This is a genomic window from Psychrobacter sp. L7 (genome assembly GCF_002810365.1).
Taxonomy (GTDB): Bacteria; Pseudomonadota; Gammaproteobacteria; order Pseudomonadales; family Moraxellaceae; genus Psychrobacter; species Psychrobacter celer.
In genome coordinates, this window is sequence record NZ_NEXR01000003.1 from 288,358 (window position 1) to 403,700 (window position 115,343).

The following is a 115,343-nucleotide window of genomic DNA, read 5'->3' on the forward strand; positions in this document are numbered from 1 at the left end:
GTCCTTTAGCGTTATTTATCGGCTTACGTTACACCCGCGCAGAGCGTAGTAATCGCTTCATCTCCTTTATATCGCTGATATCCATGATTGGTTTGACGCTTGGCGTTGCGGTATTGATCACAGTGCTTTCGGTGATGAATGGCTTTGATCGTGAGCTTAAGACCCGTATTTTGGGTATGGTGCCGCAAGCCACGGTGGTGTCATCAGAGATTATTAGTGACTGGCAGGATCTGGCTTCTCAGATCAAAGAAGACCCTGAGGTCGCAGCAGTTGCGCCATTTATCCAGTTACAGGGGATGCTGACCTCAAACGGCCAAGTCGCGGGTATCATGGTCACAGGTGTCGAGCCTGAATACGAAAAAGACGTCTCTATCATCAATGAGCATATGGTTGAAGGCAGTATTGACACCTTACAAAGCGGCGAGTTTAATATCGTGTTGGGTGAGGAGATGGTGCAATCGCTCGGGCTGCAGCTGGGTGATAAAGTCACGCTGGTCTTGCCAGAAGCCTCTCCGTCGCCTGCTGGTGTGATTCCGCGGTTTAAGCGCTTTACCTTGACGGGGATATTTACCATCAGTCCAGAGGTCGACAGTCTGATGGCGTTTATCCCAATGGGCGATGGCGCCAAACTGCTGCGTCTGCCAGAGGGCGCTCAGGGCGTGCGCATGAAGCTCGATGACATCTTTGCTGCCCCAATGGCAGCAGAAAAAGCGGCGGCCATCGCCCCTGAAAGGCTCTATCCCAGTGACTGGACACAGACGCATGGTAACTTGTTTGGTGCCATCCAGATGGAAAAAGCCATGGTCGGTTTGCTGCTGTTTTTGATCATCTTGGTCGCCGCGTTTAATATCGTTTCAAGCCTTGTGATGCTCGTCACTGACAAAAAAGCCGACATCGCGATTTTAAAGACTTTTGGCGCGTCACCACGTCTGATTACGCAGGTCTTTATGGTACAAGGTGTGGTGATCGGCTTTATCGGTACCATTGCTGGGACGGTATTGGGTATTATATTTGCACTGACGGTCAGTGATATCTTGGGCTTTATCAATCAAAGCTTTGGGCTAAATCTATTTGATGCCTACTTTATCAATTACTTACCATCGCAGCTGCGTTTGACGGATGTGCTATTGATTACTACGGCCTCGTTTGTGCTGAGCTTTTTGGCCACTATTTATCCAGCACGCCGCGCCGCTAAGATACAACCAGCGCAAACGCTGCGTTATGAGTGATAAACTTACCCAACTGTGCACGATACAAAACCAATAGCAATAAAATAAAGGAAATACCATGTCTGCCATCTTAGAGGCAAAAAACATCAATAAAATATATGATGAAGGGGCGGTCAGTACGCAGGTATTGACAGGTCTGGATTTGACCGTCAATGCAGGCGAGCGTATCGCCATCGTTGGCACCAGTGGCTCAGGAAAAAGCACGTTGCTTCACTTACTGGGCGGTCTTGATACACCAACCAGTGGTGAGGTTTGGCTACATGGTAAGTTGCTCAATAGCATGAATGAGACTGAGCGCGGGGCGATGCGTAATGAGTATTTGGGATTTATTTACCAGTTTCATCACTTGTTGGCAGAGTTTACCGCGGTCGAAAACGTCGCTATGCCGCTGCTAATGCGCCCAAAAGTATCGACGACTGATGCTCGAGATCAAGCCATTGCGATACTAAAGAGTGTCGGTTTGGAGCACCGTTTGACGCACAGACCAGGTGAGCTATCAGGCGGTGAGCGTCAGCGAGTGGCGATTGCGCGTGCGCTGGTCACCAAGCCCTCACTGATCTTAGCCGATGAGCCAACGGGTAACTTGGACTATGACAACGCTCAGAGTATATTTGGGTTATTATCAGAGTTACAAAACACCATGCAAACGGCACTACTAATGGTGACTCATGATCGCAGCCTAGCGGCACTGGCAGATCGTCAACTGCTACTACGTAACGGTCATTGGGAAGCCTACTAACGCCCTAGACAAGCTGATACAAAACCCCAATCACAAGCTGATCACTGACAGCGTTGCTTATAGTTAAAAAGGTGACTATGATGAATAAAGATGACGACCCAATCGCCGCGTTTGGTAGTGCCGAAGAAGGCAATGAGCCGTTGCAGCCGTATATCGATCCGGCGCTGTTTGATACCTTAGACAGACGAGCGCAAATAGAGATACTCACACCAATCTTTGATGCGATTACCATCGCAGGCGTGGACTACGACCTAAAGGTACAAGACAGCGCCACAGGCAAGCGCTATGTACTGCTCAATGATGACAAAGTGATTGAGGTCTTTGTCATGGACAGTAATCTGACCGACAAGGTCAAAAACGCCATCGATGCGCACAAAGCGCGTGAAGGCGAGCTATAGCGCGATGGGCTTGCGAATGGGCTTGTTTTCGCGGTATTAGTAATAATAGAAGGACGGCATGACAGAGGCCGTATTAGGGTTTGTCATAAGGCGATTGGTCTGAGGCGTCTTGTTGCCGCTTTTGCCAACTAACGACGGTTTTGTAGCGCCAAATAGCCTTGAACGCCAGACCGCAAATAAGACTACTAACCACGGCCAATATCGTCAGGCCAAGACAAAAAGCGGTCAGTGATACCGTGCCTTTATAAGTGATAAAGGGGTTGGCACCGTCTGATAACGCCCATAAACTAAAATCAGCAATCATCCGACCGATCAGTCGCAGGCTGATCATGGGCACATCGATGATTTTGGCACCGATATAGTAGCCTGCATAAAATATCGGTAGGCTGGTCACAGGGTTGGTAATCCAAGTCAGGCCAAGCGCCATAGGGACGTTGGCACGAAAAATAAGCGAGCCGAGCAAGGCCAGCAGCATTTGCCCTGGCAAGGGAAAAAATGCACTGAGTACACCGATATAGACCGCCTTGTTTAAGCTATGGCGGTTAAAATGCCATAGGCGTGCGTCAGCCAGCTGCGGGGCAAACAGTTTTAAGGTACGGCTTTCTAGGATTTTTTCTGGTGTAGGGAGCAGGTCTTTGAGACGTTTTTGGGGCACAGGATCGCCTTTCATCGTTAACGACAGTCCGCTCAAGCGCATTGATGGACTGAGATAAAGTAGTATTAATAATAAAAATCAGGCTAAAAGTTTTATTAGAATATAAAGGCTAACAATGTGAGATCATCCTTAGCGCAATATAGTCAATTAGTATAGGGTAATAGTCGTATAAATGCTATTGCATGACGTGTCAGTCGTGATGGGTTTATGATCAAATCCTTGAGCAAGGAGTGCTGGTGTATTGGTTGGTAGGTGGTTTGATTATCGTCGTGATGATGGGAGTGCTGGCCGTTGCAGATAGTATGCCAAGCGTCTCATCACTGGTTGATACCATTAGTCCTTCAGTATTAGCCCTCATACTAGTGGTAATGAGCCTTGCGCTTATTATGCTCTCTCGCCTTTATACACCTGCCACTCCAGCCGCGCAATTAACGTCATTTTCTTCTCAGACCTCCTCGCAGTCACCTGTTATTGAGTTATCCATTACCAAACGCCTTTTGCTCATTGCCCGTCATATAGTGGTCGTGATACTGGCAGCGGGGCTAATAGGGGTTAGCGCGTTACAAGCACTGGTCAGTCACCAGCAAGCGGAGTCAAGCAAAATCACTGAGCCACTACGCGTGCAAGCATTGGTGACAATCGAAGGTATCAGTGATAGTGTTTTGGATGCAGCTGCAGACACTGGCTATCGGCAGGTGGCAATCATCACCCACCTCTCGCCTTTGGTCTCTGAGCTGACACCGCAAGATTTGGATAATATCACCGCCAGCCACTTAGCAGGTATACAATCAAATAACAATGAAAATAGCCTAAGTATTAACAGCAATTCAATCAATCTTGATACGCTGCACACCGATAGGCATCGCATATTGCTCAGTGCTTATCCTCAAGCTTCGCGTCAGCCTAAGGCGGCCAAGCAGTTTGCCAATCTCGCTCAGCTAAAACCAGGGGAGACGCGGTGGATGAGCTTGGCGCTGTCTCCATTGGCGACGGCCGAGCAGGCAACCAGTAGCCCCTCTGGCTTTGACAGCTATCGCTGGTTGCGTGGTCGTCATATCGATGGAGTGGCGCGTGTATTGGCGACAGCGACGCAGTCTGTCAGTACTGCTGATACAGAGCGGCTTGTAGCATCATCTTCTCTCTCTCATCTGTCGCGCGTGCGTATGTATATCGATCGCGGACGTTGGCAGCTGCGCCAGCATTTCTATCAAGGCTGGCATGTGCTTACTGGCGATGAGCAACAAGCAAAGGCGGTTACGCTCAGCTTACTGACAGGGGATAGGAGTCTTATCAATCGCGAGACCAAAGAGCTATACCAGCTGGCGGGCATCTCGCATTTACTGGCGATATCAGGCACCCACGTTTTGTTTTTGGCCATTGTATTGGCAGGTGCAGCGGTGATGATGGTCAATCAGTTATATCCCGCCTTGTATCGTCACGTACCGCGCTGGCAAGTGCGCTGGTGGGTGATGATTGGCGCTGCTTTTGTTTATGCGCTATTTACTGGGTTTGATGTGCCTGCTGCTCGTACCGCCTGGATGCTATTTGCTATAGGACTGATGCGCCTGAGCTTATTGCCTATTAGTACCATGCGGGTATTACTAGCGCTGGCTGTTCTTATGGCGTGGCGCGATCCTTATGTATTATGGCAGGCAGGCTACTGGTTATCCTTTGTCGCAGTGGCGCTATTACTTAAGTATGAAGACAGATCACATCACCATCATACATTGGTCAGCACGCAGACAAACATATCATCGGCGCATCAGGATAAGGCTAGCGGCAGGCTATGGCTGCGGCAAGGATGGGGCGTAGCCAAACGCGTCTTTAAGTTACAGTTTTGGTTGTTTATTGCTTTATTGCCCATCACATTGCTACTCTTTGGCAAGGCCTCATTATGGGGTCTTATCATCAATATATTTGCCATCGGTTTATTCGGCTGGGGCATTGTACCGCTGAATTTATTGGCAGGCTTGATTTATCTGTTATCACCGACGCTGGCAGATGAGCTATGGACGTTTGTCACCGCCATTATCCTGAGTTTGCATCAGCTAATCGGTTGGTTGACGACATTGCCTGCATTGTCTGCCGCGTGGTTGTACACACCCATCAACATGGCTATCGTGCTGATGATGGTATTGGTGATACTGCCTTGGCTGTTGCCACGAGGGTTCATCAGTCGCGGGTTAGCATTGCCGCCTTTGATGCTGCTCATGATGACGGTTTATGCCAATCAGCAATCATTAATGGCTGTGCCGACGCTTTATCTATTGCCGACTGGCGATCAGTATATAAGCGCCAGCGTGCTGCAATACCCCATGACGGATGACAGTGGGGAGAGTGGTGAAGATGAAGTCAGTTGGTTGTTTTTGGCAGATCACAGACCAAGTGATGCACCGACCATGCCAAGTAGGCTTACCGCAGAGGCATTGTCTGCCACTGTGGCGCAGCAGCTGGGTAGCTTATCAATACAGCGCTTGCACGGTGTCGTGGTACAAAGTAGCAGCGCCGCTTTGGGTCAAAGACAAATCAATGAAAATCCGCCAAAGGCCTTGCAGGCTTCTGCCTCTGCGTTGTTGCCTCTGACAGTGCTGCAGCTAACGCAGCATTTACCGACTTATCAGTACTGGCAAGCAGGGCGTATCGATCGATGGCCAGCCTTGCAAGCCGCTTATCAAGTCACTCATCCCGCCGCGGCAAAGTCTTCTATCAGTGCGCAGCGCTGTGAGGAGGGCAAAACATGGCAATCGGCCAACAAGGAGCTGTCCATCACCGCGATGACAGGTTGGCGTCAGATAGAGGACGCTAGCGTGTGGGACTGTACGATAGCGATCGATCTTAGCGGTATAAAGAGTAGCCGTATGCCAATACAAGTGCTTAGGTATAACGCGGCTGCACCGCTCAAATCTTCTGCCGCTAGCGTGCAAGCATTTCTTGATCGATTAGCGGCTCAGCCATCTGACTCATCACCGCCGCAGCGCCATACACCGCCTGAACGCATCATCTTAAATGCCGATAGCCATGCACGAGTCTGGCAGTTATGGTCGCTGATGTGTACAGATGAGCGCGCAATGTCGGCACAGAGTAGGTGGCTCGGTCACAGCACGTCGTCTGTCACCGCCGATGTACTAGAGCGCCAGCGTGTCGGGGTAGTTATCACGCATGATGATAAAATATTGTCAGCTGCACTGCCCTTAGAGACAAGAGAGACAAGTATGGCGTCACCCTAATAAAGATACCGCCATAAAAACAAGGTTTGGCTGATCAGTGTTACAATATAGTGATATTTCACCGTTATACTATATTTCACCGTTATACTATATTTCACAGTTATGCTATTGAACCATGCTAAAAATAGCACCATACTTAGCAGCACTATTCACAGCTAATATCAATGGATGACATCATGGGCAAAGTATCGCGGCCCATGTGTGCTTATATGCTGTTTTTTATCGTTTTAGATTGTTTCTGACTTAGGAAGTTATATGCCCAATTGGCCACCAGACCCTAACAAACGTCCTGATAATACCCCAAATCAGCCAACGCCAATACAGCAGCCAAGCCAACCAAGCGGGCAAGAATGGCGACTACTAGAAAATACTTTGTTGGCCAGTGTGGTCGAGCAGCGCCGCGCCCGTCGTTGGGGGATTTTCTTTAAACTATTAACCTTTGGCTATATTTTACTGATATTTTTGACCTTGGGCCGTGGTTGCAGCAGCAAAGCGCCAACGGGGCTCGAAGGTGTCGATACCAGTAAGCCGCATCTGGCTGTGGTCGAGCTACAAGGGGTCATTAGTAGTGGCGATGTGGCCAACGCGTATGACGTCAATGAAGCCCTGACCCGCGCCTTTGAAAACAGCAATGCCAAAGCGGTCGCCTTAGACATCAACTCGCCTGGTGGATCGCCCGTACAGTCTGATGAGATTTGGCAGACGATGATGAACTTGCGTCAAGAATATCCAGACAAAAAGCTCTATGCCGTCATCGGTGATGTCGGTGCCTCAGGCGCTTATTATATCGCGTCTGCTGCTGATGAGATTTATGTCAATCCGTCAAGCCTCGTCGGCTCTATCGGGGTGATTATGCCAAGCTATAATATCGAAGGCTTGATGGATAAGTTTGGTGTCGAAGACCGTACCATCACCGCAGGCGAGTACAAAGATATTTTAAGCTTGTCACGCCCACTGACCGACTATGAAGAAAATCATGTCGAAAAAGTACTGGCCAACACTCATAAGCACTTTATCAACGCTGTAAAAGAAGGCCGCGGTGACCGTCTAAAAAACCCTGAACAAAACAAGCTATTTTCAGGCCTTTTTTGGACAGGTGAGCAGTCCATTGAGCTGGGTTTGGCAGATAAAAAAGGCAGCATCGCCAGCTTAGAGAAGCAGCTAGAGCTAGACAATGTCGTCAACTATAGCCCAACCGATCCGTTCCAGCTATTTATGGACCGCTTTGCTGTTAAGTTGGGCGCTGGCGTGGGTTCGAGCATCGGCCTCGATGTGTTGCCACAATCAGAGGGCAACGCGCAGATGCGCTAAGTACTGTATGTTTTCATACTATTGTGTATGATGGTTGAGGCTGGGCGTATGCTCAGCCTCATTGGTATGTCACATTCATTATCTGTCATACCAATGATAAATCATATAAATAATCTAAACCACATTGTCACATTTGATCAGGATCTGATGAGAGCTTGTTATGAATGATGAAGTCGAATTGCAGACCTTTAGCGCCGCACTGCCCATCTCAAAAATAACCCAGAAGCCTGTGCTGCATTTTGCCCATGCCAATGGTATGCCAAGCGCGGTTTATCAGCCGTTTTTTGAGCATTTATCTGAGTTTTTTACCATTGAGTATATCGCTAGACTGGGCGATACTCCTGGCTATCCGGTGGATAATCATTGGCGCAGTCTGACGCAGCAGGTTATTGATAGCATAAAAAACGCGTGTGACAAGCATGGCGTGACTCAAGTGGTGGCAGTGGGTCACTCGCTTGGCGCGATGTGTACCTTGCAGGCGCTGTACCGTGCGCCTGAGCACTTTGCCCAAGCGGTGCTGATGGATCCGCCATGGATTTATGGCAAAACCAGTCTACTTTGGCATATGGCCAAAACAATAGACAAACTGCCGCTGATGAATAACCGCCTAATGGACGCATTGTCGCCTTCTGGAATATCGAAACGTCGCCGTGATGTTTGGGACAGCCGAGAGGAAGCCTACGAAAAAATGCGTCATAAAGGTTTTTTTAAGAATTTTGATGAGCGCAGCTTTCAGGGCTATATCGAGCATGGCTTGCACGAGCGCGCCGATGGCAAGGTGACACTGGCCATCCCCAAAGCCAGTGAGGTGGCGGTGTTTCGTACCAATCCTTCTTGGTATTGGCTGACGCCCAATCGTGGCCCTAAGGTACCTGTGACGTTGATTATCGGCGAGGATAGCTTGTTTTTAAAGCGCCACTTCCCGCAGCAGGTTCAATCGCGGCTAGGCATTGCGTACCAGACCCATGCAGGCGGCCATATGTTCCCACTTGAGTACCCAGAGTCGGTCGCGCAGCACGTACTATCATTGATTGAGCAGCAACTAAAACCTAGCGGTGAACACTAACCACCTACATCGCCCACGGCGGCAGATACAGGCTATAGTCGATTCTGAATAAAGCAGATACATTATATGTCAACGTGGCACTGGTATAAATTTTCCTTGCGTGCTGTGCCTGCGCTGCTCGATGCTGCATAAAATTTATCCCAGTCCCACTGTATCGTTTTTATACTGAACTCACTATAGAAGCTCTAAATAGTTAGGCAGCTTGCTACTTTAAGTGACGATTTATGCAAAAAAACACGACCAGCGCCCATCAAACCTCTATCACAAAACACCCGCCGCTGTTTTCGCGTTTGGGCGCGTTTGTGCTGACGATAGGGATGGTGATGGCATTTTTTATCAGTCAGCTGTTAGGGGTTTATATCGCTGGTAAGTTGGTATTGCCTACTGGTAAAAGCGCCAGCATAGCCGATATTTTTTATTTTGGCAGTAATGATGGCACGGTCGTCAGCCTCTCTATCCTCATAGGCTGTGTCTTGCTAGTCGCTATGAGCGGTTTGCTGATTGGTATCAGGGGCGGCAACGTACGTCAGTATCTGGCACTAACACCGTTTTCACTCGCAGTCGGCATGGGTATGCTTGGGGTGTTATTGCTGTTTATGGTTGGCAGTCAGGCCTTGACGTATGTGTTGGGTGAGACGCCGCTGGTGTTTGTCGATCCGCTGTATCAGTCTGTCAGCTCGGTGTGGCTATTGGTGTTTGCGATGGTGATCGTCGCGCCTTTTTATGAGGAGCTGATATTTCGCGGGCTCCTGTGGTCGGCAATCGTTGAGCAGTTTACAGATACAGATAATTTATCACATTCATCGCCGCGCGGTGCAGTCGTTGCAAGCATCGTGACCAGTTTGATATTTGCGGTCATTCATGTGCAGTACGGCGTCTATGAGATCAGTACCATTGTGGTATTGGCATTGATATTTTGTTATGCGCGTTTTAAGTCAGGCTCGCTGCTGCTGCCGATACTACTACATATCATCAATAATGGCGCTGCTATGTGGCAGTATCTGGCGCAAGTGGCTTAAGTAGTAAATTATTAATTGCTAATTACTGCGCGAAACACCAAATTACTTAAGTTCATGTGGTGTCAATCCATGTGGTCTTAATCAGTACGGCTATACATCAGGATTGAGCGCCAACACCTCATCAGCTGCCCGCTTGACATCGTCGAGCGTTAGCTGCGGCTTGCCGCTTAAGGCTTGTCGCCATTTACGCGCGCCCATTAGCCCTTGAAATAAACCCAGATAATGCCGCGTCATCGTAGGCAGGGCTTCGCCTTTAGCGATTTGTGTTTCTAGATAGGGGAGGAGCTGCGCCAAAACCTCTGAGCGCTTGGGCGTAGGCGCACCCCACAGACGATTGGCCTCTGCCAGCAGGTAAGGGCTGTGATAAAACGCCCGCCCAATCATCACCCCATCGACGTGCTGCAAATGCGCCTCGATATCTTTGATGGTGTCGATACCACCATTGATCTCGATATCGAGCGTAGGGAAGTCTTGTTTGAGGCGGTACACATCGTCATAGCGCAGGGGCGGTATTTCACGGTTTTGTTTGGGGCTCAAGCCTTGTAGCCAAGCGGTACGTGCATGGACAATAAAGCGTGTACAACCAGCCGCTGCTACTGTCTCGACAAAGTCCACCATAAACTCATAACTGTCAAAATCATCAATACCGATACGGTGCTTGACGGTCACAGGAATATCAACCGCAGCCTGCATATGCTTGACCAAGTCAGCAACCGTCTCAGGCTCCGCCATCAGACAAGCGCCTATTTTATTGTGCTGCACACGATCGGATGGGCAGCCCACATTGATATTGACCTCATCATAGCCATACTGCTGGGCAAACTCAGCACACTGCGTCATCTCGCTATTGTCGGCGCCGCCCAGTTGCAACACCAATGGATGCTCAAGCGCATCAAAGCGCAGATGCCGATCGCGATTGCCATGGATTAATGCACCCGTGCTGATCATCTCAGTATAAAGATAAACATGCGGATTAAACAACCGCGCAAAGTAACGATAATCTGTCGTTGTCCAATCAATCATAGGGGCAACAGAGAGTCGTTTATTGCTCATATCAACCATAGGGGTGGGGCCTTAATAAAGAGTCGTTAAATGTGTAGGAGTGGCTAAATGTCTAAGCGTGGTTTGGTTTATGGGGGCTTAAGCACATAAAAAAAGTGTCATGCAGCTACCATGACACCGTATGAATGGTCCAAAAAACTAGAAAACAGCCGTGGCTGTACCTCGTTAAGTTGTAACTAGATCACATGCTCAATCTTTTTAAACTCGGGCAAGTTGTAAAAATAAAGGCCCATGATGATACCGATAAAACCGATAAATGCAACGTAGAGAGCCGGAGAGAAACTCACTAGAGTCGTGGCATAGCCGAGCCCAAAAGGGATTGAGATACCGACGATGCCGTACGTGACATTATAACAAAGTGCCATACCAGTTAGGCGTACATTGGTCGGAAACAGCTGTACCAAAATAGCTGGCATCATGCCAATAATACCTGAGCAAAAGCCTAAGAGGGCGTACATGATCAAGATATAATCGCCACCAGCGTCTAAATGATAAAAGAAAGCAAAAATCATGGCGATAAGTAGTGCGGAGCCTGCGGCAAGAATTTTACCAAAGTTTTGGTAGTTCGATAAAATCCCATAAAAAACACAGCCAAAAATCATAAACACAATGCCCAGACTGTGTGAAAACCCAAACAAGTCCGCATCTAGGTTAAAGCGCAGCTTGATCAAATCGGGCAGTAAAATGACAACGACGGTGGTGATGCTAGAGATGATTAAGGTCAAAATCATCCCAATAAAGACTGAGTGTTTGCAGTGCTTAGACAGCAGCGTCAAGGGTTTGGCGACATAGTTTGGTGGTTTTGATGCTAGCATGGCCGTAAAAAACGGCGTTTCACTGACCAAGCGCCAGGCCAATAGCGGCAAAAAGCTCAGTATGGCTGCCACAAAAAACGGTAGTCGCCAGCCATAGTCGACCAATTGCTCAGTGGTCATAACGTTCGACAACCACATAAAAAACGCATTTGAAAACAACACACCCACAAAAAAACTGGCCGTGACATAACTACAAGCAACCGACAAATACTGACGGGGCACGTGCTCGGCCACAAATACCCAAGCCAAGGGCACATATAGACCAAATGCCATTCCTTGTATGAGCCGCAGCAAGATAAACAAAGCAGGCGATATCAGTCCCCACTGTGCATAGGTCGGCAAACAAGCCATGACTAGCAAACTAATGGCACTGACGAGCATAGTGACGAGCAAAGTAAACTTACGCCCTTTGATATCTCCATAGCGTCCCAGCAAAACACCGCCGAATGGACGAGCAAGATAACCGACGGCAAACAGTCCTAACCCTTGTAGCCGAGCAACATTGGGATTGCTATTGACGGGGAACAGCGCCGACGCCACGATATCTGAGATATATAAATAAATCAAAAAATCAAAAAACGCGACGGCGCTACTAAAGCAAATAAACAATACCATGTTTCTATCTTTAGTAGACATCAGGGCATATTGAGAACGAGTAGGCATAGTAAATCACGCATCCACACCACAAGCTAATGTGGTCGTTAAGCCGATTATCCTCTAGATAATCCGCATGATAAAAACTGACACTTCCAGATAAAAAAGGGAAGCGTCAAGACAGTCATATTCAGAGTGTTTCGCTTAAGTGTTTCGCTATTTTTGGCCCATTGAAATAATTATCGAGTGCATAAAAGCCCCCGCCCGAGTACTACAATAACCAATCAATCGGCAACCAAGACATGATGGTCAGCCAGATATGGTCGCTCATGTCGACTCGCGGCTCTGAGTCGTACACTACCTTTTCGCCGTTTTCCATGGTGTGCCACTGCAGGCGACCGTTATCTAACAGCTTTACCTCATAAGCTTGATTGAGCAAGTCATCACTGAGCGCGCCATGCAGCTGTCTTGCCAGCTCGTCGTCGTTGATGATCACGCCCATCTCGGTATTGATATTGGCAGAGCGTGGGTCGACGTTATATGAGCCGATAAACACTTGATAGTCATCAACGGCAAAGGTTTTGGCATGGAGGCTGGTTGAGGATTGACTGCGGGCTTTCCATAGCTTGTTTTCACGCTTTTCTTCACCAGCGGTGGATTTGAGCTCATAGATTTTTACGCCTGAGCGCAGCAGCGCTGGCCGCCACTGGCTGTAGCCTGAGTGCACAGCGGTGACATCCGTTGCATCAAAAGAGTTGGTCAAGATTTTGATATCGATACCAGCATTGGCCAGCTGTACTAAGGTGTTGACGCCGTCTTTGGTCGGGACAAAATAAGATGAGATGATGGTCAATTTTTTGGTCGGGCTGCCGAGCAGGGTACGCAGTTGATGCACCAAATTGGTATCGGCAGGGACGGCCTTGCTCAGCTTGCCGACATCATCACTCAAAAACTGCATGTCTGTCCAACGAAACGGCACCCGCTTGCTCACTAAGTCCTCATCTATGGTCGACTCTTCAATCGCTGCTTTATAGACGGTCAAGCTGCTATTGGCATGGTCTTTTTCATCTTGACCAATCTTGTCCAGCGCTGCCAAAAAATCAGTGGCTGCGCCATCGCCAAGGGTCGCGAGCGTTTCGATGTCAAACGACAGCGGCGACGACCAATAGCTGGCAAAACTATTATCAATATCGGCCACGACTTTGCCGATGAGCAAGACATCCAGATCAGCAAACTGGCTATTTTGATCGTTACTTAGGTATTCATTGCCGATATTACGTCCACCGATGATGGTAATCTGCTTATCAAAGGTCATACTCTTATTGTGCATGCGCCGATTGATTCTAGGCAGGCCTGTGACGTAGTTTAGGATTTGAAACTTACGGTGCATCAAGGGGTTGATGATGCGTACCGCGATATTTGGATGACTGGCAAAGCGCAATAAATGCTGATCAAATTCAGCATCGTTATTAAAATCATCAAGTAGCAAGCGCACGATTACCCCGCGCTCAGCCGCTTCCCACAAGTCTTTGAGCATTAGCTGGCCGGCTTGGTCATTGTGCCAGATATAATACTGGGCATCGATGTTGCGGGTGGCCATACCCGTCAAGATGCTGCGAGAGGCAAAGGCATTGGCTCCAGTGACAATCGGGTGATAGCCTGATAAGTCTGGGTGGATATCGTTTTGTTCGCTGATGGCGGCGACCAAATCTGTTTGCTTGGCATTAGATGATAGTGTTTGCTCGGAGGGTTTGCTGTTTTTTGCTTGATACAGTGCATGGATGCGTGCAGACAGCGCTTGGCTTTCGGGCAGGTGCGGCTGCTTGGGTAGGCTCTGACAGGCGCTCAGTCCCAATGTCAGTCCGAGGGTTAGGCTCAGTGAGAAGTTGGCTGGATCTATACTAAACATCGACATGACGGATTTACCTTAATGAGCCTGTATTTACGGATTAAGTCGTTTGCTGGGTGTGGTCGGACAGCGACCTTATCGTTACGCTGTCTATGACCACAAAAAATAGAGGTTTTGAAATAATAGCATTGATTAGCAAATCGATAATAGTACTGCGTCAGGTAAAATCTGAGCTTAACTCGAAATCGACGCTAAGCTTAGCAGTTGTTGCTATATCTGCCTATTATAAATACGTTATTTTTGTTAAATGGCTCAGCGTGTTGTAGCGTCTCTCCAAGGTGATAGTGGGTCTGCTACGCGCTCGTATGCCGCTGGACTGAGTATGCAAAAATACGATTTAGCTGACCTTTGAAACCAGATGTTTGGAATAAGTTGACATGCTATGATAAGGCGGATAGGTAAGTTCGACAAAGATATGCCGTCACTTTACCAATCACCCCTTATTAATTTAAGGCGTGCCCTCATCAGCCCGTGCAGATGATAATCGACTGAGTGGAGGACACGCCCCAGTACTCACCAAGGCAATGGAAGATATATGAGTCAGTCGCACACGCAGGATGATAAAAAATTAAATACACTGGATCCAAACTGGCGCAGCGATGCGCTCGATTTAGGCCTTGATTATGGTATGCAAACCATCGCAGTACGAGCTGGGCACCATCGTACCGATGAAGGCGAGCATTCAGAGGCTATTTTTACCACCAGCTCCTATGTTTATGCGTCGGCCGCCGATGCTGCTGCGCACTTTAACGGTAGCAAAACAGGTAACGTGTACTCACGTCATACCAATCCCAGCGTGCGTACGTTTGAGCGGCGTTTGGCTGCGCTTGAGAATGGCGAGCGCGCGGTAGCCACCGCTTCAGGCATGGGCGCGATTTTGACCATGTGTTTGGCCTACCTAAAAGCAGGCGACCATCTGCTGGCGGCCAATCAGCTATTTGGCTCATCGATTGGATTGTTTAATAATTACATGACAAAGTTTGGGATCGAGGTCAGCTATGTCGATTGCTTCGATAATGACGCGTGGGCAAAAGCGGTGCAGCCAAACACCAAAGTGATATATTGCGAAAGCCCAAGTAATCCACTCGCGCAAATTTGTGATATTGGCTATTTAAGCGAGCTGTGTAAAGCCAATGGTATATTACTTGTCGTTGATAATTGCTTTGCGACGCCGGCGCTGCAGCGGCCATTAGATTTGGGCGCGGATGTAGTGATTCACTCGGCGACCAAGTATCTAGACGGTCAGGGCCGAGTGTTGGGCGGCGCGCTGGTCGGTAGTGATAAGCTGATGCAAGATGCCTTTACCGTGGTGCGCTCAGGCGGTATCAGTATGAGCCCGTTCAACGCGTGGGTCTTTACCAAAGGGCTTGAGACACTAAAGCTGCGTATGCAGGCGCACTGCCAAAACGCCAATCAAGTGGCAGAGTTTTTGGCCAATCATCCCAATGTTAGCACCGTGCATTTTTCAGGCTTAAGCGATCATCCCGCTCATGCGCTTGCCACGCAGCAACATCATATGCAAGGTGGCTACGGCGCTATTATGGGGTTTGAGGTGCAGCCGCAAGCCCGCTCTGATGCGGGTATCAGGGATGCAAAAGCAGCTGCTTGGCATGTGATAGACGCCACTCAAATGCTCTCTATCACCAATAATCTGGGCGATGCCAAAACCACCATCACTCATCCTGCCACCACCACCCATTTTCGCCTGAGCGCTGAGGCGCGCGCAGAAGCGGGTGTCAAAGACAGTCTCATTCGTTTGTCGGTTGGGCTGGAGGACGTGGCAGATATCATCAAAGATTTGGCGCGCGGCTTAGACAGTTTGTAAAGATAACGGTATAATCACCGTCAACGCATAAACGTGACGTGATGAAAACCGACGCATTACGTTACGTATTTCCATAAAATACCAAGAGGCGATTATGAATATTCAAGCATTGATGCAACAAGCACAAACGATGCAAAAGAAAGTCGAAGCAAACGTTGAAAACGCCAAAAAAGAGCTGGCTAACAAAGAAGTACAAGCAGAAGCGGGCAGTGGTCTGGTCAAAGTCACCATGACTGGTCGTCACGTGGTCAAGCGTTTGACCATCGATCCTAGCTTATTAGAAGACGAGCCAGATATGATCGAAGACCTCATCGCTGCTGCGATCAATGATGCAGTACGTCAAGCCGATGAGCTATATGAGCAAACCATGGCGAGCGCGACCTCAGGCATGGGTCTACCACCAGGTATGCAAGGCTTGTTTTAAATAGCTCAAGGGCAGGCTAAGCAAAGCAAGTATCTGGCATGGTTCTAAAAAAACATGTGAAATATAAAGCCTTTAGCCGCCAAAAACAGCACGCTGAACACAAAAATGGGGTTGTTATCGACACGATACGACCCCATTTTTATAGCTACGATTTATACATGAAGTTAAAAAAGGAAGACACTTTGCTGACAGCCAAATTCGATCAGCTGGTCAAACAGCTGCGTATCTTGCCAGGCGTGGGACAAAAAAGCGCCCAACGTATGGCGCTCCATTTGCTGACCAAAAAACGCCCGCAAGGCATGGCGCTCGCGCAAGCGCTGGATGAAGCAATGCGAGATATCGTTGAGTGCCAGCGCTGCCATAGCTTCAGTGATGAGGCGATTTGTCCATTATGCCAAGATCCGAGGCGTGATGATGGGCTGTTATGCGTGGTCGAAACCGCCGCCGATGTGATGGCGATAGAGCAAACGGCAGGTTACCGTGGTCGTTATTTTGTCTTAGGTGGCCATCTGTCACCACTAGACGGCATCAGTGCTGATGATTTAAATATCGATCAGCTGGTGTGGCGGGTCAAGCAGGAGCCAGTGGCAGAGCTGATATTGGCGACGGGTACCACGGTCGAAGGCCAGACCACCGCGCACTTTATCAGTGAAGCGGTCAATCGTCATGTCAGTAAAATCACTCGTTTGGCGCAAGGCGTACCGATGGGCGGCGAGCTTGAGTACCTCGATAGTATGACCCTCGGGCAAGCCATGCAAAACCGCTCGTTTTTATAGTTTTTTGCTACTGCGATGCCATGCAGGCTTTTTTTGTGAGACAAAACGCGGCTTGTGCCCATTTTAGGGTATGAAGTTGTTATAATTACAGGCTGGCAAGTTTTATTATTGTGCTTACTTTTCACTATCGTAAAACGCACTTGGCGTTTTATTCTCTCTTATCTATGCAGGTATCTGCCCGTGTCCAACCATATCTCAACCGCTGTTACTCCATCCAATCATTCAAAGCCTGCGGCTACCGCTGACGAGCCGGCGATGCCAGTCAATACCGGCGCAGGGTCAGTAGACCTGCCGCCTAAGCCTGACATCGATGCTTTATTAGACATCGCAGAAGACGCCGATGTGACATGGGTACGTGAGCAAGAGGGTTTGGCTGACGTGATAGAGGCGTTGGCGACGTGCGGGCGCGTGGCGTTAGATACCGAGTTTATCAAGCGTGATACCTACTATCCGCGTTTGGCTTTGGTGCAGCTCAACACAGGCGATCATATCTATCTATTAGACGCACCGCGACTACAATTGGACGAGTTTTGGCAAGCGTTGATGAAAGTGGATGTGGCGATTTGGCATGCCTGCGGCGAAGATTTGGGTATTTTTTATCTGTTGTCTGGCTGTCCGCCTCTCACCAATATCTTTGATACGCAAATTGCACTGTCGTATTTGACGGGTCAATTACAAATGGGTTATCAGCAAGCGCTTGATGACCAGTTAGACATGCATATCGATAAAGAACAAAGCCAGTCTGACTGGCTACAGCGTCCGCTATCGGATGAGCAAGAGCAGTATGCGATAGACGACGTACGGTTTTTGCCCGCGCTTTATCTAAGTCTTGAATACGAGCTAAAAAAGCAAGATCTCTTTGACTATGTATGGGCGGATTGTCAGCTTTATGCCAGTGACTTGTATGACGCGCAGCATGTGGCCGACGATGAGATGTATTTAACGATGGCGGATTATCGTTATACCTCTGAACAGATGGCGATACTACAGGCGGTGGCGACATGGCGCGAGGAGCTGGCGCGGGCGACCAATCAGCCGCGTACCTTTGTCATAAAAAAACAAGCGGTACGTGAAATTATCACCGAAAAACCCAGCAGCATGCGCGAGCTTGCGCACAAAACCACCATGCACCGCAGCATGCTACGCCTCTATGGTGAAGAGCTGCTCAAGGTGATTAAGGAAGCCAAAAACCTGCATCCTGCTGAGCATCCTGCCTGCTTGCTACCGCCATATCGCTCTAAAAACAAAGTCCTATCAAAAGCGGTGCAGCAAGCGATCGATACGCACGCAGAAAAAATCGGTGTGCCTGCCAATGTCTTGATGCGCAAAAAATGGCTGGCGCAGCTCTATGAAATCATTGCCTTTGATAAAGACCTAACCGAGCTGCCAGAAGGCTTAAAAGGCTGGCGCAATGAGTGGGTGATGCAAACCTTGATACCGGTGATTAAAGGGCATAAAACCGAGCTACAGCAGGGTATGGGTATAAAAGCTTAAGATAATCTCATCTATGAGGTTTGGTTAGGCTTAGTGTTTTTAATGTCGAGCATTTTTAGCGTTTAAACTGTCCATGTCGTAAAAAATATTGGGTCTGCTCGGCGACCGCTTTGTCGACCAGCATCCCAGTGTGCGAGACGGGAAGGACGATGTGGTCAGTTGCGGCCGCTATTTTAGTTTCTTCTATATATACCGTGCCATCGTGTAGCAGATATTCTGCTGATGGCATGTTATCTGCCTGCCGCAGTTTGCGATTATGATACTGTAAAAACAACTGCCCTAAGCCATAAGGGCGATTACCTGCTATCACGCCTAAGGTAATATGCTCCGGTAACGGTGCGACGGTTCCATCTAGTGCATCGATGTAAGAGCGTCCCACCACAGCTGGGGTTAGGCGCCAAATATAATCTGCACAAACACTACCTAAATGCGGTGTCCCGAGCGTTATGCAACGCCCAATTTGCCATTGTGGATATTCAGCGACAAAATCACGAATAATCAAACCACCCAAACTATGACCGACCAAATCGATTGGCTCGTCAGGATAATGATGGTTTTCTAGCCAGTCATTTAATCGGGCACTATGAGTTTTGATGCCGTCACGCATACTGCGATAGCCAAATTGATAAGTATCAAATCCTGCTACTTGTAAGCGTTTGGCCAATGGTCGCATAATCCAAGCGGTTTGGTGCAGACCATGGATGAGAATAACTCGGTTTTTTTGTGGCATGCTGACTTCCATTAAAAATGATATCTATTAAAAACGTACGGTTAACAACTTGATGATATGAATAGTATAGCGCTAAATATCTCAAGCCAAATAAAAACCTCCAAATCAGCTACTGACTTGGAGGTTTGTTTTTATATCAACTGTTTATAGTTGTTTGCAAACTACATATAGTTTTCGATGCTTGGGCAAGAGCACATAAGGTTTTTATCGCCATAGGCGTCATCGACACGTGCCACACTTGGCCAGAACTTATGAGCGCGGATGTACGGCAGTGGGAATGCAGCGGTATCACGGCTATATGGATGCGTCCATTCTTCACTGGTAATCATCGCGGCAGTGTGCGGCGCATTGACCAATGGATTGTCTTCTAATGTCCAACCATCTTCGCCAGCTTTGGCCTTCATAGCCTCAGCTTTGATAGATTTAAGTGCACTGATGAAGCGGTCCAGTTCCTCGACAGACTCAGACTCAGTTGGCTCAATCATCAACGTACCCGCAACTGGGAAACTCATCGTTGGTGAATGGAAACCATAATCCATCAAACGCTTGGCGATATCGCTCTCAGTGATGCCCGTCTCTTCTTTTAGCGGACGGATATCGATGATGCATTCGTGCGCAACGCGGCCGTTTTTGCCCGTATAAAGAACAGGGTAGTGGTCTTGTAGCTGAGTGGCAACATAGTTGGCATTTAAGAGCGCAAGCTCCGTGGCTTTTAGCAGACCATCGCGGCCCATCATGGTGATATACATCCAAGAGATGGGTAAGATACTCGCTGAGCCATAAGGCGCTGCCGATACCGCTGAGCAGTCTTTTTGCGCGTTGTGTACAGGGCTTAGCGTATGGTTGGCCATAAAGGGGGCTAAGTGCGCCTTCATGCCGATAGGGCCCATGCCAGGACCGCCGCCGCCATGCGGGATACAGAAAGTTTTGTGCAGGTTCATATGTAGTACGTCAGCACCGACATCAGCAGGCTGCATCATGCCGACCTGTGCGTTCATGTTGGCGCCATCCATATAGACCTGACCGCCATGCTTATGAATCAAGTCACAAATATGACGAATGCCTTCTTCAAACACCCCGTGCGTCGATGGATAAGTAATCATCAACGCACCTAGGCTTGCGCTATGCTCTTCACATTTTGCCGTCAAGTCCTCAATGTCTACGTTACCGTTTTCGTCAGTTTTGACGACGACGACTTTCATGCCCATCATCATGGCCGTTGCAGGGTTGGTGCCGTGTGCCGACTGCGGGATCAGACACACATTACGCTCTGTTTCGCCCAATGATTCATGGTAGCGGCGAATGGCAAGTAGGCCTGCGTATTCACCAGAAGCACCTGAGTTTGGCTGCATCGATACATCGTCAAAGCCGGTGATGGCTTTTAGCTGATCTTGTAAGCTATCGATCATGGCGATATAGCCGGTGACTTGGCTGCGCGGTGCAAAGGGGTGCACGTTGGCAAATTCAGGCCAAGTAATCGGTAGCATCTCACTGGTGGCGTTTAGCTTCATGGTACAGCTGCCAAGTGAAATCATACTGCGGTTCATCGCCAAATCTTTGTCTTCTAGCGACTTTAGGTAGCGCAGCATTTCGTGCTCGGTGTGGTGCGAGTTAAACACCGGATGGGTCAGGATGTCATCGGTACGCAAGTGCGCGCTATCGAGTGACACGCGGGCTTCTGCTGGCAAGTCATGCGCTTTACTGACAAACAACTGCGTTAGCGCCTTAAAGTCTTGCGCGTCGCTGGTTTCACTAAAGGCCACGCTCAGCTTGGTCGTACCTAGACGCCATAAGTTGTAGCCGATGTTTTCTGCGTTTTCAAAGATTTGGGTGGCCAGCTTTTCTGAGCCGCAATCGATGACCACGGTGTCAAAGAACTGCTCATGCACCACGGTAAGATTGCTGTCAGCCGCAGATTTGATCACATCAGCAAAGGCAGTTGCAAACGCATGGATGCGAGTGGCGATACGTTTGACGCCGCCTGGACCATGATAAACCGCGTACATACCTGCAAGGTTGGCGAGCAATACTTGTGAGGTACAGATGTTTGAGTTGGCTTTTTCGCGGCGGATATGCTGCTCACGTGTCTGCAGTGCCATACGTAGCGCGGTATTGCCTTGCGAATCTTTTGACACACCAATGATACGGCCAGGTGCTGAGCGCTTGGCTTTGTCAGAGAAAGCAAAATAGGCGGCGTGTGGACCACCAAAGCCCATTGGAATGCCAAAGCGCTGGGTACTACCAAGTGCCACATCTGCGCCCATATCGGCTGGTGACTTTAACAACACCAAGCTCATGATGTCGCTGACGACGCTGACGTAGGTTTTGTTTTTCTTGACCGCGGCGATGACGTCGGTTAAGTCTTTTACATCGCCCTCAACACCGACGTATTGGAAAATCGCGCCAAAGTAGTCGCCTGATTTGGCGGTTTCAAAATCACCGACGATGACCTCCCAACCGAAGTACTTGGCACGAGTATTGATGACATCTAGGGTCTGCGGATAGATGCGCTCATCCACAAAAAACTGGTTGGATTTGCTTTTGCTCACGCGCTTTGACATCGCCATCGCTTCTGCCGCAGCCGTCGCTTCATCAAGTAATGACGCGCCTGCCATCTCCAATCCTGTCAAGTCGATACATACTTGCTGGAAGTTAAGCAATGCTTCTAGGCGACCTTGGGCGATTTCTGCTTGATAAGGCGTATAAGCGGTATACCAGCCTGGGTTTTCTAGCACGTTACGCTGAATGACTGCAGGCATACGTACTGGCGAGTAGCCTTGACCGATGTAGCTTTTGTTTACCGTGATGTCGTCTGCCATGGTGCGTAGCTTGGCAAGTGCAGCATGCTCACTCATCGCGATTGGTAGCTCAAGCGCTTTGTGCAAGCGCACAGGCTCAGGCACGGTATCGTTGATAAAGCTTGCCATATCTTGATAACCAACGGCGCTGAGCAAGTCAGCTTGTTTGGCATCGTTTGAGCCTAAATGACGATAGACAAATTCAGCTTCGTTAAATAATCCTTGGAAGGTATCAAACGTTGGGTTTTGAGAGATAGTCATGACATTCCTTGGTTAAGGGAGTGGTAAAGGAGATGGCTAAAATAACGGATATTAATAGCTAATATTAATAACTAATGACGGGTTTAGACGTAATGAACAAATTGAGCTTGATCAAAGCGAAACTGGGTGTTGTAAATACCATTGTCAGCGCGCTCGCCTGCGCCAATCATCATGACGATATGGTGGTCGTCGCTTAAACCTAATAGTCGCTTCATCGCAGGTTCATCAAAGCCGCCCATTGGACAGCTGTCAAAGCCATGTGCACGTAAAGCTAGCATCAGATTTTGGGCGGCAAGAGCGGTATTGTTGGTGGCCCAGTTTTTGGTGTCTTCAAAGGTATAGTAAGGCGACTTAATTGGCCCTTTGAGGCGTCTTGCGACCTGAGTTGCACCCCATTTGGCTACAGAGACGATGTTGGCAGGGCCACGCAAAAAGTCTAAAGTGACGATTTTGTTGTAGTAGTCTTTTACCTTTTTTGGGACAGGTTTATCAGGGTATTCACGCAATATCTGCTGGGCGTGGTCTTGCCATACGTCAGTACGCGCCACCACTGCAATGAGACGCGCTGAGGTTTTTGCCGCGTTTTGGTTCATGCAGTTTTTTATCGCACGTTTGCGTGTGTCTGCATCATCGATGACATAAAACTCCCACGGCTGCAGATTGCTTGAGTTGGGTGCCAGCATGGCCAGACGCAGACAGTCTGCCAGTACGGCATCTGGTATCGGTGTGTCAGTGAAACGACGCACCGAACGACGAGACTCTACGACGTCACAAAACGCCTGTAGCGTCGCTGTGCGATCGAGTGTGGCAATGCTGGTTTTTTTGTCATTGTCAGGGGTCATAAGAGAGTCCATGCTGAGGATTGAGTGACCCACTTGCGCATCATCAAAGCGGGGCTGGGGCTATAATTGCGAATCGCGTCCGCATCTAACAAGTAAATCGTCGCGATAAATCAGATTATTACCAATCAGAACCTATCAGATTGTTTAGCAGTCGTGTTTTTGCCGCTGTGTTTTTCAAAGCGGCTTAAAAACGGTCTAACAGTAGGATAAACAGATACCAGCTGCCGCCAGTATCCGCCGTGTTGCTTATATAAATTTAAACAAAGACTGAGTAGAAAGATATAAATCTGAGTAGATTACAGCTCGTTTTCGTACTCTTCAGCAGTCATCAATGCTTCGTAATCGGCGATGTTGTCCGGTTTGATTTTAAAGAACCAGCCTTCACCGTACGGGTCAGAGTTGATGATTTCTGGATCATCTTCTAGTGCTTCGTTGATCGCAACCACTTCACCTGAGATAGGCGCATAGACGTCAGAGGCTGCTTTTACAGACTCGACCACAGAGATTTCGTCGTCGACGGCGAGGATGTCGCCTACGTCTGGCAATTCGACAAATACCACGTCGCCGAGTAGGTCTTGAGCATGGTCAGTGATACCAACAGTGATCGTACCGTCTTCTTCTAAACGCAGCCACTCGTGACTGGCGATGTATTTTAGTTCTGCTGGGATGTTGCTCATGGGGTCTCTCCTAAGTGAGGATGGTGAATAAAATAATGGACGTTAATGATAAAATTTATCAGCGATATCAGTCAAACTGCTGTTTGCCGTTACGGACAAAAGGGAGTTTTACGACGCGCACATCGACGAACTTGCCTTTGCCGCGCAGGTCGACCTGTACGCTATCTTCATCTGATAAACTGGCAGGCACGCGTGCAATTGCGATCGAGTTTTTTAGGCTAGGGGAGAAGGTACCGCTGGTGATGATACCGGTTTGCTCATTGTCTGTGCCTTGGTTGATGGTCACGGTCATGCCCTCACGCAAGACGCCGCGGGTGGTCAGTAGTAAGCCGACTTGTTTCATGGCGGTGTTGTCATCTTTTGCTTGTTGACGCTTACTGACTAAGGCATCACGACCGATAAAGTCGCGCTCATCTTTTAGCGCCAGCGTCCAGCCCATGTTGCACTCATACGGGCTGGTTTCTTCGTCCATGTCGTGACCGTAAAGGTTCATGCCCGCTTCCATACGCAAGGTATCACGCGCGCCAAGGCCAGCAGGTTTAACGCCATTAGCTTTTAATTGCTCAAAGAATGCTGGCGCATCATCACCATGCATGATGACCTCGACGCCATCCTCGCCTGTATAACCGGTACGAGCGACAAACCAATCTGCGCCTTCGATATCGGTCAAATCAGCGCCGACAAAAGGCTTTAGGCCTGCTAACACATCAGCCCAGCCTGGTTTTGCTTGTGTAAGTTTTTCGACCGCATTGGGGCCTTGTACGGCAATCATGGCCAGCTCTGGGCGCTCGGTGATGCTGATGTCAAAACCTGCTGCGACTTTGTGAAACTGTGCCATGTCTTTATCACGGGTGGCCGCGTTTGAGACGATGCGATATTCGGTCGCGTCTTCATTCATTAGGTAGACGATTAGGTCATCGATGATGCCGCCTTGCTCATTGAGCATGCCTGAATACAGCGCTTTGCCGACGGTTTTTAGTTTGGCGACATCATTGGCCAGTAGCTTTTGTAGCCATGCTTTGGCATCTACGCCTTTGATATCGGCGACGACCATGTGCGATACGTCAAACATACCGGCATCGGTACGTACCGCTTCGTGCTCTTCGATTTGTGAGCCATAATGGATGGGCAGCTCCCAACCAGAAAAATCCACCAGCTTGCCATCGCTATCGACGTGAGACTGATAAAGGGGCGTGCGTTTGGGGGCTGCGGTGTTTGTGTTTGGAGTGCTGGTATTGTGAGTATCGGTCATAACAAATCCTTATGGAGCATCAGCCGCATTTGATAATCAGTCGTAACTTATCAAAGTAGCAGGGCAGAGGTGCATTATCATAGTGAGTAGCAATCTTGCAGGGCGCAAGTATCGCAACCAAGGGTGGTACAAAAAATAGAGCAATCAGCCAAACAGACGCCAAACGTCGGTTTAAGCAAAAGCCCTATCTGTCCTGTCACCTGAGATTTTCAATACGGCACATCGTCGTGGTCTCTAAAGCCTTTGCTTTACTCTTGCCATCGCGATGCTGTCGCATTTTCTCCCCTTCGGTGGGTAAGGCGTCGTCCGTCCTTACCGCTCTCCAGATTTGTTATGCCTTATGTTTGTAGGCCACGCGTTAGGTGTCGCCGCAAAACAATCATGACATGTGTTTTTCAGTCCTTTTACCTGAGCGATTGGCAGGGTAGATGCGCCTTCGGTGGTCTGTGGATAATGCTCAATAGGACATTACCATGATGGGCGGATACGTATCGTTGCCGGTCTTTTATTTCAATGACCTGATAGTAGATAGGTATGCCTGCAGACTCTCTCCTGAAAAACGCTTTTATTATGAAAGGTTCACCGCCCTTTTACAAGTCATCTGCGCCATTAAAGTCGATAATTTTGGCAAAAAGTCTTTTTTGCCGCAGCGATTGTCAGTAGTAAGGCATGATGACAGCGCTATATCGGTGTTTGTCCTCTTGAGTGCGTCGTCAGTTTTTAGTCGGTTTACCATAGCAGAACGTAAAGCGACTACTGATGTTTGCCCGAAATATGCTAACCTATGGCGATAGATTCTGATAGGTTGTTTTTATGCATTGCGATATTTATAAATTTCCCAAACATGATGATATGTACATCTACATTGCGCGTCCTGATTATCCAGATGATACTGATGAGATTAAAGACTGGCTGGGGGTATTGCCCAAAGAGTTTCGTGCGGGGCTAGGGCGTAGTCAGTTTGTTATGCATCTGGATTTGGCCGCCACCTCGAAGCTGGCTCGCGTCGATAAGGGAGAGGTGCTGGCAAAGCTCCAAGCACAAGGGTACTTTGTGCAATTGCCGCCGCAAGATGTCATGCGCCGCCAAGCAGAGCTACGCGCCCGCGAAGCACAAGATAGTATTTATGACTGATGGCATTCAAAGCTAATGGCACTTAAGGATAAAGGCATGCAAGACTCAGACGCGTGTCTTTGCCTTTATCGTGTCGATTGAGGACACATCCTAGGAAGTCGTGATAAACTGATCTTCTGTTAAGTACACATGTCTATTATATATTTTGTCATATTGAGGACACGCCCTAGTACGGCAAAACTTACCCAATACCACTAGACGCTGCTGGCGCTACTGGTGATAAACGCAGGTAATAAAACACGCATGGACTGGTTAAAAAACATATTGCATCGCTTACCGCTTGAGAGTATCAGTGATATCTTAGGAGAGATTGCTATTTGGTGGGGACAGCTGGTAAAAGATGTCCCACCCGCCGATCTGCCCATGTATGCCTATCTTGGGGGAACGGTGATCGTGCTGGTATTATGGCTGCTGGTGGCGCGCATGTTGCCGCGTCCACTCGGCGGTATGAGCTGGATGGTGTTGTTTGCCATATTGCTCGCGCCCGGTACCGCGCTCGATGACCCTAGCGAGATTGCCCCTGCCAGTATCAGTGTGGTGTATGCGGTGATGATGAAAGACTACGCAGGTGCCATTGCCAATATGTTGCCCATTATGGTGGTGCTGGTGGTGGGCTTGTTCGTTGGGTTTGTCTGGCAGCTGATACGCGGTGCTTTTGAGTCGAGCCTAGACAAAGCACGGAGCCGCACCGCAGCTGATACGCAGGCGACCATGCAGCTGACCGCAGGCAATTATCTGGCCGAAAACGCTGAGGTAACTGAGCATGCGAAGGCTCATGATCACGCACCAGTAACTGAGACTGACAAAACGCTGGATCTCAAAAAGCGCGGTGCCAAAAATGAGGGCATACTGTCTAAACAGGCCAATCCCAACGATACGATAGACAAAGGGTAAGAAGCTGGGCGTCAATAGCGGCGTGGTTTAATTTGCTCGATAACTATAAGCTCGATAACTATAAACTTAATGACTGTAAAAAAGACACCATGTGTGTCTTTTTTTATGGCTAATCATTATGCGCCATATTTAGGGCGTAAGAAGCGCTGATCGGAAGGATGACGAACGCATGAGTATTTTGGCAATTCATCAGCCTATGCTACTCTAATTTGTGAGTGCTATTTTATAAAATGCTTTATTGATAACGATAACTGAGACTTTACTATGACGACCAAGATGGACAAGACCAACCATACCTTTACCGGCACGCAAAGCTATATCGCCACCGATGATTTACAACTGGCAGTCAATGCAGCGATGACACTACAAAAGCCGCTGTTAATCAAAGGTGAGCCTGGTACAGGTAAAACTTTGCTTGCAGAAGAAGTGGCCGCAAGTTTAGGGATGCCGCTGATTACTTGGCATATCAAGTCAACCACCAAAGCTGAGCAAGGGCTGTATGAGTATGATGCGGTCTCACGCTTGCGCGACTCGCAGCTCGGTGACGACAAGGTGTATGAGATTGGCAATTATATCAAACCCGGTAAGCTTTGGGAGGCTTTTACCAGTCAAGAGCGCAGCGTCCTATTGATTGATGAGATCGACAAAGCCGATATCGAGTTCCCCAATGACTTGCTACACGAGCTTGATAAAATGTCGTTTTATGTTTATGAGACAGGCGAGACCATCACCGCCGAGCAGCGTCCAGTGGTGATCATCACCTCAAACAACGAAAAAGAGCTACCCGACGCATTTTTGCGCCGCTGCTTTTTTCATTACATCGATTTCCCTGATGAGCACACCATGCGTCAAATCATTGAGGTGCACTTCCCCAATATCCAAGAAAAACTGGTCAATGATGCGCTGGATATCTTTTATAAGCTGCGCGGTATTCAAGGGCTTAAAAAACCACCATCAACGTCGGAATTGGTCGATTGGTTAACGTTATTATTGGCCGATGATATGGCACAACAAGAGCTAGAAGAAAACTTGCGCGGTGAAAAGTCGATCCCGCCGCTATATGGCGCGCTACTCAAAAACGAAGCGGATGTGAGCTTGTTGCAACGTTTTGCCAACATGATGCGTCGTTAGGCGTATGGACTGACAGCGTTATCTGGTGTCATATCGCTGTCAGCATGATGATGCCAATCAAACCTTATCAGCCAATAAGTGATGCGTATTTTATGTTTATCAAATTATTCTATACCCTGCGGACTTACGGCGTGCCAGTCAGCACGCGCGAGCTGCTCGATCTAAACGCTGCGCTCGAGCAGGGGCTGATGATGCAGCCACATCCTGAAAACCCAGCACTGTCTACCTTTGCCAGTCGCGAGGATATGTACCGACTGATTCGCCTCTGTATGGTCAAAGATGAGCGTCATTTTGATAAATTTGACCGCGCCATGGCCGATTATTTTGAAGGTATCGACAGCTTAGATATCGATGAGCTGATGAACAAGCTGACAGATATCCCAAAAGAGTGGCTCGATCTCAAGCTAGATCCCAAAAATTTGACCGAAGCGCAGCGGCGCTTGCTCAAAAAATACGGCTCGCTTGAGGAGTTGATGAGGGCGCTTGAGGCGCGTCTAAAGGAGCAAAAAGAGCGTCATCAGGGCGGAAGCAAATGGGTCGGTACTGGCGGCACCTCACCGTTTGGCGCTTATGGTGATCATCCTGAAGGGGTGCGCGTCGGCGGTGAGTCGCGTAAACGCAGTGCGGTCAAAGTCTGGGAGCAGCGCAAATATCGTAACCTCGATGACGACAATCAGCTGGGCACGCGCCAGATTCAGATGGCGCTACGCAACTTGCGCCAGTTTGCCCGTACTGGCAGCGCCGACGAGCTCGATATCCATGAGACCATCAAGCGCACGGCCAAAAAAGGCGTACTCGATATTCATATGCAAGCTGAGCGCCGCAATCGCGTTAAAGTGTTGATGCTGTTCGATGTCGGCGGTAGTATGGATGTCCATGTCGAGGCGCTAGAAAAACTGTTTTCGGCGGCAAAAAACGAATTTAAGACCTTAGAGTTTTTTTATTTTCATAACTGTCTGTATGACTACGTCTGGAAGGACAATAACCGTCGGCACAGTGCCCCGATGCCGACTTTTGAGCTGCTCAATACCTATGGCCGTGAGTATCGCGTCATCTTTGTCGGCGATGCGTCGATGTCGCCCTATGAGCTGTTTTCGGTGGGCGGTAGCGTCGAGTATATGAATAACGAAGCGGGTGTAGTGTGGCTAAAGCGTGTGCTTGAGCACTTTGATAAAGTGGCGTGGCTCAACCCAGAAAACCCCGCGTACTGGCAATATACTCAGACCATCGGTGAAATAAAAAAGCTATTTGATCATAAAATGTATCCGATGACGCTGCATGGGGTTGAAGAAATGACCGACTATATGGCGCGTTGATTTTATAGCAGGGTGTTGATATATTTGGGTTTTTAAAGATGGTTAGCGGCTTTTAATGCTGATATTTGTCTTTATAAATCATTAGCATAGCTGGAATTAGTGTTTTTTCATGAGCAGTCATTGATATCATCATGGCTGCTTTTTTTGCTTAAAAAACGGCTGAATGGCGATAGCGCATTGGTATACGTAATAAAATATGTTAACATTCATTTAAAATGAATCTTATAAAGTGTGTCAACTAACTATTTAAGTCAAGTAATTTTTAATCACTTTATAAATACTTGTGAAATGACTCATTTATCAGTAACAACCTTTTTATATAGCAATCACTAAGAGAGTTATCATGGCATCACCAAAAACCCTAGAAATCGTCACAGCCACCGTACCTGTACTCGAAGAGCACGGCACCGCCATCACCACGGTGTTTTATAAAAACATGTTTGACGAGCATCCTGAGCTGCTGGATATCTTTAATGAGACCAATCAAAAGCTTGGGCGTCAGCAGACGGCGCTGGCGATGACGGTGCTGGCGGCAGCAAAGCATCTGGACAAGCTGGCAACACTACTGCCGCAAGTCACTCAAATCAGCCATAAGCATCGCGCCCTGCAGATTTTACCTGAGCATTATCCTATCGTTGGCAAGCATCTCATCGGCGCGATAAAAGAAGTGCTGGGTGAGGCGGCAACGGATGAGATTATCCATGCTTGGACAGAGGCTTATGATGAGATTGCTTCGGTGTTTATCCAAATCGAGCAAGGCATGTATGAGTCTGCGCTGTGGCAAGGCTTTGCGCCGTTTACCGTAACGCAAAAGACCGCGGTGGCGACGGATATTGCTGCCTTTACCGCGGTGCCCAGCAACGAGTATAAAGACGGCGATACGGCAAACCATCAAGCGATTGATTTGCATAAAATGCGCTTGAGTGCTGGACAATATATCACTGTAAAAACAGACCCCAAAGACAGCGATCACACCGCTTTGCGTCACTATTCTCTGTACTCAGCAAATACCGAAGAGGGCATCAAGTTTGCGGTCAGACGCGACAATCGCAACGCGCATCATGGCTTGGTCTCAAACCATCTGCATGACCACATAAACGTCGGTGATACGATTTTGTTATCGGCACCAGCTGGCGACTTTGTGCTGGAGCAACACCTGATGACCCAAAACGAGGTGCCACTGGTACTGATGAGCGCAGGCGTAGGGGTGACGCCTGTACTGGCTATGTTGGAGGCGCAGATTATGGCCAATCCAAAGCGGCCGATCATCTGGGTATATGCCTGTCAAAACAAAGCCCATCACGCCTTTGCAGACAAGGTCGAGGCACTGCTAGCAAAAGCTGAAACGGTAGAGAGGCATGTTTTTTACTTTGAGTCAGGACAGCTATTGGACGCTGCATGGCTTGCCAACCTACCTAAGCCTGCGGACATTTATGTCTGTGGCTCAATGCCATTTATGGAGAGTATGATCGATGGGCTCATGACGCTCGATCATGGCGTGGATAGTGTACATTATGAGCCGTTTGGCCCTAAAATGAGTTTGGGTAGCTAAGCTTGCATCGACTTTTCCCAGTGGCGGCTTGATCAATAAAATGTTAACGCCCAGCGCAGTCATGGGCGTGTCACATAAAAAAGCACCTAAATATTTTTATTATTTAGGTGCTTTTTTGCGGTTATATTTTAGGGCGCGTCCTCATTTAGATGGCTGGCGATTGAATTGAGGACACGCCCTAATAGGGTCTAGTCAGAGCTGTCGACCAGTCCAATCATCACGCCCATCTGTTTTTTATCGTGCCGATCGATGCTGGGCGCGTATAGGGCCGAGGCCACGCCACCATCCAAAAACAAGGCATTCGGGCAGCCCAAGTAGTCCTTAAATAAGGTCGCAAATTGATAAAAGGTCACAGGCTCGTCGCTATGGACAAACCGAATGCTGCCATCACGACAAACGCCAGCCCCGTTTCTGATTTTAGCGGATTGGCTTTCGGGGTTAAACTTTGGGTGTATCTGATCATGAAGCACCAGCATCGGCCCTGATTGAGTGGCATACCATGGCTGCACTTGCCCGCCGTTTAGCTGCTCGCTGAGTGCTTGAGATTCTGTGATCTGCACCTTGCCGTCACGCTCCCACCACAGTACACCATTGGGCAATAAATGAAAATTGCCACCGCCTGACTTTAGGTTTAAAGCGCGCTTTTCTACCCCTTCGATGACAGTATAGCCAATAGGGGCAAAACGCTCATTATACATGCCAGCATTCATGGCAAAGCTGAGAGTCTGGCCGGCTGGTAGCGCCGCCAACAACTCATCAAAGCTGAGTAAAGGCTGCGTACTATCAGGCTGTTGCCAAAATAGCTGTAGCGCATGCCGCTTATCACCCAGCGCTGACGCCTCAATCGCACAGGCGCTATAAGCAAACGGCGCCTGCTGTACCTGACAGGCCCACTGCAATGAGTCGCTAGCAGCGTCAGTGGCTGCCGGGGAGCAGGCGCTGAGGCTCAGCGCGAGTAGGGCCACGCTTGCTAGCGTGCCGAGTGAGGTGGCACTTGGCATCAGTCGACGGCCTTTATTTGTGAGTACAGAACACCGCTGGTCAGCTGTGATACGCGACTAGTCATGATCAGGCGGTAAGTCGCGAAAGGTGTTGTTGACATTACCGATGAGCATGCCACCATCGATGATGTCCTCGGCGATAGCCGTGGTTTTTTCAGTTGGCGCATTGGTCTCTTTGCCTTTATCACGCGAGTCTTTGTTATAAGCGATAAGGGCGTCGTTGTTGGCCAAGAAGCTATCAGGATTGGCCATCACCCACATCTGATTAAAGACATCGGCACGCGCACTTTGTTCTAGCAACGCGCCTTGGTCAGCAAAGTAAAAGAACTTTGAGAGAAGTTTGATTTGACCATCATCGAGGCGGCGCGCGATATGGTATGGCTGCAATTGGCTTGGGTGCTGCAGACCCACTGCGCCGACGATACTGGCTAGGGATTTGAGGGTGTTTTTATGGAAGTTTGCCACGCGCTCAGCTTTGCTCGGTACATCCAGCGCTTTTTGACGATAAGGGTCTTGCGTTGCCACGCCGACAGGGCAAGTATTGGTATGGCATGAGCGCGACTGAATACAGCCAACCGCAAACATAAAGCCGCGAGCAGAGTTACACCAGTCAGCACCAAGGGCAATCATACGGGCAATATCAAATCCTGAGACGATCTTGCCACTGACACCGAGCTTGATTTTGTCACGGATGCCTGCACCGACCAAGGTATTATGCACCAACAAAAACCCTTCGACCATGGGCATGCCGACGTTGTCCATAAACTCAACAGGTGCGGCACCTGTCCCGCCTTCTGCGCCATCGATGACAATAAAATCAGGATAGTTGTCGGTTTCGATCATGGCTTTGACAATCGCCATAAACTGCCAAGGCTGACCCACGCAGAGCTTAAAGCCAACTGGCTTGCCGCCCGATAGCTCACGCAGCTGCTGCCAAAATGCGACCAGCTCACGCGGCGTGCTAAACGCGCTATGTGATGAAGGCGATACGCAGTCTTGACCCATGGGTACTTGGCGGGTTTGGGCTATCTCTGCGGTAATTTTTTCGCTTGGCAAGACGCCGCCTTTACCCGGCTTGGCACCTTGTGAGAGTTTGATTTCGATCATTTTTACTTGGGGGTCGACGGCTTTTTCGGCAAAAGACTGGGGGTCAAAGTTGCCATGGTCATCACGGCAGCCAAAATACCCCGTGCCAATCTCCCAAATCAAATCGCCGCCAAACTTACGGTGATAAGGGCTGATGGCACCTTCTCCCGTATCATGGGTAAACCCGCCCATCTTGGCACCTTGGTTGAGTGCCATGGTAGCGTTGGCAGACAAGCTACCAAAACTCATCGCCGAGATATTAAATACCGACATATCGTGTGGCTGCAGACAGCGCTCGCCGCCCACGATGATACGGAAGTCTTTGTTTTCTAAAGGTTGGCTGACCGCTGATTGCAAAAACCACTCTTTGCCTTGCGTATATAGATTGTCCAAAGTACCAAAAGCATTGGTATCGCTGACGTTTTTGGCGCGTTGATACACAAGGGCGCGCTGCTGACGCGAAAACGGCACTTGTTCTTTGTCATCTTCTAACAAATACTGGCGAATCTCAGGACGAAAATCCTCTAGCACATAGCGAATGTGACCTGCCACAGGGTAGTTGCTCAAGATAGAGTGCTTGGACTGAATCAAATCATAAACGCCAAGTGCCACGCCAAAACCACCAAGAAATATGAGCCACCAGTTGACTAGTAATAGCCCCGCCAAAAAAATCAAAATGGCAGCACCAAAGGTGCTATAGCGCAGCAGCAAGCCCATCAAATAAGGTGAGCTGGTCTTGGGTTCTGGGTTCAAATTGGTACGAGATTGGGGCATAACGACACTCAACAGTAATACATAGATATTAAAAAAAGCGATAACAATTCACAGAGATGGCCGACAAAAAACCACTCTGTTATTATCATCGCTATTAGATGTAGATAAAGCGCTCAAACTGCTCGCTTATATTATGCGCCTATGATATCACTGCTGGGTGTTAATTGGGTAACAGAGTGCTAATAACTGGCAGTTTAATGCGTATATTTTTCTGGGTGCGCATGTGAACCAATCCTTTGCATCTCACTCGCCGCGGCCGATCTTGAGCGCCAGTGCTTGTAGTTTTGGCACGATCATCTTTGCATACTCATCAGCATCCCAGTTGGCTCTGGGCACACTAGCATTTAGCGAATAAGCGTATCGCCCAGTGGCGACGTCAAAAACCCCAACCGCAACTGCCAATATATCGGTAGAAAACTCTCCGTCAGACAATGTATAGCCGTGCGCATCATAATGTGCCACAGCGGCATCCAGCGCCGTTTGTGCGTGCTGATAGTCTGTGTCAGACAAATGCGCGCGTAGGTTGTCTTTGATGACAGCTTGCCGAGCTTTGGTGCTGACGGCATAAAACGCGCGTCCAATCGCTGTACGAGCCACAGGCACGGCAGAGCCGACTTGTAGATTGACCGACAGGCGGGCAGGGCTACGACAGCAAGCGTGATAGCGCATCTCTCCTTCGACTTCGGTGGCCAGATTCACCGATACTTCATTGCTACTGGCAAACTGCCGTAGCAGCGGCTCGGCGGTCGCCACCATATCGTGACGACTCCATGCCGTTGCACTCAGGCGCACGGCACTACTGCCCAGCTCATACTGTCCGTGCTCTGTCGTGCGCAAAAACCCAAGGGTGAGAAGCGTATGAATCAGGCGAGTCACCGTGGCTTTTGGTAGATGAGTCATCTGACAAAGCTGTTGGTGGCTCAGCTGCTCGTGCTGCTCAAATGCGGCCAGTAGTATCAGCCCGCGGCCAAGCGCGGTGACAAACTGACGGTCATTGTCGTCTTTGCTTTGGGTGAGAGTGTTATTCATACGCGTCAGTAAAGAGGGGGCGGCTGTTAGAGAATTAGACATTTTTGCCTCATTTTTTTGATAAAGGTTTACAGCGTGACAAAATTTTGCTTAAATAGTTTATATTATGAAACTAAGTTTCGCATAGCGGAATTGAAAAGTCAATAATTGGTTGAGTCCGGTTATCAGCGTTATTACCATCCATTTATTATTACTCATCGATCAGGACGATCGATATCAAGGAGACCCACATGGCAACATCTACGCGTCCAAGTTTTGATTGGCAAGATCCGTTTTTATTGCGTGACCAGCTCACTGACGAAGAACGTATGGTGACAGACAGTGCGCGTCAGTTTTTTCAAAAAGAGCTGATGCCAAATATCATCGACGCCAACCGCAATGAGCATTTTGACCGCAACATCATGCGCCAGATGGGCGAGATGGGGCTGCTGGGTGTCACCATCGAAGGCTATGGCTGTGCAGGTCTGTCGAGCGTCGCTTATGGTTTGATTGCCAAGGAAGTAGAGGCGGTGGACTCAGGCTACCGCTCGGCGATGAGCGTACAGTCAAGCCTTGTCATGCATCCTATCCATGCGTATGGCACAGAGGAGCAAAGAGAGAAGTATCTACCAAAACTGGCAACGGGCGAGTATGTCGGCTGCTTTGGTTTGACCGAGCCGGATTCAGGCTCAGACCCTGCGTCTATGTCGACGCGCGCGCGTGCGGTTGAGGGCGGCTATGAGCTGACAGGCAATAAAATGTGGATCACCAACAGTCCCATCGCCGATGTGTTTGTCGTTTGGGCAAAAGACGATGCAGGCGACATTCGTGGCTTTATCTTAGACAAAGGCATGAAAGGCTTGTCCGCACCAAAGATCGAGGGCAAGTTCTCACTACGTGCTTCAGTGACAGGCGAGATTGTCATGGATAAGGTGTTTGTCCCTGAAGCCAATGCTTTCCCAGATATCCGCGGACTCAAAGGGCCTTTCGGCTGCTTAAACAAAGCCCGTTATGGTATCGCATGGGGCTCGATGGGCGCAGCTGAGTTTTGCTGGCAAGCGGCGCGTCAGTACACGCTAGATCGTAAGCAGTTTGGCCGCCCACTGGCCGCAACGCAGTTGGTGCAGCTCAAACTTGCCAATATGCAAACAGAGATCGCTCTTGGTTTGCAAGCGGCACTGCGCGTTGGCCGTTTGATGGATGAAGACAACGCTGCCCCTGAGATGATTTCACTGATCAAACGTAATAACTGCGGTAAAGCGCTAGACATCGCTCGTGTGGCACGTGACATGCATGGCGGCAATGGTATCTCTGATGAGTTCCATATCATTCGCCACGTCATGAACCTAGAGGCGGTCAACACCTACGAAGGCACGCACGATATCCACGCCTTAATCTTGGGGCGTGCGCAAACAGGCTTGCAAGCGTTTTATTAATCAGTACCGCTGATCTTATGTATGTTACTGCTTGGCCTAGTGCTTGCTGAGCAGTGGCGTACATTTTTTAGTTGCGATGCGTCATTTGTTTATCTGGAGCGATAGGTCATGAGATGACGCATCACAATTGTATGTATATAAAAAATAGCGTATACGCGCACACCAAATGATAAGGGATGATTATGACTGAGATGGCAAAAGGGGCATTGCACGGTATCAAGGTGCTCGATTTATCAAGAGTATTGGCAGGTCCTTCTTGTACGCAGGTACTTGCAGATTTGGGTGCTGAGGTCATCAAGGTCGAGCGTCCCAATGTCGGTGATGAGACACGGCACTGGGCACCGCCTAAGTTCAGCGACGGCACATCAGCCTACTACGCCACCATCAATCGCAACAAAAAATCCCTAACGGTCGATATCACTACCACAGCTGGTCAAACCATCATCAAGCAGTTGGCTGCTGACAGCGATATCGTCGTCGAAAACTTTAAGGTAGGCGGCCTAAAAAAGTACGGCTTAGATTATGACAGTCTCAAGCAGGGCAATCCGCGCTTGATTTATGCATCCTTGACAGGATTTGGGCAGACAGGCCCTGATGCCAAGCGTCCAGGTTATGACTATATCATTCAAGGGCTATCAGGGCTGATGAGCATCACAGGGCCAAGTGATGGCGAGCCGCACAAAGTCGGGGTGGCGGTGGTGGATCTGTTTGCAGGACTGCAGCTGACCATTGGTATCCAAGCGGCACTACTGGCGCGTCAGCGTACCGGTCTTGGTCAGCATGTCGATGTGGCCCTGTTAGACAGCGCCTTAGCCATGCTGGCAAACGTCGGCATGAATCATTTGGCGTCGAACCAAATACCACCAAGGCTCGGCAACCAGCACCCCAATATCGTCCCCTATCAAGTGTTTGCGGGGGCAGGCGATGCACACTTTATCTTGGCGTGTGGTAACGACAGTCAGTTTGCCAAGCTCTGCGCGCTACTCGGTGTGGATTGGCATACAGATAGCCGCTATATGACCAACCCTGCCCGTGTGACGCACCGTGACGAGCTATGTGAGGCGCTGGCTGAGAAGTTTGCACAGCAGCCGCGCGCATATTGGTTGGCGGCTTTGGAGCAGGCAGGCATTCCTTGTGGGGCGATCCATAATATCAGCGAAGCCCTAGCCATGCCGCAAGCGCTGGCCCGCGAGATGGTGGTCGATTTTAGCAAGCAAGGCAGTCCGGTGCGCGCGCTTGGTAGCCCGATCAAGCTGTCGGCCTCGCCGGTCAGTTATCGTACGCCGCCGCCGCGCCTGAGCGAACATACCGATAGTACGCTTGCAGAGTTGGGCTATGACAGCGAGATGATCGCCAAGCTAAAAGCTGATGGCATTATATAACCGCAATATCGAACAATCGTGTTAAACAAAGGAGTGTTGAGCATGAAAATATATAGCCACGAAAACCTGAGCCTGCATCGGCCCTTGCCGTATTTTTCTTATGGGCAGATGCACGAGCCGCTAGAGATACCAGAGCGGATGACTGAGCTGCTAAAAGCGCCAGCCGCATTAGGGCTTGAGGTGACCACCGCTACCGATATCGGTATCGGCCCTATTTTGGCCGTGCATGACTTCGGTTATGTTGAGTTTCTCAAACATGGCTATGAGGAGTGGCTGGCAGTAGAGGAGGATCTGGGCGCGCAGGTGCAAACGGGTGTGTTTGTGCCTTATGACAACCCAGGGATCGGTATCATGGCCAAAGCCGCCAAATACCAGGCCGACGATAGCGCGCCCATCAGTGAGCATTCTTGGACGTCTATCTATTGGTCGGCGCAGACGGCCCTCAATGCCGCTGAGGCCTTACTCAATCAAGATACAACACATGATAGACATAACACAACGCACGCGGACAATCATATCCAGCTTTGCTTTTCGCGGCCGCCTGGTCATCATGCTCGTAAGAGCGCAGCGGGTGGGTTTTGTTATCTAAATAACGCCGCCATCATCGCCGAGTACCTACGGCAAAAATACGAAAAAATCGCCATTATAGACACCGACATGCATCACGGTCAGGGTATCCAAGAGATATTTTATGATCGTAGTGATGTGCTCTATACCTCTGTCCACGGTAGCCCCATCAATTTTTATCCAGCGGTCACCGGCCACGAGTTTGAAAAGGGGCGGGGCGCAGGCTATGGCTACAATATCAATTTTCCCATGGCGCATGGCACCGATGAAGCGGGGTTTTTTGCCTATGTGGATAAGGCCATCGACACCGTGACGCTATACGACCCTGATGTCATCGTCCATGTGCTGGGGTTTGATGTGTACAAAGACGACCCAGAGGCCAGATGCGCGGTGAGTACCGAAGGTTTTACGCGATTGGCAAAAAAGATGGTCGCTTTAGGCAAACCGCTGATTGTCTTGGTCGAGGGCGGTTATTACTTACCAAAACTCAATGATAATTTACAAGCGTTTTTGTCAGGGCTGATGCTAAAGGACTGACAGTAAATAAAAGAGTAAATGGATAAGGCAAAGAGGCAGGCAGGTATTGGTAGCGTAAATATCGCCGTAGCAGTATTTGCGCCAAACGCAAACGAGGGTTTATGGCTCTGCTTTAAAGCCCAAACGCTGCTCAATCTGTTCGGCCAGCTCAATCAGCACGGTACTGACGTCAGCGCGCTTGGATTCGTACTCTGCTTGCAAAAAACTAACCGCCATGCCAGCGATAGCATGGCCTGAGGCGTTACGGATATAGGTGCCAAGACAATACATGCCCTCACGCAGTTGCCCATCATCAAGTGAGATGCGGCTGTCTTTGATGGCGGACAGCTCGGTCGACAAATCGGTAAAGTTATCGACGCCATGCGGCGTGATAGGTTTAGGAAAGCCGCTGGCATAGATGGATTGGATGCTGTCCATCGACAAGGTGGAGAGCATGGCTTTGCCTGTGGCCGAAAATACTGCAGGCACGCGAACACCCGCGCGAAAAGTAAAACCAAGCGGCGCAGGGGATTCATGACAAGCCAAAAACACCACTTCTCCCAAATCAAGCTTGGACAACGTCACGGTATGCTGGAGCAAGATGGGGTAATGTACGATAAGGTCTTTGAATAACTGAATAACGCCTTGCTGCTGCTCGTATTTGCCCGCCCAGTACATCAGATATGAGCCTAAATGAAAGCGGTTGTCGCTGTCTTTATAGATGACGTGCTTGGCCAGCAAGCTTTGCAGGATATTGTGAGTGGAGCTGCGCGGTAGATCCAGCGCCTTAGCAATATGAGCGGCCGTCAGTGGTTGGCTGCTATCGGTGATCAAATCTAGTATTTGAAAGGTTTTGTCCAAGGCAGGGACGGCGGCTGTGCTCATAAGTAACCTATAAAAGTCAGTAAAATGAAGGTGATAAAAAAATAACGCCATAAATTATCATGAAAATGATAATAGGGGTTGCAAATGGTTGGGCATCGTTCTTATAATGATGTCTCATATATAGAATGATTGTTCAGTATATTGAACAATAAATCAGTTATCAATCATTATTTATATAGACTCTTTTTATATAGATTATATAAACTCTGTTATCGACCGTCATTTATGTACCGCGATAGAGTTGCAGCGTTATCTGCACTCTATCACTGACAAGGAGCGTCACAATGTCACAACAGCCACATACGTTACCACTCTCCAACCCAGACTTGCTCAAACAGCAGTGCTTGATTAAAGACGGCTGGCATGTCGCAAGCAGCGAAGAGACGCTGGATGTGAGCAATCCGTTTAATGGCGAGCTTATCGGTACGGTACCAAGCTTGACCACTGAAGATGTCAACGATGCCGTGGCCACCTCTCACGACGCCCAAATCGCTTGGGCTGCCAAAACCGCACAAGAGCGTGCCATCCTACTACAAAAGTGGGCTGACCTGATCGATGCCAATAAAGAAGATTTGGCCATCATCATGACCGCAGAGCAAGGCAAGCCCTTGACTGAGTCACGCGGCGAGGTGGGTTATGCCAACAGCTTTATCCGCTGGTTTGCCGAAGAAGGCAAACGCGTCTATGGCGATGTCATCCCTGCCAACCAAGCAAAATTGCGCCATGTCATCCTAAAGCAGCCCGTCGGTGTCTGCGCGGCCATCACCCCTTGGAACTTTCCAGCGGCGATGATTACCCGAAAAGCGGCACCGGCGCTCGCAGCAGGCTGCACCATGATCATCAAGCCTGCAACCGAAACGCCATTTTCGGCGCTAGCCCTTGGCGCATTGGCTGAGCAAGCAGGTATCCCAGCAGGCGTCATCCAAGTGGTCACGGGAAAATCCTCCACCATCGGCGATATTCTCACCGGTGATGCACGCATTCATAAGCTGTCATTTACTGGTTCTACGGAAGTGGGTCGTACCTTGATGGCACAGTGCGCGCCAACCATCAAAAAACTATCACTTGAGCTGGGTGGTAATGCCCCATTTATCGTTTTTGATGATGCTGATTTAGAAGCCGCCGCTGATGGCTTAATCGCCTCTAAATATCGCAACGCCGGTCAAACCTGTGTCTGTGCCAACCGCGTCTATGTACAAGAGAGCATCAAAGACAAGTTTCTTGACGTGTTTGTCAAAAAAGTCGCTGAGCTCAATGTCGGTAACGGCATGGACGAAGGCGTGGATATTGGCCCGTTGATCAACAAAAAAGCTTTGGAGAAAGTGCAAGCGCTGCTAAAAGACGCTTTAGACAAAGGCGCGACGCTTATCACTGGCGGCAGCACCAACGGTGCTTCAGAGCTGACTTACAACCCAACCGTCATCACTGATATCAGAGCTGAGATGGATATCGCCTCTGAGGAGATCTTTGGCCCCATCGCCACCATCTTTACCTTTGACGACGAAGCAGATGTCATCCGTCAAGCAAATGACACCATCTACGGCTTGGCCGCTTATTTTTATAGTGGCAGCTATGCGCGCTCATGGCGTGTCACAGAAGGGCTGGAATACGGCATCATCGGTCATAATACCGGCCTTATCTCCACGGAAGTTGCCCCATTTGGCGGTGTCAAGCAATCAGGTTTTGGCCGCGAAGGCTCAAAATACGGCATCGAAGAGTATGTAGTGACCAAGTACTGGTGCTCTGATGTCAGTGCCTAATCGCACCTAGCATACGCTGCTTTTTATTTAACCATTTCATCTTAATGCGGCATCGTCGCAGCTCAAGGGGCTCAGACACTCGTCAGAGTGATGCGTCCCATCTATCGTTTATACTTCCCATAAACCGCCATGACGCAACTGGCACCTACGCAAAAAAGAAAGAAAAAGGACATTCTTATGACAATCACCAATCAATCATTACTCGAGCGCCGTAAAGCTATCCTACCAACTGGACTTGGTGTGGCCTTTCCTGTCTTTGCAGAAAAAGCCAAAAACTCAGAAGTTTGGGACGTAGAAGGCAATCGCTATATCGACTTTATCGGCGGTATCTCTGTACTTAACACCGGTCACAGCCACCCCAAAATCACCCAGCGTGTCCATGAGCAGCTAGACAAGTTTACCCATACCGCCGCGCAAATCATGAATTACGAGTGCTATGTCGATCTGGCCGAAAAGCTCTGCGAAAAAGCGCCCATCAGCGGTGACAAAAAAGCCTTGTTTTTGACCACTGGCGCAGAGGCGGTCGAAAACTGCGTCAAGATTGCTCGTGCTAAGACTGGGCGTCCAGGTATCATCTCTTTTGTCGGTGGCTGGCATGGTCGCACCTCCATGTGCATGAGCTTGACAGGTAAAGTATTGCCATACAAAAAGAACTTCGGTCCGATGCCAGGCCCTGTGTTTCATGCTTTGTTTCCAGCAGAAGAGCTAAACGTCACCGAAGCCCAAGCCCTGCATAGCCTTGAGATGATTTTTCAAGCAGACATCGATCCTAGCGAAGTGGCGGCGATGATCATCGAGCCGGTACAAGGCGAGGGCGGTTTTCACCAAGTGACGCCATCATTTGCCAAAGCGCTGCGCGAGATTTGTGATGAGCATGGCATCGTTCTTATCTTTGATGAAGTGCAGTGCGGCTTTGCTCGTACAGGCACCTTGTTTGCTGGTGAGCAATTGGGCGTTGAGCCAGATCTTATGACCAGTGCCAAGAGTTTGGCAGGTGGTTATCCTATCTCTGCGGTCATCGGCCGCGCTGATATCATGGATGCGCCGCAAGTTGGCGGTTTGGGCGGCACATACTCTGGCAACCCGCTTGCCTGCGTGGCCGCTTTGGCCGTGATGGAAGTCATCGAAGAAGAAAACCTACTGGCGCGTAGTGTGGAAATTGGCGATAAAATCGCAACTTTCTTAAAAGACTTAAATCTAAGTACTATCGGTCATATCCGCTATAAAGGTGCGATGCTGGCGTTTGAATTGGTCGATAGTGATGGCAAGCCGGATGCCGCAGCAACTGCTGATCTAAAAGCCAAAGCCTTTGAGCAAGGCTTGCTGCTTGCTTCTTGCGGCATGTACGGCAATGCCATCCGTGTGATGGTGCCGCTGACAGTCGAAGATGAAGTACTCCAAGAAGGCCTAGATATCATCAAAAATATCTTAACCGCCTAGTGTATGTCTTTAACTCAATCGGTGGTCATCTGTCTTGGCTTACGATTGAATCCTGTATGGTGTGATGTACCCTTGTCAAGCAAGCGGTGTTCTTGGTTGGCAGGGCTAGGTTTATACAGCAAGATTGCCCATGATGGCACTCGCTTTGAGTACATTTTTTCTAACGGCGCCTTGCAAGTCAAGACGCCGTTGCTGTTTTTGTCGTTTGCCTATCAAGTAAGATGCAAACGACGGCATGGACAAAAAGGGATATATGATAATTATGAAGGGTACTATCCCGCTAAACAAAAAATAGTGTAACCATCAGAGGTTCACACGGATGACACACAGACAAGGAGCAGGTTATGTCTGAATTAAAAAAATCGTTAGGGACGCTAGATATTATTGCCTTAGCATTCGGTGCTATGGTTGGCTGGGGCTGGGTAGTCTTGGCTGGCGGTTGGATTTTGTCTGCAGGAACGTGGGGCGCAATGCTGGCGTTTTTGATAGGCGGTTTGGCCGTGATACTAATCGGTGTGACGTATGCTGAGCTGGCCGCTTCTATGCCGATTACAGGCGGCGAGCATACTTATACGCATCGAGCGCTGGGGGTAAATGTCTCCTTTATCTGCTCATGGAGCATTTTATTTGGGTATTTTTCGGTGGTGGCGTTTGAAGCGGTCGCTCTGCCAACGGTGGTCGAGTATTTTATTCCCAATTACAACCAAGGCTATCTTTGGACCATCGCCGGCTGGGATGTCTATGCCACGTGGGTGGGCGTTGGGATGCTGGGCTCGATCATTGTCACTTGGCTAAATATTCGCGGTATGGAAGTCAGTGCATGGTTCCAAAAAACAGCGGTACTGGGTATTTTATTTGTCGGTACGCTACTGTTTATCGGTGCGGTACTGTTTAATCCTGAAAATACAAACTCTGTACAAGCTCCCGCCTTTATCGCTGGTATCGGCGGTATTATGGCCGTCATCGTGATGGTGCCCTTTATGTTTGTCGGGTTTGATGTCATCCCGCAGGCAGCAGAAGAGATTGACCTGACGCGTCCCAATATTGGCAAGTTTTTGATTGTCTCTATCATTGTGGCGGTGATGTGGTATGTAGGTATTGCGTGGAGTGTGGGTACCACTTTACCGCTGATACAAGCAGAGAACTCAACGCTTGCGACAGCCGATGCGATGACCAATGCTTGGCAGGGCAAGTGGGCTGGTATCTTATTGGTTATCGGCGGTGTACTGGGTATTTTATCCAGCTGGAATGCCTTTTTGATCGGTGGCAGTCGTCTACTTTATGCCATGTCTAAAGCACATATGTTGCCAGCGTTTTTGGGCAAGCTGCATCCTAAGTATAAGACACCTTCCAATGCGATCTTATTGATCGGAGGTCTTGCGACGCTTGCGCCATTATTTGGTCGCAAGATGCTGGTGTGGATCGTCGATGCGGGCGGTTTTGGGATTGTCATCGCTTATAGCTGTGTGGCGATCTCCTTTTTGGTGCTGCGTTACCGCGAGCCTGATATGGTACGTCCATTTAAGATACCGGCAGGCAAGCTGGTCGGTATGGTGACGATTGCGCTGAGCATTGGTCTGTTGATGCTATATATGCCAGGCATGCCATCAGCGCTAACTGCAATTGAGTGGTGGATCTTCCTTGGCTGGACGGTGCTGGGCATTGTGTTATATAGCTATGCTCGTATCAAATACCCTGGTATCAGTGAGTCGATCATGGCAGAAGAGTTGCGCCAATTAAAGATCGTCAACCAACTGTGGCTCAAGGATAACCCGCCTAAACGCTAAGATCGGTAAAGAGAGCCGCTCTGAAAATAGAAAGAAAGCTTAAAAACAGAGAGCTTCTCATCGCCCAAAACAGCAGCCTGACAGTTTATGTTAGGCTGCTGTTTTGTCATTGGGCGTGGCCAAGGTGCATTAAGACTTGTCGCGAATCAGCTTATGGTTTAAAAACTCAGTGATACCCAGCGTGCCAAGCTCGCGGCCAAACCCTGAGCGTTTGACCCCGCCAAATGGCGTGTTTGCTTCGCTACCAGAAGGGGCGTTGATGGTCACCATACCGACGTCTAGCTTGTCGGCGATATCAGTGGCCAAGTCAGCATCTTGCGTCTGAATAGAAGCGCCAAGACCAAATGGCACGTCGTTGGCGATCTGGATAGCATGCTCGATATCACGTGCCTTATAGATGACGGCGACAGGACCAAACAACTCCTCACGGTAGACATCCATCGATTCATCGACATCGGTCAGCACGGTAGGCGCAAACCACGCGCCGGGTTTGTCTTTGATCATCCCGCCCTCGATCAGTACCGTGGCACCGGCTTTGATGGCGCTGTCTAACTGTGCTTGTAAGTTGGTCGCGGCGGCTTTTGAGGACATCGGGCCGATAAAGGTACGCTCATCAAGGGGGTCTGCCAGTTTGATGTCGCGGACGGCATTGGTAAAGCCCTCAACGAACTTGTCATAGATCGACTCGATGACGATCAGGCGCTTGGCTGCATTACAGGCTTGTCCGGTATTGCCAAACCGCCCTGAGATTGCCCCTTTGACGGCTTGCTCGATATCGGCATCGGCCGCGACGATAAACGCATCTGAGCCGCCAAGCTCTAAGACGACTTTTTTGAGCGCGCCGCCAGCTATTTTGGCGACCGCTTGGCCTGCGCGCTCAGAGCCTGTCAGCGAGACGCCTTGTACGCGCGGGTCTTCGATGATAGTGGCGGCTTGCTCGTTGGTGGCAAACACGTTGTTGTAGACGCCCTTAGGCAAGCCTGCGTCCTTTAGAATGTTGACGATGGCTTCTGCAGTTTTGGGGCACTGCGGCGCGTGCTTTAGGATAATGGTGTTGCCCGCCATGAGGTTTGGCGCGGCAAATCGTGCGACCTGATAATGAGGGTAGTTCCACGGCATAATGCCAAGTAACGCCCCGACAGGGTGCTTCTCGACAGAAGCGCGACCGCTATCAACTTCGATGGTACTTGGCGCAAGTAGCTGCTCGGCATTATCGGCATAGTAGCGATAAATCTCAGCCACCAAGCCAATCTCACCTTTGGCCTGCGCTACGGGTTTGCCCATCTCTGTGGCGACGATGCGCGCCAGCGTATCTTGACGCTCAAGATACAGATCAGCGACCTTGTGCAATAAAGCGCTGCGCTTGTCAAATGACACTTGACGCCAGTCTTGATAAGCGTTATCGGCTTGCTCAATGGCGTTTTGGATGTCTTGCTCAGCGGCGGCCGGATAAGTGGCTTCTACTTCGCCCGTGGCTGGGTTATTTACTTGATAGTCGCTCATATATATTCCTTAGTTAGCGTTAAAATCCGTTTAGGTTTTTGCCTATTCGCTTAAGTTTATCTGTTTAAGCAAGGCATTTGGGTTGCTGCTGGGTAATACAGTGGATATTACCACCACCATAGACAATCTCTTTGGTACGTACGCCTACTACCTGATGCTGCGGAAATATTTTTTCAAGCTGAGTAATGGCCAAGCTGTCATGGGCATCATCATATTGCGGCACGATAATGGCATCATTGCAGATCAAAAAATTAGCATACGAGGCGATACAAACATCGCCTGCATGGCGCGCTTTGGCATCGTCAGATTGCTCAATCTCATAGTCATCGGGTAGGGTGACAGGTACTTTGGTGCAGCACAGCTGATGTACCGTCAGGCGTCGGCCTTTGGCATCCCTCATCGCAGATAGCTGCTGATAGGCTTTTTGGGTCGCCTCATAAAAGGGGTGCTCAGGGTCGTCGGTGTATAGACAAACCACCTCACCGGGACGGGCAAAGCACGCGATATCGTCGATATGGCCGGTGGTCTCGTCGGGGTCGATACCGTCATCGAGCCACAGCACTTTTTGTACATTCAGATATGCTTTTAGCTGGTCTTCGATTTGCCGCTCGCTGAGCTGCGGATTGCGTCCAGCGCTCAGCAAGCACATACGAGTCGTCAAAAGCGTGCCTTCACCATCGACATGAAACGCGCCGCCCTCCATCACAAAGCCGTCAGTACGATAGCGCTGGATATCTAGATACTCGCACAGGCGTGCGGCCAGTTTGTCATCGTCATCCCAAGGTGAGTACAGACCGTCATAGTCACCGCCCCAAGCATTAAAGGTCCAATCACAAGCGCGCAGCTCACCTTTATCATTGAGCAAAAATGTCGGCACGATATCACGCGCCCATGCGTCGTTGCTGGGCATAGCGATGACCTCGATATCGGCAGCTAAGCTTGCGCGGCAGGCGAGATAATCAGTAGGACTGACCAACACGCCGACGTCACAAAACTCACGAATCGCCCGCGCGACATCGGCATACGCGGCCTTCGCCGGAGCCGCGTTTTGCCGCCAGTTATCGGCCCTGTATGGCCAAATTATCCAGACTTTTTGTATCGGCGCAAACTCTGCTGGCATAAAAAAGCCGTCTTGCTGCGGCACAGAGTCTGTGATTAATAAATTGGAAGATAATGACATATAAACGTACCTCAGGTTCAGGCAAATCAGTTTGCAATCTTATGACAGTCTTATGAGCCAGTATGCCATTAGCCATGTGTGAGCAAGGTGGCGTACATCGATGGGCGGCGATCACGAAACACGCCCCATTGACGCCGATCGATTGCCAGCTTATCTAAGTCAAAAGTCGCCGTGATGACCTCTTGGTTATCTGTTGATGCTTCTTGGATAATCTCGCCGCGCCCATCGGTGATAAATGAGCGACCATAAAACTGCAGAGTGCTGTCATGAGTATTTTGGCGAATGGTCTCTGTGCCGATACGATTTGCGGCCACCACAGGCATTAGGTTGGCCGCCGCATGCCCCTGCATACAGCGTTGCCAATGTCCTTTTGAGTCAATGCCCAGTGTGGGCTCATCACCAATTGCTGTCGGATACAACAAAATCTCGGCACCCATCAGCGCCATACTGCGCGCGCATTCAGGAAACCACTGATCCCAGCAGATACCGACGCCTATCTTGGCGTACTTGGTTTCCCAGACTTTAAACCCTGTATCTCCAGGGGTGAAGTAAAATTTTTCGGCATAAGGGATACCGTCTGGTATGTGGGTTTTGCGATAGGTGCCCAGTATCTCGCCATCGGCATCGATGATGGTGACGCTATTAAAAAAAGTATTGCCCGATTTTTCATAAAAGCTAATCGGTAGCACCACTCCTAATGCTTTGGCCAGTTTTTTGAAATGCGTGATAGCGGCGTTATCTTCGACTGAGCTCGCCAGTTTAAAATAATCAAAGTCATGTACTTGGCAAAAATAAGGCGTCTCAAACAGCTCTTGTAGCAAGATAATATTGGCGCCAGCGTTGGCCGCTTTGGTCACCAAGTCGGTGGCGGCGGCGATGTTTTGTTGTATATCCCAGCCGCAAGTCATCTGAGTGGCCGCAACGGTAACAGTACGCATATTTTTATTCCTTGTCAGTATCAAATCTAGGTCAGTATCGAATCTAGATTAGTATCAAATCTAGCCATTTTGGGCCCATGTCGCTAGGCATTGCTTACCTTGAGGGCCAATCCTAACGACAGAGTGGTAAATAATGGGCAACGACCAGAGCGTCCTTCCCCATCTGTCCGTTATTTGCCGAGCAGTCTGCATCGCGCAGTACTTAACATGATATCGACCAGTATCGCTCATATATTGTCTGCTCGGTAGCCAAGCTTATGCCATCATAAAGCCCAAACCTAAGAAGGTGATGACAGATAACACCGCGCCGAGCATCGCATAAGGGAACTGGGTAAACGCATGCTGCATGGGTGAGCAGCCAGCGCCTTGGGCGGCGAGTAATGAGGAGTCACTAAAGAAACAAGCATGACTACCAAATGATGAGGCAGACAGCAGCGCGCCGATCATAAGCGGGGTGTTGACGCCTAAGGCCAATGAGATCGGAAAGACAATCGGCATGGCAAGGACGTACAGACCCCAGCTCGATGAGGTGGCAAAGGTCAAAAACGCCATGACCGCAAAGATAACCGCAGGGAAAATGACAATCGTCATATAAGGGGTGATGGCCTCAATCACATACGTGGTCATGCCAAGCTCATCATTGATGGCTTTTAGAAAAAACCCGCCAATGACGGTCGAGAGAGGGTAGAGCATGACTTTAAAGCCTTTAAATACCGCCTCCATCTGGGTCTCAAAGCTCAAAATACCCTGCACCCAGTAGAGAACAACGGTCACAAAACAAGTCAATAACGCCCCGCGCAGCAGATCAATCTCAAAATAAACGGTCGAGATAATCAGCAAAATCATGGGAAAGGCAAAGTTCATGATATTGGCTTTAAATGATAGCTTGCGCTTGGCCTTGACGTTTGAGACCAGCTGCTCTTCTACAAAATCCTCTGGGACAGGCTTGCCTGCTTTGGCACGCGCCTCGGCCTTTTTCATCGGTCCCCAATTACCAAGGACGCCATACGCCACCAAAAACACGATAATTAAGGCAAACCAAGCATAGGCCATATACGGAATCGCACTGATATAAAGCCCGATGCCTTCACCATCTCCTGCCACGCCATTTTCTTCTAGTAGGCCCGCAAAATATACTGCCCACGTCGAGATAGGGACGATGATACACATAGGCGCTGCGGTTGAGTCGACGATATAAGCCAGTTTTTCGCGTGAGACGTTATAGGCATCGGTCAGTTTTTTGACTGATGTCGATACTGCCAGACAGTTGAGATAATCATCAATAAAAACAATCACCCCAAGGGCAAAGGTGGCAAGCAAAGACTGCCGCCGTGATTTGATGATTTTTTGGAGCCATTCGCTAAAGCCATCGAGACAGCCGCTAATCTCAAGGAGCTGAATCAGCCCGCCCATCAGGCCGCAAACTAAGATAATCCAAATAATGGTCTCATTACCCAAGACCATCGACATATTATCAGCAAACGGCGATACCAGATCGAAGGGGTTGAGCATCACAAGACCTGCGACACAGCCTGCGATCATGGATTCAAATGGCCGTCTAGAGACGATAGCGGTGATGAGTACCAACAAGGTGGGTAATAAAGACAACGCGCCCCAAGACTCGCCTGGGTCGTGGTTGGACGATAACCAAGCAAACGCCAGATAGATGGCGACTGCGGCGATGACGGTAAGAAAGACTCGTTTGTTATGATATTGCCCCTCGACAGCATCATTGAGTTTCATGTTCATACTTACGCTCCCTGTAAAACTTTGTTTGATAGAACAAGCTCTATTTTATGATTGACGCCCAGTAGACAGCAGGCAAACCCACTTTCTACCAAGCTTTATCACAACAATCCGTTGTTATGATAAGGGGGTGTAGCAATAGACCAAACGCGAAAACGGGTGACTTAAAAAGCAAGACTGACGCTTGATAAGTACCTCGTCTTGAGGCGCTGAGTACACGTCAAGGGATTGATACCATCATAGGCCTGTGGTGTCTTTTAGCGCATACCACCAAGAGCCCATCACAGAGTAGGGCACACGTAGGGCGCGGCCACCAGGAAAGGGAATCCAAGGTATTTTGGCAAAAGTATCAAACTCTTTGGTTTTGCCATTGATGGCATCGGCGAGTATTTGTCCAAACAGATGCGAGCCTGTGACGCCATGTCCACTATAGCCATGAGCAAAAAATACCCGCTCATGTAGTTTGCCCATCTGCGGCACTCGCGAAAACGACAAGGCAAAGTTGCCGCTCCACGCATAGTCAATCTTGACATCGCGTAACTCTGGGAAGATTTTGTTCATATTTGGGCGGATTTTGGCGGTGATATCGGCGGGGTCTTGGCCGCCATAGACCGTGCCGCCGCCAAACAGCATGCGTTTGTCCGCTGAGAGGCGATAGTAGTCAAGAATATAGCGCACATCCTCGACACAGACATCGGTCGGTAGCAGCTGATCGGCCAGCTCGCCTAGCGGTTCGGTGGCGATAATCTGCGTCGAGACCGGCATGACGCGGTCCGTCAACTTTGGAATGACTTTATTTAGATAGGCATTGCCGCACAGTACCGCCTGCTGACAGGTCACTGAGCCAAACTCGGTAATGACTTTGATGTGGTCATCGGCATACTCAATATCCACCACTAGGGTGTTTTCGTAGATGGTGCCGCCGCCTTGTTCGATTGCTGCCGCCTCACCGAGGGCGAGGTTGAGTGGATGCAGATGGCCGCCTGAGTGGTCGATGACGCCGCCGACATAGGCATCGGTTTTGATATGCTGTTGAATGCCATTTTTGTCTAGCATTTCACGATCATGCATACCGTGGCGCTCCCAAAGGGCATGCGTCTCTTGTAAGTCTTTTAGTTGACCTTTATTGAGGGCGGCAAAGATGTTTTTTTCTTTTAAATCGCAGTCAATATTATAATCAGTGACAAACCGGCGAATGATTTGGCCACCGCGAGTCACCAGCTGACCGACGAAGTCAGCATTTTGTTGGCCATAGGATTTTTTGATTTTTTGTAGGCTGGCGTTTAGGCCATTGACGATCTGACCGCCGTTGCGCCCTGAGGCACCCCAACCGATTTGCGCGCCTTCGAGGACGACGACTTCATGGTCGGTCTCGATGAGGTGCAGCGCTGTTGATAGGCCACTATAGCCACCGCCCACCACACAAATTTCTGCTTGAATGTCGTTTTTGAGCGTCGGTCTGTCCGGTTTTGGGTTACGACTGGCGGCATAATAGCTGTCAGGGTATTGGCCTTGATTTGAATAATGCGGAATATTGCGCGTGTTGTTGGATGACAAGTTTTGCGGCATTGCTGCATGAGCATTGAAGTTGCTATTTGACATATCAGACATCCTGTAAATAGGTGAGGTATTCAAGGTTGGTGACTTGCTGGGCGAAGCGTTTGGCTTCTTGCTTTTTGACCGCGATCAACAGCTCGATCATCTCGCGTGGAAACAAAGAGTCGATGATATCGCTACTTTCAAACTTACGAATGGCTGATAACCAATCTAGGGGTAGGGTCTTGAGCTCCGTATCGTCATAGGTGATGCTGTTGATAGGCTCAGGGGCGGCCAGCTTATTTTCGATACCATATAGCATCCCTGCGAGCACGGCACTACAAACCAGATAAGGATTGGCATCAGCGCCAGAGACGCGGTGCTCGATACGGCGCGCTTTTGTATCGCCACCAGGGATACGGACAGCGGCTGTACGGTTTTCGTAGCCCCATGAGATATTGTTAGGGGCAAGGGTGCCGGGGGTGAAGCGGCGATAAGAGTTGACATGCGGGGCAAAGAGCAGGGTACAGTCGGCCATGGTTTTGAGCAGGCCTGCGACCGCATGACGCAACATGTCAGAGCCTTCATCTGTACCATCATCAAAGATATTATTACCGTCCTTGTCCAACAAGCTGCAATGTACATGAAACCCATTGCCGGACTGTAGGCCAAACGGTTTTGCCATAAAGGTTGCTGTCAGCTGACGGCGCGCGGCGACAGATTTGACCACTTGTTTAAACAATATCGCATCATCAGCGGCCTTTAATGGGTCGTCGACGTGTAGTAGGTTTATCTCAAACTGACCACAGCCGTTTTCGGCCAAGGCGGCATCGACAGGGATATCAAGCTTTTTGCACTGGGCATAGACTTCATCTAAAAACTCATCAAACTGCAACAAATCATTGATGCTGAGAATGGAGGTTTTGTTGAGACGTAGGCCGCTTTTGGGTCTGATAGGCGGTCTGGGGGTTTCGCCTTCGGTATAGTCGACCAGATAAAACTCTAGCTCTGTCGCCATCACCGGCGTCAGGCCCAGCGCTTTGAATTTTTTGCTGATGTGATCGAGTACATGTCTGGCGTCACCATAATAAGGCTCATCGTCTTCGGTGTATAGCCAGACTGGTAGTAGCGCTGACGGGGCGCTGGTGTTGAGTAACGGGTAGGCGGCGCGGCCGGTAGGACGGGCGATGGCATCTATATCGCCGTTGCACTGAGAGGATTCGATGACATCAGCACCCCAGATATCGACGCCTAAGATCGACAGCGGTAAGCGTATTGCGCCCTTTTCTGCTTTTTCCATCTGATTAAAAGGGATACGTTTCCCGCGAAGTAAACCATTAATGTCGCCAGCGGCCACATAAACGTATTCGGTGTTATTGTCAGATTCGACCATTCCATTGGTTGTCGTCATGTCTATTCTTCCTATGAATTTTATTGTTACTGAGGTTTTGCTTACTCCGTTGCTGATGACTTCCAATATATGTATGAAAACTATAGTTGTCAATTTTTATTTAAAATTATCATAAAATTGCTAATTCTGATGGTTTTTATATCAATACTCTTTATATTGAGTTTTATAGTTTACATTTTATGAGAAGTTGTGTTAGATTTTAGCTAAACAAAGGATTGCATCAGGCAAGAGAGCGTATCTGCCTAGATAAAGCGACGGACAAAGGAACGCAATTATGAAAAACGCCAAACCGATCATCGCCATCGTGTCATGCTACAAAATGATCGACGGTCAGCCCTCACAAGCGGTATATCAAAAATACATCGATGCGGTAAACTTCTACGGCGGCAACCCCATTTTGCTGCCCAATACCGCAGCGGACAGCAGCAACTTTGAGGCGTTATTGGCTATGGTCGATGGGATCTTATTGACGGGCAGTTATAGCAATGTGGCGCCGACGCGATACGGAGCGACGCACCGCGAAGCCAAGCAAGATCTTGGGCGCGATGAGCTGAGTTTTAAGCTGCTCGCCTACGCCGACAAGACAAACACGCCGCTGCTGGCAGTGTGCCGTGGCCTGCAAGAGATGAATGTTCATTTTAAAGGTACACTTCATCCTGATTGGCGCGAGGTAGAAGGGTTTTTTGAGCCGCACCTAGAAGACAGCAGTCAGCCGCTCGAAGTGCAATACCAGCCCGTCCATGACGTCGTCATCGAGCCTGCAGGTAGGCTGGCGGCATTTGGCAAAAAATGGCATGTGAACTCCTTGCACAAACAAGCCATCAATAAAGTCGGCGAGCGCTTGTTGGTAGAGGCGCTGGCACCTGATGGCCTAGTCGAGGCGATAAGCTTATCTGAGCATCCATTTATGATTGGTGTGCAGTGGCATCCTGAGTTAAACTATGAAAAAGACAACTTGTCCAAGTTTCTATTCACGGAATTTATTCACTATGCCAGCAAACAACGCACTGAATAACGAAGAAGATCATATAGATACAAAAATCCCTGATGCCAGCTGTGACGCCAGTACCGATACCGACAATGAGGCGAATAACGATGCCGCTGCCAGTAAAGGAATCGATAATGAAGGCGATGATAAGGGGGCCGATGACGACAGTGTTTGCAGCGATGATGATGCAGGAGACGAAAGTCTGCCGAGCGCCGCGCCCGCCGAGACAGAGGCGTCTGCTGAAGAAGATATCGGCAAAAAAATCAACCAATTACGCTTGGCCAAAGGCTACTCACAGCGCAAGCTGGCCAAGCTGTCAGGGCTGACCAATACCTCTATCAGCTCTATCGAGCGCAACAAAGTTAGCCCAGCGGTCAATACGCTAAAGGCGATTTTGACTGTGCTTGGCTCTGATCTGACCACGTTTTTTAGTGATGAGTGGAAAGAGCCAAAAGCCCGTGTGGTGGTCACACCAAAAGACTTGCTAGAGCTGAGTGAGGCGGGTAGTCGGGTGTCGCTAAAACAAGTGTATAACTGCAGCACCACAAAAAACTTGGGGTTTTTGATTGAGACTTATCAGCCCAATAGCTCGACAGAAGAAAAAATCGCCCACGAGGGCGAGGAGATCGGCACGGTTATTGAAGGCAAGATTTTGATCCGTGTCGAAGAGACCACCTATCTGCTCAATCAAGGCGACAGCTATGTGATCGATACGATGAAGCCGCATACTTTTATTAACCCAAGCGACAGCATCACCCGTATCGTCAGTGCGCACACGCCGACGACTTACTAAGTCAGCGCTGCTATCATGGTGGGTTGTTGTTTGATGCTGTGTCGTCTGCTGCCTTAGCGCTTGAAGTGTCTGAACGTAAAGTGTCTGAATCTAAAGTGGTCGGCTCTGATTCTGATTCTGGCTGTGACTGTGTTTCTGGTTTCAGCTTGGGTTTTTCTTTACTCAGCTTAATTTTTGTATGGTTATCGATTGGGTCGATTTTTACATAAGTAGACTCAGGAATGGATTTTGCTACTCGCTTAAGGCTTTTATTGATTCGTTTGACCGCTGCGTCGTCCTGTGCCGCTTGCTCCTCAGCCAGCGCTGCGTCATAGAGTGATTGATAAACCTCAAGAGTCGCCTCAATCATCTCACGCATGGTAAATTTGGTGGTCATCTCAGGGCGCGTGACACTCTCTAGCTGATTGCGAACCGCTTTACAAAGCGCCTTGGCATTGTACTTTTTGACCAGCCCTTGCGGATATAACGGCTGTAGTATCTCACTGAATGCCGCTTGATCCCAGCCAATGACGGGGGTGCCTAGGTGAATCGCTTGTAGGGCGTTGATACCAATGGACTCAGGCTCATTGGCGAGCGCCATGACGATATTGGCCGCTGATAGCCACTCGCGCATGTCATTGCGCTTGCTACCCACGTAGGTGATGCGCTCGGCCAGCCCAAGTGTATTGGTACGCTGCCGAAAGTCCTCGTGTGCCACGTCACCATCTCTATAATCATCGTCCATGATGATGACATGAATATTGGGGAACTGCTCCTGCAAATTGCCCAAAATATCAATCAGCCACTCTTGACCATATTCATTGCCAATGATGGTGGGAAACACCAGCCATTTTTTGTGCTCAAGCTCAGGATACTCTGCAAAGGTGTGCCGTAGCCAATAGACAGACGGATTGTGCCGATAAGGGTAACGGCGGGTGTCGACGCCGCGGTAAATACGTTTGATGACCTTGGGTCCTGCGTCTTCTCGGCGCAGGCCTTTTTTTAGGTAGTTGGTGACACTATCGGAGACAGTAATGATGATGTCGACATCGAGCAGCGCTTGGGAGTATTTGTTGATCGGATAAAAGCCGTACATGGTCGACACCAGTTTGGGCATGCGCTTTAGGCGCGCGCGGCGCAAGGCCAGATGTAGTATCCATGCAGGCGTACGCGAGTGCAAATGTATCACATCGGGGTCGTATTTTTCGATCAGACGGCGTAGGGCGTTGACGCGCAGCAACGACAGCCACGATTTTTTGTTCATATGTAGCTGATGATAATGGTTGCCATCACGCTTGAGACGTTTGACCAGATCGTTTTCTTCATCGGCGCTTGAGACGATGATAGAGGTGTGACCGTTTTTGACCAAGGCGCGGCCAAGATGAAAAATACCACGCTCGGATTCATCATGCTTTAAAGACGATAATAAGCGCATCACTTTCATAGCAGCGAGGGTCACCAAATCAAATATGAAGTTGCTATTGTCAGTTAAAAGTGGCAAAAACTCAACCACGAAGATAAAGGATGGGACCGAAAAACATTAGCGCCGCTTTTGGATATGCTCGGCATTGGGTGGTATTTGTTTTTCGCTCAAGTATTTCCAGTAGCGCTGCGGTAAGTATTGCCGATGCAGGCGTGGGTTTTTGCGCTCAGTTATATTGACGTTGGTAAAGTAGCCTTGCCAAAACTGCTGATAGCGCCGCTCATCTGCGCTATGAATGCTGGCAGGGCGGCGCAGGACGGCATCATCTAGATCAGTGATGGTCTGCAAGGCGGCAGGGCGCGTGGCTGTACTGTTGCTTTTGTCATAATAAATGCCGTAGCCGCGCGTTATATCATAAATCGCCCAATACTGGTCTTGATAGCGCTGCCGAAAATGCTCACCTATGAGTGGCAACACATTAAAGTCCGGCTCCACGCGGGCGAAGTAAATATCATCGGTGGTGTGCTCAAAGCGCACAAAGGCTTCCATACGGTGTTTTTCACGGCCGACAGATTTGACCGTTTGCACCAGCTCGAGCACATGCAAATTGCCGACATCCTGCATGATATGGCGATTGGGATAATCGATGGCGTATTTGACCACCCAAAATAACGTCGTGCCGATGTGCTCTTTTTCTGATAGAAACCCCCAAAGTAAGTTGCGTATACCTGAGCGGCCGAGCAGCTGGGTTAGCTTGACTAGCACGCGCTCTGCATGTTCTTCATTAGGCACAACGCTGGTTGCTTGAGCAATCAATGAGGGTACATAACAGTCTTGGGCAATTAATTGTAGTGCTTCATCGTCATATAATTTATTAGCATAAACATAGAAGACAGCACTTAACCAACCTTCAAAACTTGGCTCATAAAGCACAATACTGGGTGTCAATTGATCAACAGGGTACGCGGTGTTTGGGGTCAGCTCTGGCATATATGCTCCTTTTTAAAACAGTGCTAATTGCCCACTACGCTGATCCTTATATTTGGTCTGTGTTTGCGCCAGCACATATTGACGAAAGTTGTCACGGGTCAGATGGGCGAGATGCTCGTTTTTACCAGTGGTGGCAATGAAGTATTTGGCACGATTGACCGCCGCGCCCATTTTTTTGAGATGATAAAGGGTCAACTGATTAAACTTACGCGCTGTCACAATCTTTTTGGCGGTTTTGGTGCCGATACCTGGGATGCGTACAATCATCTCGTAGCTTGCCGTTTGGATATTGACAGGGAAATGCTCACGGTGGCGTATCGCCCAAGCGAGCTTTGGGTCACAGTCTAAATCAAGAAATGGCGACTCAGGCTCTACGATTTCATGCGCGCCAAAACCATAAAAGCGCATTAGCCAATCCGCTTGGTATAGGCGGTTTTCGCGGACCATAGGCACCGGCGTACCGATCGCTGGCAGGCGATTGTCAGAGAGCATCGGCACGTACCCTGAGTAGTAGACGCGTTTAAGATCATACTGCTTATAAAAGTGACTTGATAACTGAATCACTTGTAAGTCGGTCTCGTTGCTCGCCCCAACTATCATTTGACTGGTTTGACCCGCTGGAGTGAACTTTGGTGCTTTTTTGTGCGTTTTACGGCTCTCACGAATCGTGACGATCTCTTCTTTTACCGTCTGCATCGGCGCTTTTAGCTCGTCGTGAGATTTTTCTGGAGCAAGCAACGCCAGCCCTGATTTGGTAGGAATCTCGATATTGACGCTCAAGCGGTCTGCATAAAGCCCCGCTTCTAACAATAGCGCTTTTGACGCGCCAGGGATGGTCTTTAAATGAATATAACCGTTAAAGCGCTCACGAGTACGCAGTATCTTGGCGACCTCGACCAGTCGCTCCATGGTGTAGTCGCCATTTTTAAAGATACCTGAGCTGAGAAACAGCCCCTCGATATAGTTACGGCGATAAAACTGCATGGTCAAATCCACCACTTCTTCCACCGTAAAAGCGGCGCGCGGGGTGTCATTACTTTTACGTGACGTACAATAAGCACAGTCGTATATACAGTGATTGGTCAGCAGAATTTTGAGCAAGCTAACGCAGCGACCGTCTTCGGTATAGCTGTGGCAAATGCCTGTCTTTGAAGCATCACCCAGACCGCCGCCTTGGTTTTTGCGCGTGCCAGCAGAGGAGGAGCAAGAGACATCGTATTTAGCGGCGTCCGCTAAAATATTAAGCTTGCCTTGTAGTCGTTCATAATTGATGGTTGCCATAAGCGTGATCTACCAAATCATTTATAGGTATGTATTTTAGCAAAATCAGGCTTAAGTCGTTGTATTTATAGGATAATATATAAAACAACACGTCAGGTAGTGTCGCAAGATACGTCATAAACAAAGCCTTGCCGACTATAAAATGAGCCAGCAAGACCTTTTATCATTTTCAGAGTGATCAAATAACCAGACTCTAAAATCTAGTCTTTACTGAACTTTCGCACGTATAACGACAGTTTGAGCAGCATTTGGGCTTAGATCAACCAAATTCCACTTAAGACCAGAATAGTTTTCTTTGATGACCACGGTATTGCCAACTTGCTGGATGGTCTGATAGCTGTCGCCGCCAGTGGTGGCCTGCGTGGGTAGCGGGCTATTTAAGGATAGCAATTGCACGCCATTTGGCAGCGATACCATGGCATTGATGTCAGTGACGGGTTGTGCGGTGGTATTGAGATAAGTGGTGTGATATTCAATCACATCGCCTGGGGTGATATGGTTGGCAGGTACGGCTATTTCGCGGCCGTCACTGTTTTTTAATATCTTCATAACCTTGGTCTGTGCATTGACAATGCCAGGCGTGCTAAATGTGGGCGTCAATTGCAAGGTATCTACAGAGGTGGATACGATTTGCGTCGTTGCGCGTGGTTGGGTCGTTGCTGGCGGGTTAGTCACGACGGTGGTCGTAGGAGCGGTGATGACATCGACGCGGCTGGTTTTTTGGGTCAGCTGATCGCTGACAGGTACGCTAGTGACCGTGGTGCGGCCTTGGGTCACGACCGTGTCGTTGCCACTTTGGTGCACCGTATAGCGTGGCACTGTGGTCACTTGCGTGACCGCATAGGGCAGACCGTCTTTCATCGTAATGCCATTGGGCGTTGCTGTAATGGTAGCTGTTTTGCCATCAGCGTACTGCTCAACGACGGTCGTGCTACTGCCAGCAGATGCGTTGATGGTCACTTCAGGCGCAGCATGTACTAAGTTGGCCGCAAGCAATGCGCCGGTAAAAAAAAGAGCAACCGCCATCGCTACAGATGCTTTTTGGGGGATGGTTTTGTGGGTAGTAACCACAGGTATCGATGTCAAGCTCATAAAAGACTCCTTAAAAAATAACAGTCAATATCACCAATCATAAAGCGGCAAAAGATAACGGCCTAAACAAAACCCCCGCTAAATGACACGGTAATACATGCCAAATAACGGGGGTATCGAGTACTGATGACAGTCAATTATAACCACGCTGATAACTGCGCTGCTTGACTATCAAGCCGTCATTATTTTGAATAATGGTGCATCAATGAGCCACTTTATTGGGGATTTGCACGCAAACTTGTCATGATTATGCGGCAAAACAAATTGAGTATAAAAGTGGCATTGTGTAACTGCTATAAAAAAGGTGTCTATAATATCTGCTATTTATGAAGCAGATAAAAACCGGTCCTATTGGTCATAGATGACTTTCATGATTTCGTACTCTACCACACCTTTTGGCGTTTCGATACGTACTTCATCACCTTCAAACTTGCCAATCAGACCGCGAGCGATGGGTGAGTTGACAGAGATTTTGCCTGCTTTAAAATCCGCTTCATCGTCACCGACGATTTTGTATTGTTTTTCTTCTTCGGTATCCATGTTTTCGATGACCACGCTCACACCGAATACCACTCGGCCATCGTTTGGCAAGGTCGACGGGTCAATGACCTGTGCGGCGCCGAGCTTGGCTTCGATGTCGCGAATACGCGCTTCACAAAACCCTTGCTGCTCGCGTGCGGCATGGTATTCAGCGTTTTCTTTTAGATCACCGTGCTCGCGGGCTTCGGCGATGGCGGCAGTGATACGAGGGCGATCGACACTTTTTAGCTGTTTTAGTTCGGCTTCTAGCGCCGCGTGTCCTTGGGGAGTCATGGGGTAACGTTGCATGTTTTTTCCTTAAACCAATAACACCACACCACCTCAGATGAGATGGTGTCTGTGTTGTTGCAATGGGTTTGATATATAAAGAGTTATATTGTATCAAGCATAAAGATACGATGAGCGGTGGCAAACGCAGCGCAGGCTACGACGGGTAGTCCTTGCTCATGTCTGACTGGCTCGGCTGGTCTTTATACACGATACGAAAAGGCTAAACAGATCATGGGTCGGCGCATTTACCAACGGGCAGATGCGCGCGTGATCTTACATAATAAAAAGCATAGTCGCAGTTTAGCCACTATGCTTTTTGGGTCTATCTTGGTAAACGTCTTCTCAAGCATTATTGTCGTATCAAAACGCTTGACACGTTTTGTCGCTGCGTTTTATTTGCTTGACGATAATGCTTAATCTACTGAAATTATTGGGCCGCGTCAACCACCTTTGCTTGCTCGTGCAAATCTTGTAGCTTATAGACATCAAATGGCAAGTCGATGGCATAAGATTTACAGACAGCATCCGCTGCACCTAAGGTCGTGACATAAAATACTTTATTTTGTAGCGCGCTGCGGCGGATAGAGAATGAATCCTCTTGCGCCTGCTTGCCCTCGGTCGTATTTATAATAAGGTCGATTTTGCCGTTTTTCAAGGCATCAACGATATGCGGACGGCCTTCGGTGACTTTGTTGATCTGAGTGCTGGCAATACCGGCTTCGCTGAGCACCTTTTGCGTACCCGTCGTTGAGACGATATTAAAGCCAAAATCAGCAAGCTGACGCGCGATAGGGGCGATTTGTGCCTTGTCGCTATCACGAACCGAGATAAAGGCCGTTTTGGTTTCGCCTTCAACAGGAAGGCCTGGCAGGCGCTCGTTACTACCGATAATGGCCTTATAAAACGCTTCGCCAAAGGTTTTACCAACGCCCATGACCTCACCAGTCGATTTCATCTCAGGGCTCAAGATAGGATCAACCCCTGGGAACTTGGCAAACGGGAAGACCGCTTCTTTTACTGCGTAAAACGAAGGAACAATCTCGGTCGTAAAGCCTTGGTCTTTTAATGAAGTGCCAGCCATACAGCGCGCTGCCACTTGCGCCAGTGAGGTGCCGATACATTTGGAGACAAACGGCACGGTACGAGCGGCACGTGGGTTCACTTCTAGAATGTAAACCGTTTCGCCTTTTACTGCGAATTGGACGTTCATTAGGCCGACCACGCCAAGCTCTTTTGCCATCGCTACCGTCTGTGCACGCATGGTATCGCAAAGCTCATCCGATAATGAGTAAGGCGGTAATGAACATGCCGAGTCGCCAGAGTGGACACCTGCTTGTTCGATATGCTGCATGATACCGCCGATCACCACATCAGTGCCGTCACACACACAGTCGACATCGACTTCGATGGCATCATCTAAAAAGCGATCTAATAGGACGGGCGCTTCGTTTGATGCTTGTACAGCGGTACGCAAGTAGTGTTTTAGCTCGTCTTCGTTATAGACGATTTCCATTGCGCGGCCACCCAAGACGTATGATGGGCGAACGACTAACGGATAGCCGACGTCTTTGGCTTTCACCAAGCCGTCTTCTAGGCTGGTCGCTAGCGCGTTTGATGGCTGCACGAGGTTTAGCTGCTGAATCATGTGCTGGAAGCGCTCACGGTCTTCAGCGCGGTCGATGGCATCAGGGCTGGTACCGATGATTTTTACGCCAGCAGATTCTAATGCGCGCGCCAGTTTCAATGGCGTCTGTCCGCCAAACTGCACGATGACGCCGTCTGGGTTTTCGATACGGACGATCTCTAACACGTCCTCTAACGTGATTGGCTCAAAGTAGAGGCGGTCTGAGGTGTCATAATCGGTCGAGACGGTTTCTGGGTTACAGTTGACCATGATGGTTTCATAGCCATCTTCGCGCATGGCGAGGGCAGCATGGACACAGCAATAGTCAAACTCAATCCCTTGACCGATACGGTTAGGACCACCGCCGATCACCATGATTTTCTTGTTATCGGTTGGGTTGGCCTCGCATTCGCTGTCATAGGTTGAGTACATGTAGGCGGTGCTGGTGGCAAACTCTGCCGCACAGGTATCGACGCGCTTGTAGACTGGATAAACGGCCAAATCCCAGCGTTTTTTGCGTAATTGCTTTTGTGATATGCCGAGCAGCTTGGCCAAACGCAGGTCTGATAAGCCTTTACGCTTAAAGCTACGCATGTTTTCAGCGTTCAAACCGCCAAAGCCTAAGGTTTTAACCTGTGCTTCAGTTTTGACGATGTCTTCGATTTGTACCAAAAACCATGGGTCAATTTTGGTGTAATTAAAGACGTCATCGACACTCATACCGACGCGGAAGGCATCAGCCAGATAATAAATGCGCTCAGGCGTTGGGATGGTTAGACGGTTGATAATCTCAGAACGCGCTTTGTCAGCCGGTACTTTTGCCAAATCGATTTGCTCATCAAAGCCGTCTGAGCCTGTTTCCATGCCGCGCAGGGCTTTTTGCATCGACTCTTGGAAGTTACGGCCGATTGCCATGACTTCACCGACTGACTTCATTTGCGTCGAGAGGATATTGTCTGCTTGTGGGAATTTTTCAAAGTTAAAACGCGGGATTTTGGTGACGACATAGTCAAGCGCCGGCTCAAAGCTGGCAGGCGTTTTGCCGCCTGTGATGTCATTTTGCAATTCATCTAAGGTATAACCAACAGCCAGTTTGGCAGCGATTTTGGCAATCGGGAAGCCTGTGGCTTTTGAGGCAAGGGCAGACGAGCGTGATACGCGTGGGTTCATCTCGATGACGACCATGCGGCCCGTGTCCGGGTTGATACCGAACTGCACGTTTGAGCCGCCAGTTTCGACGCCAATCTCACGCAGTACCGCAAGAGAGGCATTACGCATGATTTGGTATTCTTTATCGGTCAGAGTCTGCGCAGGCGCGACAGTGATAGAGTCGCCCGTGTGTACGCCCATGGGGTCAAAGTTTTCGATGGCACAGATGATGATGCAGTTGTCGTTTTTGTCACGCACCACTTCCATCTCATACTCTTTCCAGCCGATGAGTGACTCATCGATAAGCAGCTGATGGTTGGGTGATAAATCAAAACCGCGCTCGCAGATTTCGATAAACTCATCGCGGTTGTAGGCGATACCGCCGCCTGAGCCGCCCATGGTAAATGAGGGGCGGATGATGCATGGGTAGCCCATTTTTTCTTGGGTAGCAAAGGCTTCTTCCATGGTTTCAGCGGTTTCGGCGCGTGGGCACTCAAGGCCGATACGCTTCATAGCTTGGTCAAACAGCTCACGATCCTCTGCCATCTCAATTGCGTCTTTGGTCGCGCCAATCAGCTCACAGTTATATTTGGTGAGGATACCGTGCTTGTCCAAATCCAGCGCGCAGTTCAGCGCCGTTTGGCCGCCCATCGTCGGCAAAATAGCATCAGGGCGCTCTTTGGCGATGATTTGCTCGACTGTCTGCCAAGTAATCGGCTCGATATAGGTGGCATCTGCCATTACAGGGTCGGTCATGATGGTCGCAGGATTTGAGTTGACCAAGATGACGCGGTAGCCTTCCTCGCGTAGCGCTTTACACGCCTGCGCGCCTGAGTAGTCAAACTCACACGCTTGGCCGATGACGATAGGGCCTGCGCCAATGATAAGAATGCTTTTTATGTCGGTACGTTTTGGCATAGTTAGGGCTACCTTCGTTTGGGTGATATTTTGAGTAATCTATAATGTAACGATATTATCAGTTCAGCTTATCGTGTTTGATATGGTGTCGCTTGAACCACCCTTAGTGCTTCAAGCGTTATATTTATTATTTATGGGTCAATATTAAGCGTTTAATCTTTGGCCGCTGCCATCATCTCGGCAAACTTATCAAACAGTGGCGCAGCATCATGCGGGCCAGGGCTGGCCTCTGGGTGACCTTGGAAGCTAAACACTGGCTTGTCGGTCAGTTCAATACCTTGGTTGGTACCATCGAACAGTGAACGGTGAGTCGATTTGACGTTGTCAGGTAGCGTGTCTTCATCGACAGCAAAACCATGGTTTTGACTGGTAATCATCACCGTCCCTGTGGCCAAATCTTGTACAGGATGGTTGGCACCGTGATGTCCAGTTTTCATCTTGATGGTGCTAGCGCCGCTGGCCAGACCGATCAGCTGATGGCCTAGGCAGATACCAAAGGTCGGAATATCTGTCTCGGTGATGATGTGACGTACCGCGTCGATAGCATAGTCACAGGCGGCAGGGTCGCCGGGGCCATTGGATAAAAAGATACCGTCTGGGTTCATCGCCAGTACGTCTGCGATAGGCGTTTGTGCTGGTACCACCGTCACATGACAGCCGCGATCGACTAGCATACGTAGGATGTTGGTTTTGCTACCGAAGTCATAAGCGACGACGTTGTATTTAGAGTCGATGTGAGTGCCAAGCTGCTTAAAAAAACCGCCTGTACCGCTATCATGGCTACCAGGTGCGTCACGGTTTAGCAGTGTGTCGGACAAATCCCACGTCCCTGCTGTCCATTCGAAGTTTTCTTTAGTGCAGCACTCTTTTGCCAAGTCCATGCCTTTGATACCAGCAAACTCTTGTGCCAGTTTAATGGCTTGTTGCTCATCATCGCGGCTGATTGTTTCACCATTAGAGGCCGTCATGATACAGCCGTTTTGTGCACCTGTATCACGCAGTAGACGGGTCAGCTGGCGTGTATCAACCTCAGCGATGGCGACGGTGTCATGGGTTTGGAGATAGTCACTGAGCGACTGAGAATTACGGAAGTTGGAGGTTGCCATGGTGGCATCGCGGATGATAAGACCGTCGGCCCAGACTTGGTGGCCGTTGCCAGACTCGGTGTCTTCGCTGTTGGTACCAGTATTACCAATATGCGGGTAGGTAAGGGTGACCAGCTGGCGCGCGTAGCTTGGGTCAGTTAGGATTTCTTGATACCCTGTCATGGCTGTATTAAACACCACCTCACCGACACGATGACCAAGGCTACCGATACTGACACCGCGAAAGATCGTACCGTCTGCTAGTGCCAAAATTGCTTGTATTTCTGCCGATGAATTCAAGGTTTGCCTCCGCTATTATTTGTGAGTTCTGTGACGATGCTTGTGGTTGGCTGTCGGTGAAAAGCCTTTATTTTTAAGGTCTTGGGAATAATAAATCTCAAGAAAAATATAGGCTGCACACAAAAATCGCCCACAAAAAAGCGAGAAGACATTATCGATGGAAACTACAAAACTCACTAGGTAGTGAATAGGTAACTTGCATCATGTCCGCTCGCTTAGGCACAGATTTTGCGCATTATATACAATATAGACGCAGATAGCCAGCTGATTTTTTAACACAGTACAAGCGCTGTGCCAAGTTATCAGGATTAAGTTGGCAAGATGGCGAGCGGCTACGATGAATAGCGCTGGATTTCTACAGTTGTCTTTGCCACAATGAGTCGTAACATCATGAGCCGTAACATCGACCAATTAACCACAGCGTTTTTTAGTAGGACAAGGAACCGTTATGATTTACCAGTATATAGATAAGACCCCTGAATTTGCTAGCCCCTTTCATGGCTGGGTGGCTGATAGCGCACAAGTGATTGGTGATGTGTATTTGGGCCATCAAGCCAGCGTCTGGTTTGGTGCGGTGATTCGCGGTGATAACGAGCGCATCCATATCGGGGACTATAGTAATGTACAAGAAAACAGCGTCATTCATACCGATGCAGGTATCGAAGTCAAAATAGGCAACTATGTGACGATTGGGCATTTGGCAATGCTGCACGGCTGCGAGATTGGCGATAACAGCTTAATCGGAATCGGTGCGGTGGTGCTCAATCATGCCAAAATCGGTAAAAACTGTATCATCGGTGCCAAAGCCTTGGTCACAGAAGGGAAGGAAATCCCAGACAACTCACTGGTCATGGGCGCACCGGCCAAAGTGGTGAAAACCCTGACGGATGAGCAAGCAGCGATGTTAAAACTATCGGCCATGCACTATAGTGAGCGCTGTCAGAAGTTTAAAACTGGCCTCAAAGAAATAGCCATGCCTGAATGATAAGAAGTCATAAATGGCGGATATGAGTGGCTCATTTTGTCGTTTCTCACCTTATCCTTTGTTCGTCTTATCGTCGCTGATATTGTGGTTGCGCGTATTTACGTCATGAGCATCATGACCAGCCAAATAACCGCAAAGATAGCAATACCGATCATCAGACCTCGAAAGATATCATGGCGTATAGAGTAGTCGTCGAGATAAGCGTTATTGCCAGCTTGCGGATTGTGTAAGGCATTGACGCTCTCGGCACCTGCGTTTTTGCCGACAAAAAACCCAATAATGGCACCCAAAACCAGCAGGATGGGCGTAAACAACCAAAAAATATCACCCGTGCCTAGATTGAATAAAGAGCGAATCACGACGATAGCAAGATCGATAAATAATCCGCCAGCGCCATACAGCAAAGCTGTCAAGAGCGCATATAAGATACGTGCCATCGGAGACTGATAATCCTCTCCTCGTTGCCGCCGTCTAATCTCTTTGATAGAGCGGGCAGGGCGTCTCGGTCGACGAGCGGTGGTGGACTGGGGATTGGGCGTTTTCATAAGGTTCTCTGTTTTTATTATAAAGTTAGCATAATTTTGTTTACTAAACAGTAATATTCACCAAATATTACCGAGTCATGGAAGATGGGGTGCCACCAACTATCACCCAACTTTTAACCCTTCTTTACCAATCATCGTTTTTATAAATCACCATAAGGTTTTATTATGCAGGCAGCACAACCGATAGCAAAAGAACTGGCGCTTTTTGATTTGGATCATACTTTGCTCGATGTCGATAGCGACTATCTTTGGGGCGAGTATATCGTCAAGCACAATCTGGTCGATGAGGCCGAATATCGTACGGCCAATCAAAAGTTTTATCAGGACTATATCGAAGGCACGCTCGATGCCACTGAGTACAATGAGTTTGTCGCCCAGTTTTTGAGCAGCTTGCCGATGGAGAGGCTACACGCGTTACGCGAAGACTATATCAAGTCTGAGATCGAGCCGCACATCCGCCCAAAAGCAATGGAGGTGCTCTGTCAGCATGTGGAAAAAGGGCATGATGTGGTGATAATCTCCGCGACCAATGATTTTGTGGTGTCTGCCATCGCAAAGCGTTTTGGGGTCGAGGCTGGCAATGTATTATCGACGCCGCTTGAGATAAAGGACGCCCGCTATACCGGCAAGCTCACCGACAAGCCAAACTTTAAAGAAGGTAAGATTTATCATCTCGATAAGTGGTTAAATAAGCAGCAGCTCGCTGGCGTTCGTTTTGAAAAAACTTATGCGTATTCAGATTCTAAAAACGACATCCCGCTGCTAGAATGGGCGGACGTCGCAGTCTGCGTGTCTCCTGATGACGCGCTGCATGCTCATGCGCTGGCGCATCGCTGGGCGGTCGAAGATTGGTCGATTGAGGCTGGTCAATGAGCCGCTACCAGGCAGCGCACAATTAATCCATTATGTAACCGTAATCTCATTTAAAATAGCGCCCGAGTGCGACCTTTATTTTTTAGCAAAAAACAGGACTATTTATGGAAATCAATCCGTATCAAGAAAAAATCAAAGACTTATCTGAGCGAGGACAGGACCTTCGGAGGTATCTTTGACTTCGATGGTAAGCAAGAGCGCCTAGAAGAAATTAATTTGGAATTAGAAAACCCCGAGCTATGGAACGATCCTGAGCGCGCGACCAAGATTAATAAAGAAAAAAGTCAGCTTGATGGTGTCATCGATGTGGTGATATCGCTTGAGACTACCTTGGCAGATGCCTCTGCCATGCTCGAGCTGGCAGTAGAAGCAGAGGATGAGTCACTACTGAGCGATGTGCAAGCAGAGCTCGACGATGCTGAAGAACGTGTGGCAGATTTAGAATTCCGCCGGATGTTTAGCGGCGAGATGGACCTAAACAACTGCTATTTAGACATTCAGTCGGGTAGTGGCGGCACCGAAGCACAAGACTGGGCTGAGATGCTGCTGCGGATGTATACGCGCTGGGCGGAGTCGCATGGCTTTAAGGTCGAGGTCATTGAAGTGTCGTCTGGTAGCGTCGCTGGGATTAAATCAGCGACGATCGAGATCAAAGGCGATTATGCGTTTGGCTGGCTGCGTACCGAGATTGGTGTGCATCGCCTAGTGCGTAAGTCACCATTTGATAGCAACAATGGCCGTCATACGTCGTTTGCCGCTGTTTTTGTTTCGCCTGAGATTGACGACAACGTCGAGATTGATATCAATCCAGCCGATCTGCGTATCGATACCTACCGCTCATCGGGCGCGGGTGGTCAGCACGTCAACACCACTGATTCTGCGGTGCGTATTACCCACGAGCCAACTGGCGTGGTGGTCACGTGTCAAAACGAGCGTAGCCAGCATGGCAACAAAGCCACTGCCATGAAAATGCTGCGTGCCAAGCTTTATGAGCTTGAGATGCAAAAACGTATGGAAAAACAGCAAGCGGTCGAAGACAATAAGTCTGACGTCGGCTGGGGCAGTCAAATTCGCTCGTATGTGCTCGATGACTCACGTATCAAGGACTTGCGTACTGGCGTTGAGACGTTTAATACCAGCGCGGTACTCGACGGTGATCTCGATCAATTCATTGAAGCCAGCCTTAAATCTGGACTATAAGGCTTATTAACACATTTTAAACACCATTACTTAAGGAAAAGTTATACCAAGCGTAAATAGTTATTTTGACGATAAAATCACGTCGATCGCCTTTCAGACAGCTACTCTGCCAGCGACTGTCGGCGTGATGGAAATTGGGGAGTATGAATTTGGCACCAGTGAGTTTGAGACCATGAGTGTGGTGAGCGGCGCGTTGACCGTTAAACTGCCAGAAAGTAGCGAATGGCAGACCTTTGACGCCGGTCAACAGTTTACTATTGAAGCGGATAAAAAATTTCAAGTCAAAGTTGAGGTTGAGACCGCTTATTTATGCACTTATGGTAAATAAAGCTTTTTAGATTTGTCGTCGTCATATTGACACTAGCCATAAAAAACGCTAAGTATTAAATGCTTGGCGTTTTTTTTATGGTAATTGGACGGCTATTTACACATCAATTACACTTTGCTTGTGGCAAACAAACAGCAAAAATAACTGCAATTCATTATGCTAAAGCGTCTATTTTATCAATCGAGTATTTTTTATGGCGAAGTTAGACCAGCAAACAACCCCGCAAGATGTACGCCATGATTATGAACATTTAGCACGCTTGGCAAACCTGCGTTACGTCAGCGACGATGAGCCGGGATTTACGCGCAGGCGTTGGGGTCGCGGTTTTACTTATAAAGATGCCATCGGCAACACGGTCAAATGCAAAAAACTTCGCGCGCGCTTTGAGGCGCTAGTCATCCCGCCGATGTGGTCAGAGGTGTGGATATGCCAAGATGAAAAAGGGCATTTGCAATCGACAGGCCGCGATGACAAAGCGCGCAAGCAGTACTTGTATCATCCCGAATGGAATCGCGTGCGCGATCACGCCAAGTTTGCCGCGATGATAGGGTTTGCGACCGCGTTGCCCACGCTGCGGGCGCAAGTTGAGACAGATTTAGAAGCAGCGCCGCTATCACGCGCCAATGTATTAGCCGCGGTGGTCAAGTTATTGGAAACTACCCTCATTCGTATCGGTAATAGCCGCTATGCAAAGATGAATAAAAGCTATGGCCTGAGTACGCTGCGCAGTAAGCACGTGAGCGAGACGGATAACGGTCTGGCATTTGACTTTGTCGGCAAAAGTGCCAAAGAGCACCATATCGAGCTACAAGACGAGCGCTTGATTGAGATTGTGCAAGCCTGTAGTGAGCTGCCAGGGTATCAGATTTTTAAATATTTAGATGAAAATGGTGACAAGCAAGTTGTGGATAGCAGCGATGTCAATGACTACTTGCGCCGTCATCTGTGTGCGGATACAGAGGCGCACAAACAGCCGAGCAGCGATGACTTGGAGGATCTTACATCGGGCAGATTGTACAGTGCAAAGGACTTTCGTACTTGGATGGCCAGTGTACTGGCAGCGAGCTATCTGTATGATGAGCTGCAGACCTCGGCGGGCCGGACAGTCTTAGCCAGCGCTCCTGCTAGCAAGGCGCGTCAGCAGCTGGTTACCGATATGGTGAAGAGCGTGGCCGAAGAGCTTGGCAATACGCCAGCGGTATGCCGTGCTTCTTATATTCATCCGATGCTTATCGAACGGTTTTTGGCAGGTCAGTTTTTTGAAGCATACAAAAACGCCCGACGCGGCCGTAGCAAAAAGCACCAAAGCTGTGAAGAAAAAGCGCTATTAAGCTGCCTGTGTACTTGGCAATAACCTGTGAGCTTAGCAATGAGACGCTATGTCGCATAAGCCTGCTATGGCGATGATAAGTCACATGCAATTGCGCTGAACGGTCGTGACTACATAAAGAAATAATATAAAAATGATACGCTATGTATTGAAATAATAAGTAAAATGCGTTACTAATAGCGTATAGACAATAAAAACCGCCCATAGGATAGGGCGGTTTTACAAGTGAGACAGTGGTGTTTTGATTCATGAGCATTTTTACCCATGATGTCATGCGCCGCTGTTGTCACTTGTCATCAATGACCTGCAAGTGCTAAAGGATTGGCTTATGACTACCTCATCGACCCCCACGACAACTCACACCGATACGCGCCAACACTACCGCGATTATTATCAAAACTTTAATATCAATAACTTATTGACCGAAATATATGGCGAGCATCTGGACGACCAGCGAAATGCCTACATGGCCTGCTGCGGGCGCCATGTGCGTGATGGGCGGGGTGAGCATCTCGCACTTGTACACGAAGACACAGCAGGCAACGTCACGCGCCTAAGTTTCGCTGAGCTTGATAAGGCCAGTGGTCACGTTGCCAACTTGCTCCAGTCGTATGGCGTGCAAGCTGGCGATCAAGTGGCGACCATGCTGCCGCGCACACCTGAGCTGCTGACTATTGTATTGGCGACATGGCGTATTGGTGCCGTGTATCAGCCGTTATTTACCGCTTTTGGCTATGAGTCGATCAAGTACCGTATGGATAAAGCCAATACCAAAGTGGTATTTACCAACCTTGAGAACCGCGGCAAGTTTGAGGATTTGGCTGAGCAAGCCAAAATGGTCTTGGTGGGCGGCAACGATAGCCAGCAGGACCATGGCTGGGGTGACGATCTTTATGAGGAGGTGGTAGCAGCGCAGTCATCTACAGCGGAGCCTGTGCTCTTGGAGACAGATGCGCCGTTTTTGCAGATGTTTACCTCTGGGACCGTCGGTAAATCTAAGGGCGTCAGCGTCCCTCTCAGCGCGCTCTCGGCTTTTTATCTATATATGCGTTATGCCATCGATTTGCGCGCCGATGATAATTACTGGAATATGGCCGATCCTGGCTGGGCCTATGGGTTGTATTATGCCATTACAGGGCCGTTGCTGATGGGCATCACCACCCATTTTAATGAGTCAGGATTTGATGCAGAAAACACGCGCGACTTTATGGTGCGTCATAAGATTACCAATTTGGCCTCCTCGCCCACTGCCTTTCGTATGATGAAATCCAGCGGCGTGTTTGAGCGGGCGCATGACGATAGCGATGCCGCGCTATCCCTACGCTGCGCCAACTCGGCAGGCGAGACCCTAAATACCGAGGTCGTCAACTGGGTGGAGACCTATCTAAACTGCAAAGTCTGTGATCAATATGGACAAACTGAGACGGGAATGACGTGCTGCGAGCACCATGCTTTGACCCATGAGTGTCCTGTCGGCTCAATGGGTATGGCGCTTCCAGGGCATACCCTCGTCGTGTTGGATGATGACATGAATGTCTTGCCTGATGGTGAGCAAGGCCAGCTGGCAGTGGTGGTCAGTCAGTCGCCCGCGTTTTATTTCCGTGGTTATAGCTGGAATGAAAAAGACGCCTTTGTCGGTGATTACTACCTAACAGGCGATGTGGTCGAACGTCATAGTGACGGTAGCTATTGGTTCTCAGGGCGTGATGATGACATTATCATCACCGCAGGCTACCGTGTGGGGCCGACTGATGTCGAAAACACCGTGCTGGAGCATGATGCGGTGGCAGAGTCGGCTGCCGTCGGCGTACCTGATGAAGTGCGCGGTCATACCATCAAGTCGTATGTGGTACTAAAGGACGGTATCGAAGGCTCAGATGAGCTGGCCAAAGAAATACAAGCCCTGGTACGCAAGCGTCTATCGACACACGCCTATCCGCGTGACGTTGAGTTTGTGGCAGCATTGCCCAAGACCCCAAGTGGCAAGATTCAGCGCTTTTTGCTGCGTAGTTTGTCTGCGGCATAAGCCAAGAAAAACGCGACGATATCAAGACGCGGCCATATTAAGGGCGACTGTACGTCAGTCGCCGCCTTATTAGCTATATTAGCTTAAGATGAGCACTGCATCATGCACTGTCTCAAATATTTTTCCGTACAATATAAAGACTACCATGCAAAGAATACCAGACAAATAAAAGGAAGGATTATGCAAATTGAACAACACAGCTTTTTGGTAACGGGCGGTGCATCAGGCCTTGGCGAAGCCGTGGTACGGGCGATCGTCGCTCAAGGCGGCAAGGTGGTCATCGCCGATTTAAATGAATCGGCAGGACAGGCATTGACTGATGAGCTGGGCGCAAATAGCCGTTTTGTACGCTGTGATATCACCAGCGGCGAGGAGGTGCAAGCAGCAGTAGACACGGCCGAACGAGCCTTCGGTGGTCTGCAAGGCTCTATCAACTGTGCGGGCATTGCGGTGGTACAAAAGCTGCTCGATCGTGAAAATACACCTGCCGATCTCGAGGCGTTTAGCCGCGGGGTTCATATCAATCTCGTGGGGTCTTTTAACGTCGCGCGTTTGGTAGCGGCTAGCATCGCTAAGCGCGTGGCAGCAGGCGCTGACGCGTCAAACGCAGACAACGGTATTATCATCAATACCGCCTCTATCGCCGCCTTTGATGGACAAGTTGGGCAAGCCAGCTATTCATCATCAAAAGCTGGGGTGGTCGGGCTGACCTTGCCGCTTGCACGCGAGCTGTCGCGCCACGGCATCAGAGTCATGACCATCGCGCCTGGTGTATTTGCCACACCGATGATGGATACCATTCCCGAAAAGGCGCGTGAACAGTTAGAAGCAGGTGTGCCGTATCCTAAGCGTTTGGGTGCTCCAAACGAGTTTGCCAAATTGGTCACTCATATCATTGATAACGCCTACCTAAACGGCGAAGTGATTCGCCTTGATGGCGCGATTCGCATGGTGTAATCGCGCTTTTAGCGTATTCATACTTTTTGCACATATTTGACACAAATTTTTGTTATTTTATAAAAACCCATTACTGGTGGATTATAAAAGGCAAAGACTGTGTCATTTTTTCGTTTATACCCCAAAAAAATCATCCTGCTGTCCTTGGCGATGCTTATTTTGCTCGGCGCTGGCTGGGCCGGCCTGACAGGCTACAAAGCGCTCGCTGCAGCAAATCACTCTGACAAAGGCCATCAAACTGACCTTGCAAATATCACGATTGACAAAGTCTATGTCGATAAGTCCGAGCGCGTACTCAAGCTGATGAGTCAAGGCGCAGTCATCAAAACCTATGCCATTGCGTTAGGGGATAATCCAGTCGGACATAAACAACAAGAAGGCGATGAGCGTACGCCGACTGGTGATTATACTTTGGACTATAAAAATGAGCATTCGATTGCGTATCGCTCTATTCATATCAGCTACCCGAATGCCACCGACTCTGCGCGTGCTAGAAATAAAGGGGTGAATCCAGGCAGTGATATTATGATTCACGGTCAGATGAATGGCTTTGGTCATTTGGCGTGGCTCAACCAGCAGCGTGATTGGACGAATGGCTGTATCGCGGTGACCAACGATGAGATGGATGAAATTATGGCATTAGTTGCCATCGATACACCGATCGAAATCGTGGAATAAACTCCTACTTGGCGACCATACGACCATGTGTATAACGGCTTTTTTTTAAGAAGTGATGTCTTGAAGCGCACGGTATAAAACCTTATGAATAAGGATAAGTTTATATCATTGCTATTAGTAAGGTTTTTCTGGTTTATACCTTGAAATACAAGGTACTATACCCTATATAAATATCAACTAAAGGCGAGTAGGCGAGTCTAATACTTATAACAGTCTGCTGCCATTTTGACCAATAACATATAGAAATATCAAAGGATAAATCGATGAGATTTGAGAAATTTACCCAAAAGCTGCAAACGGCCATCTCCGAGGCGCAAAGCCTGGCTCTAGGACGTGATCACACAGGCATAGACCCTGTGCATTTGCTGGCCGTATTGCTACAAGATGAGTCTAACTTATCTATCTGTCAGCAGGCCGGCGCGTCTATTCCAGCGCTAAAAAACGGCGTTGCCAAGGCGCTCGATAATCAAGCAACGATTAGCGAGCCGACAGGTGATGTCAACCTAAACCCAAACTCAGTGAAGATTTTAAACCTAGCCGATCGCCAAGCGCAGAAGGCAGGTGATGACTTTATTGCCACTGAATGGGTGATATTGGCACTTGCTGAACAAGGCGAGACCAAAAAAATCTTTGAAAATGCAGGCGTGACAGCCAGTCAGTTAAAGGCTGTGATCGAAAAGTTACGTGGAGACGAGACGGTGGACAATCAAAATGCCGAAGATCAGCGTGATGCGCTAAACAAATATACTATCAACTTAACTGAGCAGGCTGAGCTGGGTAAGCTAGACCCTGTCATTGGCCGTGACGAAGAGATTCGCCGTACCATTCAGGTGCTCTCGCGCCGCACCAAAAATAACCCCGTGCTCATCGGTGAACCGGGTGTCGGTAAGACAGCCATCGTCGAAGGCTTGGCGCAAAAAATCATAAATGGCGATGTGCCAGAAGGACTGCGCCGTAAGGAAGTGCTGTCGTTAGACTTAGGCGCGCTTATTGCGGGGGCAAAATTCCGCGGTGAGTTTGAGGAGCGTCTCAAAGGGGTGCTAAGTGACTTGGCCAAGCAAGAAGGCAACGTCATCTTATTTATTGATGAGCTGCACACCATGGTCGGCGCTGGTAAGTCAGAAGGCGCGATGGATGCAGGCAATATGTTAAAGCCTGCACTGGCGCGCGGTGAGCTACACTGCGTCGGCGCGACGACCTTGGACGAGTATCGTCAATACATCGAAAAAGATGCCGCGCTTGAGCGCCGCTTCCAAAAAGTGCTGGTCGATGAGCCAACGGTTGAAGACACCATTGCGATTTTGCGTGGTCTAAAAGAGCGTTATGAGCTGCATCACGGTGTCGATATTCAAGACAGCGCGATTATTGCGGCAGCGCGCATGAGCCATCGTTATATCACCGATCGCAAGCTGCCTGATAAAGCGATTGACTTAATTGATGAAGCAGCCAGTCGCCTGCGCATGGAGATGGACAGCAAGCCTGAAGCGCTCGGTAAGCTAGATAGCCGTCTGATTCAGCTAAAAATGCAGCGAGAAGTACTCAAAAACGAAGAAGATGCCGGCGCACAAGCAGAGCGTAAAGTGCTTGATAGCCAAATCGAGGAGCTAGAAAAAGAGTACGCCGATCTCAATGAGGTTTGGCAAGCGGAAAAAGCGCTGGTTAAAGGCTCTCAGCAGCTAAAAGACGAGCTGGACAAAGCGCGTATCGCTTATGACAAGGCCAGCCGCGAAGGCGACTACGAGACCATGAGTAAGCTGCAGTACGAGACGATTCCGCAGCTTGAGCGCCGTATTACAGAGTCTGATTTGGCCGAGCAAAAAGAGCTGGCAGGTGATAATGGCGGTGCCAAACTGCTGCGTAATAAAGTCACGGATAACGAGATCGCAGAGGTGGTGGCAGCCGCGACGGGAATTCCTGTCAGCAAAATGCTACAAGGCGAGCGTGACAAAATGCTAGCGATGGAAGACAAGCTGCATGAGCGCGTCATCGGTCAAGATGAAGCGGTCGAAGCCGTTGCCAATGCGGTGCGCCGTAGCCGAGCTGGTTTATCGGATCCGAATCGTCCCTCAGGGTCGTTCTTGTTCCTTGGACCAACGGGGGTTGGTAAAACTGAGCTGACCAAATCACTGGCCAACTTCTTGTTTGATAGTGAGGATGCCATCATCCGTATCGACATGAGTGAGTATATGGAGAAACACAGCGTCAGCCGCTTAGTGGGCGCGCCTCCAGGCTATGTCGGTTATGAAGAAGGCGGCACCTTGACCGAAGCGGTACGCCGTAAGCCTTATAGCGTGATATTGTTTGATGAGGTCGAAAAAGCGCATCCTGATGTGTTTAATATCTTGCTACAAGTGTTAGACGATGGACGTTTGACCGACTCACAAGGCCGCGTGGTCGACTTCAAAAATACAGTGATTGTGATGACCAGTAACTTAGGCTCACACAAAATCCAAGAGATGGTCGGCGAGAGCTATGAAGACATCAAGTCTGAGGTGATGGATTCGGTCGGACAGCATTTCCGCCCAGAGTTTGTCAACCGTATCGATGAGATTGTGGTATTCCATCCGCTTGGCATGTCGCAGATGGCTGGTATTGCTGACATTCAGTTGCAGCGTCTACGTCAGCGTATCCAAGAGCGTGAGATGGATATCGAGCTGTCAGCCGATGCGATGAACAAACTAGTCGCTGTCGGTTACGATCCTGTCTATGGCGCGCGTCCACTAAAACGTGCGATCCAGCAAGAGATCGAAAACCCACTGTCATTAAAGCTATTGGCTGGTGACTTTGTCGCAGGTGATATCATCAAAGTCGATGTCGGCGCAGATGATCAGCTGACATTTGATAAGCTCAGAATGAGCTAAATCAAGCGCTTGTTTTTCATTGAGTTAGTTTAGCGGTCTCTGCTAGCTAATGAAAAATCCAAAACCCCTTATCTGCCTATTTTTATATGGTCAGGTAAGGGGTTTTTTTTGTGCCAACATTATTTACCGTTTACACACCTTGATTGTGGTATAAATAATGATAAAGCACATAAAAAGACGGCAAGATTAAGGAGGTAAATCAGGATGATTATTATTAAAAAAAGAATAAAAACGCCGTGGCTACTATCGCTCGTGGTAGCGTCACTGCTGTTTAGTGCCTCTGCATGCTCCAATCCTGCAGCCGTCAATACCGATGCCGATCTGACAGAATACAAGGACGGCCAAGCCGCAGCGCGCGATTTGGCGGCCAATACCGAAAGACCTATCTTTGATACAAAAGCGCTCGCCAGCTTTAATGAGCCTTGGGCAATGACAGCACTACCAACGGCGGATAATCAGTCCCCCAAGCTCTTGGTGACCCAAAAGACCGGCGAGCTGTTTGTCGTTGATACTGCCACGGGTAGCAAGACAGCCGTAGCGGGTATACCAAAAGTAGCGTATGGCGGGCAGGGCGGTCTGGGTGACGTTGTCCTAGCGCCTGATTTTTTTACCTCTAAGCAGATATATCTCAGCTATGCTGAGGCAGGTACAGGCGGCGATAGGGGCAAGTTTGGGGCAAAAGTTATCAAAGCGGCACTAACGGGGCTGGATACTGAGACGCCAAGCTTACAAGCGCTGATGCCTATCTGGGAGCAAGCCCCAAAGGTACGCGGTCAAGGCCACTATAGCCATCGTTTGCTCTTCTCCCCTGATGGTCAGTATCTATATATCAGCTCGGGTGATCGCCAACAAAAAGCCCCCGCGCAGGACATGAGTGGCAACTTGGGAAAAATCATACGGCTACATCCAGATGGCTCTGTGCCAAAGGACAACCCGTTTACCGATGATAAGTACGAGATTGCCAAGCAGTTTTGGTCGATAGGTCATCGCAATGTCCTTGGTATGGTATTTGACGATGCAGGCAGACTTTGGGCGCATGAGATGGGGCCGCGCGGCGGTGATGAGTTTAATTTGATCAAAAAAGGTCGTAACTATGGATGGCCGGTCGTCTCAAACGGCCGCAATTATAATGGGACTGATATTCCTGATCATGATACGCGGCCTGATTTTGCTGCGCCTCACATCACTTGGACGCCTGTTATCTCACCGTCCTCAATGAGCATTTACGCATCTGGCCGTCATAACGACTTTCCTGCATGGCAAGGGCATGCGCTTATCAGTGGCTTGTCTTCACAAGCGCTGATGGTGGTGCACCTTGACAGCAACAATGGCAGTAAGAAGGCAGGTGAGCGCTATCGGTACGATATGGGGGAGCGGGTGCGTAGTGTGTTGGCCGTCGATGGGCGAGTTTGGCTGCTCGAAGACGGCAAGGATGCCAAGCTGTTACAGTTGGTCAGTCGGCAACCTCTTTAGGGTGTGTTGAGTGAAATTGTGTAATGAATTGATAAATAAAGGTTGGTTTGTTAAGGTAGGCTTCTTTAGGAGGTGAGATATTAACGGATGAATGACGTAAAAGTTGAAAGAATGGGGCCTTTCCCAAGGGTCAATAAGCCAGTCTTTATCACATCAAGTATTTTGATTGTTGGTTTTATTATATTTGGGGCGCTCTTTACAGAAGCGGCAGGCGCTCTATTTGGGTTTTTACAAAGCTTTATCACCACCAACTTCGGTTGGTTTTTTATCCTATTGATGAACGTGGCGCTGGTATTTTGCCTATATCTGATCGCGAGTCGTTATGGTGATATACGTTTGGGTAAACAGACGGAGCGTCCGCAATATAGCTTGGTCTCTTGGATAGGTATGCTGTTTTCAGCAGGTATCGGTATTGGGCTGGTTTATTGGGGCACCGCCGAGCCATTATATCATTTTATGGCACCACCGCTGGGTGAGGCTGAGACCGTGGAGGCGGCCAAGCAAGCGATGAACTTCTCGTTTTTGCATTGGGGGCTGCATGCATGGGCGATTTATACCATCGTGGCGCTATCTTTAGCGTACTTCCACTTTAGACGGGGGTTGCCGCTGTCTATACGCTCGACTCTGTATCCGATATTGGGGCAAAAAATCTATGGACGCTGGGGCCATACTGTCGATGTTTTAGCGGTGTTTGGCACGATGTTTGGGGTAGTCACTTCGCTGGGGTTGGGGGTGATGCAGATCAACTCAGGCCTCGAAAACCTATTTGGTTTTCCTAACAGTGTCGGTGTGCAGTTTGCCATTATTGCCTTTATCACGCTGCTGGCTTGTGGTTCGCTGATGTTGGGCCTTGATAAAGGTATCAAGCGCTTAAGTGATATCAATATGGGTCTGACAGGCTTGCTACTGGCGTTTATGGTGGTTTTGGGCCCGACACTATTTATCTTTGATAGCTTTTTTGAAAACGTCGGAAACTATCTGGCCGCGATGGTGCCACTGAGCTTTTGGGGCGAGGCGTATAGCAATACCGATTGGCAAAGTAGCTGGACGATTTTTTATTGGGCATGGTGGGTTAGCTGGTCGCCGTTCGTTGGGGTGTTTATCGCGCGTATTAGCCGTGGTCGTACCATTCGTGAGTTTACCCTTGGCGTGCTGCTCATTCCCATGACGATTTTGTTTTTTTGGTTTACGACCTTTGGCGGGGTGGCCATCCATATGGAGCTGCTCGCCGCCCTTGATCCCGCTTTGGTGAGTCCAGGATTGGTCGACGCGGTAAATGCAGACTTCGGCAGTGCAATTTTTAGACTGATTGAGTACTACCCACTGACCAAGCCAATTACGTTGTTGATCGTCATCATGATTGTCCTGTGGTTTGTGACTTCCTCTGACTCGGCCAGTTTTGTCATCGACATGCTGACTGCTGGCGGCGATACCAATCCGCCCAAGATTCAGCGTTTGTTTTGGGCGACGATGGAAGGTTTAATCGCGGCGATTTTGTTGGCTGCAGGTGGATTGGACGCATTACAAGCCGCTGCCATCGTTGCAGGTCTGCCATTTGCATTGGTCATCTTTGTGATGATGTATTCGTTATGGCGCGGTTTGAGCCGTGATCGCTTGATTTTGTACCGCGCGCAGCAGCAGTATATTACGGATGAGTCTATCGATCGCAATACCGCTGATGAGTTTGTCGATGAAGAGTTACTAAAGGGTCCGCCAAAGATTGTCAAAGGTGACTAGTGTTTATGTGCAGGCTAGCGCCGCGAAAAACAGTGTTAATTCACCGTGTTAAGTCACCTATTAAACAGTCATGCCGCAATAGCTCTGAGAGTTCAAGGCTATTTTTTTGTATCAAAACTTAACAATCGAGGGCGAGGTTTGATAAATGGGTAACATATTGTTAAGGTAACTCACCCTAACATATTGGATAACTAAGATGAGTGAACTCAAAATAGGTCGCTTAGGGCCTTTTCCGCGAGTAAATAAACCGGTATTTATTGCGTCTGCAATATTGATTGTGGGGTTTATTATATTCGGCGCTTTGTTTCAAGAGCTAGCAGATACGATATTTACTAGTGCACAAAGCTTTATCACCAACCGCTTTGGTTGGATGTTTATTATTCTGATGAACGTGGCCGTGGTGCTGTGTTTGTATTTAATCTTTAGCAAATACGGTGATATCCGCTTAGGTCATCAAACCGAAACCCCGCAATATAGCCTGCCATCTTGGATAGGTATGCTGTTTTCAGCGGGTATCGGTATCGGTATCATGTACTGGGGCACCGCAGAGCCTGTCTATCACTTTATGGCGCCGCCACTGGGTGAGGCTGAGACAGTAGAGGCTGCCAAACAAGCGATGAATATCTCGTTTTTGCACTATGGGATACACGCTTGGGCCATTTATGCCATCGTGGCGTTGTCATTGGCTTACTTTCACTTTCGCCGTGGTTTGCCTCTATCGATTCGCTCTAGTCTCTACCCGATATTGGGCCAAAAGATCTATGGCAAGTGGGGACATACGGTCGATACACTAGCGGTCTTTGGTACCATGTTTGGCGTGGTTACTACCTTGGGTTTTGGCGTACTTCAGATTAACTCTGGACTAGAGGGGTTGTTTGGTTTACCTAATTCTGTCACCATGCAGGTTATCTTAATTGCCTTTATCACCATGCTTGCCTGCGGCTCATTGCTAATGGGCTTGGATAAGGGTATCAAACGCCTAAGTGATACCAATATTGTTTTGACCTTTGTGTTGTTAGGGTTTGCTTTTATCATGGGGCCCACACAGTACATCATGGACAGCTTGGTCGAAAACACCGGCAACTATATACAAAACATCGTCCAGCTCAGCTTTTGGAGTGAGGCCTATAGTAAAGGTGATTGGCAGTCTTCATGGACGATATTTTACTGGGCATGGTGGATCAGCTGGTCACCATTTGTTGGGGTGTTTATCGCGCGTATCTCTCGTGGTCGTACCATTCGTGAGTTTTTGCTCGGCGTGTTATTTATTCCGATGATTATTTTGTTTTTCTGGTTCACGACCTTTGGCGGTGTCGCAGTAGACATGGAGCTGCTCGGTAACCCTGGGTTTATCGAGGTGGTACAAAACGATTATGGTAGCGCTATCTTTAAGCTGATGGAGTTTTATCCATTTACCAAAGCCACGACGATGTTGATTGTTCTGATGATTGTACTGTGGTTTGTGACATCATCAGATTCGGCCAGCTTTGTCATTGATATGCTGACTGCTGGCGGCGATACCAATCCGCCTAAGATTCAGCGTTTGTTTTGGGCCATTATGCAAGGTCTGGTAGCAGCTATTTTATTGGCAGCGGGCGGGCTTGGCGCCTTGCAAGCGGCGGCTATCGTCGCAGGGTTTCCCTTTGCTATCGTGGTATTTGTCATGTTGTATGCCATGATACGTGGGTTCAACCGTGATGAGTTGATACTGTATCGTGCCGAACAGCGCTTTATCACTGATGAGTCGATTGAGCACAATACCGCCAATGAGTTTGCGGATGAAGAGCTACTAGAAGGTCCGCCAGAAATTGTTAAGGGTGACTAAATGATCGCTTATTGAGCGAGAAGTGACTAGGGCGTGCCCGTAATACATGCTCTATATGGAATAAAAATATTTTAATACGCATTAAAGCCCCAGTCTCTTTGGAAGCTGGGGTTTTGTTTTTAGTTTTGTTAGCAAAATAGGGGCAAAAACCCCCTAGCACGGCATCATATTTTATTTATATACAAGGGCATCTTAGCAGCATTAGATTTGATAATTCATCGACGCCTTGATATGGTGACGCTCTTTTAATTTTGGAAAGATCTATGGATCATGTGAAAGTTGGCCGAGTCGGCCCTTTTCCGCGAGTAAGCAAACCTGTTTTTTTGACCTCAGTCGTTTTAATCACGCTATTTATTATTTTTGGCGCACTGTTTAATCAGCAAGCAGAAACGGTGTTTAACCAAGCAAAAGCCTTTGTGTCTTTGCGTTTTGGTTGGTTCTTTATTGTCGTGATTAATACTACCTTGTTAATGAGTGTCTATATGATACTCAGTCGATATGGTGATATTCGTTTGGGGCATCAAAATGAGGAGCCTGAATACAAACTGCTCTCGTGGATAGGCATGCTGTTTTCAGCAGGTATCGGTATCGGGCTGCTGTACTGGGGCACCGCTGAGCCGCTATATCATTATATGGCGCCGCCGCTGGGCGAAGGGGAGACAGTCGCTTCAGCTAAGCTTGCGATGAATATCTCGTTTTTACACTATGGTATTCATGTTTGGGCGCTTTATGGCATGGTGGCTCTGGCTTTGGCTTACTTTCACTATCGCCGCGGCTTGCCGCTGGCTATCCGCTCGACTCTATATCCTATATTGGGCAAAAGAATCTATGGCGGCTGGGGTCATACAGTCGATACCTTAGCCGTATTTGGTACGATGTTTGGGGTGGTGACGACCTTAGGGCTTGGGGTGCTGCAGATTAACTCTGGTCTTGAGAGTTTGTTTGGCCTTCCAAATAACACCAGTGTCCAGATTATCTTGATTGCCATCATCACTGTTTTGGCAGGGATGTCGCTGTTTTTAGGCTTGGATAAGGGCATCAAGCGTCTAAGCGATATCAATATCTTTTTGACCATTATCTTATTGAGCTTTGTGATTATCTTAGGGCCCACGCAGTTTATTTTTAATAGCTTTGTAGAAAACATCGGTAACTATGTACATCAAGTGATTCCATTGGGGTTTTGGACGGAGTCTTATGAAGGGCAAGAAAACTGGCAGGCTTCTTGGACGATTTTTTATTGGGCATGGTGGATCAGCTGGTCGCCATTTGTGGGTGTGTTTGTCGCACGTATCTCTCGTGGCCGTACCATTCGTGAGTTCACCTTAGGGGTGTTATTGATTCCGGTGGCCATATTGTTTTTGTGGTTTACCGCTTTTGGGGGTTCTGCTGTTCATATGGAGCTACTAGCGGCGGCCAGTCCTGATTTGCTCAGCCCAGGTCTTGTGGAGGCGGTCAGAGCCGATACTGGTAGTGCGATATTTAAGTTGATGGAGTCTTATCCACTGACGTCGGTGTTTAATTTACTGATTGTCGTGATGATTGTATTGTGGTTTGTCACTTCCTCTGACTCGGCCAGTTTTGTGATAGATATGCTGACCTCAGGCGGTGATACAGATCCTCCAAAAGTTCAGCGTTTGTTTTGGGCAGGTACAGAAGGGGTTATCGCTGCGGTACTGCTGGCGGCAGGGGGGTTGACCGCGTTACAAGCCGCGTCTATCGTGTCAGGCTTACCTTTTGCTGTGGTGATTTTGGTCATGATGTATTCGCTATTACGTGGATTAAGCCGAGACCATCTGATTCTCTATCGTCAACAGCAGTGGTTTCTTACCGAAGAGTCAGCCGAGCACAACTCAGCAAATGAGCTGCCTGATGAGGATTTTTTAAAAGGTCCGATTGAGCTAAAGCGAGAAGACTGATCTTCGTGCGCGACTATTTGCCTTTTAAGCATATCTTATTGTTTTACAAACACCCAGCTTAGCAAAAGCTGGGTATTTTTATGGCTGCCGTTATTAATAGCCAACAGTGAAGTGCCAGTAGTGAAGTGAGGGGCACGGTGCCTATCGGTATTTTGACAACATCGTCATAACGTCATCATAAAACCGTCGTTTATAAACACTCGCCTTTGACATAGCCTATCGCCTCAGGGGTGCTACAGGCAGAGCAAGCGTTGCCAGCGGTACGGTAGCTTATCAAGTTGCCAGTTTTACCCTTCACACAAACAGGATCGTACTGCGCGGTGCACATGGTTTTTTCAGGGTCAAAGGGTGGGCACTGCGAAAACACACCATCGGGTAGTTGATGAGAGCGGGTAGGCTGGGCTGGTGTGCTCTCAGGAATTGTTATATCAGGCAAAGAGCTACAGCTTGCTAAGGCAAGTAGTAATGGCAGGCCGAGCATATATTTGATAAGTGGCCGCTTTGCTATAAAAGCCCAAGCGTTGCTCATGAAGGGGGGCATCATTATATCTCCTTATATAAGTGCAATAACGTCCGATTGTCTTACGTGGTAGCGTTGTCTACCGTTTGTTGTCTACCGTTTATAGTAGCGTATTTATCATCAACCATCCAGCCGATAGACCTGAAAAAATATATAGGCAATAAAAAACCCAAACTGATGATCCAGTTTGGGTCTGGTACTTATGATTATGATAAAACCAAGTGATGATTATTCCGCTGGTTGGTCATCTTTATTTAGCTGCACATATTTATCGAAGTTTTGGGCATAGTCAGTGAGGTTGTCGCTGAGCATTTGACGATACTGCTTGACATAAAACTCGACGATATCGTCTTTTTCTTTGGCAAAATCTTCACCCTTCACAAAGCCAATAGACGCAACCGACGCGCTATAGCGGGCGGCGGCATATAGTAAAGAAGCGCCGACTTGGCCGGAATGAGCATTGGGGCCTAGCTGGCTGTTGGCAACCCCGATGATGGCATCAGCACGCTGATAAAACGCCTGCATTTCAGGGGTAATCTCAAGGCTTGCATCAACAGTGTTGTCTTGAGCGTTGTCTGGATTGGTATCTTGAGACATAAGCGACTCCTAATAAGTATCGGTGGTTTTAAATGGATAATATCAATATATCAATGCGACTCAGTCGGCGATTATAAGCCTGCGTCTGCTTTTAATATCTCAGCTTTATCGGTTTTTTCCCACGTAAAGGCAGTTTCTGAGCCTGGACGGCCAAAGTGACCAAAGGTGGCGGTTTGCTGATACATCGGCTGCAACAAGTTGAGCATACGAGTAATGCCATAAGGACGTAAGTCAAAGTGTGTGCGAATCAGACGAATGATCTCTTCGTTGCTGATCTTACTGGTGCCAAAGGTGTTGACGGAGATTGAGGTAGGTTCGGCGACACCGATGGCGTAGCTGACTTGTACTTCACAGCGATCAGCCAATCCTGCGGCCACGATGTTTTTGGCGACATAACGTACCGCGTAGGCCGCGCTGCGATCGACTTTTGATGGATCTTTGCCACTAAAGGCACCACCGCCGTGACGTGCCATACCACCGTAAGTATCCACGATGATTTTACGCCCCGTCAGTCCTGCATCACCGACAGGCCCACCAATCACAAACTTACCTGTGGGGTTGATGTGGTAGCGTGTGCCCGCGTGCAGTAGGTCGGCTGGTAGCACTTGCTTGATGATAGATTCCATAACGGCTTCTTGCAGATCTACTTGCGAGATGCTTGGGTCGTGCTGCGTGGACAATACCACCGCATCGATCGCCACCGGAAGATTGCCGTCATATTTTAGCGTGACTTGTGCTTTGGCGTCTGGACGCAACCAAGGCAGCTCGCCTGCGCGGCGTAGCTCGGACTGACGCTCCATCAGGCGATGAGCAAACTCAATCGGTGCTGGCATCAAGACGTCGGTCTCGTTACTGGCATAACCAAACATCAATCCTTGGTCGCCGGCACCTTGCTCTTCAGGGCTGCTGCGATCGACGCCCTGCGCGATCTCAGGCGACTGTTTACCCAGCATGTTGATGACAGCGCAGGTCTCGCCATCAAACCCTAGATCTGAATGATGATAACCAATACCATTGACCGTATCACGAACGATGCGCTCCACATCGATGTTTGCGGTGGTGGTGACTTCGCCGGCCAATATCACCGCTCCTGTCTTGACCAAGGTCTCACATGCCACACGGGCGTCTAGGTCTTGCTGTAAAATGGCATCAAGAATGGCATCTGAGATTTGATCGGCCATTTTATCTGGGTGGCCTTCGCTCACAGATTCTGAGGTAAATAAGTTGTATTCGCGCATAATTAGATCGCTTAATTGAATCGATAAAGGTAGGAAAAGCGGCACGGTTTAGCGTGGCTTTCATTCATATTGGCCGCGTGATTGCTCAGTTGGCGGATAATGGGTATTGCTAAATAATTGACAATCAATATCGGTCGTAATATTTATTAAAATCAGTTTGCCGCCGCATAGCGTTAACCATCGAGCAGTCATTATGGATAGCATAAATGATGAATAGCATAAATGGCACTGAACCGCCCAAAAACACAGGCACATAGACGTGCCACGCTTATCATCTCAACGCTTGAGCAGTCACGCCTGTGCCCTCTACTACTGACGGTCACCGTCGTTGTCATCTGTTAGCACAAAAATAAGGGTATTCTACCTTGAAACGTCGCAAAACTCTAGTGAGCGACGTTTGCTGTCACATAAGAAATGCTCAATAAAAGGTTTGGGGCGATCAAACGACAGAGTCATGGCTATTGGTATGATCCTCTGTTTCATGCCAAGGGGTTATAGCTCTACAAATTTGGCTTTGTCTTTAAACATACACTCATCATAAACCGGGCAAGCACCGCATTTTGGTGTGCGTGCTTGGCAAGTATAGCGCCCGTGTAAGATCAGATAATGATGAGCATCGACGATAAAATCTTCTGGAATACGCTCAATGAGCTTTTTTTCGACGATTAATACGGTTTTGCCCGTGGCCAGCCCTGTGCGGTTACCCACTCGAAAGATGTGAGTATCGACCGCCATTGTCGGCTGACCAAAGGCAGTGTTGAGCACCACATTGGCGGTTTTACGGCCGACCCCTGCCAGAGACTCTAAATCTTTGCGGTTATCAGGGACAGTGCTATCAAACTTTTCAATCAGGTCTTGGCAGGTCTTAATGACGTTTTTGGCTTTTGAGTTATACAGGCCGATGTTTTTGATATAAGACTTTAGCCCTTCTTCGCCAAGCGCGAGTATGGCCTCAGGCGTATTGGCCACAGGGTATAGTTGCTGGGTGGCGATATTGACGCTCACATCCGTTGCTTGTGCGGACAAAATCACGGCAATGAGTAGCTCAAAATTACTGTCGTAATTGAGCTCAGTGACGGGCTCCTTAATCGTCTCGGCCAGCTTTTCAAAAAAAGGCCGCACGTTGCGATTGGGCATACGTCTGGAGGGCGGGGTCTCAGCCGTTTTGTGTTTGACCGTTTTACTCATGGTGTTTGACTTTATTTGATATGTTGTTGTTGGGCGTGAATGATCGAATCATTCATTAGCATAATTGTGCCAGCTCGGCTTGTAATGTCTCAAGCTCGGCTTGTTTTTTGTCATTGGCGCGCACCGCAAGCTGCTTTTCTAACTTTTTGATTTTGGTGCGTAATTTGGCCGCGGCAATGGTGTTTTTTGCTTGAGCTTCGCTGATGTCAACAGCTTGGCTGGTGGCGTTATTGAGTTTGGCCTCGACCATACTGACTACCGGCTTGGTGTTGCTGCTATCGCTTAGCTGCTCCGCGACGCGGCCTAAGTGCGTATGATAACGCTGGCGCAAATCTTCTTGCTCAGCCTGCCGCTCAGCGTCACTAAGCGTACGCTCGATAGTGACCAGATCGATACAGTCAACGGGGCAGGGCGCTAGGCAAAGCTCACAGCCCGTGCACAAGTCGGTAAAGATGGTATGCATGTGTTTACCAGTGCCGACGATGGCATCGACGGGGCAGGCAGGGATACATTTGGTGCAGCCTATACAGTCCTCTTCGCGAATGACAGCCCGCACCTCAGTTGGGCGCTCGGAGCTGGCATCTATCGGCCACTGTGAAGGAGCAGCGGCGGGGGTTTGGCCTTGCTGATAACGCTCTGTATCGACAATTTGTGCGATCGCATCCGTCACGGGCTGGCCGCCAGGCACGCATTTATTGTATGGCTCGCCATCTACAACGATGGCGGCCGCGTATGGCAAGCAGCCGTCGGGATGCTCGCACAGGCCGCACTGCGTCTGTGGCAGGCAGGCATCCACCGCTGCAATCTGCGACGAGACATCAGCAGGCAGCGTGTCAATTTGTAGGCCATCAAACAATATGGGCAGATTGATCAGACGGATAGGGGCGTTACTTTGCATGTTATTAAAAACCTTAACACCAGTACAAAAAGGGTGTTGGTATATAGTTGATCTCTCATAACGCTGCTGGCTGGTTTACGAGCGTTTCGCTTGCCTGCCTTTATGAGCGTGATGAAAGTATGGCTATTGGTGGGTGATAAATGATCATCGCTGCGTTCAGGCGGTCATTTTAAATGGATGATAACAAAATCACAATATTGGCGCATCCTCGTCCGCGCATCATCTTTGCCAAAAAGTTTTGCCGAGATGGGCAGGCAAGGTTATAGAGCACTGGTCAAGGTCAAATCTGGTCAAAGACGCTGGTAGTCATGCGTCACTATCACGTTGGCGCGTTGATGACACATTGGCATATTGACACATTAGCGCGTTGATACATTGGGCTAAATGATGAACGCAATCACCTATGATGGCTAAGCCATGCCTTGCTCACGGAGGATCTGCTCAATCAGCTCATAAGCAATACTGCCTTTCGCAGGTATCTTGGGCAGGCTTGAGAGATCAAAGAAGTCTGCATGTGACAGCTCATCTTCTTGAATAATCAGCTCGCCACCTGCATACGTAGCACGAAATCCGAGCATCAAGTTTGACGGATATGGCCACGGCTGACTACTGACATAGCGGATATCTGTCAGGTGAATATTGACTTCTTCATACACCTCGCGCACCACAGCGTGCTCAAGACTTTCTCCCACCTCAACAAACCCTGCAATCAGGCCATACTGCAGCGGCTGCTTTTGTTGACCATAGCGATGATGATGCGCCAGTAAAATTTGCATTGCACCTGTTTGCGGGTTGGGGCGGGTAATGGCAGTGATGATGCACGGCTGGACACGCGGGTATTGGCGCAGCTTGCAAGTCGGGCAGACCATCGCTCGCTCACCCAGTCGCGCATGAACGACTGGCGAGGCGCAGCGGCTACAAAACTGCGTGTCAGCTTGCCAGCGCAGCAGCTGTATGGCTTGGCTGAGTTGGTCGCTCAAGGCCATGGGTAGCTGGGTGAGCAGCTGGCGATACGGGATAAAGGCATTACCACTACTTTCAGCGATGAGAGGTAAGGCGATATGATGCGCGGTGGCATACTCATAGGTCATGGCGCAGGTTGCGCGCGCAGTAAACGCATGAGTTGGCTTATTAAGCGTCGTATTATTGGCGTTGGCGTTATGACGGTTGTCATCCGCTTGCCAATGACTGGGCGCGAGGCTCTCAAGCAGTGTGACACATCCGAGCTGATAGGCGGGCACTGCTACATCATCGGTGGCCGCGGTACCAGACGCCAGATAGTCAACGTGCCACGGCCACCACCCCTCAGGCGTTTGACGGCACAATACCGTATCATCACTAAAGATAAAAGCGCAGGTCATATCAGGGTTCCAAGCGATCGCGAAAGCAAATAAAAACAAGTCTGTACCTGATGAGATACAGACTTATAAGACAGAAATAACGGTCTATTTTACCTAATCATAAAGCGGGAAAGCACAGCATAAGGGCAGTAGGTAATGAGTAGCAGCCAGCTTGTCTTGACTAGGTTAGGCTAGGCTGCTAGCAGCTGGCTTAGGCTTTGCTGTCCGACATCAAGCGCTTGCTTACTCACAGGACGGTTATGTTCAAACCCATCTAAATGGTGATCGATTGCCATGATGACATCTGCAATACATGCCAGCGTACCGTCTTCGATGCGTCTGCCACTCTCGATACGCTGCTCGATATAGTTGGCCAATTGACTGAGCATGCTAGCAGAGGTCGGCAGCTGCAAGAAGCGCACAGCACCGGCCACTTGGCGCATCATCTCAGGGATGTTTTGGATATTTAGCATATCGCGTTCAGGCTCGGCCAGATAGTCATTGATGGCTTGCTCTGCATTGGCGATGGCCATACGGCTTTCTTGTATCAAAGTATCATTGGCTGTATTTAGCTGATGCAAAGAGATGTGAGGGTTATTTAGCGGTAAGTAAATCGCCCCTGGTGTGTGCATCTCGGCCATGGCGATGGTGGCGTTTTCGGCATGCATGAGTGCCAGCAATAGACGATCGAAGTCCTCAGGCGAGGGTGCTTGCCAACGGCCGACCTCCTCGGCTGCAGCGCGCAAACTGTCGGCAGCATTTGACAATCCAAGCAGACGAAGTGCTGAGCCTAAGGCTGCTAAGTCTTCTATGATTTTGGCTGTTTGCATCTCAGCGCTATTGACAGAGTCGCCGCGCGCGTAGCTATCGACCTCTTCTTTGATGGTATTGATCTGCGTCTGAATAATGGTGTTTAGCGTATCAGTAAGGGCGCGGTTGGGACCAAATAAAAACCGTCTCATTTGCTCAAGTTGCGGCTCTTCTAGCCGGTTTTGCGCATATTGCTCGCGTAGATGCTGTGCCGCTTTGTTATCGCGCTGACAAGCAAAGCTGACCAAATCAGCAAAACGCGTATCCATCACAGGCAGATAGCTTTGGAATTGCTGCTCTAGATAAATCAGCGTGTGCTTTTGGCTTAACGTGAGCGGTAGGATGGCCGCGATGTCGGTGGTGGCCGCAGCGGCCGCTTGCCAAAACAAACTGCTGGTCTTGGAGGCAATCAACGCGCAGGCCGCGCTCATGGCATTGAGCTTTTGCTGCGCATCTGCGCTGACAGTACCATCTTGGTTTAATAAGGCAACGCCAAGACCGCTACGATAAGCATCTGTCAATAGCTCGTTGTTTAAGCCAAGCTCATGCAGTGGTTGGAAGTTTTTTTCTGGATTGGCAATGATGACGCTACTGCTACCAAAGGCTGAAAAGAAGTCAGCGGTGATAGGAGCGTGCTGGCCATGCGCGTTTAGCTTATTGATCACAGGTAACAATAGCGTCGGCTCTACCGACTCTGTCAATAAGACAAACTCGATATAGCGATCTAGTGTCATGATGGCCTCTGACAAGTCCATGATCAAATCGACATCGTTATTGTCGCCGCTGTCGTATAGGCGCTGTAAACCATTGGCAATGGCGGTGTTTAGCGCCTCAGCACCAACCAAAGAGATGAGTTTGAAAATACAAGACAGCTGCTTTAGGACGATGATGGAGTCTAGCAATAAAGGCGCTTGAGTATTGTCATCATTAAACTCGCTAAGATGGGTCTCGGTATCTTTGAGCGTCACGACAATCTCATCATGCAACAAATGCAGTGAAGGTAAGTTAAAGTCAGTAACACTAAGCGTTGGGGCGGTTAACTTCATTTGCGCAGACTGGTCCATAAGTGTGTTTCCATAACGTACTGATAAGAGTAACGATTGTTCAAATACGAAGTAACAAAGCGTTTAAATGAAAAAGCGTTTATTAGTAATGTTTTAACGCTTAATATAATAATCAAGACTATATTATACAAATGTCGGATTAGAAAGTGGTTTTAGTGACCGCTACATATTGTTTTTGAGGGCAGGGAAGTCTTCTGCCAGTGACTCATACCAGTGCTGGCTTGCGCTCTCATCCATAGGCGACTGTAGTAATAGATCTGCCAGCTCCGAAAAATGGGCATGACCGGTCTGTCCGCCGTCGGTTTGTGTGTCTTCTTCGATGGCGAGAGCGACCTGTCCACCGGTCATTGCCAGATAGACCTCGGCCAAGATCTCCGAATCTAGTAATGCCCCGTGAAAAGTACGATCTTGCTTACCGACGTCTAAGCGGCGCACCAACGCATCTAGCGTGTTCTTTTGTCCTGGGTATTGCTGCTTGGCCATCGCCAAAGAGTCAGTGACCTGTATGCGCTCGGCGAAGTCGTGCAAGCCAACTTTGGCAAACTCCATGCTCAAGAAGTTGATATCAAAGGTGGCGTTATGAGCGATGACCTCAGCGCCATCCATAAAATCATACAGTGCTTGTGCGACTTGGTCAAAGGTCGGCTTGTCTGCCAAAAACGCCTCAGAGATACCGTGAATACGAATCACTTCTTCGTCCATCCCGCGCTGTGGATTGATATAGACGTGGAGCTTTTCGCCCGTAAACTTACGGCCGACCAGCTCGACGATACCCACTTCGATGATGCGGTCACCCTTTAGAGGGTCAAGACCTGTGGTCTCAGTATCCATGATAAGCTGACGATCAGAGTCATGGCGGTGGATGGGCTTTGGCAATAGTGGCTTGAAGTAAGGGTTAGCACGACTGGTATCGCCATCAAACTTGGGCATCTCTTCTGCGCTAGCTGTTTGTGTGTCAGCTTGGCTGACTGAGGCGGTGTCAGTATTTGGCATGTGCATGTTTGGGTTGGCGTCAGTCATGGTTGCTTGCTCTGTTGGTCGCTGAGTGTGGCTAGAGATGATTGGATGGTCAGCGAGGCTATGGGTATCTTGGCTTTGCGAGCTGTCCGCTGGCGTCTCATCTGTATCGTCATCGATCATATCAAACCCTAAGGGGTCAAAGGTTAGCCAATCGTCATGGCGGCGCTGGCTTGCCTCAACCATCAAGGAGTCTTTTTTTTTAGGCAATTCAGTTGTTGCCTGTACCTCACTGCTGGAGGTCACCCCCAGATTGGCCAGCTCGTCGGCTTTTTCGTTGCCAGCATGTCCAGCATGTCCTTTGACCCAGTGCCAAGCGACATCGCGCTGTTGACAGAGCGCATCTAGCTGCTGCCAGAGATCTTGGTTGGCGACTGGTTTTTTGCTCGCCGTCTTCCAGCCTCTTTTTTTCCAGCCAGCGATCCAATCAGTGATGCCGTTTTTGACATAGCTTGAGTCTGTCCAAATCTCAAGGGTATGCGCTTGCGGGCTGTGCGTTAAGGCTTGTATCGCGCCCATTAGCTCCATGCGATTGTTAGTGGTTTGTGCTTCGCCGCCATATAGGTCTTGGGTGCGGCCATCACTAAATATCAGGTGCGCCCCCCAACCGCCAGCACCAGGGTTGCCCTTACACGCACCATCGGTATAGGCAACCGTCGTGTTTGCTTTGGCCGCGAGCGGATCGGCCGCGTGGTCGGTATGGGTATGAAGCATCGAATGCGGACTGTCTGACATAAAAGCTGAGCAACCTGATAAATGATAACGGTAAGAATAAAAAAAGAGAACGTAGCGCGTGTTTTGGTCGTTTTAGTAAAAAACTGCGCTGCGTATTTTGGGTCTGAGTATAGCAAATCTCAGCTTACTATGGGTAATTATGGGCAGTGCTGGGGCACAAAATCTTTGCTGAAGATTAGGGCGTGTCCTCAATTCAATCGATAGCCATCTAAATGGGCTAAAAATGGCTAAATCTGGCCAAACGGTGTCAAATAGCTGACTAATATCTCGATATTATCTGCGCTATTTTCCTTGTTTGACGGCGATTTATCTCATTTTTATCGCTATTTTTAAAATGAGGACACGCCCTAGATGGTTAGGCTATCTTTTTGGTTTTCTGTTAAAATAAGCCGCGCCACCGCCGGATAACGGTATAAGACGTATTGTCCCCTTTATTTAATCCTTGCCTCTCACGCATAAATGCAGGATAACGCCCTCATGCTATTACGCTCAGCTAATCTTTGTAAAAAATTTACCCCGCTGCTGGTTGCCACTGTCGTAAGCAGCGCTATGTTTTTGACCGCGTGTAACGACAACGACACGTCAGATGAGACGGCGGCGGTAGTGCCAGCAGATTTGTCGGTGTTTGAGGGATGCTATACCGTCAGTCATGATGAGCCTGCCCAAATAAAAATCAGTCAACAAGCGGGCGCGTGGGTCATGCAAATGAAAGAGCCGGCAAGCAGTGGCCGCGTTTGGGACACGCCTGAGCCATTAGAAGCCATCAAAAACAGTGAAGTCCCGCAGTTCTTTTCGATCGATCCTGATAATGTCGATGCGGTCATCGGTCGCCCTGATAGGGTACTGGTCTTGGCACATGCCAAACCCGCTTATGCCAACATCGATCCGCTGCTAGATAGTGAGTATCTGTCCTATATTTACCGCGGCGCCAATACCATCTATCAGGTGGCATGTGATGAGGTCAATACAGATATTTTGGCCAATCCGCATGCCAACATTATCATCGATAATGTCAATGAGAGCCGATAAGCCGATCTTTGGAGAGCCTCTAACGAGGTCTTTTGGGCAGTTAAAAGCACGCGACGACGGTTAATAGAGGCGCTTACAAACCTCTCAATAATGTGCTCGTCATGTCGCTGTATTATCATGTATCTTTATTATGAATAGTTAGTTGAGTCAGGTCGTATGAATTTTTTTAGTTATGTGGTGTTGGGCGGGTTTTCTTATGCTGCTGGTTGGGCGGTCAGAACCTATATACTTGATAAAAAGCCCAAATCTGAGCAGCCTTATAACCTCAAGCACCCAACCATTTTAGCCTATCTTGGCAGTTTTTTTATCGTGATGTTGGTGGTTTCTTGGCTGATAGGTCGCTACTTGCTCGGTCATATTGCCATTGATTTGCCTTTTATCATAGTCAATAGCTTGGTGGCGACCTTTGTGTATTCATTTGGCCTAAATCCAGAAAACGCCAATTATGGGGTGCCAGATTGATAGGAACGGTGTCAAATTCAAATAGCTGACTAATATCTCAATATTATCTGCGCTATTTTTCAAATGAAAACACGCTTTAATAAAACAGGGTCAATGACGCTTACATTGACCCTGTTTTATTAAATGCTAGCTATCAGCCATGATGACTGGTAGTTGTGATTTATTTATCTTTGCTGGATTGTTCTTTGTCTGACTTTTTGGTGTCTGACTTTTTGAAGGTTGGTTTTGAGTCCTTGTCTTTGTCTGCAGATTTGTTTTCAGTAGCGTTTTTAGAAGCCGTTTGTTCATCCTTCCATTTTTTGTATTTCGTTAAATCCTTGTCTATCATTTTAAGACAAAACTTGAGTACCAAGGCGTCATCGATATGACCAATAAATGGGATAAAATCGGGAATGATGTCGATGGGGTTGAGGACATAAAGCAAGCCAACCGCCGCCGCTGAAATGGTCTTATAAGGAATGTTGCGATAATTGCCCTGATAGTAGTCTTTTACTAGGCTCATCAGCAGCAATAAGTCTTTGGCATAGCCTTCAAGGCCTTGTTCTTTTTTGAGTTGGTCGTTTAGTTTGTCTTCTTTGCCTACGATGAGCTTTATACTATCCATCAGGCTTTTATTGTCTTTTTCTTTATCGGCCATACTAAGAGTCCTTATATGAATGTTAGGGTAGATGTTTTTGGCTAATGGTATTTTGATCTATTATTGTCGTACCCTTTACTATAGCAAGAGTCATGACGTCATCCAAATAAGACGATGAGTGGTTCTGTATCATTTTGTTGACTGTGTGCGCAGCTGAAGATGCCACGTCAAGTGGCCTAAAACCCTGACGCTAGCCAGAACCTGATGGCTGTAACCTAACAATTGTAATCTAATGGCAGCTTTGAGCTGCGTTATAAGAAAATAGCGGTTTAATAAACTATTACGAAATAAAGTATTGCTGAATAAAGTCGTCATCGATGACAATAAAGGTAGCATTATGACCAAGATATCCTCCGCCCTCAATCGTCGCCAGTTCCTGCGTCAAGCTAGCCTCTATGCAGGGGTGGGGTTGCTCGTCACGCGTGCCGTGGCGCACTCATCTGTACAGGCGAACCCGCCAGAGAGCCACCTGCCACTGACCAAAGATGATCTGCCAACGGCTGTAGAGGAGCGTGCTGCTGAAAAGGCAATGGCTGAGAGCTTGCCGGCAAATCGTCTTTGCATCACACCAAGTATTGAGACGCGGCTGTTTGCCAGCTCCAACGTCGGAGGTAGCCAGGAGCGTAATGCGCGGGCTTTAGAGCGCTTGGCCTGCGCGGGTTTTCAGGTAGATAACCCTGCCATTACCGAGCGGCAGTATTTGCGCTTTGCGGGTACGGATTCGCAGCGCGCCAGTGATTTGCAAAACATCGCCACTGGTGCAATCAAAGCGCCTAAATTGCTACTTGGGGTACGCGGTGGCTATGGTGCTATGCGCCTATTGCCTATGGTGGACTGGCCGACGCTTGGGCGCATTATGAAGGAGCGCGGCACGATACTGGCAGGATTTAGCGATGTGACGGCGATTCAGTGTGCGCTGTTGGCAAAAGGTGGTATGAGCTCGCTTGCGGCACCGATGCTCTATAGCGAGTTTGGCAAAACCAAGCCTGATGAGGTTAGCTGTCGCCAATTTGTAGAAGCATTAACCACTCCCAATCTGACTATCGATATACAAGATGCGTCACTCACCAGTCCTAATCTACCCAGTGTTTTAGCAACTGCTGATCCCAAAACGCTAACCGGCACTATGTGGGGCGGCAATCTAAGTGTGGTGTCGGCGCTGGCGGGTAGTGCGTACTTACCGCGTATTGACGGCGGTATTGTGTTTTTAGAAGACGTCGGCGAGCAAGCCTACCGTATCGAGCGCATGCTTTATGATTTGTATTTGGCAGGGGTGTTTAAAGGTCAGCAGGCGATTGTATTTGGCGCGTTATCGGGTAGCGGTGAGGACAGTTATGACAAGCGTTATGATGTCGCTACTGTGATTCGTCAATTGCATCAGCTGACAGGATTGCCGATTTATAGCGGCATGCGTTTTGGTCATATTGGGAAAAAGCACAGCTTTCCACTTGGCGCGACGTGTCAGATTAGTGCCAATACAGATGGTGGTTATCAATTGACGTTTAGTGATTACCCAACGATTAAAGCAGATGCCATTCATGTCGAAGGCTTGTGGCAGAATATTTAGTGGTTAAAAATATAATAAAATAAAGGTCTAAATCGCCAGTCGTGAAAACTTCTCTTGATACTCTTTTGGGGTTAGCTCGGTGGCGCGTTTAAACAGCCTAGTAAATGATGAGATATCATCATAGCCGACTTGCTCAGCGAGCGATTTTATCGTCACATCGCCCAATTCCAGTAAGCGCTTTGCCTGCTCAATACGCACTGCTTGAATATACTCAATCGGGCGCATCGTAACGGCAGCTTGAAAGCGTCTGTTTAACGTGCGCGGGGTGATATTGACCATGGCGGCCAAATGGCTCACCTGTATCGCTTGCCTAAAATTTTCCTCGATAAATTCTTGTACTTGCTGAACCAGCTGGTCAGCGTGCGGCTTATGCAAAGTCACGTTGGTATAGCTGTTTTGATTACCGCGTTTACTATCAATAATCTGAGTTTTTGCCACTTGGGTAGAAATTTCACGCCCGCAATAACGCTCGATTAACAATAATCCCAAGTCATAAAAGGCGCTACCGCCTGCCGCACAGAATATATTGCCCGATTGTTCTTTTGACTGGCTTTTTGATTGAGTAACAAACTGGTTTTCTTGTAAATCCACCAGTGGAAAATCCGCCTTAAACTTATTGGCATAGCCCCAATGAGTGGTCGCGACTTTGCCATCGAGCAAGCCTGCCTTTGCCAAAAAAAATGCGCCACTGCAATTGCTGGCGATATCGGCTTTGGTACTCGCCAGTCGCTTGATATGTACAAGCAACTCAGCGTTCTGACTCAGCACTTTATCGATGGAATCGCCAATCGTTGGGATTAATAATAAATCGCAGTCCGTCACCTGCCGAATATCGCAATGCGCTTGCATGATTAAGCGATTGCTGCATCTGATATCGACGCCGCCAAGGCTGGCAATCTGCACCTTAAACCTTGGTTCTACCGTCTCATCCAAAAAGCGCTGCCAGCTGACACCAGTAAATGAAAATAAATCCAACGCCCCTGTCAAAGCGCTGCCGAGTACGCCATCGAAGCCAACGATGATGACGTTAAAGGGTTTAAAGTAGGGCATGGCTACGTAATTTCCTTTAAAAATGTTTATTAAAAATGACGTTTTTCGACGAGGTTTTTCTAATTTAACACATGAGTATTGTCTTATTTGACCATGATTATGTCATAAATGACAATACGGTAAGGCGTTAAATTAGATTACTATCAAGTCATCAACAAATTTAATGAGCCAGCGAGGGCACTATGGCAGCAGATACGCTTATCAACGACTTTGAATTACCGTTTCAACTCTACGATGTATTGAACGCAGAAATCTTAACCAAACGTCCTAAGTTTGCAGAACACAGCCGCGAAACCTTTGACGCGGTATTGGGTACCGCCAATAAAATCGCCACCGATTTGTTTTTGCCGCATAACCATGTGGCCGACAAGAACGAGCCACAGTTTGATGGTAAAAAAGTCAGTATGATAGATGACGTCAAAGTCGCCTTTGATGCGTTTCGTGAGTCGGGCTTTATCGCCGGTCGTTATCGCTTTGACGATGGTGGCATGCAACTGCCTGAGACGGTGATGACGGCGGTGGCAGGCTACTTTATGGCCGCCAATCCGTCGACCACGGCTTATCCATTTTTGACCACGGCGGCGATTAACGTCATCTCACATTTCGCCAGTGATGAGATTAAAAATGCCTTTATGCCGCGCATGCTAACAGGCGAGTTTACCGGCACCATGGCATTGACCGAGCCGCATGCAGGTTCATCGCTTGCTGATATCAAAACCACCGCTGTCAAACAAGATGACGGCAGCTATCGTATCAAAGGCAGTAAGATTTATATCTCAGCAGGTGATCATGAATTGTCTGACAATATCGTGCATTTGGTATTAGCCAAAGTGCCGGGTGGCCCCGCTGGCGTCAAAGGCATCTCGCTATTTGCCGTGCCCAAGTATCGACTCAATGATGATTTGTCAGTCGGCGAGCGTAATGACGTCCATTTAACTGGACTTATTCATAAACTTGGCTATCGCGGCGCGACGTCTACGGCATTGAGCTTCGGTGATGCCGGCGAGTGTCACGGCTATCTGATAGGGGATGAGCATTTTGGCTTGCGTTATATGTTTAAGATGATGAACGAAGCGCGCATCGCGGTTGGTTTTGGCGCGGCGATGATTGGCTATCGCGGTTATCAGTACTCACTCGATTATGCCAAAGACAGAACCCAAGGCAGAATCGCGCCCAATAATAAACCTGAAGATGCAGCAACGGCAATTATTAATCATGGTGATGTCAAACGTATGCTCCTTGCACAAAAAGCCTATAGCGAGGGCGGCATTTCACTCTGTCTATATGGCTCCAATCTCATTGATCGTATCAACACCTGTGAAGACGCCACGCTCAAAAACGAGCTATCAGAACTACTAGATTTACTCACACCAGTGCTCAAAGCATGGCCGTCTGAATATGGTCCAAAAGCCAATGATTTAGGCATTCAAGTATTGGGCGGGGCAGGCTATACGCGTGAATATCAAGCCGAGCAGTTTTGGCGTGACAATCGTCTCAACCCCATTCATGAAGGCACAAATGGCGTACAGGCGTTAGATTTGTCATTTCGTAAGTTATGGCAAAAAGGTGGACTTGGTATCCAAATTCTACAACGTGAAATCACCCAAGATTTAGAAAATATCAGCACACCAGAAACTGCGAAACTTGCGGGTAAACTGATGCCTTATATGGGTCATTTGCATGAAGTGCTCGTGCATTTAAGCAAAATCCTACAAACGGAAAAAGCCATGACGTTGACGGGTAATGCCCAAGCATTGATGAATATCTTTGCCTCTATCGTCGTGAGCTGGATTTGGATTCGCCAAGCGAGTAAAGCGGAACAATTATTAAATGATACGGCCGACGTTGATAAGCAAAACTTCTATCATGGCAAAATCCAAGCAGCAAAATACTTTATTGATTGGGAATTACCGCTAATCAATCGCGATATTGAGCTGTTAAATAATGACAATGCAGTCTGTACCAATATGCAAGTAGAATGGTTTTAAGAGATTGTTTGGTAAGTTTTTAACATAACAATATTTATTAATAGGATGCTAAAAGTGATGCTGGGATAAATTTTTCGAAGCCTCTGGAGTGCAAAGCGCACAGCAAGCGAGAAAAAATTATACCAGCATAACGCTCCTTACTATCTTTATCTTATTTTGAACAAACGATTTTCGAGCAAACGATCCCAATGACTTTTTATACAATTTTAAAGGAATAAATAATGACAGCTGATAACGAACAGATCAATAAGCAGTGGCGCTTAAGAGCAAGACCAATTGGCGAACCAAGTGCGGAAACTTGGGAATATACCGAGACAGAACTGCCGACTATCGCAGATGGTGAGCTGTTGATAAAAATCGAATATATCTCAATAGATCCGGCGATGCGTGGCTGGTTAAACGATGCCAAATCGTATATACCGCCCGTACAGATTGGCGAGGTGATGCGCGCAGGTACCGTGGGTAAAGTCATTGAAAGTAAGCATGAAAAGTTTGCTGTTGGCGATTATGTCGCAGGTCATAACGGCGTGCAGTCCTATGCCATCAGTGACGGTACTGGACTACATAAAGTCGATCCAAACCTTGCGCCATTGTCTTATTACTTGGGCGTGCTCGGTATGCCGGGTATGACGGGCTACTTTGGTTTATTAAAGACGGGTCAACCAAAGGCGGGCGAGACTGTCGTCGTCTCTGGTGCTGCCGGCGCGGTCGGCGGCTTGGTTGGGCAAATCGCCAAACTCAAAGGCTGCCGCGTCGTCGGTATCGCTGGTGGTGCTAAGAAGTGTAAATTCTTGGTCGATGAGCTGGGCTTTGATGCGGCGGTAGATTATAAAAATGAACATGTGAAAAAAGGCTTAAAACAGGCCTGTCCAGATGGCGTCGATGTCTTCTTTGACAATGTCGGCGGCGACATTTTAAATGACGTCCTCACGCAAATTAATCTGCATGCGCGTATCGTGATTTGCGGGGCGATTAGCCAATATAACAACACCACAGAGGTCAAAGGACCATCAAATTATCTGTCACTGTTGGTCAATCGTGCGCGTATGGAAGGCATCGTCGTCTTTGATAATATCAAAGAATACCCGATAGCGATGAAAGACATTGCAGGCTGGATTGGGTCAGGTGACATTAAAGTAAAAGACCATATTGTCGAGGGTATCGAGACCTTCCCAGATACCTTGATGATGCTGTTTAAAGGTGAAAACTTCGGCAAGCTGGTACTTAAGGTAGAGGGGTAAATCATGACAGTGAATACAAATGGAATTGCATCAGACGTAACTGGTAAACGCATTTTAATCACCGGCGGCGCGTCTGGCATTGGCGCTGCCAGTGCGCTACTGCTCGCCAGTCGCGGTGCGAAAGTCGTCATTGGCGATTTGGCAGAAGAGATGGGCGCAGCCGTTGCTCAGCAAGGGCAAGACGCGGGCAATAGCATCGTCTTCAAAAAGGTCGATGTCACCAGTGGCGATGAAGTGCGTGCGCTATTTGCTTTTATTATGGAAACGTTTGGTGGTCTTGATGTGGTGATAAATAACGCCGGTATTGACCATAAGCCAGCACCAATGCACGAGCTAAGTGACGATGATTTTGATCGTAATATCGCCGTAAATCTAAAAGGCGTTTGGCATTGTATGCGTGCTGCCGTTGCTTGCATGGCGACCAACGGCGGCGGTCATGTGATTAATGTGGCCTCCATTGCTGGTTTGCGTTCTGCGCCGCTATTATCCGCCTATAGCGCGGCCAAGCATGGCGTTATGGGGCTGACCAAGTCTGCGGCTCATGAATATGCGCGTGTCAATATCCGCTTTAACGCCGTTTGCCCAAGCTTTATCGATACGCCGATGGTGCGTAATACTATGGCAAATATGGATGAGCGCGCCCAACAAGCAACCATCAAAGCCAGCCCAATGCGCCGATTGGGTGACGTTGGTGAAGTAGCGGGTGCGATTGTGTGGCTGGCGAGTGATGAAAGTAGCTTTATGAATGGTCATGCCTTTACCCTTGATGGTGGCATGTTGGCTTAATAGTCAAATAACTGCCAAACCATTACGGCGTTAGCCTCGCTCGATGTACTATTTGTACTATCTATGCTCGGCTGCCTTGTAATGTATTTGCAGTTTTTCGACTATAATTTATGAAGTGGTTACGATAAAAAAATTGAAAACTGAATAGCTAGTTCAAAATATAAGGAGTAATGATGAAAGATTTATTTGATTTAACGGGTAAGATTGCGTTAGTGACAGGCGCAAGCCGCGGTATTGGAGAGTCTATCGCTCGTCTATTGGCATCTAGAGGCGCGCATGTGATTGTCTCTAGCCGTAAGATTGATGCGTGCCAAGCGGTCGCTGACAGCATCAAAACTGACGGTCATAAAGCCAGTGCCTTTGCTTGCCATGTTGGTGATATGGAGCAGATAGAGGCAATTTTTGAGCATATCAAGAGTGAATTTGGCCGTATTGATATCTTGGTCAATAACGCCGCGGCAAACCCTTATTATGGTCATATTTTAGATACCGATCTGGGCGCGTTTGATAAGACGGTAGAAGTCAATATTCGTGGTTATTTCTTTATGTCGACGGCGGCGGGTAAGATGATGCGCGAGCAGGGCGGCGGGGTGATTTTAAACACCGCTTCGGTCAATGGCTTGGTCGCCGGTGATAAGCAAGGTATCTATTCAATTACTAAAGCGGCGGTGATTAGTATGACCAAGGCCTTTGCCAAAGAATGCGGCCCTTTAAACATTCGCGTCAATGCGCTGCTGCCAGGTCTGACCGATACCAAGTTTGCCTCGGCCTTGACCACCAATGATAAGGTCTTAAAAATGGCACTACATGCCATTCCGTTAGGACGCGTGGCCGATCCGGACGAGATGGCGGGCACGGTGTTGTATCTGGTGTCTGATGCGTCGAGCTATACCACGGGTGCGACGGTGGTCGTCGATGGCGGTATGCTTGCCTAATTATTTGCTGAGTCACTGATAGCCAGTTGAAAATAATTAGTCATTTGCTTAGCTTTGTCTTAAATAGTAATGAGTGATTGGCCGTAACAGCACAGCTTGTACGCAAAGTAAAAAACCGCCCAGAGGTGAGTCTCTAGGCGGTTTTTATTTTTTATACGGTTTGTAAATGGCTTAGCACTTCGCTCAGCGCGATCAGTCTTTTAGCACTTCGGCCATGGCATTGGCGACATAGTCGACGTTGTTGACGTTTAGGCCTGCCATACACATACGTGAGTTTGAGACGATATAAACCCCAAACTCTGTTTGTAAGCGCTCGATTTGCTTGGGGGTCAATCCTGTGAAGCTAAACATGCCGTTTTGCTTGGTGATGTAGTCAAAATTGCGCGCTGGCACGTTGGCTTCTAGTACTGATTTTAGCTTGAGGCGCATGGCTTTGATGCGATCACGCATGCCGTAAACTTCGCCGACCCACTGCTGGTGCAACACTTCGTCGTTCATGACGATATCGACCACGCGGCCACCGTGTGATGGCGGGCTGGTGTAGATACGGCGTACGGCGTAATTGAGCTGGCCAAAGACGCGCTCGGCCTCTTCTGCCGTAGGGCATACCACAGACAAGCCGCCCACGCGCTCACCATATAGCGACAAGTTTTTGGAAAATGAGTTGCTCACAAACACAGGTAAACCCAGCGCCACAGCTTTGCGAATGGCATAAGCATCGTGGTCCATATCTTGCCCAAAGCCTTGATAAGCGATGTCCATAAATGCAATCAGCTCACGCTGTTTCATGATGTCCAATAGCTCATCCCACTGGGCATGGGTCAAGTCCATACCAGTTGGGTTGTGGCAGCAAGGATGTAGTAGCACCACATCGTGTTTATTTAACTTTGCAATGAAAGCTAGCATCTCATCAAACTTAATGCTGCTGGTGGCAGTATCGTAGTAAGGATAGGTGCCCACCTCGACATCCGAGCCTTCAAAGATAGCAATATGGTTGCTCCACGTCGGATCGCTCACATAGCACTTGGAGGCAGGAAACCATTCATGGATAAACTCAGCGCCGACTTTTAGCGCGCCAGAGCCGCCCAATGTGGCAATGGTAGCGACGCGTTTTTCTTGTAGCACCGCGGCGTCCTTACCAAACAGTAGGTTTTGACAGGCGAGGCGATGCCCTGGCAATCCTGCCATCGGCAGATAAGGTCTGGGCGAGATGGGGTCAGCGATTCGTTGCTCGGCGGTTTTTACACACTCAAGTACTGGCAGTTTGCTATCTTCATCATAATAGATGCCGATGCCCAAATTGACTTTGTTTGGGTTGCTATCAGCAACAAATTTATCTACTAGACCCAAGATAGGGTCACCCGCATAATAGTCGACGCGTTCAAACATTTTGATTCTCTACAAATAAGATAAAATAAGGTCTCAAAATCATAAACTACATTGTCGCTGAACTCAATGTTAGAATGAACGAATAATGACAAAATACGTATCAATATACATTAATGAGAGTTGGAATGACATCACGTACAGACGATACTGCACATACCGAAAACACTCACAATGCCAATACATGGCTATTTGTACCGGCAACGCGCATGGACAGAGTGGCCAAAGCCTTTGCCAGTGGCGCAGATGCTGTCATTGTCGACTTAGAAGATACCGTGGCTCTAGAGGATAAAGCGTCAGCGCGCAAGGCGTTACAAGAGTATTATGCTCATGCCGACTATCGGCCCGTGTGGGTGCGTATCAGATCAGTCAAGCAGGCAGTGATGAGTTTGCCAAAGACATAAAAGCCTGTGAGCGGATGCCCAATCTCGCTGGCATCATATTGCCCAAGGCAGAACAGGCCACAGATATCGAATCCGTCCATCATTTAACTCGACTGTCTGTCATTGCACTGATAGAAAACGCGCGTGGTCTGTATCAAGTCGATACGATGGCAAAAGCGTCGGGGCTGCGTGCTTTTAGCTATGGGTTTTTGGATTTGTGTAATGATTTGAACGTACAAGTAGGAACGCCGGCGGCAGATATTATCGCCAATCAGATTCGCTATCAGCTTATCCTTAGCTCTAAAATCCATCAGTTAGCGCCGCCCATCGATACCGTGTATCCTGATTTTCAGGATGCCAAAGGATTGACCACGCACGTGCAGCTCTGGTCGCAGATGGGGATGGCAGGGATGCTCTGTATCCATCCCAAACAAGTGGCCGTGGTACAAAACGCGCTGATGCCAACCGCTGCCGAGATGGAGTTCGCTCGGCGAGTGGTGACAGAGTACGAGCGCCACGGGCAGGCGGTATTTAAGGTAGAGGGCGAGATGGTCGATGCGCCGGTGATTGAGCGCTGTCAGCAGTTATTAAAAAATAGCCGTTAAATAAAATGCTGACATCACAAGGGCCTTGCGTTTAAGTGATGTTAAAAGTTATGTTCAACGCCATGTCAAAAATCTGTCAAAAACCATGTCATAAAAAATGCCTAAACATAGTATCAATATACCGCTCGATGGCCTCTGTATCAGGGTTGACCTGCGCATAGGTACGCAAGCCGATGAGCTGGATTTGGAAATAGCGTGCCAGTTCGGCAGGGTCCTGATCACAGCTGATCTCGCCATGGTCGATCGCTTGCTCAAAGGTGTTGACAAAAGAGGCTTCTACCTGCTTTAAGATACTAGTCGCGTGGGTGAGCAATTTTGGACTATCGTTTTGTGTCAGCTCGCCGATGGTTTTGACCACCATGCAGATACCGCTGGGCGCACAGCCTTTGCTACAGATGGTGACGCTTCGAATAAAACGCTGTAGGCCTGCGAGCACGGTTTTTTCTTGGGCAATACAGTTGGCAAGATTGGCCGCGCCTTGCTCAGCATAGCGGTTTAAGGCTTCTGTAAATAAGCTGTCTTTATTACCAAACGCGGCATAGATGCTGCCAGGGCGCATATCGACGACATCTTGTAGGTTTCGCATCGAGGTGGCGTGATAGCCTTTTTCCCAGTAGAGGTTTTTGGCTTTTTCGATCACCTCATCACGATTGAACTTGGCTTGTGCACTCATGCGGCTCCCCTTAAAAATCTCTGTCTGATTAGGGCGTGTTGAATGTTCACAAATAGGCACTGCTGATCGCTAAAATTGTTCCAGACAAGGCGCAAAGCGACGATAATGCAGATGCCTTAGCTAGATTTGCAACGCAGTATGGCGCAATTTTAGCATCAGCCGTAGGGACAGGACTCTTTCTTGCCGCTTTATTGGTAAAAATAGACGCTTAGAGCGACTAAGCTTACTATTTTTACCTTCAAATCGTCTAAAAAATAGTCTCTGTCAGTGCCATGGTTGACTGTTCAACACGCCCTAAGTACATCAGCGTATCACTGTATCGTTTTTATACTGGATTGACTCTATGTTGTTAATCATTTTTGTCTAAAAAACGCCATTATTATAAAGTCATTTGCCTTATCAAGCGGCCAAACTTTGGCGCAAATTAAAGCGGTTTTTGCGGCTGTAATAATAAAGCCAGTCCAATGGCGACAAAGGCGGCAAGACCAGAGACCATATAGCTGATGCGAAAGTCGCCCGTCAGCTCTGCAAGATAACCTGCTGCCACGGGTCCAAGCGCTTGACCACCCGAAAAGGCAAATGTCAGCGCTGCAAGCGCACTGGCTGCTGCAGCTGCACCAAAATAATCACCAGCGCAGGCGGCCATAATGACAGGAACGCTCCAGACCACGAAACCAAACAAAATAATCGACAAATATAACCCCAAATGCCAATCCGTTAAGCCGATTAACAGATAAGCGATGGCAAGAAAGAAAAATGCCAGCGCGAGCCCAAGGCGACGGCCGATGTGATCAGAGATCCAGCCAAAAAGCATGCCAGAAAAGACACTCAGTAGACCAATCCATGCCCAAATACTGCCTGCAGCCGCTTCACTGAGCTGATAAGAGCCCACCATACTGGTCACGATGAAGGTCACATAAACCATATAAGTCGCGCCATAAATAGCAAAGATAACGCCCAAATGCACGAGTAGCTTGAGGTTACTGCGCTCTAGATTCTTTTTGTTTTTTACGGGCGAAGTGGGTACACGCCCGAAAGGGCTGCGCGTGACATCGTCTGGATGATTGCGAATCAACGCAAAAGTAAGGCACGCCACCACAATATTGATCAGCGCAAAAATCAGCCAACCCGTCTGCCAAGACAGTAAGCTAAAAAAGGGCAATAGTTTTGGGACGACAAAGCCCGATAGAATAATGCCAAAGCCAGGGCCTGCCATCACCAGCCCCAACGCCAGCCCGCGATGCGACGGAAAGAACCAGTGTGACATGACGCTCATCATCGGTAAGACCACGCCGCCGCTGCCAATACCAGTGAGCACATAAAAAGCGCAAAGCATAGGAAAACTGGTGGTAAAAGCCATACCAAGCATAGAGGCTGCGATGACCACAAGACTGGCCGTACCGGTTAAACGAGTACCAAACCTAGGTAGAATAAGCGGACTTAAAAGCACAGCGACAAGATAACCGATCAGATTGGCAAAACCTAATATACCGCTTTGGGTGTAGCTCAATGCCAAAGACGCCGACATCGACGGCAGCAGCATACCAAAGGCAAATCGTCCTAAGCCCAGCCCGCAAAACATCGCTATAGAGCCTGTAACGGCGACAACCCAAGCATAATGTAACCTGCCTAAGCTAAGCGGCGGCGTGCGATTGCGCGGCTCTGATGGCAAGCTGTCCTCACGCATGTTGCTTCTCCGAAAGACCGAAGAAATTGGCGCTTATGTGCCCCATACGCATGATACACAAACCAAGTACCACCGCTGTCTGGCGTAAAAGATTGCCCATTTTACACTTATCCTTGTGTGGGTAATGCAGTACAAAAAGTCCGGTAGCAATGAGTATAGCTTTGCCTGAACACTCGTTCAATAGAAGTTATAAAAGTTTATGCAAATTGCTGCTGTTTATGTAAATTACTAGGGCGTGTCTTTATTTCAAAAATGGTGATAAAAATGAGATAAATTGCCGTCAAACAAGGAAAATAGCGCCGTTAATATCAGAATATTGACCAGCTATTTGACGACGTTTGACAAGATTTGACCATTTTTAGCCCATTTAGATAGCTATCGCGTGAATTGAAGACACGCCCTAAGATATGGTGATGAGTAGCATAAAAAATGCCAGACCGTTTAGTAGGCTGGCATTGTATTTAGGTTCGAATCATCTAGCCTTAATTAGCCGAGTCTTTTACTCAGCTCAGGAAAGCGTTTGATCATAAATAGCATCAGTAGCAGCGCCGCACTAGCGATGGCCGCCCCGACATAGCCCACGCTTGATAGCGACAGATGCGTCACCGCGTATCCACCAAAGAGCGCCCCCGTACCAATTCCTAAATTAATAATACCCGAAAACATCGACATCAGCATGTCTTGGGCATTGACATCGACCATGATGACTTTGGCTTGCATGGAGATGATCAGTAGCATCAGCGCCGCGCCCCATAACAAGGCAATTAGGCTGAGCACCCAGATCGAGGTCACCACATATAGCAGTACTAGCATAGATAAAAGCATCAGTATCGTCGAGACCAGCATAATCCGCGTGTTAAATCGATCACCCCAACGGCTAAATATGACACTGCCGGCAATCCCTGCGACACCGAATAACAGTAAAATGATCGTCGCTGAGTTTTCGCTCACTGAGCCGACCTGCCGCATAAACGGCTCAATATAAGAGTAGGCGCTATAGTGAGCGGTAAAGACCAATAGGATAAGCAAGTACAGGCAGACCAATAATGGGTTTTTTAGCAGTTCTGGTATTTTTCTAAAAGAGCCTTGAAACATACTGGGCAAGGTCGGTAACAGCTTGGCTTGTAGCATAAATACCACAAAAGCAATTACCCCAATCCCGCCAAACGTCGCGCGCCAGCCAAACCATTGACCAACCAAACGCCCCAACGGCACCCCTAGCACCATCGCCAATGAGGTACCCGTCGCAAGCACGCTTAGCGCCAGTGCTTTTTTGCCTTCTGGTGCTACTCGTATGGCAATCGCCGCGGTGATGGACCAAAATATCGCATGCGATAGCGCGATACCTACGCGGCTGATCAGCAGCACATCAAAGCTCCAAGCAAATACGGACAATACATGACTGGCGATAAATACCGCAAACAATGCTAGGAGTAAGCTTTTACGCTCAAAGCGACTGGTCAGTAGCATCAGCGGCAATGACATGGCCGCAACGATCCACGCATACAGCGTCAGCATCCAGCCAGTCTCGGCAGTGGTGATAGAAAAATCTTGGGCAATGTCACTGAGTAGGGCGACGGGGACGAATTCTGTGGTATTCATGATAAAGGCACTGACGCCCATCAAAAATACTTGAAAATACTGAGTCCGGCGAGCATCTAGGCTCGCCTCAATGTTGTGTTTCATAAGATCCAATACAAGAAAATGCTAGGGCGTGTCTTCACTCGATGAGTAAGAATAGTTAAGCAAGAATAATTAAGTAAGAACAATAAGGACACGCTCTAATACGATAAGAAGATTAGCCAATAAGGGGGTAAAATGCTGGGTGGTAAACACCTTTAGCAATATAAGAATGGCGAGGCAAGATACCAAGACCGCGGCATTAGTTAAAGGACTTTTTTGCTAAGGATTGTTAATTTGATATCGAACGGACGATATCGCGTCAATCGCGCTCATCTAGATCGTATATCTAAAAACCTCTAAATAAGAGATAATAGCCGCTATAAAACCATCAATTCATACAACAAGGCCGTCCTGCATGACCAAAGAAAACCCTTATCACTTTTTGCCGTTACAACCCACTGGCAGAAACGAGACCGACAACGTAAACACCTATGCTCCTGAAGACATGATAAAAATATACGAGCAGCAGTTTCTCACGCACGTGCCTGAAGACCAGCTAAGCGAGTTTTTGCCTGCACTAAAGCAATTTTATGATATCGATGACAATACGTTGGACATCGCTGCGGTCATCTTTGATGCCATAGCGGATGCGGCGATTATCTATAATCACAAGGTAAAAGCAGGCGGTTATCAGATATTAGGCAGCTTGGTAACAGAGCAGCTGGAGTACGAGCAAGCCGAAGACAGTAATGAAGGCTCAAATTCAAATGACAGCTCAGACAATCAAGCCTATACCATAGACTGTATGCGTACGTTTTTTATCAATGATATCGAAATACCGTACCACTTTAATCTATTTATCCAAGGCGACGGTTATTCTACCTTGACCGAAAAAAACACCGTGCTAGAAAAGATATACTGGCTGGTCCATGGTGAGTCTGAAGGCGATTTAGACGATACAGCAACTTCTTTAGAATCTATTAACGAGGCGCTAGCCAGCTTACGCATCAGAGCGATGGATCTAAACACCATCCATCAGTTGCTCAATTATATAGAAGATCATCTGCTCGATGACGACATGGCAGACACGCTAAATACTCTGATAGATGCCGCTGAGTAGGTCTTGTCTTATGAGTATGACTCATGACTCACCGTAAGTGTGAATACGCGACAGCCGTTGTCGCAGATGATATAAATACACTGTATTTTTATCAATCTTTATATTATAGTTATTGAGTCAGGCAGCAATAATTTTAAAAACCATAACCGGATATAGTTAATTCACTTTAAAAACGATACAATGCAGCTGGTATGAATTTTGCGCAGCATCTGTCAGCGTAGACACAGTAAGCAAGGAAAATTTATACCAGTTGCCCGTTCATATGAGCGTATCGATTTTATCTAAAACTGACTATAAACAACAACTGGACAAACAGTGAGCCCTCGGGGCGCAATGCCTCACTTTTTCACTGAGTTGTCTTTAATGATGCTATTTTCGTTTTATCTTATCTTCCTTTGCCTTTACAAATCCAAAAATCATAGTTGTTAATAAGCATAAAGATTGAGCACAAAAACGCTCGTGAGTCTGGCAAACATGCTGACGAGACGATAATAGCAAACTGCGTCAAAAAACCCGCTTCATAAAACAACTGCTTGACCAAAGCGATTAATCTACTTTCCTTTATAAATACTAACTGATAGATAAGCGACGTCATTTAATAAAATGGCGAACAGACTCGGCTTGCCGAAAACAAGGATATCGCCAAGTGCTGCCAAACAATAAAACCAGCAATTCGACAAACTATGCAACAAGCAATGCAAAACTAAAATAATAAGGATATGACAATGACAAAGTTAACGTATGAATTTGAGCAAAAACGCGTAGACAATATGCAGTGGGCAGGTCGCTCAAAACTGTCTGGGTTAACGGCATTGGCCAGTGAGCAAGGGCGAGTACGAAAAAAACCCTTGTTTTATCTCGAAAGTGTGTCGGTAGACAATTATGTAGATGACATTTATTTTGTGAATAATAGCGATGAGACGCTGAGCTTTGTCGCGCTATTTATGCCTTATCGAAACATAATAGAGGCAGGGGCCAAGCTCGGTGATATCAGTGAGGAAAATCTAAATAAAGTAAAGCTTTATAGTGATGACATGGACCGTTTATACACCGATGTACTACCCAACCAAGGCGTGCGTATCGGTAGCAGTCATATCATTTATGACAGTGATGCGTTGATGCAGTGGCTGATACACCTGCCCTTTAAGGGGGCTAAGACGCATTACGCCATTTGGCGCTTTAACGTGGTGGAGAAAGGCGGTATAGGTGGGTCTTATCCACTGCTATGGGAGGATTTTAGTAAGCCCTTACCTATGGTGAGTAGCGAATGTCTATTTGAAAAGTCCGAAATGCCGATAGAGGCCAGTGTTTACGAGGAGCGTTGTGTGCTGCTTGAGCGGCTGATTGACGCATTTGGGGTGACCAATGCCATATTTATCTTAGCGATTAACGATGTGCTGTATCGTTACTGCGTGGGCTGGAGCGCGCCTTATAGCGAGTCGGATATACAGGCGCAAGACATCGCGCTCAAACTAAAAAAGCAAAAGCCAAAAGATGCGCAAGCGGTAAAAGGTATTATCCAAGCTGTTTATGACTTTTGGTTTAATGAGGGTTTTGCAAAAAATATCTCGATGCAGGCTTGTGAGGAGGTTTTGGCTTTATACCAAGCGCAGGTCGCTATAGTCGATTCTAAATAAAAGAATCATACGTTTATTGATCAGCAAGGCCGATAAAAATTTTCTGGCGTGCTGTGCCTACGCAGACAGAGGTTGCAAAAATTTCTATCAGCCTTGCTATAACATTTTTATAGTGAACTGACTATAGCCAAAAAGCAGTTTAATCTAATTTAAATCTATAAGCCAAGCTGTTGAAAAAAATAAATAATTATTAAAAAAAGGAGAACGCTATGATGTTTCCTATCGAAAACAATGACACGTTTTTGTTGTTTTTTCATGGGCTTGACTCAAGCAATGAGACCAGCAAATATACCTGTATCACCCGTGAGCCAAAATATTGCCAAACGGTCAATTACCGAGACAACTTTGCAGAAGTATTTGAGATTTATGATGCCTTGATTCGTGAAAAAATAACACAGTATCCGCGCGTGGTGCTGGCAGGGCATTCGCTGGGCGGCTGGTTTGCCAATCATTTCGCCCACCAATACAACTTGCGGGCGCTATTGGTTGCGCCTTGTATCTATCCGAGTGAGGTGTTGGCCGATCGTATTCCAAACATCTCTGATATGAAGCTGTCTTTTCCGACATCAAACACCGAGATGATGCGAGTCATGATGGAGGTCGACGATGAAAGCTTGGATGTGGCGGTGGCTAGACGAACTTTGGTCAATCTGCCTGAGAGCTGGGAAGTCGATTACTTCGACGGCGGTCATCACCGTATCGCCCGCAGTAGTGATATCTGGTATCACTTGGTTCACCTATGCGAAGATCCGATCGTTTGGGTGGATGACGCAACCTACTATGGAGAGGACTAAAGAGCGGGGGTGAAAATTAAAGGATGGACTTCATCTAAAAAAAGCAGTTATTTGAGAGTAAAATAATTATTCACAAACAGACACACAGTTCCGTATTTATTTACGCTTATCTGATGTGCTATCATCATAAAACGATTTATCGTGGGTTTAACAGTTTTGTATTGCCAATCACTATTGACGACGATGATGTCAATTGAATGATGGCGTACAAACCTTGCAACTTCCAGCACGATATAAAACAACTCTGGTAAAGCGCATGAGCCTGTACTCCGACATCCTCATTTGTGCCTGATTTTATTATTTTTCGTCGGAGTTATAGGAATCTAAGGTGTCCACCATCATGAGCCACTCATCTCATCTTTCTAAATACACTCGTCACTATCGCCCGCAGCACCCGCTTGCTCAGTATATTGTTACTCAAATCAACACGCTAGAGCTGCGTGCACCAGATATCATCAGAGCCATGGGCTATCCGTTAGGCCATACCATACCTGCTTGTGAGCGCTTGCGCCATGTCTTGTGTCATCGTCATCTTGGGCTTGATGACAGTTATATGGACAGATACTTTAGTGCTGATGCGTTTTTGGCCACGCTGTTTGAGATACTTGAGCTACCTTATGAGCCATTTGCAGAAGATATCGCCCAGATTAAAGCTCAAGTGGCGCAACGCTCTGATACTTTGCCTCACTACCGCCTGCGAGCGCAGGTCGATTTTGCGTTTGTTGACGGGGCCAATTGGCTGTCTCGATGGGGGGCGGCGTTGGCAACTGAGGTGCATTTGCCAAGTGGGTTTGTGACATTAGATGAGCGCGAGCGCAAGGCGGCGATCAAGCAGAGTATCCGTGAGCATTATCGGCAGTTTGATGGTCATCTGCCTTACAACGGGGTGATTCAGGGCTATCAGCTGATGGTGCTGCAGCAAGATGAGGTCATCGAAAAAGTAGCCTATGGACTGCCGACCTCTAGCAGTGTGTAAGAATTTACTCAATAATCTCGAAAATAGTTTGCATAAAGCCTCACTAAATGGTGGGGTTTTTTTGTGGCACTGACTTGTTCGTAGTGTCTTGCGCAAGTGCTATTAGTGGCCTAGTATGAGTCTCATGCCAAAGCCAAAAGGTACGAGTTTTACCTTTATTTATTCAATATAAACCACCCACCATGTCAAGGAAGACACCATGAGTATCGAAAAATTTACCCCAAACTGGATGACCGAAGAGCATCAGATGGTCTATGACAGTGCGCTTAAAATGTTTAAAAGTTGGCAGTCAAAGGACGAGGAATGGCGCAAAAACGGCATGATAGACCGTGCTGCGTGGGAAGAAGCAGGGGCGATGGGGTTTTTGTGCGCATCCATACCCGAAGCGTATGGCGGCGGTGGCGGTGATTTTGGTCATGAGGCCGCGCTGCTGTATGCACAGGCAGAGGCCAACCAGCCAGGCTTTGGCGGCATGGTGCATTCGGGCATCGTCGCGCCGTATATCTTAAAGCATGGCACTGCTGAGCAAAAGACAGAGTGGCTACCTAAAATGGCAACGGGCGAGTATGTCGCGGCCATCGCCATGACCGAACCTGGCACAGGCTCTGATCTACAAAACATCAAAACTTACGCAGTCAAAGACGGCAACGACTATATCATCAATGGCTCCAAGACCTTTATCACCAATGGTCAGCATGCCAACCTTATCTTGCTAGCCTGTAAGACGGATCGCGAAAAAGGCGCGCAAGGCGTCTCGCTCATCGTGGTAGAAACCGACAAGGCCGAAGGGTTTGAGCGTGGTCGCAATCTCGACAAAATCGGTATGAGCGCACAGGATACCTCAGAGCTGTTTTTTAGCAATGTCCGTGTGCCACAACGCAATTTGTTGGGCGCTGTTGAGGGTAAAGGTTTTATCCAGATGATGGAGGAGCTGCCACGTGAGCGGCTTATTATTGCCTTATCTGGGGTAGGCGCGATGAAGCTGGCAATTAATTTGACGTTGGACTATGTCAAAGAACGTGAAGCCTTCGGTAAGCCGGTTTGGCGCTTTCAAAATACACGCTTTAAGATGGCCGAGTGCTACGCAGATTATCTCGCTGCCAGT

The 115,343-nt window shown here is 48.5% G+C and carries 92 protein-coding genes and 2 riboswitches (2 of these 94 only partly in view); of the genes, 51 read left to right on the forward strand and 41 right to left on the reverse strand.

What is annotated here, in order from left to right; all coding sequences use genetic code 11:
• From CAP50_RS04940 to CAP50_RS04950, 3 genes are all read left to right on the forward strand, one after another.
• On the forward strand, nt 1-1,229 hold the 3' portion of the coding sequence (locus CAP50_RS04940) for a lipoprotein-releasing ABC transporter permease subunit (RefSeq protein WP_075101089.1). The gene continues 7 nt to the left of window position 1, outside the view; only the last 1,229 of its 1,236 coding nucleotides appear in the window; its start codon lies beyond the left edge, outside the window; the stop codon is at nt 1,227-1,229.
• 58 nt (nt 1,230-1,287) lie between these two features.
• Complete coding sequence (gene lolD, locus CAP50_RS04945; RefSeq protein ID WP_075101090.1) at nt 1,288-1,968, forward strand: lipoprotein-releasing ABC transporter ATP-binding protein LolD; 681 nt, start codon at nt 1,288-1,290, stop codon at nt 1,966-1,968.
• An 80-nt stretch (nt 1,969-2,048) separates the two neighbouring features.
• The gene (locus CAP50_RS04950; protein WP_075101091.1) at nt 2,049-2,366 is read left to right on the forward strand and encodes a hypothetical protein; all 318 of its coding nucleotides are present in this window, start codon (nt 2,049-2,051) and stop codon (nt 2,364-2,366) included.
• A gap of 73 nt (nt 2,367-2,439) precedes the next feature.
• On the opposite strand, the gene CAP50_RS04955 is transcribed toward CAP50_RS04950, so the two are convergent.
• Nucleotides 2,440-3,021, reverse strand: a complete 582-nt coding sequence (locus CAP50_RS04955) for a DUF2062 domain-containing protein (RefSeq protein ID WP_241900650.1) — start codon at nt 3,019-3,021, stop codon at nt 2,440-2,442.
• Nucleotides 3,022-3,257: 236 nt separating this feature from the next.
• Here CAP50_RS04955 and CAP50_RS04960 point away from each other — a divergent pair, with 236 nt between their 5' ends.
• From CAP50_RS04960 to CAP50_RS04975, 4 genes are all read left to right on the forward strand, one after another.
• Nucleotides 3,258-6,248 carry a ComEC/Rec2 family competence protein gene (locus CAP50_RS04960; RefSeq protein ID WP_241900651.1) on the forward strand — a complete coding sequence of 997 codons (2,991 nt, stop codon included), beginning with the start codon at nt 3,258-3,260 and terminating at the stop codon, nt 6,246-6,248.
• 255 nt (nt 6,249-6,503) lie between these two features.
• Nucleotides 6,504-7,559, forward strand: a complete 1,056-nt coding sequence (sppA, locus tag CAP50_RS04965) for a signal peptide peptidase SppA (protein ID WP_075101094.1) — start codon at nt 6,504-6,506, stop codon at nt 7,557-7,559.
• Between the two features lie 160 nt (nt 7,560-7,719).
• Nucleotides 7,720-8,625 carry an alpha/beta fold hydrolase gene (locus CAP50_RS04970; RefSeq protein WP_100749229.1) on the forward strand — a complete coding sequence of 302 codons (906 nt, stop codon included), beginning with the start codon at nt 7,720-7,722 and terminating at the stop codon, nt 8,623-8,625.
• 224 nt (nt 8,626-8,849) lie between these two features.
• Nucleotides 8,850-9,644 carry a CPBP family intramembrane glutamic endopeptidase gene (locus CAP50_RS04975; RefSeq protein ID WP_241900652.1) on the forward strand — a complete coding sequence of 265 codons (795 nt, stop codon included), beginning with the start codon at nt 8,850-8,852 and terminating at the stop codon, nt 9,642-9,644.
• 90 nt (nt 9,645-9,734) lie between these two features.
• Here CAP50_RS04975 and dusA read toward each other — a convergent pair whose 3' ends face one another.
• From dusA to CAP50_RS04990, 3 genes are all read right to left on the reverse strand, one after another.
• On the reverse strand, nt 9,735-10,706 hold the full coding sequence (gene dusA, locus CAP50_RS04980) for a tRNA dihydrouridine(20/20a) synthase DusA (protein ID WP_100749230.1): 972 nt from the start codon (nt 10,704-10,706) through the stop codon (nt 9,735-9,737).
• Between the two features lie 176 nt (nt 10,707-10,882).
• Nucleotides 10,883-12,184 (reverse strand): MFS transporter, encoded by a 1,302-nt coding sequence (locus CAP50_RS04985; RefSeq protein WP_100749231.1) that lies wholly within the window; start codon nt 12,182-12,184, stop codon nt 10,883-10,885.
• Between the two features lie 202 nt (nt 12,185-12,386).
• Nucleotides 12,387-14,030: a phospholipase D family protein gene (locus tag CAP50_RS04990; RefSeq protein ID WP_100749232.1), complete on the reverse strand. Its 1,644-nt coding sequence runs from the start codon at nt 14,028-14,030 to the stop codon at nt 12,387-12,389.
• Nucleotides 14,031-14,559: 529 nt separating this feature from the next.
• Here CAP50_RS04990 and CAP50_RS04995 point away from each other — a divergent pair.
• The 4 genes from CAP50_RS04995 (at nt 14,560) to CAP50_RS05010 (ending at nt 18,543) form a co-directional block, all read left to right on the forward strand.
• The gene (locus CAP50_RS04995) at nt 14,560-15,849 is read left to right on the forward strand and encodes an O-succinylhomoserine sulfhydrylase (protein WP_075101099.1); all 1,290 of its coding nucleotides are present in this window, start codon (nt 14,560-14,562) and stop codon (nt 15,847-15,849) included.
• Between the two features lie 94 nt (nt 15,850-15,943).
• Nucleotides 15,944-16,273 (forward strand): YbaB/EbfC family nucleoid-associated protein, encoded by a 330-nt coding sequence (locus tag CAP50_RS05000; protein WP_075101100.1) that lies wholly within the window; start codon nt 15,944-15,946, stop codon nt 16,271-16,273.
• Nucleotides 16,274-16,455: 182 nt separating this feature from the next.
• A complete protein-coding gene (gene recR / locus CAP50_RS05005) occupies nt 16,456-17,049 on the forward strand; it encodes a recombination mediator RecR (protein ID WP_075101236.1) in 594 nt (197 codons plus the stop codon).
• Nucleotides 17,050-17,229: 180 nt separating this feature from the next.
• Nucleotides 17,230-18,543 carry a ribonuclease D gene (locus CAP50_RS05010; RefSeq protein ID WP_241900653.1) on the forward strand — a complete coding sequence of 438 codons (1,314 nt, stop codon included), beginning with the start codon at nt 17,230-17,232 and terminating at the stop codon, nt 18,541-18,543.
• 55 nt (nt 18,544-18,598) lie between these two features.
• Here CAP50_RS05010 and CAP50_RS05015 read toward each other — a convergent pair whose 3' ends face one another.
• The 5 genes from CAP50_RS05015 to gcvT all read right to left on the reverse strand — a co-directional run bounded on the left by CAP50_RS05015 (nt 18,599) and on the right by gcvT (nt 25,103).
• Entirely contained in the window at nt 18,599-19,273 is a 675-nt protein-coding gene (locus CAP50_RS05015; RefSeq protein ID WP_100749234.1) for an esterase/lipase family protein, read from the reverse strand.
• Between the two features lie 161 nt (nt 19,274-19,434).
• Nucleotides 19,435-22,332, reverse strand: coding sequence for an aminomethyl-transferring glycine dehydrogenase (gene gcvP / locus CAP50_RS05020; RefSeq protein ID WP_100749235.1), 2,898 nt, complete (start codon nt 22,330-22,332; stop codon nt 19,435-19,437).
• 83 nt (nt 22,333-22,415) lie between these two features.
• Complete coding sequence (locus tag CAP50_RS05025) at nt 22,416-23,174, reverse strand: nitroreductase family protein (protein ID WP_100749236.1); 759 nt, start codon at nt 23,172-23,174, stop codon at nt 22,416-22,418.
• A gap of 296 nt (nt 23,175-23,470) precedes the next feature.
• A complete protein-coding gene (gene gcvH / locus CAP50_RS05030; protein ID WP_075101105.1) occupies nt 23,471-23,851 on the reverse strand; it encodes a glycine cleavage system protein GcvH in 381 nt (126 codons plus the stop codon).
• Nucleotides 23,852-23,918: 67 nt separating this feature from the next.
• Entirely contained in the window at nt 23,919-25,103 is a 1,185-nt protein-coding gene (gene gcvT / locus CAP50_RS05035) for a glycine cleavage system aminomethyltransferase GcvT (RefSeq protein WP_100749237.1), read from the reverse strand.
• 178 nt (nt 25,104-25,281) lie between these two features.
• Nucleotides 25,282-25,439, reverse strand: a riboswitch (glycine riboswitch).
• A gap of 50 nt (nt 25,440-25,489) precedes the next feature.
• Nucleotides 25,490-25,668, reverse strand: a riboswitch (glycine riboswitch).
• 248 nt (nt 25,669-25,916) lie between these two features.
• Here gcvT and CAP50_RS05040 point away from each other — a divergent pair.
• The 5 genes from CAP50_RS05040 (at nt 25,917) to CAP50_RS05060 (ending at nt 31,130) form a co-directional block, all read left to right on the forward strand.
• On the forward strand, nt 25,917-26,237 hold the full coding sequence (locus CAP50_RS05040; protein WP_100749238.1) for a YcgL domain-containing protein: 321 nt from the start codon (nt 25,917-25,919) through the stop codon (nt 26,235-26,237).
• Between the two features lie 243 nt (nt 26,238-26,480).
• Nucleotides 26,481-27,131 (forward strand): hypothetical protein, encoded by a 651-nt coding sequence (locus CAP50_RS05045; protein WP_241900654.1) that lies wholly within the window; start codon nt 26,481-26,483, stop codon nt 27,129-27,131.
• A 276-nt stretch (nt 27,132-27,407) separates the two neighbouring features.
• Nucleotides 27,408-28,262: an AAA family ATPase gene (locus tag CAP50_RS05050; RefSeq protein WP_075101109.1), complete on the forward strand. Its 855-nt coding sequence runs from the start codon at nt 27,408-27,410 to the stop codon at nt 28,260-28,262.
• Nucleotides 28,263-28,354: 92 nt separating this feature from the next.
• The gene (locus tag CAP50_RS05055; protein WP_100749367.1) at nt 28,355-29,578 is read left to right on the forward strand and encodes a vWA domain-containing protein; all 1,224 of its coding nucleotides are present in this window, start codon (nt 28,355-28,357) and stop codon (nt 29,576-29,578) included.
• Nucleotides 29,579-29,921: 343 nt separating this feature from the next.
• Nucleotides 29,922-31,130, forward strand: coding sequence for a globin domain-containing protein (locus CAP50_RS05060; RefSeq protein WP_100749239.1), 1,209 nt, complete (start codon nt 29,922-29,924; stop codon nt 31,128-31,130).
• A gap of 188 nt (nt 31,131-31,318) precedes the next feature.
• Here the strand turns inward: CAP50_RS05060 and CAP50_RS05065 are convergent, their stop codons facing one another.
• The 3 genes from CAP50_RS05065 to CAP50_RS05075 all read right to left on the reverse strand — a co-directional run bounded on the left by CAP50_RS05065 (nt 31,319) and on the right by CAP50_RS05075 (nt 35,062).
• Complete coding sequence (locus CAP50_RS05065) at nt 31,319-32,131, reverse strand: phosphodiester glycosidase family protein (protein ID WP_100749240.1); 813 nt, start codon at nt 32,129-32,131, stop codon at nt 31,319-31,321.
• Between the two features lie 57 nt (nt 32,132-32,188).
• Nucleotides 32,189-33,991, reverse strand: coding sequence for an FMN-binding glutamate synthase family protein (locus CAP50_RS05070; protein WP_100749241.1), 1,803 nt, complete (start codon nt 33,989-33,991; stop codon nt 32,189-32,191).
• Nucleotides 33,992-34,234: 243 nt separating this feature from the next.
• Nucleotides 34,235-35,062 (reverse strand): IclR family transcriptional regulator, encoded by an 828-nt coding sequence (locus CAP50_RS05075; protein ID WP_083608518.1) that lies wholly within the window; start codon nt 35,060-35,062, stop codon nt 34,235-34,237.
• 188 nt (nt 35,063-35,250) lie between these two features.
• Between CAP50_RS05075 and CAP50_RS05080 the strand changes: the two genes are divergently transcribed.
• The 3 genes from CAP50_RS05080 to CAP50_RS05090 all read left to right on the forward strand — a co-directional run bounded on the left by CAP50_RS05080 (nt 35,251) and on the right by CAP50_RS05090 (nt 38,921).
• Nucleotides 35,251-36,435, forward strand: coding sequence for an acyl-CoA dehydrogenase (locus CAP50_RS05080; RefSeq protein WP_075101114.1), 1,185 nt, complete (start codon nt 35,251-35,253; stop codon nt 36,433-36,435).
• Nucleotides 36,436-36,617: 182 nt separating this feature from the next.
• On the forward strand, nt 36,618-37,817 hold the full coding sequence (locus CAP50_RS05085; RefSeq protein WP_372046436.1) for a CaiB/BaiF CoA transferase family protein: 1,200 nt from the start codon (nt 36,618-36,620) through the stop codon (nt 37,815-37,817).
• A gap of 42 nt (nt 37,818-37,859) precedes the next feature.
• The gene (locus CAP50_RS05090) at nt 37,860-38,921 is read left to right on the forward strand and encodes a histone deacetylase family protein (protein ID WP_100749242.1); all 1,062 of its coding nucleotides are present in this window, start codon (nt 37,860-37,862) and stop codon (nt 38,919-38,921) included.
• 99 nt (nt 38,922-39,020) lie between these two features.
• Here the strand turns inward: CAP50_RS05090 and CAP50_RS05095 are convergent, their stop codons facing one another.
• Nucleotides 39,021-39,785: an IclR family transcriptional regulator gene (locus tag CAP50_RS05095; protein WP_100749368.1), complete on the reverse strand. Its 765-nt coding sequence runs from the start codon at nt 39,783-39,785 to the stop codon at nt 39,021-39,023.
• Nucleotides 39,786-40,069: 284 nt separating this feature from the next.
• On the opposite strand from CAP50_RS05095, the gene CAP50_RS05100 reads away from it, so the two are divergent.
• The 3 genes from CAP50_RS05100 to CAP50_RS05110 all read left to right on the forward strand — a co-directional run bounded on the left by CAP50_RS05100 (nt 40,070) and on the right by CAP50_RS05110 (nt 44,772).
• A complete protein-coding gene (locus CAP50_RS05100) occupies nt 40,070-41,545 on the forward strand; it encodes an NAD-dependent succinate-semialdehyde dehydrogenase (protein ID WP_100749243.1) in 1,476 nt (491 codons plus the stop codon).
• Between the two features lie 177 nt (nt 41,546-41,722).
• Nucleotides 41,723-42,985 carry a 4-aminobutyrate--2-oxoglutarate transaminase gene (gene gabT / locus CAP50_RS05105; RefSeq protein ID WP_100749244.1) on the forward strand — a complete coding sequence of 421 codons (1,263 nt, stop codon included), beginning with the start codon at nt 41,723-41,725 and terminating at the stop codon, nt 42,983-42,985.
• Between the two features lie 344 nt (nt 42,986-43,329).
• Nucleotides 43,330-44,772 carry an APC family permease gene (locus CAP50_RS05110; RefSeq protein WP_100749245.1) on the forward strand — a complete coding sequence of 481 codons (1,443 nt, stop codon included), beginning with the start codon at nt 43,330-43,332 and terminating at the stop codon, nt 44,770-44,772.
• Between the two features lie 129 nt (nt 44,773-44,901).
• Here the strand turns inward: CAP50_RS05110 and CAP50_RS05115 are convergent, their stop codons facing one another.
• From CAP50_RS05115 to CAP50_RS05140, 6 genes are all read right to left on the reverse strand, one after another.
• Nucleotides 44,902-46,275 carry an NAD-dependent succinate-semialdehyde dehydrogenase gene (locus tag CAP50_RS05115; protein ID WP_100749246.1) on the reverse strand — a complete coding sequence of 458 codons (1,374 nt, stop codon included), beginning with the start codon at nt 46,273-46,275 and terminating at the stop codon, nt 44,902-44,904.
• Between the two features lie 64 nt (nt 46,276-46,339).
• Complete coding sequence (gene aguA, locus CAP50_RS05120; protein WP_100749247.1) at nt 46,340-47,455, reverse strand: agmatine deiminase; 1,116 nt, start codon at nt 47,453-47,455, stop codon at nt 46,340-46,342.
• 68 nt (nt 47,456-47,523) lie between these two features.
• On the reverse strand, nt 47,524-48,393 hold the full coding sequence (gene aguB, locus CAP50_RS05125) for an N-carbamoylputrescine amidase (RefSeq protein ID WP_100749248.1): 870 nt from the start codon (nt 48,391-48,393) through the stop codon (nt 47,524-47,526).
• Nucleotides 48,394-48,648: 255 nt separating this feature from the next.
• Nucleotides 48,649-50,142 carry a Na+/H+ antiporter NhaC family protein gene (locus tag CAP50_RS05130; RefSeq protein ID WP_100749249.1) on the reverse strand — a complete coding sequence of 498 codons (1,494 nt, stop codon included), beginning with the start codon at nt 50,140-50,142 and terminating at the stop codon, nt 48,649-48,651.
• 234 nt (nt 50,143-50,376) lie between these two features.
• Nucleotides 50,377-51,741: an NAD(P)/FAD-dependent oxidoreductase gene (locus tag CAP50_RS05135; RefSeq protein WP_241900655.1), complete on the reverse strand. Its 1,365-nt coding sequence runs from the start codon at nt 51,739-51,741 to the stop codon at nt 50,377-50,379.
• A gap of 1 nt (nt 51,742) precedes the next feature.
• Nucleotides 51,743-53,086 (reverse strand): glutamine synthetase family protein, encoded by a 1,344-nt coding sequence (locus CAP50_RS05140; RefSeq protein WP_075101124.1) that lies wholly within the window; start codon nt 53,084-53,086, stop codon nt 51,743-51,745.
• Between the two features lie 274 nt (nt 53,087-53,360).
• Here CAP50_RS05140 and CAP50_RS05145 point away from each other — a divergent pair, with 274 nt between their 5' ends.
• Together CAP50_RS05145 and CAP50_RS05150 are read left to right on the forward strand one after the other, a co-directional pair.
• Nucleotides 53,361-54,101, forward strand: coding sequence for a gamma-glutamyl-gamma-aminobutyrate hydrolase family protein (locus tag CAP50_RS05145; RefSeq protein WP_100749250.1), 741 nt, complete (start codon nt 53,361-53,363; stop codon nt 54,099-54,101).
• Nucleotides 54,076-54,867 (forward strand): cupin domain-containing protein, encoded by a 792-nt coding sequence (locus CAP50_RS05150; RefSeq protein ID WP_241900656.1) that lies wholly within the window; start codon nt 54,076-54,078, stop codon nt 54,865-54,867. Before CAP50_RS05145 ends, CAP50_RS05150 begins: the two co-directional genes overlap by 26 nt.
• Nucleotides 54,868-54,880: 13 nt before the next feature.
• On the opposite strand, the gene CAP50_RS05155 is transcribed toward CAP50_RS05150, so the two are convergent.
• The 7 genes from CAP50_RS05155 to carA form a co-directional block, all read right to left on the reverse strand.
• Nucleotides 54,881-56,347, reverse strand: a complete 1,467-nt coding sequence (locus CAP50_RS05155) for a glycosyltransferase (protein WP_241900657.1) — start codon at nt 56,345-56,347, stop codon at nt 54,881-54,883.
• Between the two features lie 39 nt (nt 56,348-56,386).
• Nucleotides 56,387-57,259, reverse strand: a complete 873-nt coding sequence (locus CAP50_RS05160; protein ID WP_075101126.1) for a TIGR03915 family putative DNA repair protein — start codon at nt 57,257-57,259, stop codon at nt 56,387-56,389.
• Nucleotides 57,260-57,271: 12 nt separating this feature from the next.
• Nucleotides 57,272-58,540, reverse strand: coding sequence for a putative DNA modification/repair radical SAM protein (locus CAP50_RS05165; protein ID WP_075101127.1), 1,269 nt, complete (start codon nt 58,538-58,540; stop codon nt 57,272-57,274).
• A gap of 207 nt (nt 58,541-58,747) precedes the next feature.
• Entirely contained in the window at nt 58,748-59,632 is an 885-nt protein-coding gene (locus tag CAP50_RS05170; protein WP_241900658.1) for a hypothetical protein, read from the reverse strand.
• Between the two features lie 348 nt (nt 59,633-59,980).
• Complete coding sequence (gene greA / locus CAP50_RS05175) at nt 59,981-60,460, reverse strand: transcription elongation factor GreA (RefSeq protein ID WP_100749251.1); 480 nt, start codon at nt 60,458-60,460, stop codon at nt 59,981-59,983.
• 409 nt (nt 60,461-60,869) lie between these two features.
• The gene (gene carB / locus CAP50_RS05185) at nt 60,870-64,133 is read right to left on the reverse strand and encodes a carbamoyl-phosphate synthase large subunit (protein ID WP_100749253.1); all 3,264 of its coding nucleotides are present in this window, start codon (nt 64,131-64,133) and stop codon (nt 60,870-60,872) included.
• 152 nt (nt 64,134-64,285) lie between these two features.
• Nucleotides 64,286-65,518, reverse strand: a complete 1,233-nt coding sequence (gene carA, locus CAP50_RS05190; protein ID WP_100749254.1) for a glutamine-hydrolyzing carbamoyl-phosphate synthase small subunit — start codon at nt 65,516-65,518, stop codon at nt 64,286-64,288.
• Between the two features lie 448 nt (nt 65,519-65,966).
• On the opposite strand from carA, the gene CAP50_RS05195 reads away from it, so the two are divergent.
• Nucleotides 65,967-66,503 carry a gamma carbonic anhydrase family protein gene (locus CAP50_RS05195; protein ID WP_100749255.1) on the forward strand — a complete coding sequence of 179 codons (537 nt, stop codon included), beginning with the start codon at nt 65,967-65,969 and terminating at the stop codon, nt 66,501-66,503.
• Nucleotides 66,504-66,601: 98 nt separating this feature from the next.
• Here the strand turns inward: CAP50_RS05195 and CAP50_RS05200 are convergent, their stop codons facing one another.
• Nucleotides 66,602-67,048: a hypothetical protein gene (locus CAP50_RS05200; RefSeq protein ID WP_153045425.1), complete on the reverse strand. Its 447-nt coding sequence runs from the start codon at nt 67,046-67,048 to the stop codon at nt 66,602-66,604.
• Between the two features lie 165 nt (nt 67,049-67,213).
• Between CAP50_RS05200 and CAP50_RS05205 the strand changes: the two genes are divergently transcribed.
• The 12 genes from CAP50_RS05205 to CAP50_RS05260 all read left to right on the forward strand — a co-directional run bounded on the left by CAP50_RS05205 (nt 67,214) and on the right by CAP50_RS05260 (nt 84,252).
• On the forward strand, nt 67,214-67,921 hold the full coding sequence (locus tag CAP50_RS05205; protein WP_075101135.1) for an HAD family hydrolase: 708 nt from the start codon (nt 67,214-67,216) through the stop codon (nt 67,919-67,921).
• A 104-nt stretch (nt 67,922-68,025) separates the two neighbouring features.
• Nucleotides 68,026-69,121, forward strand: a protein-coding gene (gene prfB, locus CAP50_RS05210) for a peptide chain release factor 2 (RefSeq protein WP_100749257.1) whose coding sequence is annotated in 2 segments (ribosomal slippage) — nt 68,026-68,097 and nt 68,099-69,121 — 1,095 coding nt in all. Because the reading frame shifts where the segments join, the coding sequence is not laid out codon by codon here.
• Between the two features lie 43 nt (nt 69,122-69,164).
• Entirely contained in the window at nt 69,165-69,449 is a 285-nt protein-coding gene (gene ppnP, locus CAP50_RS05215; RefSeq protein WP_075101136.1) for a pyrimidine/purine nucleoside phosphorylase, read from the forward strand.
• Between the two features lie 193 nt (nt 69,450-69,642).
• Entirely contained in the window at nt 69,643-70,803 is a 1,161-nt protein-coding gene (locus CAP50_RS05220) for a DNA topoisomerase IB (protein ID WP_075101137.1), read from the forward strand.
• A gap of 304 nt (nt 70,804-71,107) precedes the next feature.
• A complete protein-coding gene (locus CAP50_RS05225) occupies nt 71,108-72,805 on the forward strand; it encodes an AMP-binding protein (protein ID WP_075101138.1) in 1,698 nt (565 codons plus the stop codon).
• Nucleotides 72,806-72,985: 180 nt separating this feature from the next.
• Nucleotides 72,986-73,762 (forward strand): SDR family NAD(P)-dependent oxidoreductase, encoded by a 777-nt coding sequence (locus CAP50_RS05230; protein ID WP_075101139.1) that lies wholly within the window; start codon nt 72,986-72,988, stop codon nt 73,760-73,762.
• A gap of 99 nt (nt 73,763-73,861) precedes the next feature.
• Nucleotides 73,862-74,440, forward strand: a complete 579-nt coding sequence (locus tag CAP50_RS05235; protein WP_075101140.1) for a L,D-transpeptidase family protein — start codon at nt 73,862-73,864, stop codon at nt 74,438-74,440.
• 263 nt (nt 74,441-74,703) lie between these two features.
• Nucleotides 74,704-77,301: an ATP-dependent chaperone ClpB gene (clpB, locus tag CAP50_RS05240; protein ID WP_075101141.1), complete on the forward strand. Its 2,598-nt coding sequence runs from the start codon at nt 74,704-74,706 to the stop codon at nt 77,299-77,301.
• Between the two features lie 204 nt (nt 77,302-77,505).
• Complete coding sequence (locus CAP50_RS05245) at nt 77,506-78,774, forward strand: PQQ-dependent sugar dehydrogenase (protein WP_075101142.1); 1,269 nt, start codon at nt 77,506-77,508, stop codon at nt 78,772-78,774.
• An 87-nt stretch (nt 78,775-78,861) separates the two neighbouring features.
• Complete coding sequence (locus CAP50_RS05250) at nt 78,862-80,511, forward strand: BCCT family transporter (protein ID WP_075101143.1); 1,650 nt, start codon at nt 78,862-78,864, stop codon at nt 80,509-80,511.
• 196 nt (nt 80,512-80,707) lie between these two features.
• Entirely contained in the window at nt 80,708-82,336 is a 1,629-nt protein-coding gene (locus CAP50_RS05255) for a BCCT family transporter (protein WP_075101144.1), read from the forward strand.
• 263 nt (nt 82,337-82,599) lie between these two features.
• Entirely contained in the window at nt 82,600-84,252 is a 1,653-nt protein-coding gene (locus CAP50_RS05260) for a BCCT family transporter (protein WP_075101145.1), read from the forward strand.
• 190 nt (nt 84,253-84,442) lie between these two features.
• On the opposite strand, the gene CAP50_RS05265 is transcribed toward CAP50_RS05260, so the two are convergent.
• The 8 genes from CAP50_RS05265 to dnaQ form a co-directional block, all read right to left on the reverse strand.
• Entirely contained in the window at nt 84,443-84,796 is a 354-nt protein-coding gene (locus CAP50_RS05265) for a hypothetical protein (RefSeq protein ID WP_241900659.1), read from the reverse strand.
• A 204-nt stretch (nt 84,797-85,000) separates the two neighbouring features.
• Nucleotides 85,001-85,297: a DUF3144 domain-containing protein gene (locus tag CAP50_RS05270; RefSeq protein ID WP_075101243.1), complete on the reverse strand. Its 297-nt coding sequence runs from the start codon at nt 85,295-85,297 to the stop codon at nt 85,001-85,003.
• A 143-nt stretch (nt 85,298-85,440) separates the two neighbouring features.
• Entirely contained in the window at nt 85,441-86,607 is a 1,167-nt protein-coding gene (gene metK / locus CAP50_RS05275) for a methionine adenosyltransferase (RefSeq protein WP_075101146.1), read from the reverse strand.
• A gap of 492 nt (nt 86,608-87,099) precedes the next feature.
• On the reverse strand, nt 87,100-87,795 hold the full coding sequence (gene nth, locus CAP50_RS05280) for an endonuclease III (protein WP_075101147.1): 696 nt from the start codon (nt 87,793-87,795) through the stop codon (nt 87,100-87,102).
• A 55-nt stretch (nt 87,796-87,850) separates the two neighbouring features.
• Nucleotides 87,851-88,693: an RnfABCDGE type electron transport complex subunit B gene (locus CAP50_RS05285; RefSeq protein ID WP_075101148.1), complete on the reverse strand. Its 843-nt coding sequence runs from the start codon at nt 88,691-88,693 to the stop codon at nt 87,851-87,853.
• 410 nt (nt 88,694-89,103) lie between these two features.
• Nucleotides 89,104-90,054 carry an NAD(+) diphosphatase gene (gene nudC, locus CAP50_RS05290; protein ID WP_075101149.1) on the reverse strand — a complete coding sequence of 317 codons (951 nt, stop codon included), beginning with the start codon at nt 90,052-90,054 and terminating at the stop codon, nt 89,104-89,106.
• A 170-nt stretch (nt 90,055-90,224) separates the two neighbouring features.
• Complete coding sequence (locus tag CAP50_RS05295; RefSeq protein ID WP_075101150.1) at nt 90,225-91,907, reverse strand: hypothetical protein; 1,683 nt, start codon at nt 91,905-91,907, stop codon at nt 90,225-90,227.
• A 162-nt stretch (nt 91,908-92,069) separates the two neighbouring features.
• Nucleotides 92,070-93,659, reverse strand: coding sequence for a DNA polymerase III subunit epsilon (dnaQ, locus tag CAP50_RS05300; RefSeq protein WP_075101151.1), 1,590 nt, complete (start codon nt 93,657-93,659; stop codon nt 92,070-92,072).
• Between the two features lie 477 nt (nt 93,660-94,136).
• On the opposite strand from dnaQ, the gene CAP50_RS05305 reads away from it, so the two are divergent.
• Together CAP50_RS05305 and CAP50_RS05310 are read left to right on the forward strand one after the other, a co-directional pair.
• Nucleotides 94,137-94,688, forward strand: coding sequence for a hypothetical protein (locus tag CAP50_RS05305; RefSeq protein WP_075101152.1), 552 nt, complete (start codon nt 94,137-94,139; stop codon nt 94,686-94,688).
• 156 nt (nt 94,689-94,844) lie between these two features.
• On the forward strand, nt 94,845-95,150 hold the full coding sequence (locus tag CAP50_RS05310) for a hypothetical protein (protein ID WP_075101153.1): 306 nt from the start codon (nt 94,845-94,847) through the stop codon (nt 95,148-95,150).
• 160 nt (nt 95,151-95,310) lie between these two features.
• On the opposite strand, the gene CAP50_RS05315 is transcribed toward CAP50_RS05310, so the two are convergent.
• A complete protein-coding gene (locus CAP50_RS05315) occupies nt 95,311-95,787 on the reverse strand; it encodes a YkvA family protein (protein WP_075101154.1) in 477 nt (158 codons plus the stop codon).
• 337 nt (nt 95,788-96,124) lie between these two features.
• On the opposite strand from CAP50_RS05315, the gene CAP50_RS05320 reads away from it, so the two are divergent.
• Nucleotides 96,125-97,354: an LD-carboxypeptidase gene (locus CAP50_RS05320; protein ID WP_075101244.1), complete on the forward strand. Its 1,230-nt coding sequence runs from the start codon at nt 96,125-96,127 to the stop codon at nt 97,352-97,354.
• A 27-nt stretch (nt 97,355-97,381) separates the two neighbouring features.
• On the opposite strand, the gene CAP50_RS05325 is transcribed toward CAP50_RS05320, so the two are convergent.
• On the reverse strand, nt 97,382-98,404 hold the full coding sequence (locus CAP50_RS05325) for a GlxA family transcriptional regulator (RefSeq protein WP_100749258.1): 1,023 nt from the start codon (nt 98,402-98,404) through the stop codon (nt 97,382-97,384).
• A gap of 182 nt (nt 98,405-98,586) precedes the next feature.
• Between CAP50_RS05325 and CAP50_RS05330 the strand changes: the two genes are divergently transcribed.
• From CAP50_RS05330 to CAP50_RS05345, 4 genes are all read left to right on the forward strand, one after another.
• Nucleotides 98,587-100,392, forward strand: a complete 1,806-nt coding sequence (locus tag CAP50_RS05330) for an acyl-CoA dehydrogenase (protein ID WP_100749259.1) — start codon at nt 98,587-98,589, stop codon at nt 100,390-100,392.
• A gap of 221 nt (nt 100,393-100,613) precedes the next feature.
• Complete coding sequence (locus tag CAP50_RS05335) at nt 100,614-101,633, forward strand: NADP-dependent oxidoreductase (RefSeq protein ID WP_100749260.1); 1,020 nt, start codon at nt 100,614-100,616, stop codon at nt 101,631-101,633.
• Nucleotides 101,634-101,636: 3 nt separating this feature from the next.
• A complete protein-coding gene (locus CAP50_RS05340) occupies nt 101,637-102,419 on the forward strand; it encodes an SDR family NAD(P)-dependent oxidoreductase (RefSeq protein WP_075101158.1) in 783 nt (260 codons plus the stop codon).
• A 170-nt stretch (nt 102,420-102,589) separates the two neighbouring features.
• Nucleotides 102,590-103,354, forward strand: coding sequence for an SDR family oxidoreductase (locus CAP50_RS05345; protein WP_241900660.1), 765 nt, complete (start codon nt 102,590-102,592; stop codon nt 103,352-103,354).
• A gap of 192 nt (nt 103,355-103,546) precedes the next feature.
• On the opposite strand, the gene CAP50_RS05350 is transcribed toward CAP50_RS05345, so the two are convergent.
• Nucleotides 103,547-104,743: an amino acid aminotransferase gene (locus CAP50_RS05350; RefSeq protein ID WP_100749261.1), complete on the reverse strand. Its 1,197-nt coding sequence runs from the start codon at nt 104,741-104,743 to the stop codon at nt 103,547-103,549.
• A 125-nt stretch (nt 104,744-104,868) separates the two neighbouring features.
• Between CAP50_RS05350 and CAP50_RS12860 the strand changes: the two genes are divergently transcribed.
• Together CAP50_RS12860 and CAP50_RS12865 are read left to right on the forward strand one after the other, a co-directional pair.
• A complete protein-coding gene (locus CAP50_RS12860) occupies nt 104,869-105,144 on the forward strand; it encodes an aldolase/citrate lyase family protein (protein ID WP_274539905.1) in 276 nt (91 codons plus the stop codon).
• Nucleotides 105,090-105,728 carry an HpcH/HpaI aldolase/citrate lyase family protein gene (locus CAP50_RS12865; protein WP_274539906.1) on the forward strand — a complete coding sequence of 213 codons (639 nt, stop codon included), beginning with the start codon at nt 105,090-105,092 and terminating at the stop codon, nt 105,726-105,728. Before CAP50_RS12860 ends, CAP50_RS12865 begins: the two co-directional genes overlap by 55 nt.
• 88 nt (nt 105,729-105,816) lie before the next feature.
• On the opposite strand, the gene CAP50_RS05360 is transcribed toward CAP50_RS12865, so the two are convergent.
• The 3 genes from CAP50_RS05360 to CAP50_RS05370 all read right to left on the reverse strand — a co-directional run bounded on the left by CAP50_RS05360 (nt 105,817) and on the right by CAP50_RS05370 (nt 109,774).
• Nucleotides 105,817-106,401 carry a TetR/AcrR family transcriptional regulator gene (locus CAP50_RS05360; protein WP_100749262.1) on the reverse strand — a complete coding sequence of 195 codons (585 nt, stop codon included), beginning with the start codon at nt 106,399-106,401 and terminating at the stop codon, nt 105,817-105,819.
• A gap of 424 nt (nt 106,402-106,825) precedes the next feature.
• The gene (locus CAP50_RS05365) at nt 106,826-108,088 is read right to left on the reverse strand and encodes a YbfB/YjiJ family MFS transporter (protein WP_100749263.1); all 1,263 of its coding nucleotides are present in this window, start codon (nt 108,086-108,088) and stop codon (nt 106,826-106,828) included.
• Nucleotides 108,089-108,574: 486 nt separating this feature from the next.
• Nucleotides 108,575-109,774, reverse strand: coding sequence for a sugar transporter (locus CAP50_RS05370; protein ID WP_100749264.1), 1,200 nt, complete (start codon nt 109,772-109,774; stop codon nt 108,575-108,577).
• A gap of 352 nt (nt 109,775-110,126) precedes the next feature.
• On the opposite strand from CAP50_RS05370, the gene CAP50_RS05375 reads away from it, so the two are divergent.
• From CAP50_RS05375 to CAP50_RS05395, 5 genes are all read left to right on the forward strand, one after another.
• A complete protein-coding gene (locus CAP50_RS05375) occupies nt 110,127-110,831 on the forward strand; it encodes a hypothetical protein (protein WP_100749265.1) in 705 nt (234 codons plus the stop codon).
• A gap of 725 nt (nt 110,832-111,556) precedes the next feature.
• Nucleotides 111,557-112,468: a hypothetical protein gene (locus CAP50_RS05380; RefSeq protein WP_100749266.1), complete on the forward strand. Its 912-nt coding sequence runs from the start codon at nt 111,557-111,559 to the stop codon at nt 112,466-112,468.
• 209 nt (nt 112,469-112,677) lie between these two features.
• Complete coding sequence (locus CAP50_RS05385) at nt 112,678-113,262, forward strand: alpha/beta hydrolase (protein WP_100749267.1); 585 nt, start codon at nt 112,678-112,680, stop codon at nt 113,260-113,262.
• 340 nt (nt 113,263-113,602) lie between these two features.
• Nucleotides 113,603-114,238, forward strand: a complete 636-nt coding sequence (locus CAP50_RS05390; RefSeq protein ID WP_100749268.1) for a hypothetical protein — start codon at nt 113,603-113,605, stop codon at nt 114,236-114,238.
• Between the two features lie 199 nt (nt 114,239-114,437).
• Nucleotides 114,438-115,343, forward strand: partial view of an acyl-CoA dehydrogenase family protein gene (locus CAP50_RS05395; RefSeq protein ID WP_100749269.1) — the 5' portion only. Its footprint extends 246 nt past the window's final position; 906 of the gene's 1,152 nt are visible here — the first part of the coding sequence; the start codon lies at nt 114,438-114,440; its stop codon lies off the right edge, out of view.

What these genes read in the sequence shown, in the direction of transcription:
- lolD (WP_075101090.1), top strand. Translation starts at nt 1,288, where the DNA reads ATGTCTGCCATCTTAGAGGCAAAAAACATCAATAAAATATATGATGAA.
- CAP50_RS04950 (WP_075101091.1), top strand. Translation starts at nt 2,049, where the DNA reads ATGAATAAAGATGACGACCCAATCGCCGCGTTTGGTAGTGCCGAAGAA.
- sppA (WP_075101094.1), top strand. Translation starts at nt 6,504, where the DNA reads ATGCCCAATTGGCCACCAGACCCTAACAAACGTCCTGATAATACCCCA.
- CAP50_RS04970 (WP_100749229.1), top strand. Translation starts at nt 7,720, where the DNA reads ATGAATGATGAAGTCGAATTGCAGACCTTTAGCGCCGCACTGCCCATC.
- CAP50_RS04975 (WP_241900652.1), top strand. Translation starts at nt 8,850, where the DNA reads ATGCAAAAAAACACGACCAGCGCCCATCAAACCTCTATCACAAAACAC.
- dusA (WP_100749230.1), bottom strand. Translation starts at nt 10,706, where the DNA reads ATGGTTGATATGAGCAATAAACGACTCTCTGTTGCCCCTATGATTGAT.
- CAP50_RS04985 (WP_100749231.1), bottom strand. Translation starts at nt 12,184, where the DNA reads ATGCCTACTCGTTCTCAATATGCCCTGATGTCTACTAAAGATAGAAAC.
- CAP50_RS04990 (WP_100749232.1), bottom strand. Translation starts at nt 14,030, where the DNA reads ATGTCGATGTTTAGTATAGATCCAGCCAACTTCTCACTGAGCCTAACC.
- CAP50_RS04995 (WP_075101099.1), top strand. Translation starts at nt 14,560, where the DNA reads ATGAGTCAGTCGCACACGCAGGATGATAAAAAATTAAATACACTGGAT.
- CAP50_RS05000 (WP_075101100.1), top strand. Translation starts at nt 15,944, where the DNA reads ATGAATATTCAAGCATTGATGCAACAAGCACAAACGATGCAAAAGAAA.
- CAP50_RS05015 (WP_100749234.1), bottom strand. Translation starts at nt 19,273, where the DNA reads ATGCCACAAAAAAACCGAGTTATTCTCATCCATGGTCTGCACCAAACC.
- gcvP (WP_100749235.1), bottom strand. Translation starts at nt 22,332, where the DNA reads ATGACTATCTCTCAAAACCCAACGTTTGATACCTTCCAAGGATTATTT.
- CAP50_RS05025 (WP_100749236.1), bottom strand. Translation starts at nt 23,174, where the DNA reads ATGACCCCTGACAATGACAAAAAAACCAGCATTGCCACACTCGATCGC.
- gcvH (WP_075101105.1), bottom strand. Translation starts at nt 23,851, where the DNA reads ATGAGCAACATCCCAGCAGAACTAAAATACATCGCCAGTCACGAGTGG.
- gcvT (WP_100749237.1), bottom strand. Translation starts at nt 25,103, where the DNA reads ATGACCGATACTCACAATACCAGCACTCCAAACACAAACACCGCAGCC.
- CAP50_RS05040 (WP_100749238.1), top strand. Translation starts at nt 25,917, where the DNA reads ATGCATTGCGATATTTATAAATTTCCCAAACATGATGATATGTACATC.
- CAP50_RS05045 (WP_241900654.1), top strand. Translation starts at nt 26,481, where the DNA reads ATGGACTGGTTAAAAAACATATTGCATCGCTTACCGCTTGAGAGTATC.
- CAP50_RS05050 (WP_075101109.1), top strand. Translation starts at nt 27,408, where the DNA reads ATGGACAAGACCAACCATACCTTTACCGGCACGCAAAGCTATATCGCC.
- CAP50_RS05055 (WP_100749367.1), top strand. Translation starts at nt 28,355, where the DNA reads ATGTTTATCAAATTATTCTATACCCTGCGGACTTACGGCGTGCCAGTC.
- CAP50_RS05060 (WP_100749239.1), top strand. Translation starts at nt 29,922, where the DNA reads ATGGCATCACCAAAAACCCTAGAAATCGTCACAGCCACCGTACCTGTA.
- CAP50_RS05065 (WP_100749240.1), bottom strand. Translation starts at nt 32,131, where the DNA reads ATGCCAAGTGCCACCTCACTCGGCACGCTAGCAAGCGTGGCCCTACTC.
- CAP50_RS05070 (WP_100749241.1), bottom strand. Translation starts at nt 33,991, where the DNA reads ATGCCCCAATCTCGTACCAATTTGAACCCAGAACCCAAGACCAGCTCA.
- CAP50_RS05075 (WP_083608518.1), bottom strand. Translation starts at nt 35,062, where the DNA reads ATGTCTAATTCTCTAACAGCCGCCCCCTCTTTACTGACGCGTATGAAT.
- CAP50_RS05080 (WP_075101114.1), top strand. Translation starts at nt 35,251, where the DNA reads ATGGCAACATCTACGCGTCCAAGTTTTGATTGGCAAGATCCGTTTTTA.
- CAP50_RS05085 (WP_372046436.1), top strand. Translation starts at nt 36,618, where the DNA reads ATGACTGAGATGGCAAAAGGGGCATTGCACGGTATCAAGGTGCTCGAT.
- CAP50_RS05090 (WP_100749242.1), top strand. Translation starts at nt 37,860, where the DNA reads ATGAAAATATATAGCCACGAAAACCTGAGCCTGCATCGGCCCTTGCCG.
- CAP50_RS05095 (WP_100749368.1), bottom strand. Translation starts at nt 39,785, where the DNA reads ATGAGCACAGCCGCCGTCCCTGCCTTGGACAAAACCTTTCAAATACTA.
- CAP50_RS05100 (WP_100749243.1), top strand. Translation starts at nt 40,070, where the DNA reads ATGTCACAACAGCCACATACGTTACCACTCTCCAACCCAGACTTGCTC.
- gabT (WP_100749244.1), top strand. Translation starts at nt 41,723, where the DNA reads ATGACAATCACCAATCAATCATTACTCGAGCGCCGTAAAGCTATCCTA.
- CAP50_RS05110 (WP_100749245.1), top strand. Translation starts at nt 43,330, where the DNA reads ATGTCTGAATTAAAAAAATCGTTAGGGACGCTAGATATTATTGCCTTA.
- CAP50_RS05115 (WP_100749246.1), bottom strand. Translation starts at nt 46,275, where the DNA reads ATGAGCGACTATCAAGTAAATAACCCAGCCACGGGCGAAGTAGAAGCC.
- aguA (WP_100749247.1), bottom strand. Translation starts at nt 47,455, where the DNA reads ATGTCATTATCTTCCAATTTATTAATCACAGACTCTGTGCCGCAGCAA.
- aguB (WP_100749248.1), bottom strand. Translation starts at nt 48,393, where the DNA reads ATGCGTACTGTTACCGTTGCGGCCACTCAGATGACTTGCGGCTGGGAT.
- CAP50_RS05130 (WP_100749249.1), bottom strand. Translation starts at nt 50,142, where the DNA reads ATGAACATGAAACTCAATGATGCTGTCGAGGGGCAATATCATAACAAA.
- CAP50_RS05135 (WP_241900655.1), bottom strand. Translation starts at nt 51,741, where the DNA reads ATGTCAAATAGCAACTTCAATGCTCATGCAGCAATGCCGCAAAACTTG.
- CAP50_RS05140 (WP_075101124.1), bottom strand. Translation starts at nt 53,086, where the DNA reads ATGACGACAACCAATGGAATGGTCGAATCTGACAATAACACCGAATAC.
- CAP50_RS05145 (WP_100749250.1), top strand. Translation starts at nt 53,361, where the DNA reads ATGAAAAACGCCAAACCGATCATCGCCATCGTGTCATGCTACAAAATG.
- CAP50_RS05150 (WP_241900656.1), top strand. Translation starts at nt 54,076, where the DNA reads ATGCCAGCAAACAACGCACTGAATAACGAAGAAGATCATATAGATACA.
- CAP50_RS05160 (WP_075101126.1), bottom strand. Translation starts at nt 57,259, where the DNA reads ATGCCAGAGCTGACCCCAAACACCGCGTACCCTGTTGATCAATTGACA.
- CAP50_RS05165 (WP_075101127.1), bottom strand. Translation starts at nt 58,540, where the DNA reads ATGGCAACCATCAATTATGAACGACTACAAGGCAAGCTTAATATTTTA.
- CAP50_RS05170 (WP_241900658.1), bottom strand. Translation starts at nt 59,632, where the DNA reads ATGAGCTTGACATCGATACCTGTGGTTACTACCCACAAAACCATCCCC.
- greA (WP_100749251.1), bottom strand. Translation starts at nt 60,460, where the DNA reads ATGCAACGTTACCCCATGACTCCCCAAGGACACGCGGCGCTAGAAGCC.
- carB (WP_100749253.1), bottom strand. Translation starts at nt 64,133, where the DNA reads ATGCCAAAACGTACCGACATAAAAAGCATTCTTATCATTGGCGCAGGC.
- CAP50_RS05195 (WP_100749255.1), top strand. Translation starts at nt 65,967, where the DNA reads ATGATTTACCAGTATATAGATAAGACCCCTGAATTTGCTAGCCCCTTT.
- CAP50_RS05200 (WP_153045425.1), bottom strand. Translation starts at nt 67,048, where the DNA reads ATGAAAACGCCCAATCCCCAGTCCACCACCGCTCGTCGACCGAGACGC.
- CAP50_RS05205 (WP_075101135.1), top strand. Translation starts at nt 67,214, where the DNA reads ATGCAGGCAGCACAACCGATAGCAAAAGAACTGGCGCTTTTTGATTTG.
- CAP50_RS05220 (WP_075101137.1), top strand. Translation starts at nt 69,643, where the DNA reads ATGGCGAAGTTAGACCAGCAAACAACCCCGCAAGATGTACGCCATGAT.
- CAP50_RS05225 (WP_075101138.1), top strand. Translation starts at nt 71,108, where the DNA reads ATGACTACCTCATCGACCCCCACGACAACTCACACCGATACGCGCCAA.
- CAP50_RS05230 (WP_075101139.1), top strand. Translation starts at nt 72,986, where the DNA reads ATGCAAATTGAACAACACAGCTTTTTGGTAACGGGCGGTGCATCAGGC.
- clpB (WP_075101141.1), top strand. Translation starts at nt 74,704, where the DNA reads ATGAGATTTGAGAAATTTACCCAAAAGCTGCAAACGGCCATCTCCGAG.
- CAP50_RS05245 (WP_075101142.1), top strand. Translation starts at nt 77,506, where the DNA reads ATGATTATTATTAAAAAAAGAATAAAAACGCCGTGGCTACTATCGCTC.
- CAP50_RS05250 (WP_075101143.1), top strand. Translation starts at nt 78,862, where the DNA reads ATGAATGACGTAAAAGTTGAAAGAATGGGGCCTTTCCCAAGGGTCAAT.
- CAP50_RS05255 (WP_075101144.1), top strand. Translation starts at nt 80,708, where the DNA reads ATGAGTGAACTCAAAATAGGTCGCTTAGGGCCTTTTCCGCGAGTAAAT.
- CAP50_RS05260 (WP_075101145.1), top strand. Translation starts at nt 82,600, where the DNA reads ATGGATCATGTGAAAGTTGGCCGAGTCGGCCCTTTTCCGCGAGTAAGC.
- CAP50_RS05265 (WP_241900659.1), bottom strand. Translation starts at nt 84,796, where the DNA reads ATGATGCCCCCCTTCATGAGCAACGCTTGGGCTTTTATAGCAAAGCGG.
- CAP50_RS05270 (WP_075101243.1), bottom strand. Translation starts at nt 85,297, where the DNA reads ATGCAGGCGTTTTATCAGCGTGCTGATGCCATCATCGGGGTTGCCAAC.
- metK (WP_075101146.1), bottom strand. Translation starts at nt 86,607, where the DNA reads ATGCGCGAATACAACTTATTTACCTCAGAATCTGTGAGCGAAGGCCAC.
- nth (WP_075101147.1), bottom strand. Translation starts at nt 87,795, where the DNA reads ATGAGTAAAACGGTCAAACACAAAACGGCTGAGACCCCGCCCTCCAGA.
- CAP50_RS05285 (WP_075101148.1), bottom strand. Translation starts at nt 88,693, where the DNA reads ATGCAAAGTAACGCCCCTATCCGTCTGATCAATCTGCCCATATTGTTT.
- nudC (WP_075101149.1), bottom strand. Translation starts at nt 90,054, where the DNA reads ATGACCTGCGCTTTTATCTTTAGTGATGATACGGTATTGTGCCGTCAA.
- CAP50_RS05295 (WP_075101150.1), bottom strand. Translation starts at nt 91,907, where the DNA reads ATGGACCAGTCTGCGCAAATGAAGTTAACCGCCCCAACGCTTAGTGTT.
- dnaQ (WP_075101151.1), bottom strand. Translation starts at nt 93,659, where the DNA reads ATGTCAGACAGTCCGCATTCGATGCTTCATACCCATACCGACCACGCG.
- CAP50_RS05305 (WP_075101152.1), top strand. Translation starts at nt 94,137, where the DNA reads ATGCTATTACGCTCAGCTAATCTTTGTAAAAAATTTACCCCGCTGCTG.
- CAP50_RS05310 (WP_075101153.1), top strand. Translation starts at nt 94,845, where the DNA reads ATGAATTTTTTTAGTTATGTGGTGTTGGGCGGGTTTTCTTATGCTGCT.
- CAP50_RS05315 (WP_075101154.1), bottom strand. Translation starts at nt 95,787, where the DNA reads ATGGCCGATAAAGAAAAAGACAATAAAAGCCTGATGGATAGTATAAAG.
- CAP50_RS05320 (WP_075101244.1), top strand. Translation starts at nt 96,125, where the DNA reads ATGACCAAGATATCCTCCGCCCTCAATCGTCGCCAGTTCCTGCGTCAA.
- CAP50_RS05325 (WP_100749258.1), bottom strand. Translation starts at nt 98,404, where the DNA reads ATGCCCTACTTTAAACCCTTTAACGTCATCATCGTTGGCTTCGATGGC.
- CAP50_RS05330 (WP_100749259.1), top strand. Translation starts at nt 98,587, where the DNA reads ATGGCAGCAGATACGCTTATCAACGACTTTGAATTACCGTTTCAACTC.
- CAP50_RS05335 (WP_100749260.1), top strand. Translation starts at nt 100,614, where the DNA reads ATGACAGCTGATAACGAACAGATCAATAAGCAGTGGCGCTTAAGAGCA.
- CAP50_RS05340 (WP_075101158.1), top strand. Translation starts at nt 101,637, where the DNA reads ATGACAGTGAATACAAATGGAATTGCATCAGACGTAACTGGTAAACGC.
- CAP50_RS05345 (WP_241900660.1), top strand. Translation starts at nt 102,590, where the DNA reads ATGATGAAAGATTTATTTGATTTAACGGGTAAGATTGCGTTAGTGACA.
- CAP50_RS05350 (WP_100749261.1), bottom strand. Translation starts at nt 104,743, where the DNA reads ATGTTTGAACGCGTCGACTATTATGCGGGTGACCCTATCTTGGGTCTA.
- CAP50_RS12860 (WP_274539905.1), top strand. Translation starts at nt 104,869, where the DNA reads ATGACATCACGTACAGACGATACTGCACATACCGAAAACACTCACAAT.
- CAP50_RS05360 (WP_100749262.1), bottom strand. Translation starts at nt 106,401, where the DNA reads ATGAGTGCACAAGCCAAGTTCAATCGTGATGAGGTGATCGAAAAAGCC.
- CAP50_RS05365 (WP_100749263.1), bottom strand. Translation starts at nt 108,088, where the DNA reads ATGCGTGAGGACAGCTTGCCATCAGAGCCGCGCAATCGCACGCCGCCG.
- CAP50_RS05370 (WP_100749264.1), bottom strand. Translation starts at nt 109,774, where the DNA reads ATGAAACACAACATTGAGGCGAGCCTAGATGCTCGCCGGACTCAGTAT.
- CAP50_RS05375 (WP_100749265.1), top strand. Translation starts at nt 110,127, where the DNA reads ATGACCAAAGAAAACCCTTATCACTTTTTGCCGTTACAACCCACTGGC.
- CAP50_RS05380 (WP_100749266.1), top strand. Translation starts at nt 111,557, where the DNA reads ATGACAAAGTTAACGTATGAATTTGAGCAAAAACGCGTAGACAATATG.
- CAP50_RS05385 (WP_100749267.1), top strand. Translation starts at nt 112,678, where the DNA reads ATGATGTTTCCTATCGAAAACAATGACACGTTTTTGTTGTTTTTTCAT.
- CAP50_RS05390 (WP_100749268.1), top strand. Translation starts at nt 113,603, where the DNA reads ATGAGCCACTCATCTCATCTTTCTAAATACACTCGTCACTATCGCCCG.